This is a genomic window from Chitinophagales bacterium, assembly GCA_041392475.1.
Lineage (GTDB): Bacteria > Bacteroidota > Bacteroidia > Chitinophagales > UBA2359 > JAUHXA01.
This window is the reverse complement of sequence record JAWKLZ010000001.1, coordinates 1,038,088-1,153,430: the sequence shown is the minus strand read 5'-3', so window position 1 is coordinate 1,153,430 and position 115,343 is coordinate 1,038,088. Positions and strand designations below refer to the sequence as shown.

Here is a 115,343-nt window from a genome sequence, read left to right as displayed (position 1 = left end):
TTGCAAATTCAGAGCTAATTCTATCAGAATGTAATTTTATTGTTAAATTTGAAAAACCATTGTTTTGTATCTATGCAAGAAAATCAACAATTCCATGTCAAAAATACCAACCGACCAGAATGGCTGGAAAATTTGGAGCGAGAAAGTTGGCAACCAGAATTGCTCATATCAGGCTTGGCTATTTTTGCAACTATGCAGTTTCCTGCTCTTATAGCAGACTTTCAACATTATGTGGCGTTTAATTTTGACGCAGATATCCTCATGTATGCGGCGATTCTCACTACTTACCTAAGCATTGCTTCTTATGCCATAGCGGTTAATTTTTCTATACATTTTGTCTTACGGGTCTTTTGGATAGGGGTGTTGGGCTTGATATCGGTTTATCCTAAAGGTATTGATTATGACAATTATCCGTATGGGGGTAAAAAATTTGTTGAGAAATTGCGGCAAAAAATCACCAATTTAGAAGACTTTAGCCTGCAAATTGACCGCCTTTGTAGCATCATTTTTTCGCTTTCAGGGTTGATTGTCTTGTCGTTGGTAAGTGTTTGTATTTTGGTAAGCTCTATATTCTTATTGAGTTTGCTGGTCAAATTTTTACTGCCCTCTTACTACGATGGTCGCTATAACCAAATCACCTTCATAATATTGGGAGTTGTTATAAGTTTGTTTGGAGTTCTCATTTCCCTTTTCAACTATACCAAACTCAAACACACTACTTTTGCAGATAAATACCACTTTTTTATTTATTGGACATTTAGTGGATTGGTTTTCAATGTATTGAATCGTCCATTTCATTACCTTTCTATGACTTTTTCTACCAATGCTTCGGTAGGAAAAATGAATGTGTTTATTGGTGTTTACATCTCTTTACTTACCCTTTTCATCTTGCTAAATGCAAAATTGCAGTATGAAGGTATCGAAACCCGACTCTATTATGCTGAAGAAAGCAACGAATTTGCGCTCAATCCGATGTATTACGATAGTTTGCGTCCCAAACACCGTTATGCTACCCAACCTTGTATTCCTTCTGATGTGATGGAGGGAAAATTTGTAAAATTATTTATCCCTTATGTCAAACGTTTGGATGCAAAATTGGAAGAGGTTTGTAAGAATTCTTCATTGAATAAAGAGGAATCAATAAGCAGTTTTCAATACGGTCAACTTCAAAATAAGGCTTACCTGCAATGTTTTGAAACGTTTTACCAAGTGTATTTGAACAACGAAAAATATACAGACATAGAATGGCAGTTTTACCAACATCCCAATAAAGGAGAGCAAGGTATCATTAGTTATATTTTGACAGATTCATTGCAGGTTGGCAAAAATGTTTTTCGGATTGAAGAACGGAAAAGGGAAGGGAAGGAGGAAAAGAAAGTGTTTGAGATACCTTTTTGGCTGGGTCGGTAAAAATAGTAGTAGGTGTGTTATTATCCTTAAGATGAGGTTTTGCCATTATGCTGTCCTTCTAAAAACACCGAAGTCTTTGAAGAAAACCGATGAAATGGCTATATTTGGCTTTTTGGATGTTTACAAATATAGTAAAATGAAAAATATATTTACCCTATTGTTTTTGTTTGTAATAAGCACTCTTTCTGCCCTTCATGCACAAAATTCTATTGCACGTCAATGGAATGAAAAAGTATTGGAAGCTATTCGAGTAGATTTTGCACGCCCCACAGTGCATGCCCGCAATTTGTTTCACACCTCAGCAGCGATGTACGATGCTTGGGCGGTGTATGATAGCATTGCAAATACCTATTTTTTAGGAAAAACAGTGCATGGTTATACCACTCCCTTCAGCAGTGTTCCGCCTCAAGAAGATGTGAAAGCTGCACAAGAAGAAGCTATGAGTTTTGCTGTTTACCGCATCATGCGACATCGTTTTAAGAACTCGCCTGGTGCCGAATTGATATTTACAGATATAGACCTTTTCATGGAGGAAATGGGCTATGATATCACAAATACTATTGAAGATTATGCTTGTGGTGCGGCAGAAATGGGAAATTACATTGCCCGACACATTATTCAATATGGCTTTCAAGACGGCTCGAATGAACAGGGGCAATACGCCAACCTGCATTATGAGCCAGTAAATCCTTCATTATTGTTAGAACTTTCTGGAAACGTCAATATTGAAGATCTAAACCGTTGGCAACCTCTGAGATTTGCCCAGTTCATAGATCAATCGGGAAACCCTCTTGGTGATACTACACCACCATTTTTAAGTCCAGAATGGGGACAAGTGAGTCCTTTTTCACTGCAAACAGAAGAATTAACTGTTTACAATCGAGATGGATTTGATTATTGGGTCTACCATGATCCAGGTACGCCACCCCATTGGACTGCTGATGGAAGTGGTAATTCGAATGAATACAAATGGAGTTTCGCTTTGGTATCTATTTGGTCTTCTCACCTTGACCCAGCAGAAGACGTATTATGGGATATTTCTCCTGCTTCTATCGGCAATATGTCTGTGGAAGATTATCCTACAACGATTGAAGGTCTACAGGATTTTTATGATTTGCTGGAAGGAGGAGATAAAAGTACAGGGTATTCAATGAATCCTAAAACAGGTTTACCTTACACTCCTCAAATAGTCCAACGTGGCGATTATGCAAGGGTGTTGGCTGAGTTTTGGGCAGATGGCCCCAATTCCGAAACGCCACCAGGACACTGGTTTACCATCCTCAACTATGTGAACGACCATCCTGATTTGGTCAAAAAAATGCATGGACAAGGTGAAATATTAGACGATTTGGAGTGGGATGTCAAAGCCTATTTTGCTTTGGGAGGTGCGATGCACGATGTAGCGGTTGCTTCATGGGGTATCAAAGGTTGGTACGATTATATTCGCCCGATTTCAGCTATTCGGGGTATGGCAGAATTGGGGCAAAGTTCTGACCCCAATTTGCCGTCTTATAATGCAGGTGGACTGCCTTTGGTTCCGGGATATATAGAACTCATTGAAGAGGGTGATCCACTTCAAGGGTTTGCAGGTCAATATATTGGGGAGGTGAAACTATATGCTTGGAAAGGCCCCAATTTTATTGACAATCCCAAGACAGATGTTGCAGGAGTGGGGTGGATACGTGCCAAAAACTGGTTTCCCTACCAACGACCAACCTTTGTGACACCTCCTTTTGCAGGATATGTATCGGGACACTCTACTTACAGTCGTGCGGCAGCAGAAGTCTTGACTACCATGACAGGAGACCCCTTTTTTCCGGGTGGAATGGGAGAATTTTCATGCCCTCAAAATGAGTTTTTGGTCTTTGAAGACGGTCCGAGCACGAACCTGACCCTTCAATGGGCAACTTACCGAGATGCTTCTGATCAGTGTAGCCTTTCTCGAATTTGGGGAGGTATTCACCCGCCTGCTGATGATATGCCAGGACGTTTGATAGGCATAAAAATAGGCCAAGAAGCCTTTTCTTTTGCAGAATCCTATTTTACAGGAAAAGAAACCTCTTCTGTTGCTGCTGACTTCCATATTTTCCCAAATCCAACTGCTTGTGCGCTTCAAATCGAGTATGACTTGACGAAGATGAAAACCATAGAAGTGTACCACATTGATGGACGTTTGCTAAAATCTATCGAATTGACTAATTCTGACAATCGGGTTTCTGTGGATTTGGGAGATTTATTGGCTGGTGTCTATGTAGTTGTTGCAAAAGATGCATCAGGAAATAGGTTAATTGAAGAAAAGGTAGTGCGGTTGTAGCGGTTTGGCGCAGGATTCAATTCTAAAATACATGCAACAATATTGAAAGCACAGGCAAGTGCTTAATGATTTGATTGATAAGTCAATTGAAGATGAGTGAGTTATGCCTGTGTTTTTGTGCCACACAAATTTAAATATATTTGCAACCATTCTGGAATTGATTCTCTCCAAATATACCTATCTTAGAGCCAACAAAATGCACAGTCCAACGCTCAGTTGTGATTCTCGACGTTATTCCTTTTATTTTTTCACTAATAACAAACAGTTACACTACGAACAAACTTTACTTCAATGCAAAACAACAACAACAAAACGCTTTTTTGGTCAATCACCGTTGCGCTGGCAGGTTTCCTGTTTGGCTTTGATACGGTTGTTATTTCGGGCGCAAACTTGCCCATCAAAGAACTTTGGCAGACTTCGCCGTGGTTTCACGGAACGTTCATTATGTCCATGGCACTTTGGGGAACAGTGTTAGGGTCATTGTTGGGAGGTATTCCTTGTGACAAATTGGGCAGAAAGAAAACCCTATTTTGGATTGGTGTTTTGTATTTTATATCGGCTGTCGGTTCTGGATTGGCAACCGACCCTTACCTATTTTCTTTCTTTCGATTCATTGGCGGCATAGGTGTTGGTGCCTCCTCTGTTGCAGCCCCTATCTATATTTCCGAAATTTCCTCTGCCGAAAAAAGAGGGCAATTGGTGGCGTTGTATCAATTCAACATCGTTTTTGGGATTTTCATCGCTTTTATCTCCAATGCTGCAATTGCTTACATATCAAATACTTACTTTGTAGATGCTACTGCAATCATTGGAAAGAATGGCTGGCGAATCATGTTGGCAATTGAAGGTTTGCCTGCTTTGATTTATATCTTGATGGTCATGAAAGTACCAAACAGCCCCCGATGGTTGATTTTGCAGAAAAGAGATGATGTTGAAGGTAAATCAGTTTTGACCCAACTTTTTGGTGCAGCCGAAGCAGAGCATTTGTTGGTAGAAATTAAAAAAGATTTGGTGTCTAAAACCGAAACAATTCAGTTTTTCTCCAAAAAATACAGCTTACCCATTACCCTTGCTTTCTTGTTGGCTTTCTTCAATCAGTTGTCGGGAATTAATTTCGTGTTATACTATGCCGCTGAAATTCTTGAAAATGCGGGTTTTGCGTCACAGGATTCGTTGATGAGTTCAATTTCTATTGGAGGGGTTAACCTGATTTTTACGCTTTTAGGGATGTATTTAATTGACCGAGCAGGGCGGAAACAGTTGATGTTGATAGGTTCGATTGGCTATATTGTCAGTTTAGGTATGGTATCGTATGGTTTTTACTCGGCTGCTGCACCGACTTTTACCCTTACCTTTATTTTGATGTTCATAGCCTCTCATGCGATTGGTCAAGGAGCGGTTATTTGGGTGTTTATCTCCGAAATTTTCCCTAACAATGTGCGGGCTTCTGGTCAGTCTTTCGGCACAGGAACACATTGGGTATTTGCAGCTTTGATTACCCTTTTTGGGTCGGTCATCATGAACAGTTTTGAGCCGTGGAAAGTGTATGCCTTTTTTGCAGGATTCATGGTCCTTCAATTGTTGTTCGTCATCTTTATGATGCCTGAAACAAAAGGCGTTTCTTTGGAAGAAATTGAGAAAAAAATGATAAAAGAATAATGGTAAATCCAACAGTAATGTGTTTTGGTGAAGTCCTCTTCGACCTTTTGCCAACAGGGAAGGTCGAGGGTGGCGCACCCATGAATGTAGCAATTCAATTGAACAATTTGGGCGTATCTTCTGGAATGATTAGCCGAGTAGGGCGAGACAGTTTTGGGAGTGAATTATTGTCTTTTTTGCAAGAAAAAGGCTTGCGAACCGATACGATTCAAATAGATACGGTGCATCACACAGGTATCGTGGATGTTGACATGAGTGACCCAACGAATGTGCAATACGACATTGTTAAACCTGTTGCTTATGATTTTATTGAAGTAGAAGCGGGTCTGGTAAACTTGGTTCAGCAAGCGGAAATATTTTTGCATGGCAGTTTGATTGCAAGAAATGAAACTTCAAAAAATACCTTGCTGCAATTGTTGGAGAGGGCAAAGATGGTGGTTTTTGATGTCAACTTGAGAAGACCACACTACTCCAAAGAGATATTGGAAGAGTTGCTACAAGAGGCAGATATGGTGAAGATGAATGAAGAAGAATTAGAGACTGTTGCAGGCTGGTATGGTGCTTACAATGAAGAAAAACAAGCGATGAAGTGGCTGAAACACCAATTTGATTTGGAGGCAATTTGTGTCACCAGAGGTGAAGATGGGGCAGCGTATTTGGACGATACGGGTTTCTATGAACATGCTGGTTTTGAAGTAATAGTAGCCGATACGATTGGCAGCGGTGATGCATTTTTGGCGGGTTTTTTAAGCCAGAAATTGGTGGGTAAATCTCCAGAAGAATGTTTGGAATTTGCTTGTGCTACGGGGGCTTTGGTAGCGACTTTTAGAGGAGGAACGCCCAAGATTGACGAGGAAATGGTGCGGAAGTTTTTGAAGTGAAAAGGATAAGTAACGAATGAAAATGAAAAATAAACTCCAAAATCAATTTTATGAGATTGATTTTTTGAAATAAAGACTTCTGAAATTTTTGTTTTTAAAGATGTTGATAATCAATTAAATCAATCACTTTTAAAGGCTAAATTTCAGAAGTCTATTTTATTTTAGGTATTTTCCTAGTACAGCATACGATAAATAAGTGACAACTTGTTTTTGACACAAAGAGCTGACAGTTAATCGTCTTGAAAACTAATAACTAGTCACTAACTTACCAATCACTGTACTAATATTCCCAAGTTTTAATGTGCTGCCGAATGTCCATCCTTCAACAATTCCGGGAATTTCTGTTTGAAGCGGTTCAATCGAGGAATGGAAACATGTTGGATGTAAGAATGTGTAGGATGCAGTTTTTCATAATTTTGGTGGTAATCCTCTGCTACCCAAAACTTTTCAAAAGGCATCACTTCGGCTGCAATCTCAGCATTCAATTCCTTGGCAAGTGCTGCTTTTTTCTCTTCAATGATTTTCTTTTCCTCCTCATTTTGATAGAAAATAATGGAACGATATTGAGAACCTCTGTCTGGTCCCTGTCCGTTGACCTGTGTAGGATCTTGTGAACCAAAATACACATCTACCAAACTACTGAAACTCACCACAGAAGGATCATAAATAATCTCTACTGCTTCGGCATGACCTGTCTTTCCAGTGTTGCTATCTTCATAAGTAGGATTCTTAGTGTGTCCACCCGAATAGCCAGAAATGGATTCCTCTACACCTTTGACCGACTCATAAACCGCTTCAACACACCAAAAGCAGCCACTTGCAAAATATGCCTTCGCTTTTTCACCCTTTGTAGTCATTGAAGCGGCAGTACCTTTTGGTATAAACTTCAAGGCGGCAGAATTAATACAGTAGCGCAAATTGGTAGGTGCTGGACCATCGTTGAATACATGCCCAAGATGTAATCCAGTTGATTGTTCTACAACTTCATCTCTGGACATGCCCAAACTGTTGTCTTTTATCCACTTCACAGCTCCCTTTTCGATAGGCTTGGAAAAACTTGGCCAGCCTGTACCCGAATCAAATTTATCGGCAGAACTAAACAAGGGTTCACCCGTAGCAGCACTCACATAAATACCTTCTTCGTGGTTGTCAAAAAAGGCATTGTAGAAAGGGGCTTCGGTGCCATTTTCGACCATAATCTTATATGCTTCAGGACTTAATATTTCCTTCCACTCACTATCTGACTTTGCCATGGGGAATGGCGAATCCTGCTGAACTTGCTGGGTTGAATTGGTGCTTTTAGAAGCATTGCAACTGAATCCCAAAAAAGTTATGGAGGCGATAATAAATAATATGTTTACTAAAATACTGCGATTCATGATTGTTAAGTTTAAAAATGTAATTGGGAAAAAATCAGAAATTGATACGGATTTGTGACCGTGTTCTTAAATATTTAAACGATTGTTTTCAATTCCTGTTCGCTAATATATGGGGGAAGATGTAGAAACGAGCCTTTTTTGTAGCCATTTGTCGCCAAACGACAAAGTGTTCGGGTTTTAACCATTTCTCAACATAGTTGATTGAAGATTTTGAAAGCATGAGGCTTTTTAATTTTACTCTTAAAGCAGCTAAGGTATTGGAAGTAAATTTCTTATCAGAAAAAATAAAGTCTTGGTTTCTCCACTAAAAATTTAATTCCTCAAAAATCCCTTTATAAACTCCCTTCAACTCTCCTTCGAGTCCATCAATAAATAAACTCAATTTCACCTTATCCGTAGCCGTAAACGATTGTTTGGTAATCCGTTGCATCACCCCACCTAATCGCAGAATCAAACCTTCATTGTTTTGATAGTCATACAAAAACTCCGAACTGCAAAAACGCTGAAAGAACAACCATAAATTTTCCAAATCACCTTCGACAGCGGGAATATGGTTGAAATAATTCATAAAAATTAACTTGTCAGTAGCGTTTAATTTGTAATAAAAAGTAAACGCAGTATTCAAATCCTCCTTCAATAACAAGCGATCCAGAAGCATCTCTATCAAAACATGTGAAATAAAATGCCTGTATTTAGTGATACCTTCCAATTCTATTTGCTGCAATTGTTTGAATGTCTTTTTATTGTAGGTTCTAAAGAAGTTGGAACTGTGAAACAATTTGTCAATATGGTGGTGTTTGTTCACTCCTTCCTGCAAATTCCTTATAGGTACATCCCAATGTGTTTCAATTATTTGAGGTTGCAGCCTTTCCCGATTGAAAGTACGCACCAAATCAGGGAGAATCAAGCCCAAAATATAGTGTGGACGGTCATCGTCTTTGTCAAAATAGTAATGTGAAAGGTAATTCATATTGCTGTGTTGTTAGATGGTTGAATTGCTGAATGGCTGAATTGCTGAATGGCTGAATTGCTAAATGGTTGAACTGCTGAATGGTTGAATTGCTGAATGGTTGAATTGCTGAATGGTTGAATTGCTGAATGGTTGAATTGCTGAATGGTTGAATGGCTGAATGGTTGAACTGCTGAATGGTTGAATGGCTGAATTGCTGAATGGCTGAGTTGCTAAATGGTTGAACTGCTGAATGGTTGAATTGCTGAATGGTTGAACTGCTGAATGGTTGAATGGTTGAATGGCTGAATTGCTGAATGGCTGAGTTGCTGAATGGCTGAATTGCTAAATGGTTGAACTGCTGAATGGTTGAATTGCTGAATGGTTGAATGGTTGAATGGTTGAATGGCTGAATTGCTGAATTGCTAAATGGTTGAACTGCTGAATGGTTGAATGGTTGAATGGCTGGACTATTGATTGTGTATTTTGTTGTTTAGTAGAGTTATAAAACCATGAAACCATGAAACCATGAAACCATGAACCCATAAAACCATAAAACCATGAAACCATAAAACCATGAAACCATAAAACCATAAAACCATGAAACCATAAAACCATGAAACCATGAAACCATGAAACCATGAACCCATGAACCCATAAAACCATAGAACCATAGAACCATAGAACCATAAAACCATAAAACCATAAAACCATAAAACCATAAAACCATAAACCCATCATTCAAACCGCCCCTTATATTTGTTGTAAATCGAATTCATCAGCAACATCACCACACCCGTTCCCACAAACACCAGCGCACGAGTTAGCCAATTCGTCTGAGCCAAGTCGTAGAAAATCAAGCGCCCCACACACAAAATCACTCCCCCCAAAGCCACATACCGAAAATATTTGTCCCTCAAAACGACGCTCAATACAAACAAGCCCAAACATTCGACCACCCAAAGGAAGGTCAAAATCGCTTTGTCAAACGACCAAAATAAGAAAATTCCCACGCCAATAAACAAGGGATAAACCAACAAAGGTAAAATATGGCGTTTGACCAAATTGGCGAGTGCTTTCATTCCCCCCATCAAAAAAGGCGGAAAATTAAGCGACTGCAATGAGCGATGTGGATAAAAGTACGCCACAAAACCAAACTGCAAACCAATGGCAATCAAACCTCCCCACCATGCTTGATCTTGCCAACGAACCGAAGGGGTGATGTAATTAGCACTCACAAACACCAGATGGAAAATACTGGCATACAAAAACAACAGACCATAAAATTTCAACCTTGCGATATGCTCAAATTTCAAGCCCAAAGCCAAAGCAACAAAAGCCGCAACTGCCCATACAATCGGAAACCATATTGTATTGATTTCTACACTGAAAATGGTCACAACAAACCACAAAATCAACTCTAAAAACAAAGGATGAAAATGTGTCCAAGATTTGTAAAACGGCTCGCCTTCAGGCTTTTTGTAGCTTGCCCAATAACCAAACACCCCAATTGCCAACAATTCAATCAACATCCGAATTTTGATGAAGCCAATGTATTGTTCCACTTGCAAATGCACCACCAAATGCCGAATCAAAAATGCCAAAATAAACGCATATCCAACGTGCAGCAAATAGCGGTCAGTATAACCTACATTCGCCATTTCGCTGCCATGTTTTCGGCGAAAATACATCGCTAACTCCAAAGCTGCAATGGACAAAAACAACCATGCGACCCCTGCAATCAGCAAAGAAGCGGGTTTGGTGAGCCAATAAATCGAAGCTCCCAAATGCGCTGCAAAGAGGTAAATACCAAACCATTGGAAGTGATTTTTTGAAGATTCATCGTAAGACAAAACAGCCGCCGCAAAGGAAGCCAATAGGAGAGGAGCAGCATACCAAATTTGCCCAGACACTGCAAATGCCTCTTTTTCTATGAGCTGAAACCATACTAAGCCATGCAAACCTGCCAAAAGCAAGGCAAGACTGTAAAACAATCCTTCCGACTGAATCCTTTGACGCAGCCACAAATACATCACTGCCAATCCAACAGCTGCATAAACCGCCCAAATCTGATTGAAGTAATGAAAAAACAAAACCAAAATCCAAACGCTGATATATGTGCCTGTGATGAGATTGCCGCCCAAAACAGTGAAAGAAAGACTGTTTTTTTGGCGAATCAATCCAACGTGAAAAACACTGATTGCAGCCAAAGTCACCAAGCCAGTAATGCCAATTTGAAGCTGCGCAAAGGTGTTCACATAGCCTCCATTTTGAAAAGGCAGCGTTATAAAATACAAAAACGCCAATCCTGTTACTGCAAAAAAGCACATCCCAACTGCATACAACCAACGTTCTTTTTCCCAAACCATCAAAGCCGTAAAACCCAAGACTTCAACGAGCATTACCGCACTGACAATAAGCGAATTGACCTCCCAAGCCTCCAATGCAAGAATGGCTAAAAACGCCAAAATTTGCGCTACAATTGTATCGGTGTGGTAGAGCCACGAAATGCCCAAGTGTTTCGCTCGGCGAGCGAGAAAAAAAGCTATGACCGCCGCCAAACTGATGAACACAATACGCCACTGTCCGCCCATAGAATGAACCAACAAACCCATTCCAATAAAAATCCAATTGAGCAGGTGAACACCCAAAGGCAAGGCTTCCATTTTGGGAGTGACATACAGTTCTCGGTAGTGCATCACCGCCACCGAAGCACCTACCAACACAATGCCGATGATACCCCAAAGGTGTTTGGTGGGAGTAAATTGAGCCAAATCTTCAAAGTGAAAATACCATTGAAGGTGAAACAGAAAAAAGGCAATAATCGTCACCAAAATGTGCCAATCCCATTTTTCAGGTTTGTAAGCGAGCAAGATGCTGAACAGCGTTATTCCAATACCAATGCCCCAACCCAAATCGGACGCAGGAGCAAGCCCCAAAGCCAATAAACTCAATACAATGTGTAAGGAACTAAATACCTGTTTTCCGCCTATCCATGCCAAATACAAATTCACCGCAACACCTACCAACAACAGAATCAATGCCCAAAGAGGATGATAAATCCATTGCAGCCCAGGCACTCCGCCCGAACCAAAACAGGCAAACAAAAAAATCGAACCTGCAGCACTTCGCAGCCAAGAAGCCATTTTTTGCCAATTAGGAAGCCGATTGAGATAATAATAACCCCCAAACAATGCCGCCGCTATTGCCGAAATAAGGAAAAACCGAATTATCGGATCCATACGCAAAGCCGCATACGTACCTCCAAAACCCACTCCAATCACCAACAAAATCGCTCCAATCACCCCTGTCCAATTGTCTGCAAACTGTTCTTCAAACTGCGCCCAAAGTTTCTTGATTGCAGAAAAACTTTCTTCTTTTGGAGTGGTCACTTCTGTTTCTTCAAAATGGATAGGTTGTCGCTTCACCATTTCGATGAAAGGCACTTCCAGTTCCAAAACCTGTTCTTCTTTTGCAGTCTTTGTTTCTTCTTCAATAACAGGAGTTTCTGTTGGAGCCAATTCGGGGGTAATGATAAGGAAATCTTGTTTTTCTTCCGTGACAGTTTGCAGAGAAGGAGTCTGTATAATAGACTTATGATGAAGTTCTTGTTCTAATTTTTCTGCAATGAAATCCTCACGTTTGGCAACTTTGCCACTTTCCAAAGACTTCAATCTAAAAGCCATTTCCTCCAAATGTGCTTTTAAGGTGTCAATATATTTCGCCTGTTTTTTAGTGCGTCTAAACAACACAAAAATGAGGATGAATGCAATAATGGAAAAAAAACCTTCCATACCGAGAATTGATTTTAAGTGAAGGAAACAATGTGATTTTTAAATATGTTAATGCCTCATGAATAGTTTAAATCACCAAGTTAATTGTCTATGCAAATATTTTGAAGGGAAATAGAGCTTAGCTTCAATCGGAAATGACTAATTTTACGGCAAACTAATTTGAAGCTCATACTTCCATCCTTTTAAAATTGATAAAAGCATCATACAATTTTTGGGTTCAAAACAAGTTTTTAATTTATAAAAACTATTGGATGAATTAGTTTTATGGTAATAAGTGTAAAATTGTATTTGATTTATCAATAAGAAACTACCCAATATTTTTAACCATATTTTGTAAAGCCAGAAGTCATAGAAATGAATATTACTATCAATATACCCCAATTTTTTAATATAGACGGTAAAAGCGGACGAAATTTTAATTATTTATATCCTCTCAACAATGGAGATACTACCGACAGTCGGTTATTTATTTTGTGCGATGGATCGAGTGGAGGAGTAAAAGGAGATGCATCTTCATTAGTAACAAAAGGATTTTATGAATATTTTACCCAAAAAAGACCCCCAAAAGACAATGCCGTAGGACAGCTCTACATGAATGATGCACTTCGATTTGTGGAGGGGAAATTGCGAGAATACGTCCAATCCAACCCAAAAGAAAGAGGCATGAGAAGTACACTTGCTTTATTGTACTTCAATGAAAATGATACGCTTACCATTGCATGGGTAGGCAATAGCCGCATCTATCATGTGCGAGGCAATCAAATCATCACTAAAACCCAAGACCACACTGTAAATGCCTATAAAAATGGCAAAACAGTCGTTGTTCCAAGAGCTATTTCGGGGATAGAACCAGCTTACCTTAGTCTCTCGATTGTCAAAGACATACTGCCTGGTGATTATTTTTTGATGTGTAGCGAAGGAGTAGTTGAAACGTTGGATGACAGAAATATACGGTATTTACTATCACAAGGAGATGGAAATATCAATAAAAACAAGGCGATTGTTGAAAAAATAAAAGATTTGTGCAGTACCCATTCCTACAAAGGTTGTGGACTGTATTTACTTCAAATAGACAGTACAGCAGAAGGGAGTATAGAAAATATGCCCATTACAACAGTAGCAAATACTGCTAATTCTTCGGATGTGAGCATTGATACGGGGCCGATTCGCAGAAAAAGCAGTGGTTTTAAAACACCTTCGATTTCTAAAGCTTCACGAAATGCCTTTTTACTCTCACTACTCATTTTGACAGTAGTTGCCATTGCTTTTGCCTACAAATTACAACAGTCGAAGCCCGAAGTAGTCTTTGAGCAGCAGATGATACAAGCAGAAGAATTGATAACAAAAGGAGCGTATCAAGATGCCATTGCTCTTTATCAAAGTAGTTTGAACTTGGCTTTGGAAGATACAAGTGTTTTTGCTGGTGTGAGAGCGAAGATTCGACAAGCAGAAGAGCAACAGATGATTGGCATTGCTGACAAACTGTACAAAGATGGAATGTTGCTGAAAGCACGTGACGAATACAAAAACGTGTTGACTTTTCACCCCAACAGCGAATATGCTAGCAAAAAATTGCAGTCCATTGAAGATTATTTACTCAAAGAAAAAAACCGCTTGATAGTTGAAGCTGATTCGCTCATGCAAGTAAATGGTTTTGAACAAGCCAGAAACAGTCTTTTTGAAGCTTTGTATTTGGCACAGCAAGACACCCAACTTTTGTACCGTATCAACAACACTTACAAAGCATTGAAGGAAGATACACTTGACATGGCACTGGCAATAGGAAAGGCTATACAGATTGGTACTGCTCCTCCTGCAACTGCTGAAGAAGAGGAAGATGATTTGTACACGGATGTGGAGGAAGAAACACTTGTGGAGGAATATAAGAATGAACCCAAAATAAGAGAAAGAAGGCCAGTGAAAGTCGAAGTGCTAAAACCTGATACAGATGATTCCATTATCACCCACCAAGAATACAAAAACTTGCTGGAAGAAGGAAAAACGGCTTATGATAAGGGAAATTTGGAACTTGCTGCAACGAAATACAAGGCTGCATTGGAGTACAATAGTACAGAAGGGGTAGTGAATAAACTCAAGGAAATCAATGAAAAATTGAGTAGCAAATCAAAATACAATGACTTGATGCAACAAGCGGATGCGGCTTTTCAGTCCAAAAAATATGAAGAAGCGCAGCGATTGTATCAAGAGGCATTGAAGGTGGAAAAAGACGATGGATATGCGGCCCAGCGTATCGAAATTGCCAAAAATATGATTGAACAATCTCAAGCCAACAATGCATTTCAAAAGTTGATAACAGATGCTGATAAAGCTTTCGATAGCAATAATTTTGCTACTGCAAGGGAATTGTACCAAAGGGCTTTGAGCGATGCTTCTGACCCTGCTGCAATCAATGCGAAAATAGCAAAATGCAACGAAAAAATAATTGAAATGCAAGCAGACATTTCCAAAAAACGCTTGCGGAAAGGTGAAAAATTATGCGAAAGCACGAACTACAATAGCGAATGTTATTACCATCTACGAGACAACAACTTGCTATATAGCGTTAATCCTCAGGTTCTCTACAAATTGGGTCAGCATTTTGAAGGCAAAGACACCAATCGTGCAAAGGAATGTTACAACATTGCAGCAGGGAAAGGTTCGGCTCCCGCAGCGGAGAAGTTGAAGGAGTTGAAGTAAGGAGATTACGTTACCAAACAAGAATATATATTGCTCCCATAAATAGAAGGATGTACTCCAATTTTTTCGATTTTTTTAAAACCCAACTCTAAAAAGAGCTCTCTTAGATGAGGATAATCAATTGGGAAAGGAACCCAAGAGTTAGTGTTTAGTGTATCATATTCTACAATGATGAACCTACCATTTGTATTGAAGTGAGTTTGTAACCTTTCCAATAGACTCTTTTTGTCTTTCACATAATGTAAAGAATTTGCCATAAGGATGCCATTCAATGGAGGTAATACCAATACATCTTTCTCAAAATTAGCTTGTAAAAACTCAATCCTTACGCCTGTTGAATTACTTTCCTGCAATAGTTGATAAGACTTATCCACTGCAATAATGGTACTTTGTTTGGGTAAAAGGTTTGCCAAAGCATAGGTGAAAAGACCACTTCCACAACCTAAATCTGCCCATATATTGGGATGATTTGAGAAGGCGGTATCTCCTATTATCAATTGAATGGCTTCTGAAATATTCATTATAGTTGCTGTTTATTAAAAGACTGCGAGAATTTTGTAAAAATAAAAGGAAACCTTAAAATTTTGTATTTTGCAGTAAAATAACTAAAAATCAACAACAACCATGTCAAAACTACAAAATTATATATTAGGACAATGGGTAGAAGGAAACGGTGAAGGTGAAGCCCTACACCATGCCGTAACAGGAGAAGTAATCACCCATGCCACAACAAAAGGAATTGATTTCAAGGAAGTTTTGGAATATGGACGAAACGTGGGAAACCCCATTCTACGTAAAATGACCTTCCATGAAAGAGGCTTGATGCTCAAACAACTGGCACTGCATCTATACAAAATTAAAGAACAATTTTACCCCATTAGCTACCAAACAGGCGCAACCCGTTCGGACAGTTGGATTGATATTGAAGGAGGAATTGGAAACTTATTTGCCAATGCGAGTTTGCGTAAAAAATTTGGCAGCGAAGCCTATTATGTCGATGGTGAAGCGGTTTCACTTTCCAAAAATGGTAGTTTCATCGGACACCACATCATGGTTCCCAAAGAAGGTGTAGCTATTCATATCAACGCCTTCAACTTTCCTATTTGGGGAATGTTGGAAAAAATAGCTGTGAATCTTTTAGCTGGCGTTCCTGCAATCATCAAACCCGCAACGATTACCTCTTTCCTCACCGAAGCAATGGTCAAAGAAATCATCGCCTCCAATATCTTACCCGAAGGCGCACTGCAATTGATATGTGGCTCGGCAAGAGGCATTTTAGACCACACGATGTCACAAGATGTGGTTACTTTTACGGGTTCTGCAACTACAGGCAGAATGTTGAAATCCACGCCTCGAATTTTGGAGGAAGCTGTTCCCTTCAATATGGAAGCCGATTCGCTCAACTGTGCTGTTTTGGGTGAAGATGCTACACCCGATACCGAAGAATTTCAGTTGTTTATCAAAGAAGTTGCCAAAGAAATGACCGCAAAATGTGGACAGAAATGCACTGCCATTCGTCGGGTAATCGTTCCCGAAAATTTGGTGGAGGATGTGCAGTTAGCTTTGGGGCAGCGATTGGCAAGTACAGTTATTGGCAATCCCGAATGGAAGGAAGTCAGGATGGGAGCATTGGCTGGAAAAGTACAAGTTGAAGAAGTACAAGAACGCATTGCAGAATTGTCTCAAAATGCTGAAATTATTTACGGCAATCCCAATTATGTGGAAGTCGTGGGTGCAGATAGCCAAAAAGGATCTTTTATTTCACCCATTGTTTTGCTTCAAAACCAACCATTTACCCACCGAGAAGCACACAACATTGAAGCCTTTGGACCCGTCAGCACGGTGATGCCCTACAAAAACATGGACGAAGCCATCGAACTCGCCAAAATGGGAAAAGGTTCACTTTGCTGCTCAATTACTACGAATGACAACCAAACTGCCCGAAAATTTGTGGTGGGTGCGGCAAGTCATCACGGACGTATTTTGATCCTCAATCGAGCTTGTGCAAAAGAAAGTACTGGTCATGGTTCACCTCTTCCAATGTTGGTGCATGGCGGCCCTGGACGTGCAGGTGGAGGCGAGGAAATGGGCGGTGAAAGAGGGGTAAAACACTACCTTCAACGCTGTGCCATTCAGGGTTCGCCCACCACGCTTACCGAAGTTACAAACGTCTATCAAGTTGGTGGTGAATACAAACTACCTACCCAACATGTTTTCCAAAAGCACTTTGAAGATTTGCAGATTGGCGAAACGGTCATTACCCACAAACGTACTGTGACAGAAGCGGATATAGTTAATTTCGGCAACATCAGTTGGGACCATTTTTATGCACACACCGATGAAACGGCTTTGGAAGGAACGACTTTTGAAAAACGAGTAGCGCATGGTTATTTTGTCCTATCAGCCGCTGCAGGTTTGTTTGTGCATCCCGCCAAAGGGCCTGTTTTGTTGAACTATGGTTTGGAGGAATGTCGCTTTACCAAGCCTGTGTATGCAGGCATGACGATTGGCGTTCGATTGACGGTCAAAGAAAAATTGGAGCAAGAACCTCGTGATGCGGAAGACATCCCCAAAGGCATTGTCAAATTTTTGGTGGATGTCTATGACGAAACGGGCGAAACGGTGGCAATTGCAACCATTTTGACGATGGTGAAGAAAAAGGCGAAAGTGCAATGATATTGGTATAACCGCTTCAATGGCAAACTCTTCCACCAAATGTACAAGAATAGTTGGGGTTTGTAGTTAATTGAAAACGGTAATTTCTAATATTGAATTTATACCTGAGTTTTTAATTTGCCTTAGTGATTTGAAATAGAAGCTATTTTGATTTGTTGAATAAATTGGCTGCAAGCATCTGTGGGATTGACTTGTTTCATGAATTGCTCACCAATCAAAAAACCTTGAAAGCCCACCTTTTGAAGTTCGAGAACGGTTTGGGGATTTGAGATTCCACTTTCCGAAATTTTGACAAGCTCATTTGGGATGTCATTCACCAAATCTTTTGAAGTTTGTACCGATACTTCAAAAGTTTTGAGGTTGCGGTTGTTTACGCCTACCATATCGAGGTAGGGATTTAGGTGGCTGTCGAGTTCGGCTTTGTTATGGACTTCCATCAGCACTTCTAAGCCGATGGACTGTGCCAATTGTGCCAAAACCATGAGCATATTGGGTTCTAAAGCGGCAGCTATCAATAGAATAGCATCTGCTCCAATGGCTTTTGTTTCAATGACTTGGTATTCGTCAATGATGAATTCTTTGCGTAGAAGAGGTGTTAAGACTTCTTGACGAACGGAGGTCAGGATGGCATTGCTACCTCCAAAAAACTCTGAGTCGGTTAAAACAGAAATAGCGGATGCACCTGCTTTGGTATATCCTTTTGCAACTTCCTCTACTACAACGTTTGCATTGATAATTCCTTTAGAGGGAGAACTGCGTTTGATTTCTGCAATGATACCTGATCCGTTTTGGATGCTGTGTTTCATCGAAATGCTTGACCTATTGAAAAAAGGACTGCTTTGAAGCTCTCGAATACTGCGCTGTTTTTTTGCGTATTGAATTTCTAATTGTTTGTGGTGGAGGATTTTAGTTAGAATATTCATGCTTTTATTGTTTTACTGTATTGTCAAAAAAAAAGGCTCACCGTGCGAACAGCGAGCCTTTCAAGAAAAAAAGATAGACATCAAATTACTTTGTATAATTGTATCATTCTCTACAGGACTGAAAAGGTGTGTTCGCACGATGATTTTTTACCGTACGCCACCAATTTTTTGCAGTATATAGGTTTTGTAAACGCATTTTTGTTTTACTTGAATGATTACTGCAAGTATAAACCATTTTTGGGAAAAGAAAAAAAGTATTTTTGAATCCATTTTGTTGTATTATTTATTTGTTTGAAAGTCAATTTATTGGAGTATTTTCTTTATTGAATTCGTCCTCTGAATTTCTTGAAGTATTCTTCCATAAACGTCAAGTCCTGCTCAGAATGGTCGGTAGGGTAGAACGGTTCTCGAAAAACAACGGTTTTGGAAGGGTAATCAAAAGAAACCAATACAATGGGAACACTTGCGTTTTTTGCGATGTGGTAAAATCCTGTTTTGAGGTGAGAAACTTTTTTGCGGGTTCCTTCTGGAGCAATGACTACTATAAAATGCTCATTTTGATTGAAGTAATTGACCACTTGCTGTACTTGATTGACCGATTGAGAACGTATGAGTGGATAGCCGCCCATCCACCGAAACCACCATCCAATGGGGGGACGAAAGAGTTGTTCTTTCCCCAAAAAACGCATCCATTCTAAGGACATCATTTTTCGGAGAGTAATGCCGATGAGGAAATCCCAATTGCTGGTATGTGGCGCAACTGCAATCACATATTTGTTGAGTTGGGGAAGAGTTCCTTTGACACGCCATCCTAAAACTTTGAAGAAAACAAAACGGCAAAAAGTTTTTAACATGATGTTCGTATGTGTTTGAATGATATACGAAAAATTGTAGGTTAATTTACGACAAAAAATGTGAAAAAATGCCAACACACAACCACAATTACTATATTTGTGTTGTAAGTTATGTTGTCTTTTACTTCAATTATGAGGCTGATGAATACTGCGGAAACCATTCTTACTTATCGTCCTTTTTTAATCTCGATTGCCTACAAAATGCTGGGGAGTTTGGAGGACGCACAAGATATTGTTCAAGATACGTTCTTAAAATGGTTGGGTTTAGACCACTCCAAAATTGAAAATACAAAATCTTATCTTGCCAAATCTACCGTAAATCGCTGTATCAATCACCTCAATAATGCCAAAAAATTACCTATTACTTACATTGATAATTGGCTCCAAGATTCTTTTATTAGCAAATTTAATTTTGAACTTGATTTAAGTGAAAAATTGGATTTCGACTACAATCTGGAAGCAGCTATTTCACAATTACTGCAAAAGTTGAATCCATCCGAACGAATTGTATATGTGTTGAAGGAAGTATTGAACTTCGATTATACAGAGATAGAAATAATTGTAGAAAAGAAGAAAGAAAATTGCCGTCAATTGTTGAGTCGGGCGAAAAAACGAATGGAAGATGAAAAGTTTCGTTTTCACTTAGATACCATCAAATTAAGCCATTTTTACAACAAATGCGTGGATGCTTACAGGTATGGAAAAATGAATGGTTTGATTGAAGTTTTGAAGGGAGATTTGAAGGATGAAAAATATTGATGCGTTTATGGACAGCATTATTGGAACTAATACCCGCATATTGTAGTTACTTTGTGGATGCTAAGGATTGCCAACAAAATAAATACCGCATTTGAGGTGGAGACCTTCGAAGTTTACTATTTGAAGAATATTGGTTTTCATTGCAATAGAGAATCTATGAAGCAAAATTTCAAAGGTCTGAATCAAGAAATTATTTTATTGACGTTCCTAAAACAAAAAATTAACACAAAAAAGAGAAAATATTGAGTGAGACAACCATAACAATTGAAGGCGTTAGTTTGGTAGAATTTTATGGCTCCAACAATGCCAAATTTGATGTATTGAAGAACTCTTTTCCGAAATTGAAACTGATTCCAAGAGGTAGTAAGATTAAGGTCATTGGAAGTAAAGAAGACATCGGTGTTTTTGAAAGTAAAGTAGATAGTATTGTAGATTTCCTACAAAAATATGGTGCTATAAAGGTGAGTCATATTGAGGAATTGTTGGGAGGTTTCGAGCCTACTAATATTCCACAGCGTAAGGACAACGTTATTTTGTTTGGCCCGAATGGTAATGTTATCAAAGCCAAAACGCCGAACCAAATGCGGATGATCAGTGAGTCAGACAAAAATGATATTGTTTTTGCAATCGGACCTGCGGGAACGGGTAAGACATACACAGCAGTGGCTTTGGCGGTGAAAGCCTTGAAAAATAGGGTGGTGAAGAAAATTGTTTTGACCCGTCCCGCCGTTGAAGCAGGCGAAAGTTTGGGTTTCTTGCCTGGTGATCTCAAGGATAAAATTGACCCTTATTTGCGTCCACTATACGATGCTTTGGATGATATGATTCCTGTCGAAAAACTGAATTACATGATGGCGAACCGCATTATTGAAATCGCACCTCTGGCATACATGCGTGGGCGAACGATTGACAATGCGTTCATTATTTTGGATGAAGCTCAAAATGCTACTCGCTCTCAACTGAAAATGTTCTTGACCCGTATTGGGCCGAATGCTAAGTGTATTATTACAGGCGATTTGACTCAAATTGACCTTCCTCGAAATGTGAAATCAGGTTTGAAACAAAGTATTCATATTTTGGAGCATATCAAAGGGATTTCACACGTTTATTTGAGTACTGAGGATGTGATTCGACACAAATTGGTCAAGCAAATTATCAAGGCTTACCAAGATGCTGAAGATGCTGAGGAAACTGAATACTTGAATAAGAATGAAAATAAAGGCAAGCCAAAAGAGGTAGTTAAACCAAAAGAAGACAAACCCCAAAAAGTTTAAGAGAAGGAGTAAGTCAAACTCCAAATCAAACAGCAATCGGCTGAACTTTCTCTTCCAATAAACTTGAAACAGGAAAGTTCAGCCGATTTTTTTTATACAAAGCTCAAAAAATAATTTTACTTTACTTTGAGTATTATCTGTTTGTATGTAGATGCGCCTAAGTCAAGACTTCTTTGTGAAGGAACAGAGCCCCCAACAGATATTTTAAAGTCTCCTGTCTCAAGTTTTCGCACTCCATCATTGTCAATAAGTTCAAGGTCTTTTGGCATTATTTCAAAACGTATGGTTTTGGATTCTCCAGGTTTGAGGCTAACTCTTTGGAAACTTTTGAGAGCATATTGGGGTACTTCTACAGAGGCAGCTAAGTCTGATATGTAGAGTTGAACAACTTCATCGGCAGTATAACTACCCGTATTTTTGATGGTAGTTGAAACACTGGTATTTTCTAATTTTTTGATGTTTGATTTAGTAAGAGAAAGGTCGCTATAAGAAAAGGTTGAATAACTCAATCCAAAACCAAACGGAAATAACGGTTCTTTTTTCATGTATTTGTAGGTGCGATTTGCCATGTTGTAATCTTCATAAGGAGGTAAATCATCAACTGACATCGGGAAAGTGACAGGTAGTTTTCCTGAAGGAATTGCCTTTCCGAAAACTACATTGGCAACTGCCAACCCACCTTGCTCACCAGGATACCAAGCATAGATCAGTGCATCTGCCATTTCATATACTTCAGGGCAGGCTATGGCACTTCCTCCAGTCAGTACGACCACCAATTTTTTGGCTTTGGCTCTTATATTTTTGAGAAAATCAATTTGACTTTGAGGTAAACCAATGTCTTCTCTATCTCCAAAATAATTGGACATAATGGACTCACCTTCTTCACCTTCTATCAACTGTGATAAACCCAAACAAGCAATCGTTACGTCTGACATTCCTGCAACACCTGAAAACCAATCCTGTGGGTTGTTGTTGGCTTTGTCCAATAGTGCACCTTGTCGGTATTTGACCGAAGTGTGAGGGGCAGTAACTGCTACTACACCTTCCAAGATGGTTTTTAAGTCTTCACTTACACCGTAATAATTGGCGAGTAGTGCCTGAACATGGGCAGCAGTAGGTCCTGTCACAAAAACACTGTTTACATTTGGATCAACAGGAAGAGTATTGTTGGCGTTTTTTAACAAGACCAGTGATTTTTCGGCGGCTTCAAGGCTAAGGTCAATATGTTCTTTTTTTCTAATCCAAGATGTCCCAATCGTATCGAAGGGAACGGTATTGGGAGGGTCAAACAATCCTAATTTGAAGCGAGTAGGCAATAACTCTCGTAAGTTTTCATCTACAACCGCTTCAGTTGTCAGTCCTTGTTCTATGGATTCCAATAAGGCAGGGTAATACGTACTTCCACAGTTCAAATTAGTGCCAGCATTGATTGCCATTGCGGCCGCTTCAGTAGGTGTTTCTACCACTTTGTGACCTTCATAAAAATCCTTCAATGCCCAACAATCCGATACAAAATAACCCTTGAAGCCCCATTTTTCACGCAAGACTTCATCCATCAAATAAGGATTGGCACAGCAGGGAATATCATTGGTACGATTGTAAGCTCCCATTACTCCTTCCACTTTTGCTTCCACGACCAAGGCTTCAAAAGCTGGTAGGTAGGTTTCCCACATATCTTTCATACTAGCTACAGCATTGAATTCGTGGCGTAGTTTTTCGGGGCCATTATGAACTGCATAGTGTTTTGCCATGCCCGCTGCTTGCATATACTTAGGGTGATTGCCTTGCAGCCCTTTCACAAAAGATACACCTATTCGAGAAGTAAGGTATGGGTCTTCTCCGTAGGTTTCCTGCCCTCTTCCCCATCTTGGGTCACGAAAAATATTGATATTGGGAGTCCAAAAGGTCAGACCTTGGTAACGTTCTCTTTGGTTGTGGGCGACCGAAACATTGTATTTTGCACGGGCCTCCATCGAAATAGCCCGTCCTACTCGATACATCAAAGAGGTGTCGAATGTTGCCGCCATTCCAATTGCCTGAGGAAAAACGGTTGCTCGTCCATTTCGAGCAATTCCGTGCAAACACTCATTCCACCAGCCATATTCAGGTATATCCAATCTTTCAACGGCCGCTGCACCGTGCATCAACTGTTTTACCTTTTCTTCCAAGGTTAATTTTGAAATAAGGTCTTCAGTTCTCTCCTCAATACTTAAATTGGGATTTTGGAATTTGTGTTCGTATTCTTGTGCAAAAATACTAATGCTACACAGCAATAGTACAAGTAGGAGATTGTGTTTGTTGATTCTTTTCATTTCTTGGATGTTGAAAGGCTGATAGAATTATTTGATAGTATTGAAGTGATTTTAATGGTTTTCAACTATTTGTGATAGCATTTTTTGGATTCCATACTCCAATCCTCGAAGCTCTGCCAAGCCCTTCAAGCGACCAATTGCAGAGTAGCCAGGATAGGTTTTTTTGTTCAAATCATCAAGCATTTTGTGTCCGTGGTCGGGACGCATCGGGATATTTCTTTGCTCTTTGTACATCAATTTAACCGTTTCAGTTAGAATGTCATACATGTCTGCATCTCCTTCAAGGTGGTTGGCTTCCATAAAGTTGCCATTTTCATCTCTCTTCGTATTGCGGAAGTGTAGAAAATAGATTCTTGAACCCCACTTTTTGACCATTTCCACTAAGTTGTTGTCTGCTCTTGCGCCGAAAGAACCTGTACAAAAACACAATCCATTGGCAGGACTCGGAACGGCGGTCATGATGTCTGCTACATCTTGGTCGGTACTCATAATCCGTGGTAAACCCAAAACACTATAGGGCGGATCATCGGGGTGAATCGCCAATTTGATGCCCACTTCTTCGGCAGTTGGAGTGACTTCTTCTAAAAAAGCTACTAAGTTTTTCTTCAATTGTACTCGGTTAATGTCGGCATATTTTTGCAGCAATTCCAATACTTGAGGAATGGTGAAAGGTATATCGCTGCCTGGTAATCCCAATAAGACATTGTGGTAAATGCGTTTTTTTTGTTTCTTTTTCAAGGAATTGAAGTGAGCAGTATAACGTTTGAGTTCTTCCGATGTATAGTCGTTTTCTGCGCGTGGTCTTTTCAATAAAAACAAATCAAAAATGGCGTAATCTGCTTTATTGAAGTAAAGAGCTTCTGATTTGTTGGGGAGTTGGAAGGCAATATTTGTTCTTACCCAATCCAAAACGGGCATAAAATTGTAGGTGACGACTTCAATACCACATTTGGCAAGATTTTTTAGGCTTTGGCGGTAATTTTCTAAATAAGTTTCATAATTGCCACTTTGGATTTTGATGCCTTCATGCACTGGCAGACTTTCTACAACTGTCCACGAAAGGTTCGCTTTTTTGATGTTATTTTTGTATGCTTTTATGTCCTTAACTGTCCATATTTCACCGACAGGAACATGGTGTAACGCTGAAACAACTCCACTACAACCTGCTTGCGCAATGTGTTTCAATTGGACTGGGTCACTAGGGCCGTACCATCTCATCATTTGTTGAAGAGCAAATGTTTGGTTCATTTTGAGGATGATTTTTGTTTAAAATCCAATGGAGTTTCCGCCATCTACCTTGAGGGTAGTGCCTGTGATAAAAGCTGCTTGGTCTGAAGCTAAAAAATAAACAGCATTTGCTACATCTTCAATGCTACCAAGTTTGCCCATTGGCGTGCGGGATATGACTTTGTTCTTTCGTTCGGGGTCATCGTCTAAGGCTTTTGAAGACATGGGGGTTTTGATGAAGCCTGGGGCAACGCTGTTGATTCTGATACCCATTGGCGACAATTCTACTGCCATTGCACGGGTCATTCCCTCCAAAGCAGATTTTGAAGCAGTATAGGAAATCACTTTTGGAATGCCGTAGTGGGCAGCCATTGAAGTGATGTTGACAATTGCTCCTTTAGATTCTTGTTTGAGCATGACTTTCACCGTTTCTCTTGAAAGTACAAACAAAGCTGTTTGATTGATGTTCACAATGTTTTCAAAGTCTTCATTGGTTGTTTCGGTAAAATCTTTTTTTTGATTGATACCTGCATTGTTAACCAACACATCAATTCGACCATAAGTATTTTTGATTTCCTCAACGAATAAAGATGTTTTGTCTATCCAAGCCATATCGAACTGAATCCCAACGGAAGTTCCTCCTAAATTTTCAAGTGCTTTGTCGAGTTTTTCCATGTTCCTCCCTGTGATGATGGTCAAGTATCCCTCTTGGAGGAATCGCTGGGCTATGGCATAACCTATTCCCGACGATCCGCCAGTTATGATTGCTACTTTTTGTTGAGACATGTATTGTTTTTTTTGGATAAATAAAAAATGCTATTACCACTTTGGGCGAATACCCGGTGCATAAGGGAACGTCAATGACTGGTAATAATTGGTGTCATGTTCGGGCTGTTCCAAATCAGCAGGAATAGCCATTTTAGAGAATGTTTGAAAATAGGTCAAACAAGCATCTCTCCACCATTTTGATTCTTTTTCTTGTATATCGAGGTGCATTTTTACCTGTTGAAAACGTTCTGGGTCAATGTGATTTTCAATACTCAACCAATTTTGTTTGAGTTGAGTGACTTCGGATGCTCCTTGATGGTATTCCCTACAAAGTTGTTCCCAAAGTGTATTGCCTGTTGGCATTGTATGGTTCCAGGGTACATGGTGAAACCACAATAAAAATTCAGATGGGCATTTGTCCATGTCGACATATTGGCTGCTAAAATCTTTGTGGTACTGAGATAAGGCATCGCTACCACTTGCAGTTCGGTCAAAGCCAATGCCTTTTTCATCGGCTTTGTGGTAATACACTGATGTCCAATCTGCTCTTGACATATTACTTACCCATGGGCCTGGTCCATAATGGTGTCCTGCGGCCATAATGTGGTGAAGTCCCAAAGGAGTCCTGTTGCGTACACAGGTTTCATGTGAACTGTTCAGCATTTTCTTGATGACCTTCAATGGTTCATCCGTTTGGGTAAAAGTCATTTTTATCCATTCGTCAAAGATGGTTTCGGAACTTAACTGTGGATTCCAGGCGAATCTTCCAAAAGCGTACCAATCCGCTTGTCCAAATAAATTTCCCGTCCAATTGCGGTCAGTGCCTATATTGGCAACCCCTGCCATACCTGTCAATTTGTGTTCATCTAGCGAACCATCAATAATTTTAGCCACAGTTGAGCCTTTACCTTTGGCGTATGTATCAGTTTGTAGAACCTCTTCGTACATTTTTGCCAAGCCAACCAAGTGTGTTCCTTGGCCCAAGTATTCTTTTGTGACTTGAAATTCCATCATCAAAGGAGTTTTAGGCATTGCTCCAAATAATGGGTGAACGGGCTCACGAGGTTGAAAGTCAATCGGGCCATTTTTGACCTGTATCAATACATTCTCTCTGAATTGTCCGTCCAAAGGCACAAATTCATTGTAGGCTTGTTTGAATCTATCTTCGGGTTCTTCCTCGCTATATACAAATGCCCGCCACATAACTATACCTTTGTGGGGTGCAAGTGCATCCGCCAGCATATTTGCTCCATCTGCGTGATTGCGTTTGTATTGTTGAGGGCCTGGCTGACCTTCGGAGTTGGCTTTTACCAAAAAACCGCCAAAATCTGGTATGAGTTTGTAAATCTCATCTACTTTGTCTTTCCACCATTTTTGAACACTTGAATCTAATGGATCGGCAGTTTCTAACCCCCCCAATTCTATCGGTGAACTGAATCGAGCAGTGAGGTAAATTTGGATTCCATATGGTCGAAAAACGTCTGCCAAGGCTGCCGCTTTTTGAAGGTAGTCTTTTCTGAATATGAGCGAATTGGCGTTTACATTGGTGACAACCGTACCATTAATACCAATAGAAGCATTTGCTCTTGCATAGTCGGTGTATCTCACATCTATGTATTCGGGAAGTTGGTGCCAATTCCATATCGAAAAACCTGCATATCCTCTTTCTACTGTTCTATCCAAATTGTCCCAATGATTCAACAATCTGATTTTAATTTGAGGGTTTTCGATTACTGCAATAGAAGTAAGCGGTTGTTGCATTTGCATCATTTTCAGTAAGTAAAAAACACCATATAAAATGCCTTTGTCGTCTTTTGCAGCGATGATAACTGGGGCATCTGATTTTTCTTTTTTGTAAATATAAAATCCTTCTGATTGGAGTTTTTGTGCCTCTTTTTGGGGAATCAAATCGTCAATTGATTTCGATTGACCTATTACTCCTGCAAGAATTCCTTGCTTTTTGTCCCATTTTTTATCTACTTCAATATCTTTTCCGAGCAATTCAGACAAACCATTGGCGAGTTCTTTTGCAGCTGTATTCAAAATAGGACTTTCTCCTTCTATGCATGCTTGATTGATTTGATGGAGATAAGCTGCTCGGACTTCTTCATTTTTAATTGTATTGTATTGCAGCCAAAGGTGATAGCCATCTTTGGCAAAAATATTGTTTTGAAGAAAAGTAAGTATTAAAAGAAGATTTACAACGATTCTAATCATTTTTTATTCGGTTTAGGTTTTCGTTTAGCAGAAGCATTTGGGGTCAAGAAATGGATGTTTGCCAAGATTGCTAAAATGAACATTAAATTTGAAATTAGTTATTTGCATTGTTGTACCAAATATTTTGTGTCACTTTCCCAATTATTTCAAAATCATACAGGAGTAACCCACTTTTCCTTTTTTCTGCTAAAATGTTGAATACCGTAAGCCTGAAATATACACATTGGAAAAATGATAAAAAACGGTTGGAGTTTGTTTATGATATCCACAAAACTCCGACATTTGAAAGAGCTTGGATGATTGATCTAAAACCTATTGTTGGTCTTAGATTCATCAAGCTGCTCTATATTGAATTTTGATGCAGATGCAACGATTTTGGTATTTACTGAAATACAGTACTATGCAATAAACAAACTTTTTTAATAAATTTATTTTTTGCATAATCGTATGTTAATGTTTTTTTAATGAAATATTTTTTTCTAATATTTTATATTTTCATAAAGTCAAATTTTATTGAATCAAAGTCAATATTATTAGTAATAAAAGGGTAAAGTAATTTATTCAATGCGAATATAAAATAAAATTACTGCTTTACGCAATCGATTGCAATAATATTTTTTGGGAATTTGCGCTCTATTCACTACTTTTATTACCTTATATTGTACCTTTGTTTGGAAAATGCAGATTATCAATTATTTAAGAAATATTTATGCCCAAAAAGAATAAACGTGTTACCATACACGATCTTGCTCAAGAATTGAACGTTTCTCCTTCAACTGTTTCAAGAGCCTTGAATGATCATGATAGCATAGGAAAGGAGACCAAATTATCCATTAAAAAACTTGCAAAAGAGAGACAATACAGACCAAATACACTTGCTTCGTCTCTTAGAACTAGTCGCTCAAATACCATAGGCGTAATGGTATCTTGGATCAATAGGCCTTTCATTTCTTCATTGATTTCGGGTATTGAAAAAGCGGCGAGAGATGCAGGGTATCATGTTATTATTTCACAATCTTATGACAGTGTAGAACTTGAAGAGGAGAATCTTTTGGCACTTTACGACAGTAGAATTTCTGCGCTCATTATTTCCCTAGCGATGGGAACGAAAGAATACAGCCATTTTGATTTGTTTACCCAAAATGGTATTCCAATCGTATTTGTAGATAGAATTCCCTACGCAAAGGAACTCAATAAAGTCTATATCAACAACTTCAATGCTGCTTTTGAAGCTACTGAACATTTGATTGAACAGGGGTGTAAGCGCATTGCCCATTTTGGAGGAGAAAGCAAACAACGTATTTATGAGGATCGAAAGGCGGGATACATTGCAGCTTTGATGAAGAACAATTTTGAAGTCGATAATTCCATTATTTTACAAGCAAATTATTTACATGCTGAGGAAGGTACAAGAATGACCGAACAAATTCTCAATATGGATAATCCACCCGATGGATTGTTTTGTGCCAATGATACTTCGGCGGTAAGTGCGATTCAATGTGCCAAGAGAATGGGTGTAAAAATCCCCAAAGAATTGGCAGTTATTGGCTTCAACAACGATCCTATTTGCGAAATTATTGATCCTGCTTTGTCTTCTATCTACCACCCCGCCGAAGAAATGGGACAGGCTGCAATTACCCAAGTGATAAAGATGCTGGAGGGGAAAATTGATACAGAATCTCCGAGTAGAATCATACTCAATACTCATGTCATCGTCAGGACTTCCTCTAATAGAAAAGGAGTAGATCTTGAGTAATTATTTCGTAATCAATATTTTATGAACATTCGTCAATCTATCAGGAAAGGTCAAGATACAAAAATATATACCTGTACTCAAAGCAGGTAAATCCAATTTCCAAGTATTTTGCTCCAAACTTGACTTACTCAATTCATATCCATAGATTTTACTACCGTAGGTATTGAATATTTCTATGTTTAATGATTCAATTGATACCAACTCGTTGTTAAGTCTGCAATACAACACATCATTCGTAGGAATGGGCCAAAATACGATGTCTTTTGAAGAAGGGTCTGGAAGGGGAGAGGTATTTCCTTTTTTTTCATACGAAATAACAAAACTCTTATCACTCCAATCATACACGGCCAATGTACTTTGCTCTACAATTTTGATTCTAAAAGCGTTTCCCTCCATATTCGTTAGTATTTCCCACTCATATTGCCCATCGTTTGGTGTATTTTCTGCAATGGTGTATTCCAAATTATTGCCATTATACAGGTAAATAGCTACTGCGTCATTTACTGAATTGTTCAATACATTCCAAGTAATTGATACAATCGGCTCATTGACTAACAACTCGCCTCCGTTTGGAGAAAGTACTTGAACGTAGCTTTTTGAAGGAGGTAAAATACTGAAATAGCCATTGGTTACACCTTCAAAACTTGCTTTGTGAATTCCCTCAATTTTAACAGAATAAGTTTGCCCTGCTTCCAAATCATTGGGTATTTCCCATTCAAACACTCCATCGTTTAATGTTTGATTCACAATGATTCTATCTTCTATTCCTTCTGACAGCAGTATAATTTTTACTTCCTCATTTTCTTCAAAAACTGACTTCCATTGTATAATCTGTGTTTCCTCTTGCTGCAAAAATGCTCCTTCTTTTGGAGAAAAAACATAACATGTAGGTTCGTATAATTTGAGTCTTTGATTGGCTTCAAAACTTCCATAGTATTTTACAATTCCAGATGGCCATTTGATAGAAACTTGAAATGTTGTATGTTCCTTTAAACCAAAATAAGCGGCCATATCATCCCCTCCACCTAAACTTGAGCCACTGTAAATTTCATCGTATTGTTGGAGTTGATCTGGAGTGGTCAGTGTGATCTTTGCGCCAATGCCGTCCTTGTTAGAAAGGGGAGGGCCTGCACCAACTACATCAATGATTGCCCAATTGTAGCCCGTCGCATTGTTATTTTGAAGTAAAGAGGAATTGGTATCAAAATTTACTAGATAGACATCAGGATCGCCATCCATATCATAGTCTGCTTTCACAATCGTTCTAGTTTGTCGGGCATCAGCCGTACCCGAGATTTCGTCTGCGACCTGTGTGAAAACGGGCGTACCTGCAATGGAAGAACCACCGCTGTGGTACAAAAAATTAGGTTGATATACCAATCTAAGTGAACCAGAAGCCAAGTAAATATCCTGCCAAGTGTCCAAATCGTAGTCCATCATAATCGTTCCCCAAGTAAATAACAAACCCGATTCTGGTTCGAAGATATCCTTGTCCAAGCCTGCTTCTTCACTGACATTCAGCAGATTTTTGCCCGTGTTTTGAAGCAACACACTGTTGATGCCATGGTAGTGAATATTGGAAAAGTGGTAGTCCAAATATCCATCATGGTTCATGTCTCCTCTTGATAGCCCCATGGCAGAATGACAATCGTATTGTCCAGATACTTTTCCTCTTTTGAAAGGACCGATTTCTGTGCTAACTTCACTGAAGGTCATGTTGCCGTTGTTTTTAAACAACTTGTTGTCTTCTGGTCCCAATGGGCAATCGTTTGCCAAATAAATATCCATTGTGCCGTTGTTATCGAAATCCGTAAAAATGCCAATAAAACCGAAGCCCATCAAATCATCCGTTCCATCTGCGTCTGTATCACCCGCCAACAAATCACTTCTATCCGTAAAAGTAACAGGATTTCCGCCGTTGTTGATATACAAAAAATCTTTGGGTGTAATAGGAGATTCAAAACTGATGATGTGATTGGAAACATACAAATCCAACCATCCGTCGTTGTTCACATCTCCCCACGAAGCAGATGATCCAAAACCAAGTTGAAAATCCTCATCTGCGCCAAAGGCTTCAAAAGTTGCATTTGTAAAATGTTCATTCCCATCATTTCGCAAGAGTATATCTTGATTCAAATTTGCTAAATAAAGATCTTTATCTCCATCGTTGTCATAGTCTGCTGCCGAAACACCAGAGCCTTTGCATTGCAAACATAAAGCGTCTCCGGTAGTAACATCTGTGAAATCGGCAGTACCCAATCCTATTCGATTGTTCCGAAACAAGTGGTTTCTATCATCGTTGTTGGTCACATACAAATCTATGTCACCATCATTGTCGTAGTCGAACCAAACGGCACCAGTTCCAAAATTTGCTTCTCCAGCAGGAACATTGTGTAGAATCAACACCCCTTGTTCTTCAGCAACATTGTTGAAGAGTGTTTGCCCAAAAATAGAATGAATCGCTAAACTACAAATTAAGAATAAAAGTATCTTTTTCATATCTATACTTTTAAAATAAACTAAAAACACCAGTAGCGTAATAGCATACTGGTGTTCAAATAAACATTAATGATGGTCTGCAGTTAATTATTTCAGTTTTGTTATTCTCAAATCATCAATCCAAAAAGTCATGTCCACATTTTGTGCTAAATAATACTAAAATTTAACGCATATAAAATAAATCAACAGTAGTGATATTTTCTATTGTTTTAATGTTTCAAGACTTTTCGCTTATATCTAAAACTTCTACTTCCAATGAACTATTACCACTGAGAACGATATCATCCACCATTCGTCATCAGGGTCAATTGGTAGCCACAATTCGCAAGTCGTCTAGATAGAAAGTACCACCAATATTAACATCTCTTGAAAAGTGAATAGGTGTTCTAATCATATTATCTTCAGCACCCGTAGTAAATTCAAACGAAATTTCCTCCCAATCACCAGACAAAGTTGCTTCTGATCTATTGAGCTCTGAGAAATCAGGTAAACCCAATGTAAAATCAACTCGTGAACCAGCTGGCCCTTTTACTTGAATGGAGTAAAGGTAAGTCGTAGCGGGAGCTACTTCAAATGATTCTTCTCTGATTTCAATGTTCCAAGGATTTGCACCTACATCCAACACTTCAATCTTCAATGCCTGTCTTCCACCTCTTGTTGAGCCATTTCTGAAAGAAACGACCTCTACATTTGCCAAAGAACCTGCTCCAGAAAATCCCCAACCAGGAACAGCAACAGTCGTTGCATCTCCCAAATCTCCCTCCTCAAAACTACCATTGATATTCAATGCAGGCAGACAAAGAATCTCTTCAGGTGAATCATCACAAAGGAATAATACTTCGCTCGAACTGACTACTCCAGCAGGTGAAGACAAGGTAAACACACTGCCTGAAACCGCACCATTAGGTACTGTAAATGCAATAATGTCTTTTTCAGAACTATTAATGCTTGCAGGAACATCCCCAATTAACACACTTTCAACAATGGAGAGGTTGTCACCAATGATTATGATTTCATCTCCAACATAAGAAGCCAAAGGCCCTACATAAGAGATAACTGGTAAGGCAACTACTTCAATGCTTGCAGTAGCTCTTTCGTTGCCTTCAAAAATAAAAGTCACCTCTTGAACACCCAACACCACTCCAATAGGTACTGTAAAGGTGACAGAAGACTCAGATGCTACAACCGAAGGGCTGCTATTGCTGCCCATAAATACTCTTTTCACACCAGAAAGACCGCTACCCAAAGCAGAAAGGGTAGCTCCTGCCCCTGTAACAGATGAATCAAAACCTGTGATTCGGCTGCTCACATCCACCGCATTTGCAGCACCAATTTCGCCTGTCAACTTGTCGGTATCGTCTTTTTCACAACTAGAAAAAGGCAATACCAAAAACAAAGAAAGCAATAGCCACAAAGAAGGCTGAATGATATTTTTTATTTTGGAAGAATTGTATTTTATCAAATCCATGATTTGTTATTTTTAATATTTAAGATTAACAATGATGAAAAAATAACTTTACATTTTTTACTGAATCTATTTCGACTCCTTCAAAAAGCAGAATTAGGGTTGTAAAGTTATTTTTTCTTTGTTCCATAGGATTAGTAGCCCGGATTTTGAGGATACTTACTATCAGCCGTAGTAGGGTCAATTGCAAGGTCAATATACCCCTGTGGAATAGGCCGTAATACATGGTGAGGTTGAATATTCGGTCCTCCGTCGGGATTGTATAACTGGACTCTTTCTAACAGCTTACCTGTTCTCACCAAATCAAACCACCTCATATACTCTCCAGCCAATTCTCTGGTTCGTTCTGCCAGAATGAAATCAATATCTACGTTTCCGGCAGTAATTTCCATTAGAGCAGGATTCGCATTATTCCAAGCGGCTCTTCGTCGAATCACATTGATATAATCAGCTGCCAATTGGGTATTGCCTAATTGAAGAGCTGCTTCTGCGGCAACCAAGTAGGTTTCTGCAAATCGGTAAACAGGATAGGGGCGATATGAAGATACATTCGCATCGTCTTCCGTTCCTGGCTGTGGTCTTTCTATTGCATTGAATTTGCTTAAACTTGGATATTGTTCTTTCTGCGAACTGATAAATGCAGGGGTGAAAACAATAAAACCTCTTCTGCCTATGTCCTCTGCTGTCAAGTTAATGTGGTCTTGTGGCATCCATACACAAGTATCACCAAGAGAAAATTTGGGTTGTCCTTCCATATCTGGACTCACATAACCTGCAGCTACATCCCCTGCTGTCCAAAGAGGGTAAGTTGAAGCATCTGTATTGTTGGCATACCATACTGTTTGAAAAGATTTATCAAATCTTGAATCTATGGTTTTGTTATTGAAGGCTTCGTTTAACAACCAATCAGTCGGTTTGAATCGAATCCAAGGTCTTCCATTTTGTACATCTCTAACAAGTGCATCAGATGCTCTTTCATAAAAACATCTGAAGTAATAATTCGCTCTATTCATTTGAAGTGCAACCTCATTCGGAGCACCATTTGCAGTAATGTCTGTGAAATTGGGATCTCCATTTCGTTGAACAGAGAATAAAATCTCAGCATTGTCGTCATTTCCTTCTCTATGTACATCTGCAAAGTCTGAGAGTAAGGCGACTCCATAGCTTCCCGCATTGTTGATTAGATGTTGAGCTGCATCCAGAGCATTTTGGTAATCACTTGACTGTGCTGCTTCCGAATATGCTCTTGCTAAATATACTTTGGCAAGTGTGTGATAAGCGGTGGCTTTCCATGCCCTGCCTGGTTCGCTTGGTGTATCAGACAGATCGATTATTGCATCTTCTAAATCGTTGATAATAACATTGTAAACTTCTGAAACAGATGCTCTTGAAAAATTATTTACTGGAGATCTATTGAAGGCAAGCGGCCCTGAACCTAAATCAAGAGAAACCCCGCCAAAAGTTCTCACTAATATGAAATACCAGTGCGCTCTTAGGTATTTCGCTTCTGCAATAAGTGTTCTCCTTTCGGGAGTCATATTGTCGGTAGTTCCCAACTCTATAACCCCATTGCAGGTGTTGATGGCGGGGTATGCTCTATTCCATGGAGTTAAAATGTCACCATTGTTGGCATCTAAGTTTTGATAATTGTTCAATGGTGGGTTAGATACTTGATTTCCATTTGTAAATTCGTCGGTTCCATAGACGGTCATGTTGTGCGTTCCTTCTGGGCCATAGTAGAATCGAAGATAGGCATACGCTGCTACTATTCCTCCTTCAAGTCCTTGGTCGGTCTCAAAAAGGTTTGGAGTTAATAATGACCGTGGTTCCTCCTCCAAGATATTAGAACAAGCTGAAAAAATCATGAGGGAAAAACAAAGTAAAACGATGTGTAAAACTTTTATTTTTTTATATATAATGTTCATAATGATTTATTTTACAAGGTTACATTTAATCCCAAAATCAAAGATCGGGTAGGTGGAGTGTCTGCACTGACGGTCAATCTACGTCCAAAGCCAGCTGCACCAATAACATCTCCGCCTCCATTAGCTCTACCATTTGGCTCTGGGTCAATACCGCCCTGATCTACATAGTCAGAGAAAAATGCTTTGAATGGATTGTTTACAGTAAAATACAATCTGGTGGCTTGTAATCCAATACCAGACAATACGCTTTGAGGAATGGTATAACCAAAGTTGATGCTTCGGATTTTCATGTAGGAAGCATCAAAGTATCCAACTGTAGATCCATAAGGAGTTATTTGTCTTCCTGTGCGAGGAAAATCGTTCGTCGCATTGTTGGGAGTCCAATAATCTACATCTGGACCATTTCTTCTACCTTCCAAACTATTAAAAGGATTTCCTTGATTCATTTGATATAAATTGGAGACAAGTGTTCCTCCGACTTTTGCAAAAGCAACCACAGAAAGATCAAAGCCTTTGAAGTTGAATCTGGAAGAAATACCAGCAGACCATTTTGGATCTAACTGTCCAATAATGGTTCGGTCTTCAGCATCGATAGTACCATTGTTGTTCAAATCGGCAATTTTGATATCACCTGGTGCAAAGTCACCAAAACTTGAAGCCAATTCTTCTTCGCCCAACTGCCAAATACCAATTTTTTGGTAATCATAAATTACATTTACAGGTTGTCCAACAAACCATCCATTTCCTTCATCTTGAGTGACTCCTTCAGAAAGTTCAATGATTTCTTCTTTGTGGGCAGTAAAGTTTATGTCTAGTCCCCATTTGAAGCCATCACCTGTATTTCGTACAATGTCAGTAGATAACATTACTTCTATTCCTTTACCTTCTACTTTACCGATATTTTCTTGGAAACTACCCGGTACACCAGAAGTAATCGGCACTGCTCTTGACTGCAATACATCCTCGGTCGTGTTTTTGTAAACATCTATGGAACCGCTAATTCTATTGTTGAACAAACCGAAATCAATGCCCACATTTCTAGATGTAGTAAACTCCCAAGAAAGTTCAGCATTGGGAAGTGTACTTACCAAAAATCCGTAAGTACCGCCATCAGGGCCAAAATTATAAGGTATTCTTGAAAGGCTACCCAAAGAGGAGTAAGGGGAAATAGATTGGTTGGAAGTACGACCTACTCCCAATCTCAATTTAAGAAGGTCAATGGTTTCGCTACTTTCTAAAAATGGTTCATTGTGTATATTCCAAGCTAAAGCGGCGGCTGGGTAAGAAAACCATTTATTTCCTTCTGCCAATCTAGAAGACCCGTCTCGTCTGATAGTGAATGTAGCGAGGTATTTGCTTTTGTAGCCATATTCAATTCTTGCCATGAATGAGAGCAATCCCCATCGTGAATATTGGAAGGCTGGATCGTTAGGATTGTTTGGAATGGTAGTAGATTCTGCAAGTGCAAAGTTGTAATATTGAAGAAAATCTGCAAAAATAGCACTTGCATTTACACCGCTTCTATTGGACTCTTCTTCTTGTGCACTGTATAAACCAGTGAAAGAAAGATTGTGGTCTCCAAACGATTTTTCATAGAGTAATAAGTTTTCAATGGTATAAGACCATGAATCTCTATTCCGAATGGCCGCAGTGCTACCACTACCATTTTGGAATGGTGTATTGGAAGAATAGAATTGACCATATTCATCTTGCCAGTAGTCCAAACCAGCATTCAATCGGTACTTCAATCCTTCAATGATTTCAACTTCTCCATACACATTATTAAAAGTTCTTAATCTTCTTCTTTCTTGACTCCAAGAGTCTTTTTGGTATAAGGTCAAAGGTGAACGAGTATTGGCATCTACGGATCCAATTGCAGGAAGTTCATTTATTGTGCCATCTTCATTGTAGGCATTGTAAAGAGGGCTTAATGTAAGTATTTGAAACATTGGGCTAGCATTTTCACCATCTCTATTGGATACAGAGTTAATCATGGTAGCACCAATTTTGATGCGCTCACCAATTTTTTGGTCAATTGCCGCACGCAATGAAAATCGCTCAAATTCTTGACCTGGTAATACTGTGGTTTCGTCAAAATACCCAGCAGAAATAGAATACTGTGTTTTATCTGTTCCGCCAGTTACGCTCAATTCATGGTTGGTGATATATCCATCTCTATACATCACATCTTGCCAGTCGGTTGATCGACCTGAAACCATATTTTCAATTTCAGTGGGAGTAAAAGAACCGCCTGGTGCGCCAAAATTGGATACTTGTTTAGCATCTGCATATTCTTCGGCATCCCAAAGGTCATATTTGTCCAAAGCCGAAGCTATACCCACATATCCATTATAAGTCAGCCTTGGTTTTCCTACACTTCCTCTTCGAGTGGTTACTAATATCACCCCATTCGCACCTCTTGATCCGTAAATAGCTGTGGCAGAGGCATCTTTTAGAATGTTCATGTTCACAATGTCGCTTGGATTGATGTCATTTATATTGCCGCTAAATGGAATACCATCCAGTACAACCAAAGGGTCGTTTACACCAGATTCGTCCGTACCAAGTGATCTGTTTCCTCTGATACGAATCTGAGAACCTGCACCTGGTCTTGACGAGGTTCTTTCAATTTCTACTCCTGCTACTCGGCCTTGTAGTGCCATTACAGGATTGGATACGGGTATTTCCCGTAGTTCTACTTCTTCCAAAGCTACAACGGAACCTGTAACGTCACTGCGTTTTCTTGTACCATAGCCTACTACGACAATTTCATCAAATAGGTCAGCAAAAATTGCCATTGAAACATCGAGTTGAGATCTACCACTGATTGGGATTTCTTGTGCAGTATAACCTACAAAACTGTAAACAAGAGTGGCATCGGATGGGGCCGAAATGGAATAAGAGCCATCTACATCAGAAACGGTTCCTTCTGTAGTGCCTTTTATGACAATGTTAACACCAACCAAAGGCTCGCTATTCTCTTCTGAAGTTATAACTCCTCGCACAGTCGTATTTTGTGCTAGTCCAAGGCTCGATATCCCAAATAAGAAGAATAACACAAATATGGGTTTGTGCATTCTTTTTAGGCATCGTTTGATTTGTAGTTTTTTGATCATCGTTTTTAATGATTTTTTGGTTATTATCAGAGTATTCCAAAAATTACAGGAACAGAATGTGTTTGTCAGAAACAAAAATAGAATTATTTTCTAAATTTATGCAATCGATTGTGTATTTTTTTAAAAAGTCAAGATTTTTCAATGAGAAATTGAAGGAGATTATCTTGTTTTAAAAATTAGAAAGCAAATAAAATGATTTGATTATTATTGTATTAAGTGAAAATATAGACAATGTTAATTTTGCTGGTAATTGATAGAATTATTTTCAAAATCAGTAGTATTATTGATGTTCTATCGATATTAATTGGCTAATTCAAAAGACTGAATAGGGAGAATACATAGGATAAGTATATTTTTTGAATTTAGGTCTTAGTAGAAAGCGTTGCCAAATTTTTGTAAAACATGTAGGAGCAGAATGGTTGTTAAGGTTGCTGATTTCTATTAAATTAGATGATACGACAGTCGTTTTTGGTATGCGAAATTTTTTAAAATACTTATTATAAGTATGTTATGAATTATTTTATTTTTATTTAAAAATGTTTATTGAATTACAAAGACTGCGGTGGAAAGAAATATTTATTACTTTTGTTTCATTATCCGAAACCTAACTTACGACAGCAATGACAAATTTTCATTTGAATTTTATGCGAGGATTATTATTGATACTATCTATTTATGCTATCGGTTGCATAAGTAGAGAAGATCAGCCTTTACAAGAAGAAGATTTAGTAGGTGAGGTATATTTTGAACTAAAACCAAGTGAGGAAACGGGAGTTAATTTCAGCAACAATATCAATGAAAAGTATGAAAACTTTTTTGAGTTTTTTGCTTACATATATAATGGTGGTGGTGTAGCAATTGGAGATGTGAATAATGATGGTTTACAGGATATTTACTTTACAGGCAATGAAGTAGCAGATAGATTGTATGTCAATCAAAGCAAATTTACGTTTAAAGACATTACACCTACAGCTATTAAGCAGGGACAATCTGGATGGCACAATGGGGTTTCTATGGTTGATATAAATGCGGATGGATGGTTGGACATTTATGTTTGTAGAGGAGGATGGCAAGATCAAGATAAGGATAGAACCAATTTGTTGTATATCAATCAAAAAGATGAAACTTTTGTTGAAAGTGCTTCTGAATATGGACTGGATGATGTGGGGTATTCGATGCAAGCTGCTTTCTTTGATATGGACAACGACAATGATCTTGATATGTACCTCATCAGCAGACCCGATTCCTTTTACCTCCCGTTAACACAGATGATTGCGGCAAAGGCTATTTCACCAGATAAAAATAGAGACAAACTGTATCGTAATGATAACGGAAAGTTTGTGGAAATTGGCAGGGAGGCAGGCATTGTGAATTATGCCTATTCTTTGGGTGTTTCTACTGCTGATGTGAATAATGATGGTTATATGGATATTTTTGTCGCAAATGATTACTCTACACCAGATTATTTGTACATCAATCAAGGGAATGGAACTTTTAGGGATGCAACCCAAGAAGCTATGAACCATCTTTCTTTGTTTTCGATGGGAACGGACATAAGCGATGTCAACAATGACGGTATGGAGGACATCCTTGTGATGGAAATGCGACCTGTGGATTATGTGCGTTCGAAGGTTTCGATGCCCTCAATGGATGTGCAAGGCTTCAATGCTGTGGTAGATGCAGGAATGCACAAACAATACATGCACAATATGTTGCACCTCAATCAGGGAAATGGACATTTTAGTGAAGTTTCCCAATTGGCTGGTATTTCGAAGACCGATTGGAGTTGGTCGTGTCTTTCAGCAGATTTTGACGCAGATGGGAATAGAGATTTGTTTGTCACCAATGGAATGCGTAGAGATTTGTTTGATGGAGATGTGCAGATTCGTTTGTCACAATACATACAAGAAAATAGGGCTAAATTCAAAACGCCTCAAGATTTGTTCGGACCTGGCTTCAAAGGGATTGTGGATTCTTACAAACCTATAAAAATTAACAATTTTATCTTTCAAAATGAAGGGAATCTACATTATAAAGATAAAAGTGAGGCTTGGGGAATAAATCAATCAAGTTTTTCTAATGGCGCAGCAATTGCAGATTTGGACAATGACGGGGACTTGGATATTGTAGTGAACAATATTGACGATCCAGCATTTATTTTTGAAAACAAAACGAAAAACAACAACTCATGGCTTAAAATCGACCTAAAGGGGCCTAAAGGAAATAAAAATGGAATTGGGGCGAAAGTATGGGTTTATGCTCCTCAAAAGATGCTGTATCAACAACAAAAGTTGGTAAGAGGTTATTTATCTTCTCAAGACCCTCATGTGTTTTTTGGGCTTGGAAATACACAACAAGTAGATAGTGTGGTAGTAGTTTGGTCGGATTTAAAGTCCAATGTTATAACCAATCCTCTTATTAACCAAACCATTGAAATCCTTTATAGCGATGCAGTTAATAAAGATACTCCAAAATATTTGGATGCTTCAATGTTTAAAGAACTTACCGCTTCTTTGCTTGACAAACCGTATATACACCGTGAAAATTTATTTGATGAATACAAAGATCAGGTATTGTTGCCTCATAGATTTTCTACCGCAGGCCCCAAACTTTCTTTTGCAGACATCAACGGAGATACAGTGGAAGATTTTTATGTTGGAGGTAGTAAGGGAATGGCAGGAGTTTTGTATTTGTCTGGGGGCAAAGGTTGGACTGCAAGCAAACAGCCTGTATTTGAGACGGATGCAATGTATGAGGATATGCAATCTGTTTTTTTGGATTATGATAAGGATGGCGACCAAGACATTTTTGTGGTAAGTGGTGGCAGTGAATACGCTGATGGCAATGAAAACTATCAAGATAGATTGTACCGCAATGACAACAATATTTTTGTTAAAGTAGAGCTACCCAAAGTTTTCTACAACGGGTCTGCTGCCATTGCAGAAGATTTTGACGGTGATGGTGACTTGGATATTTTTGTAGGTGGATTTGTAAAACCCAATCAATATCCTTTGTCTTCAAAGTGTTACTTATTGAAGAATGAAAATGGAAAATTTACCGATGTAGGGTCAAATTGGTTGGGCGTAGAAGGGCAAGATTTGGGTATCGTTTACGATGCCATTTCAATAAATATTGACGGTGATCCTCTTAACGAACTGGTTGTTGCAGGAGAATGGACACCTATCATAGTGTTGGATTGGGATGGTTCTAAATTTCAGAACAAAACGCAAGAATATGGTTTGGAAAAAACGAGAGGGTGGTGGGCATCCTTGCAGTTTGCAGATATGGATGGAGATGGAGACCAAGACATTATTGCAGGAAACTTGGGCGAAAACTACAAATTTAAAGTAGGGAAAGGCAGTGAATTCAAAGTCTTTGCTAATGATTTTGACGGCAATGGTACCAACGATATTTTTCTCGCCAAGGGTAGTCACAACAAACTATTGCCGATTCGAGGGAAAGAATGTTCATCACAGCAAATGCCCGATATTTCGGTACGGTTTCCCACTTTTCAGTCCTTTGCCCAAGCAGACATTGACCAAATCATTGGCACAATGATAAAAAGTTCGATAAACAAGGAAGTAGATATTTTTTCGAGTGTCATTCTCTACAATGAAGGTTCGAATTTTACCTTGGAAAATTTGCCCACTGCAGCACAATTTTCCATCATCAATGGTATTGTTGCTTCGGACTTCAACAAAGACGGAAAGACTGACTTGTTTGTGGGAGGGAATAGGTTTGATAGTGAAGTAGAAACTACTCCCGCCGATGCTTCAATGGGCTGCTTGTTGCTCAACGATGGAGAGAGAAAATTTCGTTCCATTGCACCCAAAGAAAGTGGTTTGTATATGGGGGGTGATGTAAAAGATATTTACCTGACTACTTATAGAGATAAACATGTTTTCTTTGTGTCTGAAAACAAAGGACCTTTGACTATATGGATGGAGGAGAATCAGCAAATTGATGTCCAATAAGTTGTTATTATGAAATTTATTTAAGTATCTGATAGTCAATTTTTATGAAAAGAAAATTTCAAAAATAGCAGTTTTTCTCCACTAAAAACCTACATGAAATCAATTGTAGATAATCACAATAAATTGACGATAGGAGACATTGTTTTGGATTTAATTGTAAAATCTTACTTATAACTATAAATTTACGCAATCGATTGTTTTTTGTCGATTAATTTACACACTAAATATTCTAAAATGAAAAAGATATTTTTACCAAGTTTGATATTCCTAATTTGTAATTTGTTCACGAGTTTGTTTGTACAAGCCCAGAACTCACCAATTGTTTTGGAAGTAGAGGACGCTACTGTTGGCAGTGACTTCAATGTGGATCAAGTAGGGGATGTGCGTTATGTCACTATTGGTACTAATGGAACAGCGAATAATCCACAAAGTGCCAGTCGTGTATTGAGTTTTGAAGTGACTTTTTCCAAAGCCCAAAATTATGAGTTGTATGTCAGATGTAGAGTTGGGGCAGGAGCTGCAGACGATGATAGCTTTTTTTATGGCAATGGTTTTGGAGCAAAATCACCTTCTACTGATGCAGATTGGATAAGAGTAAACAATATTTATTCAGTGGGTTATGTAGGTGGTGATCAGGTTGTAGATGGACAAGGTATTGCGGGTACAAATGTATGGAAATGGATTAATTTGTCGGAATTTACAGGAGATGCTACTCCTCGAATATTTGAAGTAACGGAAGGAGCTTTGACCCAAACATTTCAAATTGGCGCACGAGAAAACGGGTTGGATTTTGACAAGATTGCTTTTGCTCGAGCAGACTATTTCTTCACTGTCTCCAATCTCGACAATATAGAAGAAGGTACGGACAATATTGGAGGTGGTGAAAAAACTCTCCCAATTGCAGAAGGAAAACCCAAATTTTTAGGCAATGTTTACAGTGGTTCACAAGTACCTGCGTTTACGAATTATTGGAATCAGGTGACTCCCGAAAATGCTGGAAAATGGGGCAGTGTGGAAGGGACACGAGACAATATGAATTGGGGAGAATTGGATGCGGCTTATGCTTTGGCAAAAGAAAATGGACTTCTGTTCAAATTTCATGTCTTGATTTGGGGCAATCAGCAACCTTCTTGGATTGAAAATCTCCCTGCAAATGAACAATTGGAGGAAATCGTGGAGTGGTTTCAAGCGGTTGCAGCACGTTATCCTGATATAGATTTTATTGAAGTGGTGAACGAACCTATTAATGACCCTCCAAATTCTGCAGGTAGTGGAGGAGGAAACTATATCAATGCTTTGGGAGGAACTGGTGAGACGGGTTGGGATTGGATATTGGAAGCTTTCAGAATGGCGCGGCAGTATTTTCCAAATGCACAATTGATGATTAATGAATACAACATAGTGAACAATCCTAATAACATCAATACTTATACAGCTATTCTCGGTTTAAAATAATTTTAATATGACAATATACAAAAAAAAGCTTTTATTTGTGCTAAAAAGTTGAATGATAGATAATTTAATCGAAACAGTACGTAGTAATTTTGAGGAAATAAAAGACCATAGAGCATCTAATTCGACCTATACTTTGGTAAATTTACTAATGACAGGTTTTGCAATGTTTTCTCTCAAAGACCCTTCCTTATCGCACTTTCGAGGGCTATACCCTATTCGTTCAGCCAACCTTGAAAGAGTGTATGGTATAGATTCATTACCTCAGACATAGCTCTTCGAGAAGGCTTAGATGGTGTAAGTCCATCCGATTTGCAATCGAAATTCAAAGCTCCAATTGATTTATTATCAAAAAAAGGAGTGTTTAAAAGCCGTTATGTTTTAGATGGTTATGTAGCAATTCCTTTCGATGCGACGGGTCATTATTGCTCAAATAAAAAAGGTTGTCCTCAGTGTTTGGTAAAAAATCATAAGAATGGGAAACAAACATTTTATCATCAATTATTGGGAATCGCAGCGGTACATCCTAAGCAATCTACTGTTTTTCCAATTGCTTGTGAAGCAATCGTTCAGCAAGATGGAAATCAGAAAAATGATTGTGAGTTGAATGCTTGTAAACGCTTGATTCCTAAGGTGCGTAAAATGTTACCCAACGAGAAAATCATTGCTATATTTGATGCCTTATACCCCAATGGTTTTCATATCAAGGAGTTAGAAAAAGAAGATATGCGATATGTGATTGGCATTAAAGGTCAAAGTTATGTCAATATTCAGGTTCAAAGACTTCGGGAAGCAGGCAAGTTACAAAGCCGTACTTGGCAAAAAGACAATAAAACCTGTACTGCCTACTTTACAAATGGTCTTATTTTGAATGGAACTCACTTAGATGTTAAAACCAACTACTTTGAATATAAAGAAGTAGATAATCAAACAGGAAAGCAAGTTTTCTATAGCACTTGGATAACAGATATACCTATTAATGAGCAGAATATAGAGGAATTAGTTGCAGTAGCCAGAGCCAGATGGAAAATCGAAAATGAAACTTTCAATACCTTGAAAAATCAAGGCTATCATTTAGAGCATAATTATGGGCATGGAAAAAAGCATTTAACGACCAATTTTGCCTTGCTGACATTCTTAGCATTTTTAGTCGACCAAATAGCTCAACATATGGATACTTATTTTCAAAAAGCAAAGGCTACTTGTGGAACTTTCAAAGCTTTTTGGGAGAGAATTAGGGGGATTTTCTATCTAATTCCAGTGAAATCAATGAGGGCAATTTATAAATTTATTTGCCTTAATAAGCAGTTAAATATAGTTCCTTTAGAGTAAAATATATTGACCTTTTTATAAACCGAGAATAGCTGATACTTATAAACAAATCATCACTTTGTTGCAAGCCGAAAACCTCATTGACCAAGTCGGAGTACAAGCACATGCTTTTTCGACTAGAGGAAGTGCAACGGCCATAGAAGCCAATTTGAATAACTTGGCTACTACTGGTTTGCCGATTTATGTCACAGAGTTGGATATTGATGGACTTCAAGATGCTGTTCAACTTGATGATTACCAAAGATTGTTTCCTGTTTTTTGGGAACATCCTGCTGTTCAAGGAATTACTTTGTGGGGTTATCGTCCTGGAATGTGGCGTACTGATCAAGGCGCATTCCTCATTGAAGAAGATGGTGTAACAGAACGACCAGCACTCGAATGGTTGCGGTCTTATGTAGAAAGCACTTTTTTAGGTACTTATGAGTTGAGTGCCTCAGATCATATCACCGTTTTTCCCAATCCGATTACATCAAGGGAGGTAACTATTGAAGGTTTGACAAATATTGAGCGATTAGAATTATTTGATATAAGTGGTAGAAAAATTTGGGAATCAAGCCCTTCAAGCAATCTTATTTCAATAGACACAAAAATACAATCAGGTATGTATTTTATGTTTTTTTACAGCGAAAATAATGTGTATGCGAAAAAAATAGTAATACAATAGAGTAGGATTTTATTCAAGAATAACCATTGATTTTCCAAGCAGCTGTTACTTATTTCATATTGTCCTTCCCCGTATTTAAGTTTGGGTTTTTCCCAATAAAATATGGGGATTTATATTTTACATCAATAACCGAAAATAATATCAAGTGAATTCAAGACTTTTTACCAAATAACTTCCTAACTCCGCCAATAGGAACTAACTGCCAAGCACGTTCATGTAAATAGTAGATAAAAAGTTTACCAAAAAACTCAATAAAACCAATCTTAAGTGCATCCCCAACTTGACCTGTAATGATATAAGCAATTGTAATAGTTGTGCTTGTAGCAATTATTCGCCATGTAAAACCTTTGAGAATACTTCGCAAGTGCGATTCTTTTTGCGTGTTCATCGAACAAAAATAAATTTTAATTTCAAAATATTGTGTTTCAATGCCCCAAAGATAGGGCAAGTTGTCTCCTTCACCCATATCTGTACTTTAACTTTCCAATATATTTTTGCAAATTTGTGCATCCTACTTCAAAAAAACAAACAATAACTTTCATAAAAAAAGATAAACACTTATGGCAAACAATATGCAAAATACCAACTTCAATTTGGCAAGTTGTCTCGAATTTGCGGGAAAATATCACGGAAGGCAAAAGGTAGTCACCAGATTGGTTGAAAACGATGAAATTCACGAAACAACATATAGCGAAATATTGCTTCGCAGCCGAAAGTTTGCCAATGCACTCAAAGGCTTGGGTGTAGAATTTGGTGATAGAATAGGAACAATTGCACTCAATACTTACCGACATTTAGAGGCGTGGTATGCCATTTCAGGACAAGGACTTGTTTGCCACACCATCAATCCTCGATTATCACCTACTCAGTTGATTTACATCATCAACCATGCAGAAGATCAATATATACTGATAGACCCCATATTTTGGCCCATCGTTGAAAACATGCACCAACATTTTCCAAAAGTGAAGGGTTACATTGTTTTGACCGAAGAAGCCTATATGCCAAAGACTGATGTGGCGAATGTATATTGCTACGAAACGCTTTTGGAAGGGCAGTCCGACCAATTTGAATGGCCTGAATTTGACGAAAACAGTGGCTCTTCTTTGTGTTATACATCAGGAACGACAGGTAATCCCAAAGGAGTCATGTACACCCACAAATCCAACTTGTTGCACTCTTATGCTGGTGGACTGTCCGATGCCATCGGAATGACTGCAAGAGATACCGTTTTGGTGGTCGTACCTTTGTTCCATGCCAATTCATGGGGAATTGCCTATTTGGGCCCCATGACAGGTGCAACACTTCTGTTTCCTGGCAAAGCGATGGATGGTGCAAGCACTTTTGAATTGATAGACAAATACGAGGTTACATTGGCGGCAGGTGTTCCGACAGTTTGGACAAATTTGTTGGATTATGCCGATAATGTAGGTAAAAAAATGGAGTCTGTCAAAGAAGTGATTGTAGGCGGTTCTGCTGCTCCAATGTCTATGTTGAAGGCGTTTAGGGACAAGCACGATATTGATTTACTCCACGCTTGGGGCATGACCGAAATGAGCCCTTTGGGTACACTCAACCGTCCAACTCCGCCAATTTCGGCAATGCCGAAAGACCAACAATTGCAGTACCGAATCAAACAAGGTCGTCCTGTTTTTGGGGTAGATATGAAAGTGGTGGACGAAAATGGCGTTGAACTGCCGAGAGATGGCAAATCAGTTGGACACTTGTTGGTGAAAGGGAATTGGGTAGTTGATACCTACTACTTAGCCGAAGAAACTGCTTTGGACGAAAAGGGCTGGTTCGATACAGGTGACATGGCGAATATTGACGAATATGGTTATATGGAATTGGTAGACCGCTCCAAAGATTTGATCAAATCTGGGGGTGAGTGGATTAGTTCGGTGGATATGGAAAATACTGCAATGGGGCATCCCGAGGTGTTGATGGCAGCGGCTATTGCTATTCCTGACGAAAAATGGAGTGAAAGACCTTTGTTGATAGTAGTCGCAAAAGAGGGTAAAAATCCTTCAAAGGAAAGTATTTTGGAAGTTTTGGCAACGGAATTTGCTAAGTGGCAATTGCCTGATGATGTGGTCTTTGTAAATGAAATTCCATTGACCGCCACTGGTAAGTTTAGTAAACTGACCTTGCGAAAGCAGTTTGCAGATTATAAAGGATAAAGAAGTGTTGAGGTGTTGAGGTGTTGAGGTTTTTGGGTGTTGAGGTTTTGAAGTGTTTTGGACGAAAGAAGCGAGATCTAAAAAATTGATAATCACAATCTTAATCGATTAACGTAATTAAGTGCAAATATTTAATTATCAATAAATTAAATCCCTACCTCCTTTGTCCAAAGTCTAAAAGTGTTAAAGGTAAAAAAATGACAAAAGGTAAGATAAAACAACAAAAAATAGCAAGTTCAAGTGCTTGGCTGCAACAAAACAAATGGTGGCTAGTGTTGGGCATTGTTGCCTTTACCTCACTCGTTTTTTTACCTTCCCTTCAAAATGACTTTGTGAACTGGGACGACCCGGATTATGTTCTTAAAAACGACTTCATACAAGAAGCCTCCAAAGAAAACATCCTACACATTGCGACCAAACCGATAGCCTACAATTACCATCCGCTCACGATGTATTCCTTGATGTTGGACTACCAAATTTGGGACAAAAACGCCTTTGGCTACCATCTGGTGAATTTAATTATTCACTTACTCAACACCTTATTGATTTTTTATTTCGCTTACCTGTTGAGCCGTGGAAGGGTTGAAATAGCTTTGATTACTGCCTTGTTGTTTGGCATACATCCGATGCACGTAGAATCGGTGGCGTGGATTTCGGAGCGAAAAGATGTGTTGTATGTATTCTTTATGACTGCCAGTTTCATTGCTTACCTTCAATATCTACGAAAAAAAGATTGGGTGTATTATGGTTTAGCGGTTTTATGGGCAGCCTTGTCTATGTTCAGCAAACCTGCGGCAGTGGTCATTCCTTTGTTGTTGATTTGCATAGACTTCTACCTCAAACGCAAAGTTCGTCCAAAATCCATTGCAGATAAAATTCCCTTCTTTGTTTTGGCACTCATTTTCGGGATATTGACCATTGAAGCACAGACCTCGGGAGTAGCATTAGTAGGCAAAAATTTCACCATTTTGCAGCGAACGAGTTTTGTGGCTTATGGTTTTGTCATGTATTTGGTCAAACTCATTGCTCCTTTCAAATTGGCCTCGTTTTATCCCTATCCCATCAGTAGCGCAAAGGAAAGCCTCCCTCTTGTTTTCAAAATAATGCCTTTAATAGCAATGATTATTTTGGTAATAGTTGCGTGGACTTGGCGATTTACTCGGTTGATTATCTTTGCGTTTGCATTTTATTTCTTCAATGTTGTTTTGGTACTTCAATTTGTATCAGTAGGGAAAGCCATCGTTGCAGACCGATATACGTACATGGCTTACACAGGTTTATTTTTCGCCATTGGATACGGTTTTCACAAGTTGTACCACAGTCAACGAGCCTATCAAAAGCCTTTGCAAGCCATCTTATTATTGAGTGTGTTGATTTTGGGCTTGTTGAGTTTTCAGCAAACGAAGGTTTGGAAAAATGGTGAAACGATGTGGGGAAATGTGATTGAAAAATATCCGAACAGTATGGTTTATACGACTCGTGGGGATTTTTATATGAATGCCCAAGAATACGATAAGGCATTTGCCGATTTTAGTAAAGCCATTGCGCTCAATCCCAACGAATACGATGCCTACAATTTGAGGGGAAACATTCACCGCCGTGAAAAAAGATACGATGAAGCCATTGCAGACTACCAAAAAGCATTGACGATTCAGCCTCGAACACCAAAACCGATGCTCAATCTCGGTAATACTTATTTTGAACTGGGGAAAAATGATAAAGCATTGGAGCTTTACAACCAAATTATTGCAGGTGAACCCAACAATGCCAATGCTTTGTGCAATCGTGGGGCGATTTATTTTAGGCAGAAAGAATACGATAAAGCTTTGGCTGATTTGACGAAAGCCATTGCTATTGATGAAGATTATTTTGATGCCTACATGAATCGTGGAGTTGTGTATAGTGTCACGAACCGTTTTGATGAATCGCTACAAGATTATGGAAAATGCTTATCTTTGCAGCCCAATAATGCCAATATTTTGCGGTTTAGAGCCATTGCGCATCAACAACTTCAAAACCATACGGCTGCAATCAAAGACTTCAATCAATTGTTGCAGCTTCGACCAAATAGTGCGTCATTTTATTTGGAGCGTTCCAAATCTCATTTTGCAATGGGAAACAAGGCATTGGCATTGAAGGATGCAGCAAAGGCAAAAGAGTTGGGGGCAGTAATTGAGGAGGCTTATTGGCGGTCATTGCAGTGAGAAAAGTAATTGATTTTTTATTTTGATAATTTTATAATGATTTGCTTATCAGCACTATTTGTGAAATCTTTAAAATCTGAGATTAAAAATTATGGCAAAATTAAAATCAGAAGGTAAATGTTTATACTGTGATAAAGTGGCAAGTAAAGCGGGCATTAGCAAACACTTGGAAACACATTTGAAGAAAATGGAAGTGACTCCAAAAGAAGGAAGGCAATATTTTCATATTCGAGTGGAAGCAGATTTGATGTTTCTGCAATTGTTGATTTCGGGCGATGCAACTTTCAAGAAATTAGACAGCTATTTGCGTAAAATATGGTTGGAATGTTGTGGACACATGAGTCAATTTGGTGGTTGGGGCAATAAGATTGGAATGAGCAAAAAGGTGAAAGACTACTTTTACCAAGGCTTCAAAACCGACTATCAATATGATTTTGGGTCTACAACTGGACTCACCATCAAAGTCATTGAAGAACATTATCTTTCAGAAAAACAGGATATTGTATTGATTTCTCGCAATGAACCTTTGGAAATATACTGTCACACTTGCGGAAAAAAACCTGCAACCCAAATTTGTACAGTACATTTGGGCGAAGGAGAAAGTTTTTTTTGTGAAGATTGTGTAAAAAAGCACGAAAAAGAATGTGAGGATGCAGAATACGCCTTGATGCCTGTGGTCAATTCTCCGAGAATGGGGGTTTGTGGATATATGGGTGGTTCAATAGATGAAAAACGAGATGGCGTTTTTGAAGTTTCCAAATAATTGGAACTAAATTCATTTCTCTCATTTTTGAACGAAATTAGTGCATAAGGTGTATATAAGAGATAAAAACAACGCAAAACTGACGTATTTTTCATCAAAAAAGATTAACTTAGTCAATTGCTGCAAAAACAACAGCGAATTAAATAACAAGCTAAAAACTAACAAACATGGTTCCTGAATCAATAACTGCTGTGGCTAACCCCTCAAAGTCACGCACTTCAAAGTTGGACATAGACATCATCAGAGCAAAAAAGTCTAGGATTTCGGAAGTCGACTTTCACAATATCCCTTTTGGACGTATCTTCTCCGACCATATTTTTGTAGTAGATTACAAAGATGGTCAGTGGCAAAAGCCGCAAATCAGACCTTTCGACAATATGAGCATTTCTCCTGCTTGCTCCGCCTTACATTATGGGCAATCTATATTTGAAGGAATGAAAGCCAACTTGGATGAAAGCACAGGTGAAGTTTTGTTGTTTCGTCCTGAGAAGAACGCTGAACGCTTGAACAATTCTGCGATTCGTATGGGAATGCCAACTTTACCCGTAGAAACCTACGTTGAAGGCTTAAAAGCATTGATTGACATAGACCGTCAATGGGTGCCAGATGTAGAAGATACGGCATTGTATATCAGACCTTTCATGTTTGCGAATGATCATTTTATTGGCGTAAAAAAAGCTGCAAATTACCGTTTCATTATTTTTACTTGTCCAGTAGGAGCATATTATGACAAACCTGTAAGTGTGTGGATTGAAAAAGATTTCAAACGTGCTTTCCCCGGTGGAACAGGGGCTGCAAAGGCTGCTGGCAACTATGCTGCAACGTTGTATCCTGCAAGTTTGGTGAACGAAAAAGGCTATGACCAAATTTTGTGGACAGATGGTTTGGAATCGAAGTATGTAGAAGAAATTGGCACAATGAATGTATTCTTTGTAATTGATGGTAAAGCAATTACACCTGAATTAGACGGTACGATTTTGGAAGGAATTACCCGTGAAAGTATTGTACAATTGATGAAAGACCGAGGCATTGAAGTAGAAGAAAGAAAATTAAGTGTCGAAGAGATTTTGGCAGCACACAAAAATCATACACTACAAGAAGTATCTGGTGTGGGAACGGCTGCAACGATTACCCACATTTCGGGCTTGGGTTACGAAGATGTGCATTATGAATTGCCGCCCGTGGCAGATAGAAAAATATCTAACAGCATTAGAGAAGAATTGGTGAATATCAAGTTGGGTATCGCAGAGGACAAGCATAACTGGATTGTGCGGGTTTAGATTACAGACTCTTTTGATGGAATATACAGCATAGAAAAGCAAACAGTATACATTGACGTATTTTGTTTGCTTTTTTTTGTGTGGCCAAAATAGAATAACTCTCCAATTTCATTTGAGCTTCAAATACAAAGCCCCGTTTACAATTTTGATGGTAAACGGGGCTTTGTGCTTTTACTATTTATTCGATGAATGACAAAAGGTTACTTCCCTTTTTCGAGCCAAATACCCACAAAGAAAGAACCGATAATCAAAAAAGCGATGGTTGAAAATGCCCAGACCATAGTGTTGTTATTTTAAGTGATGAAATTGTTTTCTTCTTATTAAGTTCTGCAAATTTAACCAATTGTCAGTAGTAAGAACAAAATTTTCAAAAAATAGTCGTGCCTCACCTTCAAAAGTTCTAATTTGAGCCACGTTTTATTATTTCATTTCTAAAAATTCGTTGAATAACATGGAAGAAAAATTACCGATTATCGCTCAAAAATCTCCCTTCAAGATTGATATTGAGGCTGATAAGAACTATGCGTGGTGTACTTGTGGCAAAAGCGACAAACAGCCGTTTTGTGATGGTTCGCACAAAACCACTGAGATGCGCCCTAAAGTGGTCAAATTTGAAGAAGCCAAAACAGTGTTTTGGTGTGGTTGTAAGCATACAACCAATGAATTTGGATTGTGTGATGGCACGCACAAAAGTCTATAAAAATGGACAGCTGCTTTCAAAAATGATACACTGTGTATAGAACCGATGACAAAGTATATCACTGCAAAGATTAATAGGTCATAGTAATATCATAAAAAATCTAAAACTGATCCTATCTAGTCAAAATAGTCATTTTCTCTAAAGTTGGCACATGATTTGAAATAGATGAAATGGTTTTAGATTTTTATGGTTAAGTAAATTAGTGGTTAATTTTAGGGGTAGCTGGTAACTACCCCTTTTTTTATTTCAAAAAAAACTCAAGGACAAATAGAATAATTGAGTTTAAGATTTAGTTCTTCAATAACCTACTTGCTGTACTTCTACTTTGTTGAACCACCATCTTCCGCCATTGTCTTCATTTTGTATATCCAAATTGATATAACCACTTCCTTCTGCTAATAGAATCACCTGAAATTCATACGGTTCAGCATTGCTACTTTTTGCCGTTTTGGACAAACTAATGGCTGTATTTTCTCCTCCAATTGCATAATTCAAATTCAAAGAGACATCTCTACTTCTTTTGTCAGGCACCATTCGGGTAATAACTGTTACTATATAACTTTTCCCTTTTTGTGCTGCAAAAGAAGCAATTGCACTACTTCGGTACATCATCGCTTCGTTTGCCAAAAAAATCACCTCATAAGGAGACTTCAACAACAAGCTTGCTTGTCCTTGGACAATTGGCTGAAGAACAGTTAATTCAATCGTTTTGCTCAAAGGTTTTAGTTGAGTTGCTTCAACTCTTCTGAAAAGCATGGGGGATTCTTTTTTCAACGCCATTGCAGTAGTTGTTCTGTTGGAGGCATCTCCTTGATTCAATTGTCGGGTTTGCATTTGGGCTGGATTGAAGTCAGGTATTGTAGCAATGGGTTGCGTACTGATTAGGTTGCTCGCTACTTTTAGCACCATTAAATCTTTGTCGTGTCCGCTTGAAGGTACGGTATTGCGGCTTGCCAAAATTTTTGGGTCGGGATCTACTTTTGAAGTGCTACTCTGTTCAGAAGTTCTCTGTGCTTGTAGATTGTGGGAAAAAAATAATCCTAAAAGTATAATCCAGCAAAAAGATAAAGATACATTGAAGGAAAGTTTCATGGTTTAAATGGTTTGTTGATGATGAAATAAAAAATAGAATTCTATCGAAGTTAACGATTTTATCCAACTAAACATTGTTTTTCCCTCCTTAATGAATCAATAGTTGAGGATGTTACCGCTTTTTGTAACTTTGTTTTGATTGAGTTGATTGTGAATTGGTTTGTAACAAAAAAAGGATTTTTATCCAATGCAACTTTTCATTTTAGATAAGTCATTAGGTCAAAGAAAACCTTTCTGTAAACAAAATATAGTCTCTACAATAATGAAAAACCTTCAGCCAAAGTACCATCATTTTTGGATAGCATATTTTTTGTCATTATTCTTATATTCTTGCAATACAAATAGATCAGGTTCTATTGCTCCAAAAGTTGACCAAAAAGAACCCAAAGATTTCTCCAAACAATTAGACTCTTTAGATAGAGATTTAGCTTCTATCCAAACAGAAAACAAATTGCCAGGATTTGCAGTCGCTATTTTCGACAAAGACAAAATATTCTACCAAAAAGGGTTTGGTTATGCAGACCTTGCTGCCCAAAAACCCTACACTCCCGAAAGTGTTCAAATCATTGCTTCTGTCACCAAAACCCTGATAGGGGTTTCGCTGATGAAAGCCGTTGAAGCAGGGTTACTGTCTTTAGATGATGAAATCAACGACTACCTTCCCTTCAAAGTAATCAATCCCCAATTTCCTGACGACCCTATCACCATCAGACACTTAGCTAGCCATACTTCCTCGATTGCAGACACCAAAAAATCCGACAAAGGCTACCGATTTGAAAGCCCATTGAAGAAGGAGGATTTTGCAGAAGCCTATCACCCCATTTTAGCTTTATACAATAAAACCGAGAAGATTTCGATGGCAGATTTTCTGCAATACAAGTTGGGTGACACTGGAAAATGGTATGAAAAAGAAGTGTTTACTGCAAATAGGCCTGGCACTACTTACAAATACAGCAATCTTGGAGCGACTTTGTTGGCATATATTGTGGAATTAGTAACAAAAGTACCTTTTTATGAATATACAACACAGTATATTTTTAAGCCTTTGAATATGAGTGCTTCTACATGGAATTTGAAGAAAGTCAATCCCCAAAAACACGTTACCTACTACAACGAGCTTTTGAATGAAGTGCCTAAATACCACATCATTACCTATCCCGATGGGGGCTTGTATAGCTCTGTTGCCGATTTGACCAAATACTTGCAAGAAATGATAAAAGGCTATAATGGGGAAAGTGAATTGCTGACCAAAGATTCTTTCAGAGAAATGATGAGTAAACAATCAAAAGTGGTGGATTTGCCCGATGGCATCTGTTGGGATTTGTCTTTTTCTTGCTGCATTGGTCACGCAGGCAATGATTTTGGGACGAATACGCTGATGTATTTTGAACCAGAAAGTGGAATTGGTAGAATTCTTTTCACCAACATTTCACTTGAAAAGGAGGAATTGGAGGAAGCTTTTTTTGAGATATTCAATACCCTGTTTAAGTATCAGTTCAAGTAGCTGCAAATAGACCTACTCAAAAAGCACCACCTTCTCCCATTGCGGCAACAAATTGACCTTCAATCCATTTCGTTTTGCAACCTCTCGCTCCACCGCTTCAAAACTTTTCATTGTTTTGCCCGCAACCCAATCCGCCAACAACATTGGCCCTCGAATCGGTTGGCGAATCGAACTTACAAAAGCATCCCAATGCACCAAATACACCTGTTGGGCATCCAACTCATCCACGATTTCTTTGAAGTAAGTAGCATGATATTCTGGCGTTTGTGCGCCCAAACCACCAATTCCTATCAACACAATATCCGTTTGAATCCCCTCCAAACTGCCTTCCAACCATCCTGCACTGCTCTGCAAGACAAAGCTACCTTTGGGATGTTCGAACAACAAAGTGTAAGCCCCGCCCATTTTGTAGTCCAAAGCTGGAACAGGAGGCACAAGCGGCTCGGTAATTTCTTGTTTTCCACCCAAAGTACGCTCTCTTAGTTCAGGGTTGGCAAACTCAAAATGTCGGGATAGAATCGGTGTGATGGTGAATTGACCAATTTTGATGGGCTGTTTGTTCTCAAACAATTGCATCTGATTTTCGGGCAAATTCCAACCCCGTCCGATGTTGAGCGTAGATTCAGAGCCATACATTGTGGCTCCTGTCAATCGGGCAACTTCGGGGGCATCTATGGCGTGGTCAAAATGGGAATGTGTCACAAAAACAGCGTCTAATTCATTCAATCCTAAACGCTGCAAACTCCATCGAATGTCTGTCGTATCAGGTTGGACTACTCCAAAAACCATATCTATCGCAGTAGGACGAGTAAAAAATCCATCGGTCATCAAAGTAGTCGAATCGTCCGAAATCACCACCGTACTCACTCCCACAAACTGAACCGTTACCGCACCCATTGAAGGATTGGGAGTTGGTGCAACTTCCCATTCTTTGTATTTCCCGATGTCGACAAAGGTGTGGATGGAATAGAAAAAAATGGTGGATGCGATTGCAGCCAAAACAAGGAGAAATAGGATGATTTTTTTTAGGATGTTCATGTTGTGATAGTGATTGGTAAATGGTGACAAGTAATTTGGTAAAGAAATGATATTTTTTCACCATTGCCAAATCATTTTCAATTCTTGAAAGCACAAATTGCAGGCACTCGTTCCTCCCATTTTACCACTTTCTCCATCTGATACGCCAACTGAAATAAAGTCGTTTCGTCCCCAAACTTCGACACTATTTGAACACCAATCGGCAAATTGTCGCCATTCCAAAACGTAGGAACAGAAGCGGCAGGTTGTCCAGTGATGTTGAAGATAGCGGTCATGGGTGAAAATTCCGAAGCTTTTTTCATCGCCGCCAATGGGTTATCAGCATTTTGTTGGATAAAACCAATCGGCACAGGCGGCAATGCCAAAGCAGGACTCAACCACACATCTATTTCCACAAATTGCGTCATTATGCTGCGAGCAAGTTTGTGCATTCCCAATCTCGCCAACTCATAATCCGCCGCATTGACCTGCTGCGAAAGTTGGTACAAGCCCCAAGTCAAAGGCTCGACCATCGTTTTGGGCGGTTCTTTGCCTGTCATTTTTTTCATCATCGCCAAAGCCGAAGTTGCACCAGCCGCCCAGAGTGTGGTAAAAATTTCTCCAATTTGCCGACCATTGAAGGGCATCTTCAATGGCATTTCAAAAACCTCATGCCCCAAAGACTGACACAATTCCACCGCTTCAACGGTTGCTTTTCTGCAATCGTCATGCACGTTTCCGCCCATTGGTGTATCCAAACAATAGCCGATTTTGAGTTTGCGGACAGGCTCACTAAGTGCCTCCAAATAGCTCTCCGATTTGGGAGGAGGGTAATAAATGCTGTCGATTTCGTTGCCTTCGGTGAGGTCGAGAATTGCAGCAGAATCCCGCACACTTCGGGTCAAAACGTGTTCTGCCACCAAACCACTTATGAGTTCACTAAAATTGGGACCCAAGGGATTGCGCCCCCTTGTCGGCTTCAATCCAAACAGTCCACAGCAAGAAGCGGGAATCCGAATCGAACCACCTCCATCGTTGCCATGTGCCACTGAAACTATCCTTGCCGCAACCGCTGCCGCAGAACCTCCACTCGAACCGCCTGGGGTCAAATCGGTATTCCACGGATTGCGGGTTGCACCAAAAGTATGGGGTTCGGTGACAGGCATCAAGCCAAATTCGGGCATGTTCGTTTTGCCAATCACAATAAAACCTGCATTTTTGAAGCGAACCACCAATTCGCTATCGTATTGTGCCACAAAGTTTTGAAACAATCCCGAACCACTTGTCATTCTCACCCCTTTGTAGGCTGCAATGCCATCTTTCAAGAGCATCGGCACACCTGCAAAAGGTGCGTTTTTGTCCACATTTTCGGCTGCTGTCCTCGCTTCATCATACATTGGAGTAATCACTGCATTGAGTTGAGGGTTCAATTCTTCAATGGCATCAATGGATAAATTGACCAATTCTAATGCCGAAATTTCGCCTTTGCGAATCAAAGCTGCTTGTGCAGTTGCGTCTAATCTGAGAATCGTATTCATGTGTTTACGTTGATAGTTGTGTTTGGGTGTTTGGGAATATGAGTAAAATCATCAATCAAACATACACCCGTTTTGAGCATCCAAATAGGCATACACACTATATTTTTAGACTTTGGACGAAAGAAGTAGGAAGTAAGATGCAAGATATAAAAAGTTGATAATCAAAATTTTAACTCATTGACGTGATTGGGTGCAAATAATTGGTTATTAATCAATTAAGCTCTTACTTCTTGCATCTTTGCTCCTTCGTCCAAAGTCCAATATATTTGGATTTACGATGAAGGATTACATGATTTTTGATTTGTAAAATACAATCTCTTACCGATTCCTCCCATATTGCTCATGACTCGAAACCCATTCATCTGCTGCAACGGCTGCGCCTAAAGACAATTCGCCACACAAGACAACAGCGGCAATAATTTCCGCCAATTTATTGACCTTGCCAGACCCGTAGCAATCCATTATTTCCAAACACTCTCGTTGAGTCGGCAAACCCACGCCACCACCATAAGTTGCCACAATCAAAGCGGGAATGGTAATCGAATAATAATAGTCACCATTCTCCAAAATTTCACCATAGTAAAAACCTGCCGAAGACTCTGCCACATTCGCAACATCCTGACCCGTAGCAATAAATAGTGCTGTAATACCATTGGCGAAGTGTGCGCCATTGCTGACCGAGCCAGACATGAATGCGCCTGTGCTGGACAATTGACGGAGGGCAAACAGTTTTTGAGGCGAAATATGAAGGACTTCCTCCATCAGTTGTTTGGACAAAGTGATTTCTGCAATGACCCTTTTTCCACGCGTTTGCATGGCGTTGAGCATCGAGTGTTTTTTGTCGGTATCGAAGTTTGCAGCCAAAGAGAAGTTTTCGATGCCTTCAGGGTTTTGGTCCAGAATCCAATTGCAGGCATGTCGAGTCGCTTTTGTGACCATGTTTTGACCAGCAGCGTCGCCCGTTGAGTAATTGAAGCGAAGCCAACGCATTTTGCCGAGGGCATATTGACCAATATCCAAGAGTTTTCCGAAGCTTGTCGTTCCTTCCGCTTTTACCTTGATTTCATTGAAGTTAGCCGTTACCCATTTTCCAAATTCTCGGGCATATTGGGCATTTTTGAAGATGAAAACGGGCGCACGATTCATGCGGTCGTCCACTACACAGGTCGTAATTCCACCTGCCAAGCGAGCGATTTTCATCCCACGATTGTAGCTTGCCACCAAAGTCCCCTCGGTGGTCGCCATTGGCACATAAAATTCACCTTTTGCAGCTTCGCCATTCACCAATAATGGGCCTGCAAAGCCCAATGGTACTTGCACAACACCCGAAAAATTCTCAATGTTTCCCGATACTTTTTCAGGATGGAAGGAGTATTTTTGGATATGCTGAAAAGAGGTGTTTGTTTCGGCTTCAACGGTTTTGCGGCGAAATTCAGCTTGTTCGTCGGTGTAGTCGTTGGTTTTGGAGTAAGGGAGTTTGGGGAGCATTTTTTTGTAATTGTGAAATGGTTGAATGGCTGAATGGCTTAATGGTTTTATGGTTTTGTGGTTTTGTGGTTGAATGGTTGAATGGCTTAATGGTTTTATGGCTTAATGGTTTTATGGTTTTGTGGTTTTGTGGTTTTGTGGTTGAATGGTTTTGTGGTTGAATGGTTTTGTGGTTGAATGGTTGAATGGTTTTGTGGTTGAATGGTTGAATGGTTTTGTGGTTGAATGGTTGAATGGTTTTGTGGTTGAATGGTTTTGTGGTTGAATGGTTGAATGGCTTAATGGTTGAATGGTTGAATGGCTTAATGGTTTTATGGCTTAATGGTTTTATGGTTTTGTAGTTTTGTGGTTTTGTGGTTGAATGGTTTTGTGGTTGAATGGTTTTGTGGTTGAATGGTTGAATGGTTTTGTGGTGAAATACAATTATACAATTTTGCAATTTCACCATTAGGTAATCACTCATTTAGACCTCCGCAGCACCATAATTTTCAATCAAACCAAACTGCCATGCGTGGTAGCGAAGGTGTTGGTAATGAAACAACTCCAGCTCTTCAAAACTCAACTCACCAAAGAAAGGATTGTAGGAAAGTGTATCAGGATGTGCTTCAAAATGTGTGTAAAATCGCTCTACTGCAATTGGTACTTGCTCCAAAGCTTTTTCCAGTGAACTGTACTTCAATTCGGGTAAATCCGCTTTGGATTTATCACTTGGACGGTGCTGCAAAATCGCTCCGTTTGCAATGAATTTTTTGAAGCCCAATTGACCTTTAGTAGGCGGATTTTCGGGTTCACCTGTTCGTTTGATGCTCATTTTTACCACATAAGCAATGTGTTCAATCATGTGTTGAGGAGTCATCAAACCAAAATTGGCTTCAGTATCTATTTGCAGTCCCTTCAATAATTCGGGGAGTTCTTGGGTCAAAAACTCTTTTTTAGTTGTTGCGGTCATTTGTAGAATTAATTTATTGTTTGAAGTGGCTAAATTAGGGATATTTTAACAACAATTCTTATCCACATAAGCAAAATCCTTTGATTTCAAAAAAATGCTCACCTCCCAACTGCTACTTTCAAACTTTCTCGAAGATTCAAATATATCGATTAAAGCTGTAAAAAGTACACTCCAGTTTTAAGCACACAAGCTGCAAAATGATTTTACAACCCCTCAAATCAAGCTATACGAAACAAACAACTTTCTCTTTACCACTTCAATTGCTTAGATTATCTTTGACCTTTAATATGTTTTATGAGCTAACTTTAGCAATACCGAATGGAAAACAAACAAACTGACATCGTTCACCCAATAAGTGAACAGCAACTGACATTGAAGCAATTGCAGGAAATAAATCAAAACGACTGCAAATTGCAATTATCCTCCAGAGCTATCCAAAAGATTACGCATTGCAGGAATTATTTAGACCAAAAACTGACCTATTCTGAACAGTCTTTTTATGGAATCAACACAGGCTTTGGACACCTCTACAATGTATCCATTTCTAAATCCCAACTAACTGAACTTCAAAGAAATTTATTGCTTTCTCATACTTGTGGAATGGGCGAAGAAGTGCCGTTGGAATTAGTGAAATGGATGTTGTTTTTGAAAATTCAATCCTTATCCTATGGACATTCGGGAGTTCAACTGCAAACAGTGCAGCGGCTCATAGACATGTACAATTACAATATTTTACCTGTTGTCTATCAGCAAGGTTCATTGGGCGCATCAGGAGACTTAGCTCCTTTGGCGCATTTGGCGATTCCGTTATTAGGAGAGGGAGAAGTTTGGTATCAAGGTGAAAAACGACAAAGCAAGGAAGTATGGCAATCATTGAATTGGAAAACCATTGATTTACAAGCCAAAGAAGGTTTAGCACTCATCAATGGTACACAGTTTATGGGAGCTTATGGCGTATGGCTTTTGCTAAAAAGTGAATACCTTTCCAAAGTTGCCGATTTTTTGGCGGCGGTTTCATTGGAGGCTTTTGACGGGCGAATAGAACCTTTCTTGGCATTGAGTCACCAGATTCGCCCCCACAAAGGTCAGCTTGAAACAGCTCAACAAATTCTTGATTTCTTGGGGAATAGCCAAATCATTGCACATCCCAAAGCGCATGTACAAGACCCATATTCTTTTCGTTGTGTGCCACAAGTGCATGGAGCGAGTAAGGACGCAATAGGGTATGCACGAGCTGTTTTTGAAGTAGAGATAAACTCCGTTACTGACAATCCCAATATTTTTCCAGAGGAAGACCACATTTTGTCGGCAGGTAATTTTCATGGTCAGCCATTGGCATTGTCTTTGGATTTCTTGGCAATTGCTTTGGCAGAGTTGGGAAGTATTTCGGAGCGAAGGACTTACAAGCTTTTGAATGGTGAAAGAGGTTTACCTTCCGCTCTAAGTCCTATTGCAGGTTTACATTCGGGTTTGATGATTCCACAATACACCGCCGCTTCCATTGTCAGCCAAAACAAACAACTGTGTACACCTGCTTCAATAGACTCGATTACATCCTCCAAAGGTCAAGAGGATCATGTAAGTATGGGTGCAAATGCAGCAACAAAATGTTATCAAGTCCTCAACAATTTGGAGCGAATCCTTGCCATCGAAATGCTGACCGCCTTTCAAGCCTTGAATTTCCGCAAACAACAGACAATGCTTTGCAGTTCGGATTTGATTGAAGCAGTATTTGCGGCTTTTCGCCAAAAGGTAACCTTCAATGATGGTGATAGATTGTTACAAACCGATTTGAGGGAAAGCCTTCAATTTATTCAAGAAGAACTTAGAAATTATTTGTTATTTTAGCGGTTGAAGCAATTTTTTGGAATGGCGAAAAAATAACTTTACATTGTTTTAAAGTTATTTTTTCCTTGTCTCTTACTTGAAAAAATGGATATATGTCCGAAGATTCCGAAAACAAAATCATCATCGCCATAGATGGACACGCCTCTTGTGGGAAGAGTACGCTTGCAAGAGGTTTGGCAAGAGAATTGAACTATTTATACATCACTTCTGGTGCAATGTATCGAGCTGTCACGCTTTATTTACTTGAAAATGGTATAGATTACAAAGATAAAAAGACTGTTAAAAAGAGTCTATCCGACATTCATATTTTCTTCAAATACAATCCAACTACCTACAATGCAGATACTTATTTGAATGGCAAAAATGTGGAAGCTCAGATTCGAGACAAAGAAGTGTCAGATCATGTAAGTCCCGTCAGCACTATCAAATCGGTACGTACTTTTTTGGTAAAACAGCAACATGCGCTTGGCAATAGCAAAGGAATCATCATGGACGGTAGAGATATTGGCACTGTTGTCTTCCCGAATGCCGAACTCAAGATTTTTTTGACCGCAAGCCTCGAAGTGAGGGCAGAAAGACGTTATAAAGAATTGAAGGAGACAGGTATGGAAAGACCCTTTGAAGAAGTCCTTCAAAACGTAACCGATAGGGATAGAATTGATTCGACACGTGCGATTAGTCCTCTCAAAAAAGCAAAAGATGCTGTTGTGGTGGACAATTCTAATATTAGCCAAAGCGAACAACTATCAATGGTGCTGGCTCTTGCGAGAAAAAGAATTAAAAAAGTAAATAATCCATAAGAAAATATCATGAAACAATTGATTACCATATTCCTGGCAGTTTTTTTCTGCTGCAATTTGTATGCACAAGAAACCGTCAATTTAGACGAACTTTTTGCAGATAGGGTAGAGGTCTATTTTGAATTTGAAGTAGCCGAAAAAGCAGATTTGGCAGCCGTTTCCAAATTGGTGAGCATAGATCATGGTGAATGGGGAAAAATGGCGAAAGCTTATGCCAATGAGCGAGAATTTAAGGCATTTTTGGCCACTGGTTTGCCCTTCAAAATTTTGCCCCCGCCCAGCACACTGCACAAGCCTAAGATGATGAATGTCAATGAATGGAAAACAAAAGGTGGTGTAGCCTGTCTCGAAACTTGGGATTTTTACCCCACATACTCTGCATACGAAACTATCATGGCAGATTTTGCAGCCGCTTATCCCGATTTGTGCCGCATTGTGGAGTTTGGACAATTGCCGAGTGGACGAAAACTGTTGGCAGCCGTCATTTCTGATAATGTAGCAGAACGTGAAGTCGAACCCCGTTTTTTATACACTTCCTCCATTCACGGTGACGAAACCACAGGTTTCCCGTTGATGCTGCAATTGATAGACTATTTGCTTTGTGAATACGGCAGCAACGATATGATTACCAACATCGTAGATGGTATGGAAATTTGGATCAATCCGCTTGCCAATCCAGATGGAACTTATACAGACAACAACGAAACAGTTTTTGGTGCAACTCGCTACAACAGCGAAGGGCACGACCTCAACCGCAACTATCCCGACCCGATTATCGGAAATGTGCCAGTGAATCAACGCCCTATGCAGTTGGAAACTTCTCTTTTTATGGCATTGGCGGAGGAGAATCATTTTGTGATGTCGGCAAATTTTCATGGCGGAACAGAAGTGGTGAATTATCCGTGGGATACAAGACCAGAACTACACGCCGATGATGATTGGTGGTTTTGTGTGTCTTCAGAATATGCAGAAAGTGTTCATACCAATGGACCGAGCAACTATTTTGACGGTTTTGGGGATGGTGTCACCAATGGTTATGAGTGGTATGAAGTAGATGGTGGTCGTCAAGATTACATGACCTATTATCAGCATGGGAGAGAAGTGACTATCGAACTATCTGACCAAAAACTACTGAGTGCCAACAAAATTGCAGCACATTGGGACTATAATCGGGACGCACTGCTCAACTATATGGAACACGCTATGCATGGTTTTCAGGGAGTGGTAACGGATGCTTTGACGGGTGAACCCATTGAAGCAAGGTTATTTGTACGCAACCACGATTTTTTCAATTCCGATGTTTATTCCAACGAGTTGGGTTGTTATGCCCGACCCATTATTGAAGGAACTTATACGCTTCTTTTTTCTGCCGATGGATATTTGGATGCAGAGTACAAAGATTTGAAAATAACCAAAAAACGCCAAGGTTTTCGATTGGATGTAAGCCTTATGCCCGAAATCACGAGCATTGAAGACCGACTGAAAACGGATGATTTTGTACTGTATCCCAATCCTGCAAAAAACACGCTTTTCTTGAAGTTTGAAAAGACAGCCATTCAACTACAATTGTTTGACATGACTGGAAGAATAATTTACAAAACAAACCTTTCAAAAAAAGAAACGACTTTGGATATCAGTGATTTGGAAGCAGGTATTTACTGGGTGAAAGCTATTGGAGTGGATTGGAGTGGAAGTCAGAAGATGGTGGTAGGAAAGTAGTTTGCGAGTAAAATGTTCATGTGCTTAAATGCCTTGAGGATAATCATGGCTCAAAATTGAAACATGCAAATGGTCATCCGTTCCTACATGTCTCAAAGTATTGAAACCCATCGCAGAAAAATACGTCTTCAGAAGAAAATTGCGGACTGCAAAGTGTCCTTTTGTGCGAATATCCACTGCATGAACATAACCATCTTTTTGTGGATAATGCAGGGAACGTTTTTTGGAAGGCAAACCCATTTTTCGGTAATCTTCGGGTTGTCGTTGGGCATCGGTAAGCATTACATCTTTGTCCAAAAACAAAACCGTGCTGATACCCAAACGCAAAATCGGATGCAGCTGCGTAAATTGTTGTTGAATAACAGGCGTTTTTGCATTGTGTTTCGCCAAAAAAAGCAGTGCATGAAGCGCATAAGCACCCACCAAAAATAGCGCAATCCAAGCAATTTTTTTCAAAGTTTGCAGACTCGTCCAATATCCTGTGGCGTATCCATATACAAACACCAAATAGATAATGACCAGCAAAGTAGCCAAAATCATTCCGCCAACAATGGACATGGAAGTATAGGTTTGGTGGTGAATATGGAGGTAAATAGCTCCTCGTATCAGCAAAATGAAGGGAAGGGTGAGAATCAGCAAAAATTTGGCAATTGACCAAATTATATATTTGATGGACATATACTGTATAATTATTTGTTTAAGTTCCTTCTTCTGAGATTTCTATTCATTCATCCAAAGTCTAAACAACTTGCCCCAACGAAAAATAGTTCCCGAGTACTATCGCCTTTCGTATTGAAGTTTATTCCCTTTTTCTGTATTCAACAGCACTAATGAATTAGTGTTCAAATCCGCAATTTCATAACAAATTGTATCAAGAGCTGTTCTCAGCCAAATAAAATGGCCATTTTCGTCCACTATTCCTTTTGCAGAAGGGCAGGCATTGTAGATGTCGAATTTCATTTTAGAAACCTGACGACCCTCATACAGTTCGTAGTATTCATTTCCTGATATGACAAACATTTTTTTTGCATTATTGGAATCTTGCCAAGTCCCATCTATTTGCATCTTCATTTTGTTCATAGAAGAGGATGCTCCGATGTAAGCAGGAGATTGATCTATCACCGTTTTAGAAATGGCTTCACGTTTTGCAGCTTGTGTAGATGCCTCATTTTGGGAGGAATAATTGGTACAGGCATTCAACAAAAATATGCAGAGAAAGGCGGAGGTAAATTTGATTATATAATTCATGGTATATAAGTATTTATGGTATTTTCGCAACATTGAAGTATTCATGAAGCCATAAAAATACACAATTTTAAGACAAACAAAACGATGAAAAAACGAATAACCCTCACTTCAATTATACTTTGTGCTGTTTTTGGTCTTATCTACACAGGCGTAGAATATTTCTATTTTCCGAACAATTATGCAATTGGCGAAGCTATAGACAGTTTGAATGGTGTGAAAGTGTATTTCAATGGCAAAGTCGGAAATGTGCATGGAAGAAATGTGAAGGAGGGTTACAATGTCGGTTTGAAGTACCAGTGTGTGGAATTTGTGAAGCGTTATTACTACGAATATTTGCAGCACAAAATGCCAGATAGTTATGGTCATGCCGTGAGTTTTTTTGACCCCGACATTGTAGATGGTGAACACAATGCTAAACGGAATTTGACTCAATTCACCCACCCAAGTACTTCAAAACCAATGGTCAATGATTTAATAGTGATGGATGGTACTCGCTTCAATCAATACGGTCATGTGGTCATTGTGTCAAAGGTGATGGATGAATACATTGAAATCATTCAGCAGAATCCTGGTGCTGCTGCTCCTTCAAGACAAATCTACAGATTGAGTCAAAATGCGGAGGGCAAGTGGGAGATTCGTCATAAGCGGATATTGGGTTGGTTGAGAAAGCTTTGAAATTCAAATGCAAAAATCAGCTTCCAATTCAAAGGGATTTTGTAAATTCATCGTCTGTTATTTCTTGAATTTGAGCTTTTCACCATCATCAAACATCTTATGAAACTCTGCATACTTCACGACCTTCAAGACGATTTTTATCTCCAGCAACTCCTGAAACACCTGCATCCTCTTCAACAACTTGACTTGATTGAAGTTTGGCATACGCAACAGATTTTGGCGGGGCGAAAAATGGAGGAGGTATTGCTGCAAGAATTGAAGGCTGCAGATGTGGTGATGCCCTTGTTGAGTGCGGATTTTTTGGCGGGAGAAACATACCTCAAAATGACCCAAACTCTTTCGACCAAACATTCCCAAAAAAAAGAATTGTCGATTTTACCTGTTTTGCTAAGGCATTGTCAGTGGGATATGACCTTTCTAAAAACCATCAAAATACTTCCCAGCGCAAAGTATCCTCTCAACGATGATTTTTGGAAAAGCAGTGACCATGCTTTTGATGTGATTGTAGAAGAACTGAAACGCCTCTTGCAATCCGAAGAGCCAATGGGAGAGGAGCAGGCTGCAAAAGAAGGTATGGCATCTCCCAAACGAAAAATGGCTTGGGTCATCAAAAACCTGCAAGTACGCTCCGAACCGAATGAGCGGGGGCAATTCGTGCCAATTGTGGTGTCCAAAAAAGTGGAGGAAAAATTAGCGGAATATGTGGAAGCCACTGAAAAAATGGAGGTGCTGGAAGTCGAAGGCATCCGTTTTACCCGAGCCGAATTACTCACCAAAAAAGCCGTTCTTGATTTCACCGAAGCCTATGTCAAAGGCTGGAAAAAATACATCGAACTGCAAAATCGCTCCTTCTTTTCGCTTACCAAAGGCCTCGAAAACCTCGGTAACACGGGCTTGATGCTCTACAAACGCCGCCAAACCAATATGATGCTCAAAGAGGCAAGACGCTTAGAACCTCAAAATGTGGAAGTGCTGTTGGCTTCTATGCGCTTTCTGATGCTGACCCAAACCAAAGATGTCAAAGGCAAATCCGCCTATCTTTCCCAAATCGAACAGATTTTGACTCCACCCCAAAGCGATACCCAACGCTTTCAATTGGCAATCGCTCGTATGTACCAAGCCCTTGAACCCACTGGGCTCAATCGTTCTTTACTGCAAAAGGTGCGTGCAGACTTTGAAGCGATAGGGAAGTTGAATTATGTGGCGTATTGTGATGGTTTGTTGATAGGTGGAGAGTATGTTGGGGGGTGAATTGAACGTGCAAAATTTTACTACATAACCTAAAAAACAAAAGCCGATCCTTACAGAATCGGCTTTACTAAATTAAAAATACATGAACTATGCTTATAAATTAATTTGGTTCTGTGACAATTTTTGTAGAAGCAATAAAGACTTCGGAAGTTTCATTTTATAAGAGGTTAATTTTTAGCGAAATAGTTTTTTGATTTTGTAAGCGGCAAACTTCCGAAGTCTCAAATCACAGATTTTGTCAAAGAACCATTAATTTTAAGGCTCTAAGTTCTCCAATTTCTTCATCAACTCTTGTGTTTCTTTCGCTTCAATGCCATCCTTTGCAGCCAATTCCAAAGCCAATTTTGCAGTTGTCAAAGCCTCTTGATTGTTGCCCAACTTGTGAAGCAATGCTGCTTTAGTGTCGGTATTGTAGTAATTCTGCTCCAGCTCAATAGAACGATTTGCCCACGTCAAAGCTTTGGCTAAATGTGCTTTATCTTCAATGTTTTCGAAAAAACCCCAAGCGATTGTATTCAACAAATTCCAATCGTCCATGCCTCCTTCTTTTTCAACATAGGCCATTGCAGTGCTAACATATTGGTCCCAATCATCTGTATTCTCATAGTAGGTTAGAGACAAAGAAGCGTTCATAGATTCCGCTTTTTTGGGATAATATTGATTCACCAAAGCCATTGTTGATTGCAGTCCATCCATATCTTTGTCTTGCCCTGCACGGTAGGCCGCATTGTGTAGCAATTTTTTAATGGTTTTAGCAGCTTCTTTATCACCCAGACTTTGAGCAAATGCTTCTTTGTTTCCCAAAATGTAGTCCAAACCCAAACCACTGTCATAGGTGATTTTGGTAACTAAATTTCTTGTTTCTTTGGGTTCCATTTCTTCCTCAATAGCAGCTGTGATGGCTACTTTTGCAGCTTCAAGAGCTTCTTCATATTGCCCAAGTTTGAAGTGCAAAGCTGCTTTAGTGTCTGTATTGTAGTAGTTTTTCTCCAATTCAATCGAACGGTCTGCCCATTCCACTGCTTTTTGAAGATGAGCATTGTCATCAACGTTTTCATAGAAAACCCATGCAATGCTGTTGAGGGTTTCGGCATTGTCCATCGCATGATTTTCCACATATTTTGAAGCAACATTTGCGTATTCCTTCCAATTGTCCGTTTGTTCATAAAAACTCATGCTCAATTTGGCATTCCACTCATCTGCTTTTGCAGGAATGTTTTCACTGATGAATGTAGTTGATTCCCTCAATGCCTTGGCATCATCATTTTTTGCAGCCATCGCCACTTTACTTTTCATCATGCCCAAAAACTTGTTGTCAACTTTCTCAGAAGTGTAGGCCTTTACATATTTTTTGCGGTTGTTGAGCAACAATTGAGCCGCAGTACCATCGTAGTTGATTGGAATGGTCATCACCATATCCATTGTTTTCTGACTTTTCAACTCTTTTTTATCGAGTTGTTGGAGATACTCGTCAGCTACTGAACCTGATTGATAGTATGCGTCCGAACCATACATGGCCATTGCATAGTTGTATAAAACCGAAGGAGTCTTGTCCCCTGCCTCATATTTGGCTTCCAAGGCATAGTATTGTTTGTTTTCATCTATCCCGTCTTTGCCCACTTGCACAAATTCATTTGCAGGTCGGTAGCCAGCTGATTTGTGTAGTGCTTCACCTTCGGGGTTGATAAACAAGAAAGTAGGATAAACACGTACACCGTATTTTTTGGCGAGTTCGATGCCTTCACCCTTTTCCATATCTATTTTTACGCTCACATATTTATCATTGAAGTAAGCACCCACATTTGCTTGGGGGAATACATCTTTAGACATCATTTTACAAGGTTTGCACCACGATGCATACGCATCCATAAAAATGGGTTTGTTGGTTTTTTGTGCTTCTGCCAGCACTTCTTCCCAGCTTCCTTCAAAGAAGTTAATCCCCTCAGATTGTTGGGCATAGCTAACCGTACATATAAAAAGCAGCAGTACGGTAAATAGTTTTGTCAATTGGTTCATAAGCATTTATTTGATTGATTTATAAAGTAAAAATTAGAAATCGAATATACTTGTTGTGTTGTAATTCTTTAACTGCATAATGGGGTAGTAAGTTATGGCAATGACGAAAAATAACTTTTTAGTCAAAAAATCTTATAATTTACATTAAAATGACAACCTAAGTAGTCAAGAAGAAGTAAAAAGGATTGATAAGCGCAACATAAAAATAAATGGAAATAAAATGCATATTAATTACCACACATTTCATATCATCCAATACTACCACAACACCTACCAGTAAATTTACTAAAACCCGCCATTGTAGTAGGCATGCCTACTGATAATTGATAACCTCAGAAATTTACTAATAACTTCAATAGGTTTATTTAGCTATACAGAAATTACAATAGAACCAGTGAGGCCTTGGCATTGCTGGTTTTTTTTGTTTACAACAAATGAATGCCATCTGCTTCAATGCGAATCTTGCGCTCACGGTACAAAGCCCCAATGGCTTTTTTGAAAGTTTTTTTACTCATTTTCATTCGTTTGTAAATCTCATCTGGGCTACTTTTATCATTGAGTGGCAGAAAACCCTCACTCTTTTGAAGTGCATCTATGATAGGATCAATATTGGAAATCACATTGCCGTAACCCTGTTTTTGAAGGCTGAGGTCAATTTTATTGTCTTCCCGAATTTCTTTGATATAAGCTCTCAGTTTGTCGCCAGGATGTATTTTTTGGAAAATTTCGTTTTTGTAAATCAATCCCTTGTGCAGGTCGTTGATAATGGCATTGTAGCCTATATCCGTTTGTTCCCAAATCACCACATCGACTTCCTCGCCTTGTGTCACAGTCAGATTTTCTTGGTCTAAGAAATGATGCAATTTGCAAGAACCGACCAAACGTTCTGTCTGATCGTCAATGTACAAGTAAACAAGATAGGAGGCATTTGGACGCATTTTTTTGTTTTGTTGCGAATAGGGAACCATCAAGTCCTTCTCTAATCCCCAATCCAAAAATGCCCCAAACCTATTCACATCTTTCACCTTCAGATACGCAAACTGATGCAGTAAAATCTTTGGGGTCAAAGTAGTTGCTGTGATTCGGTCTTCCGAATCTTTGTAAATGAATACTTCTATTGTATCGTTTTGACCCAGATTATCAGGCACATATTTGTTGGGAAGCAGTACCTCATTGAGTTCTTCTTCGTCACACAAATAACAACCGTTGTCAGTCTGTCGGTAAGCTTTTAGGGTATTGAATTCTCCGAGTTTTATCATGTATAAAAAATTTTAATTTACTGCAAAAGGGTATATACTTCAAAAGTGTGCGTCTATACAATTTCAGCCACCACAAAAATACTTCCGCCAATATAAATCAAATCTTTGGCATCCGCCGCCAATTTTGCCGCCTTCAATGCTTCACCAACCGAAACATAAGCCTCACCTTGCAGCCCAAACTCTGCCGCCTTTTGCTGCAATTTTTGAGCATCTAAGCCACGAGGAACATCCGCTTTGCAGAAATAATAAGTAGCATCTGTTGGAAGTTGTTGCAGCACTTGATCAGGTTTTTTATCGTTTACCGTTCCGAAAACAAAATGTAGGTGCTGGTAATCAACCGCTTCAATTTGCTGTATGGCATATTGAATACCTGCAATGTTGTGTGCGCTGTCAGCTATGATAATAGGATTTTTTTCGGATAAAATATGCCAACGCCCCAATAAATTGCTGATTTTTTTGACCTCCTTCAATCCACTATATACATTTTCTTCCGAAACTTCAAAACCCAATTGTGGCAAGAAATCAACACATTGAAGTATGGTCACCATATTTTTGAGCTGATAGTTGGTCTGCAAATCCGATTGAAGATTGGGGTACTGAAGGGCACCATTTTTATATACATCAAATTGCTGATAGGTCAAAAATTTTTCAACATTATTCAACAAATAAGTTTGTTCTGCAAAATGAATAGGAGCATTCATTTCCTTTGCTTTGGCTTCAAAAACGGGACGTGTTTCGGGGTGAATTTCCCCAATGACGACAGGTGTATTCGATTTGATAATCCCCGCTTTTTCGGCTGCAATGAGTGGCAAAGTGTCACCAAGCATATCGGTATGATCGAAACTAATGTTGGTGATGACGGATAGAATGGGAGAGAGGATATTGGTGGAATCCAAGCGTCCACCCAAACCTACTTCAACAATAGCGATATCAATGGATTGCTCGGCAAAATAATCAAATGCCAAGGCGACGGTCATTTCAAAAAAAGAGGGCTTCAAATCTTCAAAATAAGCCCGATGCACTGCCACAAAATCTACAACGGCTTGTTCGGTGATGTATTCACCGTTGATTTTGATGCGCTCCCGAAAATCTCGGTAATGTGGCGAGGTATATAAACCCACTTTGTATCCCGCTTGTTGTAATATAGCAGACAAGGCATGAGCAGTTGAGCCTTTGCCGTTGGTGCCTGCAATGTGGATGCTTTTGAAGGATTCTTGGGGTTGCCCCAAATGTTGGCAAAGAGCAAGAATATTGTCCAAGTCTTTTTTGAAGGCTTGTGGCCCAATGCGTTGAAACATGGGCAGTTGATGGTATAGGTATTGAAGGGTTTGTTGGTAGTTCACGTTTTTGGTAGTCAAAATGAGGGTTATAATTAAGAATCATAGCCGTCAAGTTTAGTAATTAATATAAGCATTAAGCCTTGAACAAGAACAAATAATGTAAAGGAAGCTTTCTTATAGTTTCTCTGTATAGTGTGCTTCTTTTTTATTAAAACTTCTTGTTCAATGCTGTATGAGAAACGAGCAAACCTTAGTTTGATGGCTATGAATTAAGAATCAAAGTTAGCAAAAAAGATACGAGAAATTATTTCACGAAAGTCAATAAAAATGTGATTCAAGCGGTAACATTTTTTCTGACGAATCATTAAGTGGTGTTCTGGCAAAAGAAGCAACTTTGGATAGAAGGATGCTTTAGCATATTTGCTGAACATCCTAAATAAAATTGCAGTCTAACATCTTATTTTTTAAACCATTTAATACCTATTTATTATGAGATATTTCACTTTGCTTTTGTGTACGTTGTTTTTTTGCTTTGCTACCAACTCTGCCGATGCTCAAACAAGAGGACGGCAGCCTTCGATTCAGAAAAAAACGTATGAAACAGTTCCAAAAACAAGCACAACAAACCGAACCTACCAACCCATTAGCCCTTTAACAATCCAACAAGAAGACTCTGATAATCCTTCCGAAATTTTGTTTAGAAGTTTACAAACACCTGTTAAAGCCTTAGAAGATTTGCCTTCAATGGAAGGAGCTAAGACAGGTAGAACCATACAATTCTCTAAACAAACTTCTACTATCAGCAAAACGATTTCTGCAAACGCAATACCTCAAATTGCAGCAGATTTGCCTCTTGCTCGAACCATGAGTGGGAGTTTTGACAGTGCTTGCACCGAACCCGATATTGTGATTCCCGAAAGTGATTGTTGTAGTTATACCATTCAAGACCAAAAAAACAGTAAAAACGTAGCCTACCGACAGCCAAAGCACGTTTTTGGAGATGAAGCAAGCGCACGCAATTTTGCAGCTTCTGTAAAGGCAAGTTTGCCTATTTATTTGCCCTACAAAGAAAGCAGCGTGTATGCTGGGCAAGGCTGGCATTATGATTCAGGAAGTTTTCATGGAGCAGTGGATTACAGTAAAACAGCCAATTCGTATGGTTCGGGAATTGACCCTACCTTTATGGTCTATTCTGTGGCAGATGGTGTGGTTGTTACTGTCACATGGCTGGATTTGATGGGAAATGTGGTGGTAGTCGAACATACTGCTCCAAATGGTGATAAATACCGCAGTGCTTACATTCATGTTCGGAATGGATTTGACCATGACTTGCAGAAGGCAAAAAATATTGCAATCAGTGACCCCAACGATGCAAATGCTCGTGATGTGAAGTACAAGAAATTTGCCAATTTGAGCAATCCAAGTACCCTGCTTTGGGGTACGAATAGCCAAACGATTAAGGTGAAAGTGGGCGATAAAGTTTCGGCAGGTCAGTTGATTGGGTATAGCGGTAATACTGGCTATGGCGGAGCAGGTTGGGGTTTGAATACCAACGGTACGCCTACCAATGCGAATACAGCCAACAATCATTTGCACTTTATGATGTGTGTGCCTGATCCTCGCCCAAGCAATCCGAGTGATTGGGTGCAAGTTGATCCTTACGGTGTGTATGAAACCGTGGGTGAGCACAAAGAATGTTACGATTTGTTGTCAGATACGCCTTACAATAGGTTGTTTGCGCCTTTTTATCCTTCTTTCCACAATGTGCCTGCGGAGTATGTGAGCCACTATTGGGCTTATTACACAGGCATGGGAATGGCATTGCAGACTTTGAGTATTCACCGAAAAGGCAATCAATTGCTGGCATCTGGTTCGTTTCAATGGGGTTTGTCGAATCAATGGTATGCAAGATTTTTTATGACAGGAGCAGATTTTCAAAAATACTTCAATGAGTACCACAACAAAGGTTTTCGACCAAGACAAATTGATGTGACCAACGACAACAGCGGCAATGCACGCTATACGGTTATCTGGCAAAAGAGAGGAAATGAAGTGTATTATACTTATTTTGGTTTGACAGACAACGGATTTAGTGAAAAATGGGATGATTTGGTCAAAAATAAAAAATACCGTGTTGAAGAACATGTTATTTATACCGACAATGGACAAACCCGACATGCTGCCATTTTTGTGAATACCAATTCAGGTGGTTTTTATGCCTACCACAATATGACTGCCAATAGCTTCAATGACAAATTTGACGAATTGCACAAAAAAGGTTTTATGCTACACAGTATGCACGCTGCTTCAATTGGAGGACAAACTAAGTACGATGGAGTTTGGCTTCCTCGAAATCAATCTTACTATGCGTATTATGGCTTAACGCCGAGTGCTTACCAACAAAAATTTACGCAACTGACGCAGCAAGGTTACCACTTACACAAAATACAAGGATATGAAAATTCTGGAAAGTTTGCGGCTATTTGGGTGAAATAGAGGTTGGATTGAAGGAATTGTAAAATGCCGTGATTGAGAGACTTGTACTCTTAATCACGGCATTTTTTTTTGAATTTGCAACAAGGTTTGCATTTGAGTTTTCAATTTGAATTTGCCTTAGACAAAAGAAGTAAATGTTTACTTAATTTATTTGCTGTCAATGATTTAAAACTCTTTGTCTTATGTCTTTAATCTTTCGTCCAAATTCTAAATTTAATAGGAACTTCCCTAAAATAAAGAAGCGCAGGAATTTATTTAAAAATAGTCCTACGCTCTTTAAACCACGAAATTACCACCTAAAAACCTAAAGGTAGCATACTATACACCAGTATCTTTAAGTCAAAATATATAAATATTCTTAATGCACACTGATATTAACGCAATCAGCATTTTATTAAGATAGACTATTCAATGTGAATTGTTTATAAGCAACCTTTCGTATTGCTTACAATCTATTAATACGGCAATATTGAAGCTTGGTTACATCTCACATGATTTTTTTGTGACAAAACGTAAAAAAAAATAAAAATGACTACTTTTGAAGCTCTTTTAATGGGCAAATATCAATACTTAATTTAGTGGTAATTATTTAATTTTCAGTTGTTTAGTGGTTTTTGAAAACAAAATTAGGGGCTGTTAAATGTTTAGATAAAAAATCGAAAACATTTGAAGTCAAGAATATATTTTTTGTCCTTTCTTGGAACAAGTGTAGTTTTTTGAAGTATTAATTCGATATAAAATAGTTGTTCAAGCCCGATATATTTTTTCTATATTTGGCATTTTGTAGCAAAATGAGTGGATATTCTATGCGATTTATGTATAAGTACTTGCAGGTGATGGCGATTTTATGGATTGGATTTGCGTGTGCATCTCAAAATCAACAAGAACAAGCGGCTACACCTCAGGCTGAGGTGGCGGAAGATGGACTGGAGTATATTACCTTAGCATCAGGAAAAAAAATTCCGAAAGCAGAAAATGGGATTACAGTAGTAAATCAGACGGGATGGACAAACGATCAGATGGTGTTTCAGCAGGATTATTGTGAACAGAGTGTGGCGAGTGTAGCGGAGGTGATTCACCCTGCCAAGTTTTGTAGTTGTTTTTTGAGTAAAGTGCAGTATTATTATGACCCTATTTTTTTGAAGGAGGCGTATGCGGATCAAAAAATGTGGAATCAGGCATGTTATGATGAGGCTTTTGTAGAATAATCAATGGTGATAATATTAAATAAAAATATAAACAATCAAACAAATACAATATGAGCAACTTACTTTTGGAAGTCAAAAATTTGAAGACCTATTTTCATGTAGAAGCTGGTACGGTGAAGGCAGTGGATGATGTGAGTTTTAATTTGCATCGAGGTGAAACACTTGGGATTGTAGGGGAGTCGGGTTCTGGAAAATCGGTAAGTTGCTTGTCAATTATGCGTTTGATTCCTTGCCCTCCAGGTAAGTTTGACGGAGGAGAAATCATTTACCACGATAAGGAAAAGGGCCCTGTTGACTTGTTGAAGTTGCCGATTGAAGAAATGCGAAAATATCGTGGAAATGATATTTCAATGATATTTCAAGAACCGATGACCTCTTTGAATCCTGTTTTTACCTGTGGTTTTCAGGTGATTGAAGCAATTCAACTGCACCAACACAAATCGGAAGCAGAGGCGAAGCAGATTACCTTAGACCTCTTTGAGCAAGTGCGCTTGCCGAATCCTGAACGCATTTATGATGCCTATCCGCATCAACTTTCGGGTGGTCAGAAACAAAGGGTGATGATTGCAATGGCATTGTCTTGTGAACCGAGTATTTTGGTGGCGGATGAACCAACAACGGCTTTGGACGTGACGGTGCAAAAGCGGATTCTAAAACTAATGTCTGAATTGCAGGAGCGCAAAGGTGCTGCAACGGTTTTTATTACACACGATTTGGGTGTGATTGCAGAGATTGCAGATAGGGTAGTGGTCATGTACAAAGGTAAAATTGTGGAGCAAGGGCCTGTTTTGGATATTTTCACGAATCCACAACATCCTTACACCAAAGGTTTGTTGGCTTGTCGTCCACCTTTGAATCGCCGATTGCGTCATTTACCCGTTATCAGCGACTTTATGGGATTTGATAAGGAGGGTAAAATGATCGAAAAAGTGGCTTCGGTAGAGGAGGCTTTGCGGAGTGTGGAGGTGAAACCTGAGGAAACGAAACAACGGTTTTTGGAGCTTCAACAAAACAAGCCTATTTTGGAGGTAGAAAATCTAAGAACTTGGTTTCCTGCAAAAAAGAGCTTTTTCGGCAAAGTGTTGTCTTGGGTGAAAGCGGTGGATGATGTGAGTTTTGACATTTACCCTGGCGAAACTTTGGGCTTGGTGGGCGAATCTGGCTGTGGTAAAACGACGCTTGGACGGACGATTTTGCGCCTCGTAGAAGCAAGAGAGGGAAAGGTAATCTATGATGGAAAGTCTATTTTGGAATTGGACAAAAAAGACATGAAGGATATGCGTCGGCACATGCAGATTATTTTTCAAGACCCTTACTCCTCTTTGAATCCGAGAATGACGATTGGAGAGGCCATCATCGAGCCTATGACGATTCACAATATCATGGATAGCAAAAAGCAACGGATGGACAAAGCGGCTGAACTGCTCGAAATTGTGAGTATGCAGCCTGATCACCTCAACCGTTACCCACATGAATTTTCGGGTGGTCAACGTCAGCGTATTTGTATCGCTCGTGCATTGGCCCTTGAGCCTAAGTTTATTGTGTGTGATGAATCGGTTTCGGCTTTGGATGTATCCGTTCAGGCACAAGTGCTGAATCTATTGATTGAACTGCGTGAAAAATTCAAGTTTACTTACATCTTTATTTCGCATGACCTCTCGGTGGTCAAGTTTATGAGTGACCGAATGGTGGTGATGAATGGCGGTAAGATTGAAGAAATGGGCATTGCAGATGAGATTTACCACAACCCGCAACAAGAATATACCAAAAAATTGATTGAAGCCATTCCTCAGGGTCGAGTCGAGGATATTATCGCAAGGGTAGGGAATAGGGTTTGAGCCTATGAAAAGGAATTTGCTACTCCAACGGTTTCGACTTCTTTGGCATCCAAGATTGACAAAGTTTTCGTTCGTTTGGGTGAGTGAAACACTTTTATCGCTGACAATCATTGCATTAGGTGTTTCGCCCCATATAGGAGTCCTACCTGTTCCAAATACCCTGAAACACTTTTATTGCTGACAATCAAAGCGTTAGGTGTTTCACTCCACAAGTGAAACTTTGTAAGCGGTTGGAAACTCTGACAACAGTTGAACGATTCTCCTGAAATAGATGAAAAAGTATCGCATCACTCCCCAATCAATAAATACCCCGCCCAATGTATCGGTGCTTTTCCCTGCAAAATCAACTGTCGTTTGGCTTCCTTCAAGGAAAAAGCGTAGGGTTTTTCCTCCAATATGTGCTGAAACAAATGCTTGGTCAATTGACAAGAAGCTTGGTCATAGACTTTGAAGAGGGTGTAAATCACGTTTTTCGCACCTGCATAGAAAAAGCCACGATTCAATGCCATCACTCCTTCGCCTTTAGCAAGTTTGCCGACTCCTGTTTCGCAGCAACTGAGGACGACCAAATCAGCATTGAGTTGGAGATTGTAGGCATCGGAGAGATAGAAGATGTTTCCTCCTTTATCACTCCAAACATCGCCGTGTTTTTCAAACGACGGCGAGTTTTCTGCTCTTATTGGCGAAGACTTGGCGACATCCGAAGGATTCGCAAACGTCTGATTATCATCAGGCGACAAAATAATCCCTGTCAAATCGGGTTGTTTTTCATTGTAGAATCCATGTGCTGAGATGAGGATGTACTTGTGTTTGCCGATGTTTTGGAGGAAATTGTAGATGTTGGCTGCTTGGTGTAGATAAGTTTCGGCAGGAATATTTTTGGCATTGAAGTAGGATTGTATTGAAGTAACTTCTTCTTCGGAATAAATCAACTCACTGAATGTTTCTTCTCCAATTCGAATAGAGCGAGTGGTTTCTTCGTTGTAAATGCCTCTTTTTATGATTTTCTCCAATGGTTGATTTTGCTCTCTTTTGTAAACGGGGGCGAAGCCTATGAAACTGGATTCGGTTTGCTCGTTTTTTCCTGAATGGGTTGAAAATCGTTCTATATTTTGGCTCCAAAGTGTTGCGGAATAGTGGTAGCTGATATTGTATTGAAGTAATAAATACGGCAAGTCTGCATATTTTGCATTGGTTGTTACTTCTTCTGTCAACAAAGCTTCAAAAGGAATTGTACTGAGAATTCCAGAAGGAATGATTTTGAAATTCGTTATTGGTGCTTGGTTACTGGTTATTAGTTGATTTGTTGATGTGAGTGGTTTTATTAACAGTTGATAGAGTTCAAAAGCTAATTCGCAATATTCACTTTTGTCAATTTCGTCAATTGAAGCTTTGTAGGCTTCGACTAAATCTTCAAAGTCCGTAGGTTTTTCTAATTGAATGAATTGGGTATCATTGGAGGTAATAGCAAAGAGATAGAGGTGTTTATCTCCAATGAAGTATTCAACTAGGGCAGTTCTGGAGAGAAGTTTTTGTTGGAGAGTTTTGATAGTCACGGTTTCTGCTTGGTGCTTGAGTTGGTAGTATTGGGGGTAGTTGGTTTCGAGTTGTTGCACCAATTGGTCATATTGCAGTTTGTGGTTAGCGTATTCTTGTTGAAGTTCAATCAACTCTTCTGATTCTACTTTCGCTTCTTGTGCTTGTAAACGACTGATTTTTTGACTCAATGCAGTCATTTGTCGGTTCGTTTGTTGTTCTTGTTTCAATAAATCATCTGGGATATTGGCGGTGATTTTGGCAGCTTGGTTTTTGAGGTTAGAGAGTAGTAAAACGGATTTATCTTGCTCAAAGGTTGTAAAAGCATTTTCCATAATGTCAATTTTAGCCAATTCTTCCAACGAATTTTTATCGGACTTGGCAAATGTTTTGTCTTGAAGCAGTAGCCGTATTTGCGTCAAGATTTGCAGTAAAAGTGCGTGGACATTTCTTGCTTCACTCGCCAAGTGAAACTTACTTTCGTCAGCTTTGTAGGTCTTTCTTATTTCTTGAATCAATCGGGTAGCCAATTCAATAGTCTCAAAGGCAAAAAACAAATCTATTTCCTTTCGATTTCGGTAGAATTGCACCAATAAATTTTTTGATTTTTTGACCAAAAATAGGGTGACTCGTGGTGGAAGATACTCTACAAAAAGTTCCATTTTTTGATACGGGTCTATCCAGTTCTTCTTGCCGATGAGGTAGGCTATTGCCTTTTGATGATATGGAAGAGCCTCTTCCCACCTGTCCATATCTTCTAAGCAAGCGGCTATAAATTGGAGGGAAATAGCAGTATTATAGACATCATAGTTTTGGATTTTTTTATAGACCGAGAATGATTTTTTATAATATGCTAATGCCTTTTTGGGGTGTCCATTTCCTTTGAAAAAATTGCCCATCGCAAAGGCAGTTCTACCCGTAGAAAAATGTGATTCACCGAAAATTGCGTGTGAATTTTGATAGGCTTTTTGATAAGCTTTAAGGGCTTTTGTCTGATTGCCGATGTTGGCATAACAGTCTCCAAGATTGGCATTAATGACAATCGAAACGCTCGCTTTGTCGAATGTTTTTGGGTCGTGTAGTTCAATCGCTTTTAGGTAGTATTCAATCGCCTTCTCGCTATTTTTGAGCATTTTGTGATTGAAGGCAAGATTGTTGTAAGTTCCCACCAATTGGATTTTGTCCTCTGATTTGAGGTAATAGGGTAGATTCTTTTGAAAGTAGAATATGGCTTGTCCATAATCTTGTTTTATGGAGTAGAGCCACCCAATTGTATTGTAGGCAGTGTGCAAGAAATATTTTGGAATAGCATCGTGTTTTTGACAGAGAGACAGCACCTTATTGATGAATCCAAAGGCTTTATCTACTTCCCCTTTATGGGCATAGCTCGTACTTAACCCTTTGTAGGTGTAGGCAAGGTTATCATATCCAACTTCTTGGTCTGTTACTTCTATTTGTAGGTTATTTTGCAGCAATTCAATTGCCGCTTCAAATTGTCCCAAGTGAATCAAACAGTCGGCTACTTTGTTTTGGCAAAGTGCGTATTCATACCATTGATTATGTGTGCGATACAGCTCAGATGCATCTTCCAAAATGGGGAGTGCTACTCGGAAGTCAAACTTGTCAATAAGTTCGAGACCCTTTTGTTGGAGGATATTGGCTTTGTGGAGTTTAAAGTTAGAGTGTTTCACTTTCTTTTTTTTTGTAAAAGTAAAGTATTTGGCTTCAATCTCCATGAATAACAAAAAGGACTTTTAGTCGAAACCAAAAGCCCTTGAACATATTGCTTTATTGATTTTTTTTTACCTTCTTTGCCAGACGGTATTATCCGTAGCTATCATGCTTGGTTGTCCATTGACACGTATTTCTATGGCTTTACCCGAATAACGATTATGAGGTTGAAATGTCAAACCCGACCTAGTATTTGTTCCTTCCATTGCAGTGCCATCCATTCCAATAATCCAAGGAAGTCCAGAGCCATCTACGGCAAGGTCTTTTGCCTGTGTTTCGGCGACAGCTACCCAACTACTGCCCGTTCCTTTCCAAACTCTGTTATCCATACCGATTACCCAGGGTGTATTATCTGGACCAACGGCAATAGCCAAGCCTTTTCCACCACCTGCATACTGCTGCCAACTGGTGCCGTTGTGGAAAAAAATATCATTGTTCAAATCAATAATCCAAGGATTTCCATTGGAACCTACAGCGATATCTATTCCCTTTTTATCTAAAAGTAATACCCATGAGTCACTCCTACCATTGTTCCTAACTGTCCAAATACTGTTATCCATACCAATTACCCACGGAGTATTATTAGAATCGACTGCAATAGCCAAGGCTTTTACACTCCCTATATACTGCTGCCAACTGGTGCCATTGTGACGAAAAATATCATTGGTTGAGTTAATTATCCAAGGATTGTTACTGGCATCTAAAGCTATGTCTATACCAGTGGTATTTCCCATAGTACTCCATGCTAGTGTTGAAGTGCGTGAATCTCCTCCAGATGGTAATTGCAGAGCACGATTTGATGGTTGTGCTTGGGTATGTTCTGTATCTAAGAGCAAAGCAATTGACAACAAGCTAAAAATACATACAAAAATTCGATTCATGATTTTAATTTTTTTGAGTTTAATAACTAAATAATGTTTACAATTGAGTATCTGATTTTAGAGTAAGTGCGTTACAAATACATCTAAAAAACTTTCAAAAAAAAACAAATCATTCTCCAATCAACAAATACCCCGCCCAATGTATCGGTGCTTTTCCCTGCAATATCATCTGCCGTTTGGCTTCCTTCAATGCTGACACATAAGGCTTTGACTCCAATATATGCTGAAACAAATGTTTTGTCAATTGGCAAGAAGCTTCATCGTAAACTTTGAAGAGGGTGTAAATCACGTTTTTCGCACCTGCATAGAAAAAGCCACGATTCAATGCCATTACTCCTTCGCCTTTAGCGAGTTTGCCGACTCCTGTTTCGCAGCAACTGAGGACGACCAAGTCGGCATTGAGTTGGAGATTGTAGGCATCGGAGAGGTAGAAGACGTTTCCTCCTTTATCACTCCAAACATCGCCGTGTTTTTCAAACGACGGCGAGTTTTCTGCTCTTATTGGCGAAGACTTGGCGACATCCGAAGGATTCGCAAACGTCTGATTATCATCAGGCGAAAAAATAATCCCCGTCAAATCGGGTTGTTTTTCGTTGTAGAATCCGTGGGCAGAAATCAACACATATTTGTGCTTGCCAATGTTTTGGAGAAAATTATCGGTAGTAGCGTGGGCGTGTAGATACGTTTCAGAGGGAATAGTTTTCGCTTTGAAGTAGGATTCTATTGTCTTTACTTCCTCTTCCGAATAGACCAATTCACTGTACGTTTCTTCTCCGATGCGGACAGAACGGGTATTTTCTTTGTTGTAGAGCGGATCAAATCCTTTTGTTATACATCCTTCAAATGTCTGTTTATTTTTATAAACAGGTGCAAAACCTATAAAGCTTTCATCTACTTCAATACCCTGTTTGGGTTCAGATTGCAGACTTTGACTCCAAAGGGTTGCACAATAGTGGTAACTGATGTCATATTGAAGCAGTAGGTAAGGTAAGTCGGCATATTTTACATTTCCTTCGACTTCTTTGGTCAATAAAGCCTCGAAAGGAATGGTATTTAAAATACCTGTTGGAATGATTTTGATATGGTTTATTGGATGTCCTTGAAGTATTGCTTCAGTTGGAGCAATGAGAATTTCGTAGAGTTCAAAAGCCGATTCACAATAGTCCGCCTTGTCCTTTTCTTCAATAGACAGTTTGAAGGTTTCTATGAGTTCTTCAAAATCAGTTGGTTTATCTGTTTGAAGGAGGTGGGCATCCTTGGAGGTAATCACAAAGGTGTAGATTTCTTTGCTGCCGATAAAGTATTCTATGAGGGCGGTATTGAAGGACAATTTTTGTTGTAGGATTTCAATCGTGACCGTTTCTACTTGATGTTTGAGTTGGTAATAGTCGGGATAATCGGTTTCAAATTGTTCGATGAGTTGGTCATATTCCAACGTATAATCAAAATATTTGCTCTGTAGTTTCTTTATGTTTTTTTCTTTTTCTACTTTTTCGCTTTCTGTCACAGCAGGTTTTGCTTTTAACTGACTGATTTTTTTGTTCCAAAAAGCCAATTCTATCCGCAAATCGTATTCTTTTTGTAAAAGTATTTTGGGAATGTTGGAAGTCGTTTTGGAAATCTTGTCTTGTAAAGTGCCGAGCAGCAACATGCTGCGATTTTTTTCGGCGAACGTAAAGGCAGTTTGTAAACAATCGGCTTCGTTTTGGACTGATTTTGTGTCTTTGGTCAACAATAGCTCCCCTTGGTGCAAGTCAGTAATCTCTTGATTGGCAGCTTGAAGTGCCTTTGTCTGCTTTTGGGCTGCAATAAAGGCAGCATAGGCAACTGTTATAGCTGCTTGGTAAATTTCAGTAGATGCTTGGGCTAAATCTAATTTGCTGTCTGTTGCCTTATAGCTATTTCTCAAAAGGTCTATCTGTTGACTGCACAATTGATAGTTTTTAAGGGCTATGAGCAGTGCTTTTAAGTTGCCATTTTTGAGGTATTTTTTTTCAAAAAAATGGGCTTTGGCTTTTAACACCGATAAAAGTTCGGGGGAGGACTGATAAGGTGGTTTTAAGACAGGGCTGTGATAGCCATTTTCCAATTTGACATTTTCAAAAAAATAAGCAAGTGCTTGTTGATAAGTCTTCAAAGCAAGTGCATCTGATTGTTGTTCAGCATAAGCATTTCCTAATGCTACTCTACTTGGGATAAGACTAATGTGCTGACTCCCATAATAAGCCTCGTTTGCAGCAATGGATTGATGGTAGTATTGAACTGCTTTTTCATGCTGCCCTTGCTTCTGTTCACATTCTCCAAGTAACAAATAAATAGCTCCTAAATTGCTTTCATTGCTGCTTTTGAGACAAGTCTGTAATGCCCTTTGTGTGTAAAAAAGAGCCTGTTCAAAATCTTCTATTTCTCGATAACACTTACCCATTTGGGTAAAAATATTGGTCATCCTTAAATGGTTCCTCGCCTCATTATTGGTCGCAAACCCAAAAGCTTCTTCATAGTAATGAAGTGCTTTGGTATATTTTTTTTTGGCTTTCCAACAATTCCCTATGTGAAATAAGGAGGTCAATAGGGCAATATCTTTAACACTATCGCCAAAAGATTCGTTGGAAGCACTATCCAATGATTTAAAAATATACACTCCCTTCTCAAAATAAGACAAAGCCATATCTATGTCTCCTTTGTAGAAAAAACAAATGCCCATTTGAGAAAATATACCAGCTTCATTCAAGGGAGAAAAATTGGGATCTTTATGGTTTTTTAGTACCTCCTGTGCCAAAACAATATGGGTCATGGCTCTATCAAAATCCATTTTTTCAATATAGAGATCAGAAATTTTGATGTAGCTCATAAATGCTACATTGGGGTCATTTTGTATCCCTCCCTGTTGTAGAATATTTAGTCCTTCTTGAAAAAAAAAAAGTGATTTATCAAATTCCCCTATATGCTTGTATATATCTCCCAAATGATTGTACACACCGACCATCTTACCTATTCCCTCCCTATCACAAATCTCAATGGCATGGTATAGCTGTGTCAAAGCCTGTTCGTATTGGCCTAATTGTCTGTGGCAATAGGCTATTTGTTGCAAGTAGGCTATATAAGCTCTGTCTTTTTGATATGTGCGATCACAATAGTCTTTTGCTTGTTGCAGTAATTCCAGCGCAGCTCCAAATTTTCCTTGATATAATTTTTCTAATCCTTGTCTGCCCAGTAGTTCGGCTTCTTGTTCCATCATAGGTTGAAGGTATTATTGGGGTTACTTCTGTAAAAATAAGAGATTTTTTCTAAAAAAAATGCTCTTCAAGACACAAATGAGCGTCAAAAATATACCTCAAAACTGTACAACAAAAAAGGTCTTTTAAGCAAAAAAACACTTTTTTACCTAAAAGACCTAAATCATCCAATCGTTTCAACAAGGATTAAACAGGCTTTATTGTGCGCTTTCTATAAGCCACGCTGCACCCATGCTATCTAATAATACAGTATCGTCCGTACTACTGACTGCGATAAAGCTACCCGTTCCACCGCGACCAGTCAATCTGGTTTGTATTCGATAAGAACTACCATCGGTTTCTATTTTCCACATGGTTTCCAATGCTGTGATGTCTGATACAGGTCCACATACCACTTGACCATTTACTGTATGTAAATATTGGTCGGGTTTCCATCGATTCCGTATGTGTACAAATTCAGTTGTACCTGCTACTGGCAATATCTCCCACATAGCACTTAGCCAAGCTGGGTTAGCATTTGAAGTAGCCTGTAGTGAACCATATTCAATGTGAAGGGATTTGGTAGCCCTCGCAGCGGTTCTGAAGCGCATATAACCATTGAAATTTGTCACAGCATTATAAGTAGTAGTAGTTCTACCAGACCCAGTGGGAAGTGCAAGGGCACGGTTTGAGGGTTGTGCTTGAATTTCTACTGTATCAAAGAACAGAGCAATGGACAATAAGCTTAGAAAAATTACAAAAATTCGTTTCATGATATGATTTTTTTTTAAGATGAAAGATTCAATATAGATTTCACTTGAGTATCTGGTTATGGAGTGGATGCGTTACCGTTTTTTTAAAAAAAATAAAAAACTTTTTCGCTTTTCTCCAATCAACAAATAACCAGCCCAATGACTTGGTGCTTTTTCCTCCAATATCAAAGCCGTTTGGCTTCCTTCAAAGAAAAAGCATAGGATTTTTCCTACTCTAAGATTGAGGGCTTTCGTTAAAACAATCTAGCGCGCTTGCCAGATAGCATTGTCTGTACCAATGACACTAGGATTCCCTTGTGGATTGACGCTAATGGCATTGCCTGCACCGCCAATCGAATAGTTTTGGAAACCTGATGCGGAGCCTTGCATGACATTATTATTCATATCAACTATCCAAGGTATTCCGTTTTTGTCCACTGCAAGGTCTTTGGCTTGACCACCTATCTTTACCCATCCAGAACCTGTACCTTTATAAACAGCATTGTCTGTACCAATCACTAAGGGCGTACCATTTGCTTCTACGGTAATTGCCTTACCCAAACCACCACCAGGATATTCCAACCATTTTGCTCCATTATAGCTATAAATCTTATTGTCTGTACCAATGACCCAGGGTGTTCCATTTCCATCCACCGCAAGGTCTATGGCTTGCCCACCTATACTCGTCCATCCAGAGCCTGTACCTTTATAAATAGCATTGTCTGTACCAATGACCCAGGGGGTAGCATTGTCTTGTACTGCAATTGCCTTACCTGCTCCACCACCTGTATATAGCTGCCATTTGGTTCCGTCATGGTGATAAATTCCATTGTCTGAAGCAATTATCCAAGGATGTCCATTTCCGTCCACCGCAATGTCTTTACCTTGTTGGCCCAAAGATGTCCATTTAGTAGCAGCTCCATCCGACTTAAAAGTAGCACAGGGGATTTCAGAGGGGTTGCAACTTGTTCGTTTGCTGATAGCTGCAACAGTACTAGGGTCGTTGGTAGGACAATTTGCACCTATAAATACATACCAGATATCTCCGTCACCTCCAAGGGAAAATTTCCCATTTTGGCTGGTCCAACAATCGCAATCACCAAACGTTTTGTCTGTTTTCACATAGACTCCATCATAATCTGGAAAACTTACTGATGGGCATTTCGTTAATTCGATTGTTGGAGGAGCAGCGGGTGTAGGTGTCGGCTTAGGCTGTGGTTCAGGTGTTGGTGTTGGTTTAGGTGTTGGTTCAGGTGTTGGTTCAGGTGTTGGTGTGGGCGTTGGTGTTGGTGTGGCAATAGGGGGAGTTACTGCTTCTTTATTGCCACAGGCTACAAATTTAAACATCTGTGCTGCTTGGTCGCTTTTGGGCGAAATCACTAATTGATTACTGGCAGATACACCGACTACGTCTCCTGGGGTTTTTCTAATTTCTAAATAATAGTAGCCATCATCTGCATCTACAAATTTGAATTGCTGGTGCAATCCACCATTTTTGTCCCATTGTAGCATTTCGCCTGCCCAATCTGCTACTTTGCTGCTGCCTACGTTTTTGAAATAATGGTAGTTATTGTCGCTGGCAATGATTTCAAATTGTTGATTGGTTCCCTTGTTTTTTGTCCACATGACTATTTTGCCGCCATTGTCTCTGGAATGCCCCGACACATCCCACACGCTTCCTCTATTTGCTTTGCTTTCGATGTAGTAACAGCCATTTAGGTCTGGAATAGTGGTCGCTACGGGAAGCATGAGCGTTGGAGTAGTTGGTTCAGTCGGAGTTGGAGCAGTCGTAGTCGTGGTAACAGGGGGGATAGGAGTCGTTGGCTTTTCAAACACTCGAATAAAGGTGGCTAATTTTTCTTTATATACCTTATCTGATAGGGTTTTGCAATCATCGGGATGAATGGGGAGTTCTTCATAGACAATAGAAGCGTTGTTATAATAGACCTGTGTGCTGACGACTTCGCCCTCTATGGCTTTGCCATTTTTGTCGGCTCGCCGGAGGGTGATTCTTGTTGCCAAACCATAGACTCGACCTTTAGAACAAGGAGTAACATTGAATGACTTGGCTTTTTCTACGGTTCGAGTGTTTTCAGAAAACCAACTTTTGCTAAAACCCATAGAAGTCGTAATTTCGATAGTGGTGGTAGATTTGGCAAAAATAGCTCCTGCGGTTAATTCATTACCAACCATGATTTCTAAACCCATTTCTGTGGTACTGCTACTGCCTGAAGTAGTGGAGTTGGAGATGCTCTCTGAAAAAGAGATATTGCTTGCCCCTTTGTTAAAGGTCCATCCGTCTTCTTCGCCTCTGCGAAATACAAATTCTTCTCGATCAAGAACATAGATAGGATAAGTTTTCATGCGTTCGTTGAAGGGATATAAGGGGTCATTGACGACATAAAAAGGCACTTTCATGGACATTTTTTTGTGGGCCACTGTTTCATTCTCTACAAAGTCTAACACACTATATTGCTCCTTGGAGGGGGTAGGGTCGTCCTTAATTTTTTCAGCAATAGTTTTCTCTAAGGCTGCGGGCAATTCTTGTACCAATTCGGGTCGCCATTGTTGGAAACAGCTTTTGCCTCCTTGCTCAAATATTGGTGATTCTGTACTCTGTAGGTGGTTTCTGTGGTCAACGGTCACAAAAAGGTAGTTGTTTCCCGAAGTTTGCATATTGAATAAATTGTTGCCTACTGGATTAAATCTAAATCGACTCCATTTATCGTCTTGAAAGTTTTCGCTACCCAATCTGTGTCCTTTTTCCAATTCATAACCACCGCTAGCCGATTGTTGTGGGCGGAGGTTTTTGCCTGTTGCAGTAGAAATAATGGTGTAACTTTTGGTGTCTTGGTTATAAATCATCAAAAACTTGTAGTAATCTGAGTTGGGTTTGCTATTGTATTGGTCGTTTCGGACGCTGACGTAACTGCCACCACTATTGTATAGATATTGGTCACGGTAGGGGTTGTGAAAAGTATAAATGCCAGTTTTAAATATTTTTGGTTGGTTCCAATTGTATGGCAATTTGACTACTTCAAAACTTGAGTTTTCATCCTCCCAGCTTTCACCGTCTGTTTTTCGACACATAAACAGGTTGTCACATTCGCCGACAAACTCCATAGAGTAACCGCGTTGGTTGGGGTGTTCCCAGAGGGTCAGTTTGTAGCCCTCAGACACTTTTAAGGAGCTAAAAGTATCGTCGCCCCATTCATTGGTAGCGGGTCCTTTTGCCCAAGAGGGGTCAAGTTTCCACTGGTCACCGCCATAATTTCTGTGTGGATAGGCATATATTTCTTGTGCAGATAGAGGGGTAAAATAGCCTAATAAAAGAAAGCAAAGCAATAACTTAATCGCTTGTAATTGGAAGTTTTTAGAAGTGATTTTTTTTGAGTAAAGCATAAGTTTTTGATATTTAATATTAAAGAAATAGGGATTCAAAAGAAAAAATTAGGTCCAAAATTTACTCTGTACACTTAGGAATCTGAAATCAGAATAGGAGCGTTACAATTTTTTTTAAAAAAAAAATCACTTCCCAACATTCGACAAAGCAAAAAACTGCGCCCGCACATCGGCTATGTTCACCGCATCGGTCAATGCCATTTCTACGCTTTCCAATTGACTGCGAAGTGCTTCAATTTTTTTATCGATTTTTTCGGCATCGCCCAGCGTTTTAGCTTTCGTCAAAACGTCTTCGATATTGGTTTGATATTCCTGCAAAGCCAGTACATATTCTTGGCTCAAAGCATCAATTTCATCAAAAATAAATCGGGTTTGGTTCAGTGCATAAGCAGGATAAAAAAGGCGTTGGTCTGCCAAGATTTTCTCATACTGCAATTCACCATTTTCGGTGTAAGCCACCTTCAATTTTTCAACGTGCTGCTGAATGTCTCGCACATCAAATTCTTTTTGAATCAGCTGCGTCAAAGTCAAATCACTTTCTGCAAAACCTTGGTCATAGAGTGTGCTGACCCGCTCTCCTACAAAGTTTGCCATCAACTGCTGCAAGGCTTCAATTCGGGTTTTGATGCCCGTCAATTTGTGTTCGAACTGCGTATTGGAGTGGCTCAAGGCTTGATAATGCACCACATACTGCCTCAACTTCAATCGAAACGCCTCCAAATCTTCCACACTTACATCGTCCTCCTCCAAAGCAGCATTGGTCACCATTTGATCTACACCAGTCAAGGCAGTCACTACGCCACTCATTCCGAGCGTAAAAGTTTGGGTGATGGGATTGTTGATAAGGCTACTTACCACACCCAAAAATTTGCCTTTCTTTTTGTCGCCCACTTTCTTTTCATTTTTGAATATGTCCTGTTCCACCATCTGTATGACCTTTTCAGTGATGGAAAAACCCAAATCTTCATTGGTAGGATTGTTGAGGTCGCTGACCTTGTTGAGGTAGTCGGTCAGCGCATTGGACAAGACCAAAGTATTGAGGCTCACATTGGCGGTTTTGATAAAAGCAGCCGTTTCGACAACCTGATGGCAACGTTCTTCCAACTCTCCTTTCATTTTCGCAGTTTGTGCATCCAAAATTTCCTGCTGTTGTGCTGTCAAAGTTTGTAGTTGGGCTTTGCTCGTTTCGACTACACTACCAAAGTCACTTTGTTGGTTCTGAAGGTTTTCAAGTGTGCCTGAGATTTCTTCAAAGTTGCTTTTCAAGCCTGTCACCGTTGAAGTGATTTCGGTGGTTAGTAAGGAACTTTTGTTTTCCAACTCAAAAAACTTGTCGTAGAGTTGGGTAATTTTAACCACTGTTTTACTGCTGTCTGCCACTACTATTGTGTCGGACTTGTAGCTTTCTTGTGCGTATGAAATGGTGAAAGGGAGTAGGATGGATATCAGAAACAAAAAACAAGTTGTGATTTTCATGAGATACTATAATTTTAGGTTGTTCAATTACCTTAGTATCTGTTTTTGTTTGTGGGGCGTTACCGTTTTTTTTGATTTTTTTTGTATAAAAAAGAAATCACTCTCCAATCAGTACGACCAATGACCAATGTATCGGCGAATTTCACCACTCCAACAAAAAAAAAGCACCCTATCAAACGATAGGATGCCTTAACCTTACCAATAGGTACATGCCAAACAAAACACTCCTTGTACTAAACAGTCAACAAGTCAAGCACTTCCTGATACTCAGGTACCAAGTCATTGAGTTTGTCAATCTCTCGATTCAACTCCTCCACTTGACCAATCATATAGTCATTGGTGCCATAGTCTGCCTCGTTTTGAAGTGCGGCAATCACCGACTGTTTACCAGATACATGCGTAGGAACTTCCGCAATTTTGCTCTGATAACGAGCAACCAGTTTTTCCTTTTCAGTAGCCATAGTACGAAAAAATTTAAAGGGTTAAAAAATGAAACATCGTTTTGTTTTATGCCACTCGGCTATAATCAAAGCGATTTCTGATAAAATCATTGAAGTAAGTACCCACCGATTCCGCCACCAACAATTGCGTCCAAATAGTAGTGGGAACAGCTCGATAGGAATAAGTCCTTCCATTGTGAAAAGTAAGGGACAAAACAGCCAATTCCGCATCATAAGACATGGCAGAAATAGCCGTAGAATCTACCTCCAATCTTTGTGTTGTCATGAGACTGCAATTTACGAATTATACAGGAATACTACAAATAAATTCTATAAATATTAACACTTTATCTACTTTTTTTGTTCCCTGCGAAACCAAAAAAGTCCGCCAACAAGTAGCACCGAAAAACCCACCACCACAAAGCCATGCCAAAGCGTCAAACCCTGCCGATCCTTCGACCTATCCGTATATCGAACCTCCACCGAATCAATGCACTCCAAATCGTCAAACACCACACTATTCACATTCCTATTGCGGTCTTTGCGCTTCTCCACCTTTTTTACCTTAGTGTTATCAGCAGCAGGAATTACCTCCTTACCCAAAGCGCAAGCATTCAGCAGCAGCACCCAAACCAACAAGCAGATGCACCTACTCATGACTTTTGTTTGTATTCACCCATCCACAAAATGTGTTGCGCCTTAGCAGGGTCGGCACACAGATGAATGTGTTGAGAATACACTCCTATACGGGGAATACCGACATAGATCGCCGCCTCAACGATTTTGTAGCGTTCAGAAGCGTTGCTCACCCGAATATCCGCACAGTAGCCATACAAATGACAGCTATTCGTCACGCCCCCCACAGCCGCATTGTGCGCCTTCGTGCGAAAACCACCCGACACCACAAACGGAATTTGCGCCCTCTCACGAGCCTGCTCCAATAAATACAAAAATTCCCAGTCCATGCGCTCACAACCCCGCCCCACATCAGGACTATTGAATTCTTCACATCGAAAATACTTCAAACTTCGGAACACCTCCTTTGAGTAGTCCCAATCGGGTATTTGCTTTGTCTGTAAGGACTTTACGCCCTTGGCAGCTACCTCCACGGATACAGCAGCAGATGGTGGAGGACACAAGCATAGCCCTACTGCCATCCACACGAAAAACATCAGTTTCATGGTAAAAATATTTAATGAGTAATGAATAAATAAAGATGAAAGGTTTTGGGAGTATTGTGTTGGCTTGGTTTGGAAGTTTTACCCAGGTAGGTTTGAATACACAATATACGAGTTTATCTGTTGATAATCAAACAATTATCATTAAAAATAGGTATTCCGCTCGATAAGTGAAACTTTGTAAGCGGTTGGAAACCCTAACAACAGTTGAACGGATGCCACTTCAACTGTTGTCAAAGTCTGCGACTGTTGACAAAGTTTTCGTTCGTTTGAGTGAAACACCTTAATTGTTGGAAATCAAAATATTAGGTGTTTCACCCCAAATAAGAGTCCTATCTGTTTCTAATAGGTTGAAACATCTTTGTTGTTGATAGTCATGGGGTTAGGTGTTTCAGGTTTTTGGTCCACTTCAAGGTCGTTCAAACGTCGACAAGTTTTACAAACGTTGTTGAGTTTTTCACTCACTGTTTTCTTAGAATACCGCTTGTCATTGGTATTGTTTGTTGAAGCTTTTGTAAATGATTAAAAAAATCAATCTCCTATAGGCAATCACCACATTCAGGAATATTGATTCTGCTGTTTATTTTTCTTACCCCTTTACAGTAATGGACAAGTGGCTTGTGGTCTTTAGAAACCACTTTCAACATGTTGATTGTATATGAATGACTCTCTTGCCTTTTTTCTTCAAATTCTGCAATATGGCTACAGTTCGATTTATGAATCATGTATTTCCTAGGGGTTTTAGCTCTATCTATGTTTAGAACGTATCCATCGGGGTTGTCGTCCATCCATTTTAGGTAAGATTCATCGTCGTTGTCGAAGATAATATAATCGTGTTTATTGTTTAATTCGCTCATTTTGTTTGTTTACAGGTTTTTTGATTGTTAGTTAAATCCAATATACAACTGATTTGCGAAAATATGGACGGATTCGGGTGGATTTTGTCGGATATTGCGGTATTTTTATATCGCTTGGTCTGGGTCTGGTTATTCTTTATACATTAATTGAAGTCACTACCACTCCAACTGTTGTCAAAGTCTTCGACTGTTGACAAAGTTTTTGATAAGTGAAACATTGTCAGTATTTAACAACCATAGTAATCAAAGATTTAACCTCGACCATTGATAATGGTTTTAGCCGAAGTAATTTACAACGAATGAGGCAGTTTTATTTGTAATATCCATAATGTGCGGAGCTTCCGCACAAATTGTCTTGGATACATTTCGTAGAACTCTTAAAAATCTACTTCTAATACCTGACCTTTTTCTTTTAGCCATTTTTTCGCTTTTTCATAATTCGTTATTTGAATGGATAGAATATTCCAGAATTTAGGTGTTTGGTTGCTTTCCATTAGATAAACCAATTCGTATGAGATCAAATATTCCAATACATACATTGGTGATTTGGTTTGAACCTAAATTGCCCCTGTATTTAATTGTCGTTGCTAAGTATCATAATTACTTTCTATAATTTTCTTAATTGAATATCTATTGCACTTGGATTTGCTTTAATAAAATACTTCTTTTCTAACTGCCCAAAAACATTCACCGTGTCATGTCCAGTAATGTAGCTGTTATCATAAATAAATGAATCGTTATTGAATAGAATTCTTTCAAGTTCTGATGCTTTTTTTATAAATGGATTTCCAAAGTTTGAAGAATAAGAGTTCTTTATTTTATTAATAAAAGGGTTGTCAGAAATTTCAGAAAATGGATGCAATATTATCAGATAATCTTTGGCACGACTAATTGCTACATTATAGATATACTCTTTAGAAAGCAAACATTTAGGATGACCTGTGTATCTATAACTATTTGGGTTTGAAATAAAAAACACAATATCACATTCATCACCTTGAAAACCATGAACAGTGTCTGCATAAATTTTTATTTTATCAGAAATACCAAAAGACGCAATTAGTTTGTTCATCATAACAGCTTGGGCTTTATAAGGTGCAATTAATCCTATTGACCAACTTTCTCTTTCATTAAGAGTAGTATCAAAATATTTAATTATCTCACTTAAGAGGATTGCACTGTAAATATGATATGAGCTATAAAATAATTGTCTGATTTTGTAAATAGAATCTTCATTATTAAGTGGAATATCAATAAACATTACATTGTTGCTTACTAATTTCTGAAAATCGTCAGGTAATTGTTTGGGAGTGTTATTCGTTGTTTCTCTATGATGCTTCAATAGCTTTCCATAAGAAAGTTCGCTAAATAGCTGTCCTATATTTTTAACACTTCGATATTGTACTTTTAAATTTTCGATTGAATCATTTTTCCTAAGTACTTTCTCTGTTTCATTAAAACTCTTAATATTCATCATTGAATAAATATTCTCGTCTTTAATGTCTAACTCCTCTAATTCTTTATCATTTACATCTACTACAGGTGGGATTTGCTTTGGGTCACCTGCAATAATAAATTTAGCATTAGGACTAAATTTAGAAATCGAAAGAATCGCAAATACGATATAGGGAAGATTAATCATTGAGGCTTCATCAAATACTATATAGTCCCAATGATTTTCAAGTTTAAAAAGTTTGATTTCACTATCATCATTTGAATCAAATACTTTAGTGTATGGCAGCCTATGTATAGTCATCGCAAGGACATTAGCGCTATTAATTAAGCTATCTTGAACCGAATCTTGATAAATGTCCAATTCTAAGGATTCAATTTCTGGGTCAGTTGGCTTGCCAATTCTGTAAACTGCCAAGTAATTATCATCTTGTTTTAGTGCTTCGATTTTAGAAGCTATAATATCCTCTTTAGAATTGGACGGTTTTAATAACTTCTTACACAAAACATCTGCTGCTTTATTCGTTGGAGTTAAGAATAGATACTTCGCATTAGGATTTTGTTTTACTTCGTCTAAGATTTTACTACATAAAGTAGTTGTTTTGCCAGTGCCTGGAGGACCATAAATAAAATGAAGATTTGGTAAAATGGAATTTATATCGTCCCAAATATCAATATTGTTTCTATTTGCCAACGCATTTTTAAGTTCTTTCAATAAATCTATCTGTGGTATAAAAGTGATTTCAAGTTGAAAGATTGCATCGAAATTTTCAGATATTTCCTTACTAATGCCATTGGGACAAAATATCAATAAATCTTGCCCTTGTTTTTGAGCACCTTCAACATCTAAAACAAATGGCTTCCTGTTTTTCAATAAACCAGATAACCGAAAATCACTAACATCTTCAATAGAATCACTGATGTATGAACTCGCACCACAAAGCAAAAAATACTTGTTTGAAAGTAAGTTATTTACCACTTGCCTTTTAATGCTATGAAAACGAATTGTTTTTTGCTTATTGTTATCTGATGTATTATTTGCGAAGGTTAGAAGATATTCTAAATAAGAAATAAACCAAGTATAAGAGTACTTTGCATTTTCTTTAATAGTACTTATTAATACTTGACGTTCTTGCTTGAGGTTTTCTTTATTCAATGCTTCTTGAAGTACTTGAAGACTTTCATCACTTACAGTATCTTTATTTGCCGAATTTAAAGTATTATAAAAACTTGCCAGCATTGAATCCCTTTTGGAAATTAAATCACTTAATAAAGGTTCAAGTGGATTAGAATCCCTTAATAAATTCGATTTAAGCCCATCTAAATGAATATGCTTAGAATAATTAACAATTGTAATACCTTCAGAATTTACCGATTTACAATAACAACCATCTACTATTGTTCCAATGTTTTGTTTTCCATTTTTATTGTTAACATAAATATTGAATTTTATTTCATCTTCTTTTATCAGAATTACATTGTTTTGTTTACTCCAATTATGATAAAACGGTTCATCGTGCAATTCAGAATTTAACGATGTTTTAAACTCTTTTTCAAAAATAAGTTCAGCAATATTAGCTTTAATTTTTTCATTCCGCAGCAACGAATCTTTTACAACGTAATAATCCAAGTAAACTAAATTTAGATTGTTGGTTTTATTCTCTTTTAGTTTAGCATGAATGGTTTCATCTATACGATTCAATGAAATGTCCTCTTGTTTTACTAATTTATAAGAGTCTACATCGTAATATACAAGCAATGGACACTCGATACTATCCTCAATTAAGTGAATAATGATTTTTTCAATTTCTTGAAGTTGGGCTAAATGCTTAATCCCAGAATAAATAAATGGAGATTTATTTAAAGTTGCAAAATCACCTGCCAAACCATTTAATGTATTAAAGAGAAGTGTGGCATTGAATTTTAGAACATCTATTTTGCTTGGATTACTATTTTTTTCTTTTAGAAGGAATAACCTAATTGATTCTATATAACTTTCATCTACATTTACCCCTAAAGCCTTTAAGAACTCTTGTTTCGCTTCATCTTTTTGACACCAATTTATAAATTTATCAGGCAGTACTTCATTTTCTGTATGTATTCCATTTAAGACGAATTGAGAAGGAATTAGTCTTAAAAAAATCGCCCATTCTGCATTTCTTTTGTATTCTCTTATGTTGCGTGGAAGGTTTTCCCATCCATTATACAAGTAATCTAATTTTTCAGTCAGCTCACCGTCTCCAGACAATAATTTGGGATTCATCCCTTTTACAAATAAAAATTTAGGAGCAATAACATCATCTTCATTTTCACCAAAATTGAAGGCTTCTAAATCAGATAGATGAAGTAAGTCTTGGAGATTAATATATTTTTCATTGATTAAATAAGCGAGATTTATATTTTTTAAGTTTTGGTTAGTATAAATAATTAATGATCCTTTGAAACTACGCCATTTGTTGTCTTGTGAGAGTAATTTAAAGTCTCCAATTTTATTTTTGTCAAACTTGTCTGAAAGACAAACAAAAATTAATTGGTGACTATTTTCTATTTAATTGTTTGTCAAACACTTAATGAACTTATTTTTCAATTCATCAGAAATGCCAACTTTTGAAATTTTAAATAATTTATCCGCATTTGTAGGATTTATGAGAATTCTAATTAAAGCTGCATCGTGAAAACCTTGTATTAGTTTAATCGTATCAGCATTCTCTAAGTTTAGTATTTGCGATTGTGAAAGATATATTGTACTATCACCTCTTTTTACCTCAACAGTATCTTGAGCACTATCAATATTTCCAATAATTATTTCAACATCATTTTCATAAATTAACAGTTTATCCTGAATGCTTGATAGTTCTTCGGAAGTTAAATTATCAATGACGACATCATTTAATAATTTTAGGTAAAGTTCATTTTGTCGTACTTCAACCCAAGTGGTATCTAACTTTAGATAAGTTAATTTGTTTAATAAAGCTTTCTTATCATCGTACCTTTCATTTAAAACAATTTCAATTAAATCTAATTCCTGCTCAATAGATTCTTTACCAAATAATTCAATTAAATGAACAACCAATGCAGAATCAGTTAATTGGATTTTTCCATTTTCAATGTTTATTCCTTCTGGAATTAATACGAACTGATTGGGGTGGTGCTTAGAAATATAACTTACAATACTGGTCTTAGAAGTGCTAAATTGTTTTAAGCCTGATGTACTATCAATTAGATATTGATTGTCTTTAAAAATAATACTATTCTTTTCAAAAAAATCTACGTCACAATATGATGAAAAAAGCATTAGATCATTTATTTCATCAATTGATACCTCTTTATTTGGAATAGTATAATTAATATTGGTCCTCGAAGAATATGACAACGGTACTTCATCCAAGTGGCTTATTAAATATTTATCAGGAATATGAAGCCCATAAAACCTAAAACTAATTGCTTGTACCTTTGTAAAAACTTCGTCTGACAATGAGCACAATGCTTTATTGAAAAAAATATTTTCTGATTTTTGTACTACTGTTTCATAAATTATTAAACCTTGATTGAATAATAAATTTTGCTGTTTTTCTGTCCAACTGCTATCTTCATATAAGGCAGTTATTTCGGAAACAACCTCTTTTACCTTGCTGCTATTTCTCGAAATGTACTCCAATATATCAAACCAAAAGAGGTGAACAATATTTTGATAAATCTCTTTATTGTTGTCTAATAAAAACGTTTTTAGTTGATCGTCAAACTCTATGGTTGATATGCTGAAAGTATCTAAATAACTATTGGGGTGATTGACTAATAAAGATTTGAATGCTACAGGCTTCCCTATATTGTTATTGAATAGTTTTAGTTCTTTAATTCTCTCTGTTACATTATCAGAATTTAATGTTCTAAAAGCATCAAAAAGTTTAAGCTTTTCAGATTTAGAAAGTTTAGCCAAATTTTCATCTTTTGCTGTATTACTGAACAATTGTGTAAGCTCCGTATATCCTTTATGTTTTGAGGCCTGCAATAAATAAGTTCTAAAAATATCAACGAATTTATACTCATTTAAATCAATTGTAGTCGTTATTAAGCCTGCTTTGATTAAAATGTCTTTTACCTCACCAAGCGTATTGTGTAGTAAGAAGTACCCATCCTTTTCTTTCTCTAAAAATTCAGACAATGAAAGCAAATCACCATTTGAAAATCTAAAGAGTTTTAATTTTAGGAGTTGAGGTTTTATAGCATCTATTAATGCTTTATCTCCTTTAAAATGAGACAATTCATTTAAGACTATTTTTATTTTATCATCATCTTCATTTAGCCAAGTATTTATATGCGTGTCAACGCCTTTATTTTTAAGCAGGTCAAAAATATTATAGTCTTTTATTCCAAGTTTTTCGATACTTTTTGTAATAATGGCTTCATCTTCAACATTCCAATAAAACCAATTCACATGGGCTAATCCCCAAGTACTGGTATCAATTCCGATATTGGTTTTTTTAATAAAAATCTTGCTGCTGTCTGCTACAATTGTGTAGCCTTCTTTTGCTAATAAATTCCGAACAGGTATAAATTTCTTTAATCGTTCGTTTATAGGATTGATGTAAGGTGTTTCTATCCAAAGTCTATCTTGATTGGTGCTCTCACCAGATGTTAAAAGTGCTGCATAAAAATGAAGAAATAGAGATTTGTCGGATTGTATTTCAGAACCAGAAAGTTCGGTAAGCTTAGCCTCAATTTTAGATACAATTACCTTTAATAGTCGTTCGTTTATACCGTCTTCCTTAGTGTTGCCTTTATGCAAAAATGTTCTTGAACTACCTTTGTAAAAAGCATTGGAATGAAGTATGTAATTGAAGTTGTGTACTTCTTCTGATAATGGGAAATACAAGTATAAGTTTGGTGCTCCTTTAAAAAACTCACCTATTTCGTTATGTTTTCTAAAACCAAAGAGGGCTTCAATATTCGCTTCATCTGCTAATCTTCTCTCTTGTTCAGGGCTTAAATCTTCAAAACGATTTACTCCAAAACGAACATGAGCATAGGTATCTTTATCATTTTCTTTATCAATACTTAACTTGATGTATTCTAAATCAGGATAGGTTATTGGCTCATCATCATTCAGTTGGACTGTTTGTAATAACTTTGTATCCTTTTCATCATCAGGAGCAGTTTCTTTCAGTATGGCTATGGCAAATTTTACCCCTTCTCTGAGGTTTTCTTCTGTCAGTTCTTCTTCTTTTCCTGAACCCAATTTAATAAAGAATAAAGCACCTTCCTTATAGGTTTCTTTATTCAGTATTTTTTGATTTTTCTTTACCCATCGGGAAAGAACTTCATATTCTGCTTGACCAAATGGATTGGTAGTTGCTTGTACTCCGTTTGCCATTTTGGGCAATTCAGTAACGGTATTATTTTGGGGTAAACAAGGGAAACAAGTAATTAAAATTTTGAATAGCCAAGGGTTATCATCCTGCACCTCATAATTGCCATTATCTTTTAGAACCCATTGCAATTCTTCTGGCACAATACTTTCTGCGTCTGCTAATTGTTCTATTTCATAGTTTTTCCAGCTAAACAAGATAGGCCCAGAGTTTTCATTAATTAGCTCTTGTAAACCATTATCCTTTCCAACTAAACGATGTGCTAATTTAAAACCAATTCCAAATTTACCTATGGTTTGACTATTATTTGTTTTGGTTGAAGAACCCACATTGAGAATAGAACGAATACTATCCAAATTGAACATGTCACCATTATTGGCTACTAATAAATAATGGTTACCGTCCATTTCATCTTTACCCCAAACCATTGAGTAATGGGTACTACCTGCATCTACTGCGTTTTGCAAAAACTCATATACCGCCTGGCCATCTTTCGCCATATCTAAAAAACTTTGCAAAAAATTTTCAATACCAGCTTCTGCTTTTCCGTATCCTTCTTTATCTCCGTGATAAATCTCGAACCAACCGAATTTTTTCTTTCTAGTTTCTTTCTCTACTAAGAAATTACCAATAAAGTTTTCATCCCGAGTAGGCAGATCACGAATTGCATCTTTATAAAAACTGCGATATTCTTTGATATTCTTAATTTTCATTTAAGATGTTATCTTTTAAAATTTGTGTTAATTATTTCATCTATTTCCTTCATGGAAATCCCCCCTCTTACACTTCCATCCTCCATTACAAATGGTTTATCCTCCGTAACTATTAATGTACCATTTCCCCCCCCCTTCTTCTATAATCTCATTCTCTTTATACCACTGATACTTCTCTTCCCATCGTTTTTTATATTAGACTTGTTCGGCTCGATAATCAGTGAATAATAAATTATTGAAAATATTTAATGATTTATTATTTTATGCTTAAAACACTCATAAACAAATGTTTTGAAAAAGAGTCCTATATTTTGATTATAACAAATGTTTTTCAAGAGGAAAATAATTGCACACAACAAATCACTTTTCACATAACTCTATCATAATCAAATCCGTACAAGTCTATTCATCATTAAACAGCATTCCACAATGCTCCCAAAAAAACACCTCACCCGACTCTTCATTTTCTATAGTAAAGTCTGGAAGTTTTTCCACATCTTTGATAATCAGTTTTTTCTCATACAATGGTTCAACACCCTTATCAAGCAGTCTTTGATAGATGAGTAGTTCACTTTTGGAGCGTAGCATTTTACCATCACTAGCCTGATGGATTAGATTTTTTTCAAGATAATTGCCTTCTACTTCAACCAACTCAGGTTTTGAAAATAAATTGGTTATTCTTCTCAGCGTATCTGATTTTAAAGGGGAAGCCAATCCTTTAATATCAAATACATTACCTTGAAACAATAAAATCACTTTGTATTTTTGTCTTGTAAGTGAAGTGTATAACATTTCTCTGGACAACAAAAAGCAAGGATTCGGAACTATCAAAAATACTTTACCAAATTCACTACCCTGTGCCTTATGTACTGTTAACGCATATGCTAATTCAATCAGTGAATTTGTTTCTTCTTTAAAATCCTTTGATTTAAAGGTATATCTGAATCCTTTTTGAGATGTAAATTCTATCTCAACAAATTTTGGCGGCCCTTTATACTTAGCGTTATTTTTTTTAAATTGACCAGTAACTATTCCAATTTCTCCGTTCGCTAAATATTCTAAAGAGTCTTTTTTAGGGTAAACATCAGACCGTTTATGATTACCTAAATTTATAACTTTATCCCCGTATACTATTTGCTCAAGACCAACAGGTTTCGGAAGTTTCTTTTCTGTGTATTCAATTAACTTACCCTCTTTATTTGTAAAACTTTTCTTTATCCCTTTTATGGAATATTCAATTTTGTCCTTTCGAAAGTGTTGATGAATCTTACGATTTATGGCCCTTACACCAAATGGTTTTTCTCTAATCGGAGAAAGTACTTGCCAATCTTCAATACTATTAACTGAAGGTTTAATACCAAAGTAATTAGCGTCATTAGTGTTGTTAAAATATCGACCATCTGCAGAACCCAAAGACTGATTAAATGCCTGAACATCTTGGATAGATTTCATTCCTAATTCCTCTACCAATACGGTTTCAAAAATTTTATCAAAATCAGACTCGTTTTCCCAATGCTCTACTCGTAAATATTTAGAATTAGGCTTGGTTATGATTTGATTGATGATACTATCTGCACCTGGTTCTAATGCTTCGCCACTAAACCATTCTGCTAGTTGTAAATCCTCTCTGTTAGCTCCGCCTTGTCGTCTTTTGATGGTAAGTTCTGAATACCCTTTTCCATAACGGGGGAAGGTAGTTTCTATCCCTTCGGGTTTTAAATACTGAATAATATCTACAAATGGTCTTCCTGCACCTATTGGCGGCAGTTGCCTGTGGTCACCTACTAGAATAAATCGTTTCACTCCTTTTAAACAATCCAAAATCGTTGCTAACATCTCTTCGGTGAGCATAGATGCTTCATCCAAAATCACGGTTTCATATTGTCCTTCACAAAAACGGTCTGAAAATACATATTGCTGAATTTCTCCGTTGTAGCGACCATAACCTGAAAGAAATTGGGCTAAGGTTTTGGAAGTTACTTGTAAGTTCTTTGCGACTTCTTCCATCCGAACCCGTGCTTTGCCCGTTGGTGCTAATAGTAATACACCGTTGCTTTCAACTTCTTGTTGACTTGCCAAAATAGTTAATAAGGTAGTTTTACCAGTGCCAGCTGGACCAATTAAAACAGAAAATCTGCTTTCGGCAATTTCTTTAAGGGCAGTTGCCTTTTCTTGGCGAGCTTTTATTTCATCATCATCAGGTACGCCAACAGTAAATTCTCTTAAGGCTTCGTCCAATAAATCAGCCCAATTGGCGGTTAGTGGAAGTCTTTTCCCATTTACTCTATCCTTTATTTTTTGAGATATAATGTCTTTTGCCTTTGACAAACGAACCAATTGATAGGCTCGTTCTTCATTCTTCATTTCTTCTAACTGGATTGCCCCGTTAAAAACTTCTTCAGCTAATTCATAATAGTCGCTATTAATAGCACAAACTGGGATAATAGACAATTCTCTTATTTGTTTGATAATTTCTTTGCGAGGCAATAAAGTATGCCCTTGTAAAGCTGCCCATTCTAGTTGCTGAATAGTGAGTGCCCTTATACGATTACTATCAAATGGGTCAGATAAAACAAGTTGATTAGGAAATAAATTGTTTGAGGCATTTTTAAGAAATAGCCCTAAGTCTATGGTATTTAATGCTATGGGAGAAATGGTAAAGCGCAAGTCTTCATAGATGAGGTAGGGGTTGTCAAGATATTCCCTATCCTTTCGAAGGATATTCAATTTCTCTCTTTCTTCTGCTACAAAGAGCCATTTTGCTTGATCAATACTCAGGTCAAATCTACTGAGCAAATGCAGAAACTTGATTCGAGTAGGGATAGCTTTTGTTTTTAATATCCGATATAGTTTTTTAGAATTAAAAGGAATTAATTCTACTACAGCATCAGATAATATGCCTTTGGGATTGTCCAATGCTTTTTCAAACAGATGCCACGGGTTTTCTGTATCGTCTTTGAGCTTGTTGATAATTTCAGCTGCGACAAAATGCCCTTTTTCTATGCCAAAAGCACAAAGAGCTGCACCTATACCAGGGTAAGCTCCCCTTAGCTTTTCTAAGGCGGCAATTTCCCGATGTATCCATTGAATGTATTGCTGATGATGGCTACCAATATTCAGGGCTTCTGCTTTTTCTAAGGACTTCAAGCAATCCAACAAAACACGAATAGCACCATCATTGCTAACATGCTCAGCAGCATAAGAAAATTCAAAACGTTTATCGTTGGGAACAATGACGGCGAGTTCGGCTATATCAAAATCAGGTGTTTCTTTTTGGTATTCAAGTGCTTCGTGATAAGGCAGTAGAAAGCCATTATTGCCACCTTGACGAATGGAGTGTAAAATCATGTGCTCCCAATAAGCTGCCCCAAAACGCCTATTGCTACCCTTATATGGTTCAGATTCGATAACCTTTTCTACCCTCCCTACGCCTACCAATACTCTACCTGATGACTCTACAAAAGGTACTTGTTTGGCATAAAAAAATACCAAGGATGTATCTTCTTTGAGGTGTTCAAAAAAACAATTGAGTAATGCTTTTTGATTACTTATTTCCTGTATCCAGCCAGTGTTACCAGCACTCCTTCTATTGTTTCCCTTTTCCCAATCTAATTGTGGCTCTCTAATTTCGTCATAGTCTAAGTCGTAGGCAGTAGATTTATCTCTTGCATTTTCTTTTCGCATCCAAAAATAAGGAACGGCAGCTGCCGAATAAGCGGGCAAGCGTACTCGTGTAGGTTGAAGATGACCATGTGTACTGGGAGAATTTAATATATATGGGTGCTTAAGTGTTATGTAAATAGGAAAGGAAGCCATAAAAGTTCCACTTTCTTTTATATTAGACTTTGGACGGAAATTGTTTGAAAAAAAATAGGCAAAACTATTGCTATAGTATATTATGTGAAAAACATAGCTATTACAAAAGAGTTTTGCCATGATATTTTAAATTCAGACATAAAGCACGCCAAGGCTTTAGTGAATGTACTTATGGCATTGGGCAGTGAAGTAAATGCCCCTAATCCCACATCCCTAAGTTTGAGTCCATTTTTTCAATATCATTACTCGATACTTGGAAAAGTAATGAAAGATTTTGGCGAAGAACTTAACGGTGCAGACAAGTTAGCGTTAAAATCAGATTTGCGGCAATTATTTTTCAAAAAAATGCCCTATCAATCGGAGTACAAACTCTCTACTGATTTTACAACAATACGCAAACCCGAATCACGGACATTGGCAGAACGAGGATTTGTCAATATCCCAAATGTACGCATTTATGGTAATAAACCTATAGACATTGGATATTATATTTCATGTCTTAATCTACATCTTTATGATGAAAAACATCCTGCTGCTTGGAGCGTTCCTTTGGATAATCTACGAGTAGATTTACAATCCGATAAAATAAGTGTTGTCGTTCAGCAACTGTGTAATGTCTTAGAAGATGAGAATCTACCTTTTGCCGAAAGTACAAAAGTTACGAACACTTCTGATTCGAGTTATACGGTTCCAGAATTTATTAGTCCATTGATTGAGAAGTTCGATAATCTGCTTTTAATCAGTAGAGTGCGCTATGGAATGAAAGTGTATAAACCTTACTGTGGTGAACAAAAAAAGGGCGGACGCAAGAAAACTTATGAAGATGAGCCTTATTATTTACAAACCGAGCGTGTGCGTAAGTTTAAGCATCGCAAAACCAAGCAATATTTTAGTAAAGCCCAACGCCCCATTTTTGATTTAGCTACTGATGATGAAGTAGAATATGAAACCACTTTAGCAAAAGGACGCAAAATCCTCGTTCAAATTTATCGTTGGAATGATGTGCTTTTGCGTGGTAAAAATAGCTATAAAATGGAGGATAAGCCATTTGATTTGGCGTGTATTCGATTCATAGACAAAGAAACGGGAGCTTGTTTATTCAAGCGAGATATGTTTGTGGGTGTATGGGGCAAAAATCGCAGAACGCACACCACACTCGAAATTCAAACGGACTACAAACATCGCTATGATATTGAGGTTCATAATCGTTTCAGTAAACAGCAATTCTTAGCCGACAAATACCAAACATCTAATGTAGAGGCTTTGGATGCTTGGTTATGGACAGTACAGCTGACTTATTGGCTTTTGTACTTTGCATCCACAGAAACCGAAGTTTGTGTCAATCCATGGGAAGAATATCTGCCTGAAGTAAAAAGAGCTCAACAGAACAAACAGAGAAAGTCAGTTGCAATGACCCGAAAAGGAGCAAAAAGACTTTTTTCTACTTTTGATATTCGACCCTTCAAACCTCAAGAGTCTAAAAATGGAAAGGGGCGTAAGAAAGGAACCGTCTTAAAGCAGAAACCGAAGCAGAAACCAAAGAAAAAACTCAAAAATGAACAAAATTACAAGCAAAATATTGAACAAATCAAGTGATAATATAAGAAAATATTATTATGTTTTTAGCTCAACCGAAGGTTGAATGGGATTCTTTTGTCCAAAGTCTAATTTTATACAAGTAGGATACTGTTGTTCAGTTACGTCATCGTCTCTCAGTGACTTTCCTGCCAATTGCTGTTCCAATTCATCATTGCGATTGAGAGCGCAATTTTTTAATATTAAGCAAGCTCCATTGGCTTTTGGATTGGTACAGATAGTACCATCCCAAGCATGGTCATGCCACGGCACTCTTATCGATAAATGTTTCAGGGAGTAGCGAGGGTTGTACTTCATAATACAGCTGTTTCTTTAATGAGGTGGTTTACTCTTACTTTACCGCTTTCGTCCGCAATTTTAAGTAGAATTTTAATACTTGAGTTGCCTTTTATTTCAACAATTGTCTTGATTGATAATTGTAAGTGGCTGCAATATATAACGAATTGGGAATAATTTTAACAGATTTAGGATATTTTATTCAGATTTGTAGCATTTTATGGAACGTATTAGAGTGGCAGCTTTTTTAAATCGCTGCGCTCGGCTTTTTTGGCAGTAAAAAAGAAAAGGCTTAGAGTTGGGTGTAGCTTACTTGGACGGTGGATTTTCGGTCGGTTTCGGAGAGGTAGCAAGTCCAATCTCGATCGGAAAAGATGAAAACGATTTGGGAGGTTTGGTTTCGGTTGGTGAGTGAAGAGTTCGCTCAACATCCGAAGGATTTGGCGACACTCGGAACGGAAAGGTCGCTCAACAGTTGAAGTGGAGTCGTTCAAACGCCGCCAAGTTTTTCAAATATTTGCGAGTTTTCACTTGGTGAGTAAAGAGTTCGCTCAACATCCGAAGGATTTGGCGACACTCGGAACGGAAAGGTCGCTCAACAGTTGAAGTGGAGTCGTTCCAACGTCGCCAAGTTTTCCAAACATTTGCGAGTTTTCTCTTAGGTAGTGCAGAGTTCGCTCAACACCCGAAGGGTTTGGCGACACTCGGAGCGGAGCATCAAAAACAACAACTGAAACTTTTGTATCTTCCCATCTGTTTTGCTTCAAAAGAATTGAATTAGATGAAAAAACTACCTTTAGCAGAATCGGCTTTCACAAGAATAATAGAAGAAGGGTATGTCTATGTAGATAAAACCAAAGAAATATATGAGTTAATAAATTACAGTCGCTATATTTTTTTATCTCGCCCCCGTAGATTTGGTAAATCTCTATTAATCAGCACCTTGGAAGCTATGTTTCAAGGCAAAAAAGAGCTGTTCAAAGGTTTGTGGATAGAGGATAAGATAGAATGGAAAGAATATCCTGTGATTCGGATTGATTTTGGACGCATTACGTACAATGATTTTGAATCCTTCGAGAACCAAATGGCTAAATTGATGAATAAATATGCTCGTCAGCATAAGGTTAAACTCTATTCCCAAAATTATGCTGCTATGATGAATGATTTGATATTGGAGATTTATGAAAAAACGGGCAAAGAGGTAGTGGTATTGATAGATGAATACGATGCCCCAATTGCTCGCAATATTACGAACATGAAGGCGGCAGAAGATTTCCAAAACTCCTTGCGTGATTTTTACAGTATTCTCAAAGCCTCCAATAATGAACTCAAGTTTGTATTCTTTACAGGCATCTCCAAATTCGCCAAGATGTCCATCTTTTCGGTCGTCAATTTGATGAAAGATGTGAGCTTAAAGCCTCAGTTTGTCAATATTCTGGGTTTTACTATGGAAGAGTTGAAGCAATATTTTGGAGATTATATCCGTCAGTTTGCTGCAAAGGAACAAACCACAGAAACAGAACTCTTAGAGGAGATAACTACTTGGTATGATGGCTATTCTTGGGATGGCAAAAGCAGACTCTTCAATCCCTACTCGATTGTAAATGTCTTTCAAGACCAAAAATTCAACAACTATTGGTTTGAAACAGGAACACCTGCCATTCTAATAAAACTGATAAAAGAGAAATACGCCATTGAAAGAGAGACTGTACCGACAATGGAAGAGTTCGAGAATATAGAAACAGCTATGTTGGATAGTAGCTATGATTTGACAACACGAATTCCACTTGAAAAACTGCTATATGAAACGGGTTATTTGACCATTACAAATATTTTTGAAACAGAAATCGGTGACTTGTACACCCTCAATTATCCCAATTCGGAAGTCAGACAGTCCTTCAATGCATTTATATTGGAAGTGTTTTCCAATCAGAATGTTGCGAATATTAATTATAACGCCATCAAATTGAGAACGGCACTGCAAAATCAAGACAAAGATGGATTCTTAAAAATTCTGCGCTCTCTTTTCAGCGCATTGCCCTATCAACATCGCAAGCAAGCCAGTGAAGCCTACTATCACGGTTTGTTTTATTTGGTTTTATCTCTATTGGGTATTCGCTCTCATTTGGAAGGCTCTACGGATAAGGGGCGCATAGACTGTACCTTGGAGATGGACGAGATGGTTTACATCATCGAGTTTAAGTATGGTGAAAAGGGAACGATGGCGTATCTTTTGAAGCAAGCCATGACCCAAATCAGCAGTCATAAATACTTTGAGCCTTTTGAGGGAATGGACAAGGAGGTTTGGTTGTTTGCAGTTGGTTTTTTAGTCAAAAAAGACTCCAAATTGGGTAAACCTGTTCTGAATATTGATGGGGAATTGAAACAGCATAGGTAGTAATTGTTCAAATGTCGCCAGTCGTTCAAACGTCGACAAAGCCGTTGGGTGTTGTCAACGTTTTCACTTGGTAAGTGAAGAGTTCGCTCAACATCCGAAGGATTTGGCGACACTCGGAACGGAAAGGTCGCTCAACAGTTGAAGTGGAGTCGTTCCAACGTCGCCAAGTTTTCCAAACGTTTGCGAGTTTTCACTTGGTGAGTAAAGAGTTCGCTCAACATCCGAATTCCCCCTTTGAAGGGGGTGAGGGGGATGTCATTGGCGACACTTGGAACGACAACCTTCCGAAACATCCTTGAAACACCTAACATAATGACAATCAATCAATAAAGTGTTTCACTCCTTAAAAAACAAAAGAACCCCCTACCTCCTTCAATATTGGTGAAACACCTAAAGGAATGACTATCAATAAGTAAAGTGTTTCGCTTCCACTATTAAGTAAACCCCACTCCAACGGTTGCCAAACTTTTCGTTTGATATTTCCCCTTCAACTACTTATCTTTATTTTCATCGCACGCCCAGTAACGCTACTCCCTCAATTCAAAACCTAAAAGACAAAAATCCATGCAAAAAAAACTATTGACAATCATTCTGCTTCCGTTTGTGCTACTTCATACCCTTTCTGCACAAAATTCCGATAGAGACTTCTTAGAAGTGTACAATCGCATCAGTTCCCACAAAGTGTTCAATCTGGATACATCAGATGCCGACAAGTACCAAAAAGACTCCTTAGAAATAATGGAAATGCAGCAATTATTGGATTACTTCAATGAGTATTGGGGTGAAGAACACGAACTAAATGGAAAAGCGGGTTTTTCATTCAGTGGAAACGAAAACGACATTAGGAATCTATTCAGAATTGGTGTACATGCAAGTTTAGAAAAAGGAGCTTATCCTCATGAAGTAGAGTTTTCATTGAACTTGCAGACGACGATACAAAATGGAGTATTTCAAGAAAATATTTCTGATATCGATATGTCCTTTGATTTTCATCCATTCGTTCCCGACTCTGAGGCTACAAATGATGGTTTGTGGCTGGAAAATTATGTGTTTGTAAAGAGGTTTAGCAACAACTTTCTTGGAATTGAACAGAGATACGAAACGGGAGCTGGTTTCATATTGAATTTTTTCTCAAAAAATAGGATGACCACACAAGGGAAAAGCAATTTGAAGAGCTTGGAGAACATTCCCAAATATGAGTCTTATGGTACGGATTTAAAAAGGTGTTTAAAAGAATGTTATCTGAAAAAGAGTATACTAAACATTACGGAACCCGAACTAAATACCATCGTCGATACCCGTGAGAAATATGTTAGGTCAAACTATAAAAAGTACAGTAAGTTGAGACTGGGGCTTTTGATAGGCATCTATTATGAATTGGAAGATGCGATGGCAACAAATAATTTGAACTTCAATGGAATGGACACGCTTATAAGCCAAGATTTTACTGCAACAAATAAGCTCAGATGGGAGTTGCGACCCACTTTTGCATGGCAACCAAAAGACAAATACAAGTTGAAAATTTATCCTTATTTTAAAATGCCTTTGGGGAAAGGATTCAGCACTGTCAGTCAAGGAGATTTGGAAGATAGAAGGTACGATTTATTTGTAGATTTGGTATCCAGCTTTTCCATTCAAATAGAAAAGAATTTCTCCATTGTGATACATTATAGGGTGCTGTACGACCATGCTCCCAAAAGGGCATATCTCCAACAAGAGGACGGAACCTATTCATTGCTTGTAGGACAACAAAGAAACGACAATTATGGCATGTCGTTTAGATTTGGATTTTGACCAAAAAATGGCTACATTGTAAGTGTCAAAAAATTAAATAGAGAATATATTTGAAACCTTTAAAGACTAAAAAAAAATGCCCAAATCTTTTACCATTTTATTCAACTGTTTAAGACACTTTGTCCCCGTTTTCCTACTTGTATTTTCACTCTCTTCTTTAGCTCAGACTCAGATTGTTCCTGATGCAGGTACAACAACAACTATCTATCCATCAACTGGCGACAGCGTTCACGATGCCTCTGATGGAATGAATGGAGGGCCTGGAGGTGACTGTAGTTCGACTATTGAAGGGCCTTTGGGGAATTACCCAAATTGTGGCTGCATCACTGTCACCACCTATTGTGCTCCTCCTGGGCAGCAAATTTCAATCAACTTTACTGAATTTAGAGTTTTTGGTAATTTTGATTGGTTGGCCATTTTTGATGGGGCTGCACCAGTTACTGCTAGTAATTCAAGTGGAAGTTCAACCAACCCCACATCAACAGACCCTGAACTTTATAACTCGAGTGTTGAGGGTGAGGAGCTATCGTTAATGGTAGGGAGCACAGGCACTCTATTCACCTCTACAAATGGATGTCTTACCCTTGCTTCAAGGTTTAGTACTGTAGTGAATACTTGTGGCTGGTCAGCAGATGTGCAGCTTACAGATTCAACCCCTCCTGTCCCCACCCTTTCCGAATGGGGCTTGCTTATTTTGGCTTTGTTGCTGATGACAGTAGGTACATTGGTCTTGGTACAACCGAAAAAGAATCTCAATATTTGATTCAAGCTTTTGAAGTACAGTCGTTCAAAAAAAAAATAAAAAAAATTGCAGAAACTTTACCCAGTTTGAAAAATAATGTAGTATATTTGGCGCAATACTAAAATAATTAGTTTTTTACTAAAAACCAAGGTCATTCTTTTGTAAAATTATTTTAAACACTATCCCCCAAATGAAACCACGACAAGAAAACTGTGAGGACTGCCAGGAAGTCTATCTTCCCGACAAGTCCAATCCGACCTACTTCAATGGCGTAGAAGTGTGTCCGCACTGTCTGAGCAAACGACAAGAAGCGCAGGTTTGTGAAATCGAACAGCAGGCAGCCGAACATTCATTGCAGGTCTGCATAGATGCCAACCTGATAGAAAGAGCAGTAGAACTCGGTCATTTGTTGGAGGTAGCAGACATCGTGCGTTTTGTGGCAGATTGTCAGCGACTGTACGCCACCAAAGTGCTGCTCACCAATACGGAAACGACTCATGCCCCTATTTTTCACCGCATAGCCCACAACTTTTGTCTAAAGGTCGAACAGCTTAGGGTGTATGAAGCACTTTGGAATACCCGCCGACGATACATTTTGTCCTATGCCAACAGCCGACACTATATGGCGGCAGACCTATCCGAATTGATACCGCTGCTGATGGCACATCTCTATGCCGTATCATTGGAGCGACAATCACCCGTTCGATTGCGGGACTTTGTGAGTTATCTATCGGACAGTCACCGCCTCCTCTACGAAAAAGTAGGTGCTACTCACACGCCCACCTCCACGAATGAACGCAGTCAATTGCAGCAGATTGCAGATTTGTTTGGCGCAGTGGTGCAGTTTTGCAGGTGGAAGCGAATAGATGTTGCACAATTCATAACCAACCCCTAAATCAATTAATATATGTTGCCGCTATATTACGAATATTCCTTTCAGTTTCTGCAAGTAGCCAACAGAGACCTGTATTTTCATACACGCACGCAGGAACTCCCTCAAAGAGACAAAGTAGGCGTATTGGTCACTGTATGCTCCTACGACCGCAATGGACAACCGATTATTTTGCAGCTAAAAATAGGCGAATATCCCAATGGGGAAGACAAGAACAAAGACAGAGAGCGGTTGATGCATTTGGCTACTGAAACCCAAAATGCCTTCAAAAAATTTTGTGACGACCGCTACATCCTTTTTCACAGCGATAAAAGTCCTGTACCTATTGAAGTTTATTTTATTCGGGCTTCCATCGAAGAACATACAGGCTATCGGTACAAGAATTTTATCCATCCTACTGACCCTTTAGCCCTCTGCAATAGCTGCCTAAAAGCCTATGCCCATGTAGAACTACCCAATGAAAACGACAAGGGTACTGACGATGATTTGCCTTTTTGATGAGAGATGTAAGATGCAGGATGTAAGATGCAGGATGTAAGATGCAGGATGTAAGATGCAGGATGTAAGATGCAGGATGTAAGATGTAGGAAGCGAGATAATACATATTGGTTCTTTGACAATTTTTGTGGGAGCATTAAAGACTTCGGAATTTTTATTTCATAAGAGATTCATTTTTAGCGAAATAGGTTGCTGGTTTTTTAAGCGGCAAACTTCCGAAGTCTCAAATCACAGATTTTGTCAAAGAACCTACATATTCTTATACATGAACACCCAAATACAATGAAACGAAAGTTACGTTACTTTCAAAAGGGCGTAGTCCAGGCACTATTTGTAGAAAATGCTTTAAGAAATGAATCAGAGAAGCGTAGCTTCGGCACGAATTAGCGACTGATTGACTGCGTGCGGTGTCGACGCTACTAGGCCCCTTGAAGAAAATATATTTAGCCTTATTGTTACATGTAGATATACAGCGATGCTGCTCAAATGCAAAGCAATTTCCGTTACACAGTACCAAAAACAATTATCAACCCAAACACCCAATAGAACACATGCTAACAGCCAATGACATTGCGGAATTTATAGACCATGCGTCGGTCATTCTCCAACAAGAATACGACAAAGGAAATGAAAATGCTATCCAATTGGATGAGCTTATTGGGGACTTAGTTGACAAAATAGGTGTACCCGATGATACGGAAGTGGACGTGGCTTTGCTTCCCTTCAATGTTTTATTGGATGTCTGTAACAATTTACTTTATGAAGACAGAGCCATATTGGAGAAGATGGAATTTACACTCCAAAAACTCAAACGTGAGGGAAAAGACACCAATAACTACCGCCAAAAAATAGCCCAACACCAACAACGATTGACGGCTTATGGAGAACTACTTCAGCGTCTCCAAAATCTCACTGTCCGAGCAGCCCTTCAAGCCAGTGAAGCGAGTGAGCGAGAAGCACGTATCCGAAACAAGCATCCCCGTTCGTGGGGTTTTCACCTGAGAATAGAACTGCACAATGAACAACCCAAGGTGCGCTATTGGATATTGTGAGGATGGAGTAATCGAAGGTTTCATTTCAAATGTGAAACTTGTTCTTTGAGCCTTAATAGAAAACCAACTATTGATTCAAAGAACCCAATAAGTTCACCACTATTTTGAATAGAAAAACGGATTGTAATTGCGGATTAAATTTTATTCTCAAAACACAATTATCAACCCAAACACATTAAACACACAAAAACATGAGCTTACTCAAAAAAAGACAAGAGCTACCTTCCATAGAAAAAAAACCACCTCCTATTTCCGCACCCGAACCGCCAGGCAATGCGTAAAAGATGGACAGGGCCTATTGATGCGTCAAATGATGGGCAATTTGTGGATGGAAGGCGAATTGGTGATTTTCTTTAGTTCGCCAGGAATGGGCAAGACCGTCTTAGCCGTACAGACAGCCGATGCTATTTCGAAAGGTCTCTCGGTAGATTTGTCCTTTCTACCCAACGAATGTGAACCCAAGCGGGTACTGCTCTTTGACTTTGAACTCAACGATATAGAGTTTTCCAAACGTTATTCCACAGGAGAAAGTGCCTACCACTTCAGCGAAAACTTCATGCGAACGGACATCAACCCCCAGTTTAGAGCCAAGCATTTCGGCAAGCGTGGTTCGGTCGTCGTGATGGAAGCCATCAAAAAAGAGGTAGAACG

The 115,343-nt window shown here is 38.7% G+C and carries 78 protein-coding genes (1 of these 78 running past the window's edge); 37 read left to right on the top strand and 41 right to left on the bottom strand.

Going from position 1 to position 115,343, the window contains the following annotated elements:
* The first annotated feature begins 72 nt into the window (after window positions 1–72).
* The 4 genes from R3E32_04225 (at window position 73) to R3E32_04210 (ending at window position 6,264) form a co-directional block, all read left to right on the top strand.
* Window positions 73–1,410 carry a hypothetical protein gene (locus R3E32_04225; protein MEZ4883925.1) on the top strand — a complete coding sequence of 446 codons (1,338 nt, stop codon included), beginning with the start codon at window positions 73–75 and terminating at the stop codon, window positions 1,408–1,410.
* 136 nt (window positions 1,411–1,546) lie between these two features.
* Window positions 1,547–3,724, top strand: coding sequence for a T9SS type A sorting domain-containing protein (locus R3E32_04220; protein ID MEZ4883924.1), 2,178 nt, complete (start codon window positions 1,547–1,549; stop codon window positions 3,722–3,724).
* A gap of 291 nt (window positions 3,725–4,015) precedes the next feature.
* A complete protein-coding gene (locus tag R3E32_04215; GenBank protein MEZ4883923.1) occupies window positions 4,016–5,383 on the top strand; it encodes a sugar porter family MFS transporter in 1,368 nt (455 codons plus the stop codon).
* Window positions 5,383–6,264, top strand: a complete 882-nt coding sequence (locus R3E32_04210; protein MEZ4883922.1) for a carbohydrate kinase — start codon at window positions 5,383–5,385, stop codon at window positions 6,262–6,264. The genes R3E32_04215 and R3E32_04210 overlap by 1 nt, the downstream gene beginning before the upstream one ends.
* Window positions 6,265–6,560: 296 nt before the next feature.
* Here R3E32_04210 and R3E32_04205 read toward each other — a convergent pair whose 3' ends face one another.
* From R3E32_04205 to R3E32_04195, 3 genes are all read right to left on the bottom strand, one after another.
* Window positions 6,561–7,643 (bottom strand): bifunctional methionine sulfoxide reductase B/A protein, encoded by a 1,083-nt coding sequence (locus R3E32_04205; GenBank protein ID MEZ4883921.1) that lies wholly within the window; start codon window positions 7,641–7,643, stop codon window positions 6,561–6,563.
* Between the two features lie 304 nt (window positions 7,644–7,947).
* Window positions 7,948–8,613: a hypothetical protein gene (locus R3E32_04200; protein ID MEZ4883920.1), complete on the bottom strand. Its 666-nt coding sequence runs from the start codon at window positions 8,611–8,613 to the stop codon at window positions 7,948–7,950.
* A 716-nt stretch (window positions 8,614–9,329) separates the two neighbouring features.
* Window positions 9,330–12,386, bottom strand: a complete 3,057-nt coding sequence (locus R3E32_04195; protein ID MEZ4883919.1) for a hypothetical protein — start codon at window positions 12,384–12,386, stop codon at window positions 9,330–9,332.
* A gap of 354 nt (window positions 12,387–12,740) precedes the next feature.
* Here R3E32_04195 and R3E32_04190 point away from each other — a divergent pair, with 354 nt between their 5' ends.
* Entirely contained in the window at window positions 12,741–15,083 is a 2,343-nt protein-coding gene (locus R3E32_04190; protein ID MEZ4883918.1) for a tetratricopeptide repeat protein, read from the top strand.
* 5 nt (window positions 15,084–15,088) lie between these two features.
* Here the strand turns inward: R3E32_04190 and R3E32_04185 are convergent, their stop codons facing one another.
* Window positions 15,089–15,604, bottom strand: coding sequence for a class I SAM-dependent methyltransferase (locus R3E32_04185; protein ID MEZ4883917.1), 516 nt, complete (start codon window positions 15,602–15,604; stop codon window positions 15,089–15,091).
* 103 nt (window positions 15,605–15,707) lie between these two features.
* Here R3E32_04185 and paaZ point away from each other — a divergent pair, with 103 nt between their 5' ends.
* Window positions 15,708–17,759 carry a phenylacetic acid degradation bifunctional protein PaaZ gene (paaZ, locus tag R3E32_04180; GenBank protein ID MEZ4883916.1) on the top strand — a complete coding sequence of 684 codons (2,052 nt, stop codon included), beginning with the start codon at window positions 15,708–15,710 and terminating at the stop codon, window positions 17,757–17,759.
* A 122-nt stretch (window positions 17,760–17,881) separates the two neighbouring features.
* Here the strand turns inward: paaZ and trpC are convergent, their stop codons facing one another.
* Together trpC and R3E32_04170 are read right to left on the bottom strand one after the other, a co-directional pair.
* Entirely contained in the window at window positions 17,882–18,682 is an 801-nt protein-coding gene (trpC, locus tag R3E32_04175) for an indole-3-glycerol phosphate synthase TrpC (GenBank protein ID MEZ4883915.1), read from the bottom strand.
* 320 nt (window positions 18,683–19,002) lie between these two features.
* The gene (locus R3E32_04170) at window positions 19,003–19,536 is read right to left on the bottom strand and encodes a 1-acyl-sn-glycerol-3-phosphate acyltransferase (protein MEZ4883914.1); all 534 of its coding nucleotides are present in this window, start codon (window positions 19,534–19,536) and stop codon (window positions 19,003–19,005) included.
* Window positions 19,537–19,677: 141 nt separating this feature from the next.
* On the opposite strand from R3E32_04170, the gene R3E32_04165 reads away from it, so the two are divergent.
* Entirely contained in the window at window positions 19,678–20,295 is a 618-nt protein-coding gene (locus tag R3E32_04165) for a sigma-70 family RNA polymerase sigma factor (GenBank protein ID MEZ4883913.1), read from the top strand.
* A 242-nt stretch (window positions 20,296–20,537) separates the two neighbouring features.
* The gene (locus R3E32_04160; GenBank protein ID MEZ4883912.1) at window positions 20,538–21,569 is read left to right on the top strand and encodes a PhoH family protein; all 1,032 of its coding nucleotides are present in this window, start codon (window positions 20,538–20,540) and stop codon (window positions 21,567–21,569) included.
* Between the two features lie 116 nt (window positions 21,570–21,685).
* Here the strand turns inward: R3E32_04160 and R3E32_04155 are convergent, their stop codons facing one another.
* The 4 genes from R3E32_04155 to R3E32_04140 are packed head-to-tail and all read right to left on the bottom strand — an operon-like array spanning window position 21,686 to window position 28,093.
* Window positions 21,686–23,881: a glycoside hydrolase family 3 N-terminal domain-containing protein gene (locus R3E32_04155; GenBank protein MEZ4883911.1), complete on the bottom strand. Its 2,196-nt coding sequence runs from the start codon at window positions 23,879–23,881 to the stop codon at window positions 21,686–21,688.
* Window positions 23,882–23,932: 51 nt separating this feature from the next.
* Window positions 23,933–25,129, bottom strand: a complete 1,197-nt coding sequence (gene uxuA, locus R3E32_04150; protein MEZ4883910.1) for a mannonate dehydratase — start codon at window positions 25,127–25,129, stop codon at window positions 23,933–23,935.
* An 18-nt stretch (window positions 25,130–25,147) separates the two neighbouring features.
* Window positions 25,148–25,894, bottom strand: a complete 747-nt coding sequence (locus R3E32_04145; GenBank protein MEZ4883909.1) for an SDR family oxidoreductase — start codon at window positions 25,892–25,894, stop codon at window positions 25,148–25,150.
* A 33-nt stretch (window positions 25,895–25,927) separates the two neighbouring features.
* Window positions 25,928–28,093 (bottom strand): alpha-glucuronidase family glycosyl hydrolase, encoded by a 2,166-nt coding sequence (locus R3E32_04140; GenBank protein MEZ4883908.1) that lies wholly within the window; start codon window positions 28,091–28,093, stop codon window positions 25,928–25,930.
* Between the two features lie 709 nt (window positions 28,094–28,802).
* On the opposite strand from R3E32_04140, the gene R3E32_04135 reads away from it, so the two are divergent.
* On the top strand, window positions 28,803–29,849 hold the full coding sequence (locus R3E32_04135; protein MEZ4883907.1) for a LacI family DNA-binding transcriptional regulator: 1,047 nt from the start codon (window positions 28,803–28,805) through the stop codon (window positions 29,847–29,849).
* On the opposite strand, the gene R3E32_04130 is transcribed toward R3E32_04135, so the two are convergent.
* The 4 genes from R3E32_04130 to R3E32_04115 all read right to left on the bottom strand — a co-directional run bounded on the left by R3E32_04130 (window position 29,850) and on the right by R3E32_04115 (window position 38,743).
* A complete protein-coding gene (locus tag R3E32_04130) occupies window positions 29,850–32,348 on the bottom strand; it encodes an FG-GAP-like repeat-containing protein (GenBank protein MEZ4883906.1) in 2,499 nt (832 codons plus the stop codon).
* A 304-nt stretch (window positions 32,349–32,652) separates the two neighbouring features.
* A complete protein-coding gene (locus R3E32_04125; GenBank protein ID MEZ4883905.1) occupies window positions 32,653–33,816 on the bottom strand; it encodes a carbohydrate binding domain-containing protein in 1,164 nt (387 codons plus the stop codon).
* Window positions 33,817–33,947: 131 nt separating this feature from the next.
* Window positions 33,948–35,738 carry a RagB/SusD family nutrient uptake outer membrane protein gene (locus R3E32_04120; protein ID MEZ4883904.1) on the bottom strand — a complete coding sequence of 597 codons (1,791 nt, stop codon included), beginning with the start codon at window positions 35,736–35,738 and terminating at the stop codon, window positions 33,948–33,950.
* An 11-nt stretch (window positions 35,739–35,749) separates the two neighbouring features.
* Window positions 35,750–38,743, bottom strand: coding sequence for a TonB-dependent receptor (locus R3E32_04115; GenBank protein ID MEZ4883903.1), 2,994 nt, complete (start codon window positions 38,741–38,743; stop codon window positions 35,750–35,752).
* Between the two features lie 755 nt (window positions 38,744–39,498).
* Here R3E32_04115 and R3E32_04110 point away from each other — a divergent pair.
* From R3E32_04110 to R3E32_04090, 5 genes are all read left to right on the top strand, one after another.
* Window positions 39,499–42,828 carry a VCBS repeat-containing protein gene (locus R3E32_04110; protein MEZ4883902.1) on the top strand — a complete coding sequence of 1,110 codons (3,330 nt, stop codon included), beginning with the start codon at window positions 39,499–39,501 and terminating at the stop codon, window positions 42,826–42,828.
* A gap of 234 nt (window positions 42,829–43,062) precedes the next feature.
* Window positions 43,063–44,283, top strand: a complete 1,221-nt coding sequence (locus R3E32_04105; protein ID MEZ4883901.1) for an endo-1,4-beta-xylanase — start codon at window positions 43,063–43,065, stop codon at window positions 44,281–44,283.
* A gap of 52 nt (window positions 44,284–44,335) precedes the next feature.
* Window positions 44,336–44,554, top strand: coding sequence for a hypothetical protein (locus R3E32_04100; GenBank protein ID MEZ4883900.1), 219 nt, complete (start codon window positions 44,336–44,338; stop codon window positions 44,552–44,554).
* Window positions 44,555–44,592: 38 nt separating this feature from the next.
* Window positions 44,593–45,612 carry a transposase gene (locus R3E32_04095; GenBank protein MEZ4883899.1) on the top strand — a complete coding sequence of 340 codons (1,020 nt, stop codon included), beginning with the start codon at window positions 44,593–44,595 and terminating at the stop codon, window positions 45,610–45,612.
* A gap of 28 nt (window positions 45,613–45,640) precedes the next feature.
* Window positions 45,641–46,276 (top strand): endo-1,4-beta-xylanase, encoded by a 636-nt coding sequence (locus tag R3E32_04090; GenBank protein ID MEZ4883898.1) that lies wholly within the window; start codon window positions 45,641–45,643, stop codon window positions 46,274–46,276.
* 151 nt (window positions 46,277–46,427) lie between these two features.
* On the opposite strand, the gene R3E32_04085 is transcribed toward R3E32_04090, so the two are convergent.
* Window positions 46,428–46,664: a DUF2061 domain-containing protein gene (locus R3E32_04085; GenBank protein MEZ4883897.1), complete on the bottom strand. Its 237-nt coding sequence runs from the start codon at window positions 46,662–46,664 to the stop codon at window positions 46,428–46,430.
* Window positions 46,665–46,836: 172 nt separating this feature from the next.
* Between R3E32_04085 and R3E32_04080 the strand changes: the two genes are divergently transcribed.
* From R3E32_04080 to R3E32_04060, 5 genes are all read left to right on the top strand, one after another.
* Window positions 46,837–48,456 (top strand): long-chain fatty acid--CoA ligase, encoded by a 1,620-nt coding sequence (locus R3E32_04080; GenBank protein MEZ4883896.1) that lies wholly within the window; start codon window positions 46,837–46,839, stop codon window positions 48,454–48,456.
* Between the two features lie 197 nt (window positions 48,457–48,653).
* Window positions 48,654–50,660 carry a tetratricopeptide repeat protein gene (locus tag R3E32_04075; GenBank protein MEZ4883895.1) on the top strand — a complete coding sequence of 669 codons (2,007 nt, stop codon included), beginning with the start codon at window positions 48,654–48,656 and terminating at the stop codon, window positions 50,658–50,660.
* Window positions 50,661–50,751: 91 nt separating this feature from the next.
* Window positions 50,752–51,423: a hypothetical protein gene (locus R3E32_04070; GenBank protein MEZ4883894.1), complete on the top strand. Its 672-nt coding sequence runs from the start codon at window positions 50,752–50,754 to the stop codon at window positions 51,421–51,423.
* A 167-nt stretch (window positions 51,424–51,590) separates the two neighbouring features.
* Window positions 51,591–52,703, top strand: coding sequence for a branched-chain amino acid aminotransferase (locus R3E32_04065; protein MEZ4883893.1), 1,113 nt, complete (start codon window positions 51,591–51,593; stop codon window positions 52,701–52,703).
* A gap of 451 nt (window positions 52,704–53,154) precedes the next feature.
* Window positions 53,155–53,403 (top strand): CDGSH iron-sulfur domain-containing protein, encoded by a 249-nt coding sequence (locus R3E32_04060; protein ID MEZ4883892.1) that lies wholly within the window; start codon window positions 53,155–53,157, stop codon window positions 53,401–53,403.
* A gap of 297 nt (window positions 53,404–53,700) precedes the next feature.
* Here the strand turns inward: R3E32_04060 and R3E32_04055 are convergent, their stop codons facing one another.
* The gene (locus R3E32_04055) at window positions 53,701–54,495 is read right to left on the bottom strand and encodes a hypothetical protein (GenBank protein ID MEZ4883891.1); all 795 of its coding nucleotides are present in this window, start codon (window positions 54,493–54,495) and stop codon (window positions 53,701–53,703) included.
* 262 nt (window positions 54,496–54,757) lie between these two features.
* Here R3E32_04055 and R3E32_04050 point away from each other — a divergent pair, with 262 nt between their 5' ends.
* Entirely contained in the window at window positions 54,758–55,999 is a 1,242-nt protein-coding gene (locus R3E32_04050) for a serine hydrolase domain-containing protein (protein ID MEZ4883890.1), read from the top strand.
* 12 nt (window positions 56,000–56,011) lie between these two features.
* On the opposite strand, the gene R3E32_04045 is transcribed toward R3E32_04050, so the two are convergent.
* The 4 genes from R3E32_04045 to R3E32_04030 all read right to left on the bottom strand — a co-directional run bounded on the left by R3E32_04045 (window position 56,012) and on the right by R3E32_04030 (window position 60,991).
* Window positions 56,012–57,037: an MBL fold metallo-hydrolase gene (locus tag R3E32_04045; GenBank protein MEZ4883889.1), complete on the bottom strand. Its 1,026-nt coding sequence runs from the start codon at window positions 57,035–57,037 to the stop codon at window positions 56,012–56,014.
* Between the two features lie 77 nt (window positions 57,038–57,114).
* Window positions 57,115–58,554: an amidase gene (locus tag R3E32_04040; protein ID MEZ4883888.1), complete on the bottom strand. Its 1,440-nt coding sequence runs from the start codon at window positions 58,552–58,554 to the stop codon at window positions 57,115–57,117.
* 318 nt (window positions 58,555–58,872) lie between these two features.
* A complete protein-coding gene (locus R3E32_04035) occupies window positions 58,873–60,042 on the bottom strand; it encodes a hydroxymethylglutaryl-CoA reductase (protein MEZ4883887.1) in 1,170 nt (389 codons plus the stop codon).
* 463 nt (window positions 60,043–60,505) lie between these two features.
* Window positions 60,506–60,991 carry a DUF1569 domain-containing protein gene (locus R3E32_04030; GenBank protein MEZ4883886.1) on the bottom strand — a complete coding sequence of 162 codons (486 nt, stop codon included), beginning with the start codon at window positions 60,989–60,991 and terminating at the stop codon, window positions 60,506–60,508.
* Between the two features lie 318 nt (window positions 60,992–61,309).
* Here R3E32_04030 and hutH point away from each other — a divergent pair, with 318 nt between their 5' ends.
* The 3 genes from hutH to R3E32_04015 all read left to right on the top strand — a co-directional run bounded on the left by hutH (window position 61,310) and on the right by R3E32_04015 (window position 65,358).
* Window positions 61,310–62,839 carry a histidine ammonia-lyase gene (gene hutH / locus R3E32_04025; GenBank protein ID MEZ4883885.1) on the top strand — a complete coding sequence of 510 codons (1,530 nt, stop codon included), beginning with the start codon at window positions 61,310–61,312 and terminating at the stop codon, window positions 62,837–62,839.
* Between the two features lie 92 nt (window positions 62,840–62,931).
* Complete coding sequence (gene cmk, locus R3E32_04020) at window positions 62,932–63,639, top strand: (d)CMP kinase (GenBank protein MEZ4883884.1); 708 nt, start codon at window positions 62,932–62,934, stop codon at window positions 63,637–63,639.
* Between the two features lie 9 nt (window positions 63,640–63,648).
* Window positions 63,649–65,358, top strand: a complete 1,710-nt coding sequence (locus R3E32_04015; protein MEZ4883883.1) for a M14 family zinc carboxypeptidase — start codon at window positions 63,649–63,651, stop codon at window positions 65,356–65,358.
* Between the two features lie 24 nt (window positions 65,359–65,382).
* Here the strand turns inward: R3E32_04015 and R3E32_04010 are convergent, their stop codons facing one another.
* Window positions 65,383–66,036, bottom strand: a complete 654-nt coding sequence (locus tag R3E32_04010; protein MEZ4883882.1) for a hypothetical protein — start codon at window positions 66,034–66,036, stop codon at window positions 65,383–65,385.
* Between the two features lie 99 nt (window positions 66,037–66,135).
* The gene (locus R3E32_04005) at window positions 66,136–66,606 is read right to left on the bottom strand and encodes a hypothetical protein (GenBank protein MEZ4883881.1); all 471 of its coding nucleotides are present in this window, start codon (window positions 66,604–66,606) and stop codon (window positions 66,136–66,138) included.
* Window positions 66,607–66,690: 84 nt separating this feature from the next.
* On the opposite strand from R3E32_04005, the gene R3E32_04000 reads away from it, so the two are divergent.
* Together R3E32_04000 and R3E32_03995 are read left to right on the top strand one after the other, a co-directional pair.
* The gene (locus R3E32_04000; protein ID MEZ4883880.1) at window positions 66,691–67,281 is read left to right on the top strand and encodes a CHAP domain-containing protein; all 591 of its coding nucleotides are present in this window, start codon (window positions 66,691–66,693) and stop codon (window positions 67,279–67,281) included.
* A 99-nt stretch (window positions 67,282–67,380) separates the two neighbouring features.
* Entirely contained in the window at window positions 67,381–68,532 is a 1,152-nt protein-coding gene (locus R3E32_03995) for a hypothetical protein (GenBank protein MEZ4883879.1), read from the top strand.
* Between the two features lie 255 nt (window positions 68,533–68,787).
* Here R3E32_03995 and R3E32_03990 read toward each other — a convergent pair whose 3' ends face one another.
* From R3E32_03990 to R3E32_03980, 3 genes are all read right to left on the bottom strand, one after another.
* Window positions 68,788–70,548: a thioredoxin family protein gene (locus R3E32_03990; GenBank protein MEZ4883878.1), complete on the bottom strand. Its 1,761-nt coding sequence runs from the start codon at window positions 70,546–70,548 to the stop codon at window positions 68,788–68,790.
* Window positions 70,549–70,973: 425 nt separating this feature from the next.
* Window positions 70,974–71,807 carry a S1-like domain-containing RNA-binding protein gene (locus R3E32_03985; GenBank protein ID MEZ4883877.1) on the bottom strand — a complete coding sequence of 278 codons (834 nt, stop codon included), beginning with the start codon at window positions 71,805–71,807 and terminating at the stop codon, window positions 70,974–70,976.
* A gap of 53 nt (window positions 71,808–71,860) precedes the next feature.
* Window positions 71,861–73,150, bottom strand: coding sequence for a folylpolyglutamate synthase/dihydrofolate synthase family protein (locus R3E32_03980; protein ID MEZ4883876.1), 1,290 nt, complete (start codon window positions 73,148–73,150; stop codon window positions 71,861–71,863).
* Window positions 73,151–73,576: 426 nt separating this feature from the next.
* Here R3E32_03980 and R3E32_03975 point away from each other — a divergent pair, with 426 nt between their 5' ends.
* From R3E32_03975 to R3E32_03965, 3 genes are all read left to right on the top strand, one after another.
* On the top strand, window positions 73,577–75,583 hold the full coding sequence (locus R3E32_03975) for a hypothetical protein (GenBank protein ID MEZ4883875.1): 2,007 nt from the start codon (window positions 73,577–73,579) through the stop codon (window positions 75,581–75,583).
* Between the two features lie 806 nt (window positions 75,584–76,389).
* Entirely contained in the window at window positions 76,390–76,791 is a 402-nt protein-coding gene (locus tag R3E32_03970) for a hypothetical protein (GenBank protein MEZ4883874.1), read from the top strand.
* 50 nt (window positions 76,792–76,841) lie between these two features.
* Window positions 76,842–78,629: an ABC transporter ATP-binding protein gene (locus R3E32_03965; GenBank protein ID MEZ4883873.1), complete on the top strand. Its 1,788-nt coding sequence runs from the start codon at window positions 76,842–76,844 to the stop codon at window positions 78,627–78,629.
* 287 nt (window positions 78,630–78,916) lie between these two features.
* Here the strand turns inward: R3E32_03965 and R3E32_03960 are convergent, their stop codons facing one another.
* The 14 genes from R3E32_03960 to R3E32_03895 form a co-directional block, all read right to left on the bottom strand.
* Window positions 78,917–81,856 (bottom strand): CHAT domain-containing tetratricopeptide repeat protein, encoded by a 2,940-nt coding sequence (locus R3E32_03960; protein MEZ4883872.1) that lies wholly within the window; start codon window positions 81,854–81,856, stop codon window positions 78,917–78,919.
* 111 nt (window positions 81,857–81,967) lie between these two features.
* Window positions 81,968–82,777 carry a hypothetical protein gene (locus tag R3E32_03955; GenBank protein ID MEZ4883871.1) on the bottom strand — a complete coding sequence of 270 codons (810 nt, stop codon included), beginning with the start codon at window positions 82,775–82,777 and terminating at the stop codon, window positions 81,968–81,970.
* A gap of 109 nt (window positions 82,778–82,886) precedes the next feature.
* Window positions 82,887–86,015 carry a CHAT domain-containing protein gene (locus R3E32_03950; GenBank protein ID MEZ4883870.1) on the bottom strand — a complete coding sequence of 1,043 codons (3,129 nt, stop codon included), beginning with the start codon at window positions 86,013–86,015 and terminating at the stop codon, window positions 82,887–82,889.
* A 195-nt stretch (window positions 86,016–86,210) separates the two neighbouring features.
* Window positions 86,211–86,765 carry a hypothetical protein gene (locus R3E32_03945; protein ID MEZ4883869.1) on the bottom strand — a complete coding sequence of 185 codons (555 nt, stop codon included), beginning with the start codon at window positions 86,763–86,765 and terminating at the stop codon, window positions 86,211–86,213.
* 243 nt (window positions 86,766–87,008) lie between these two features.
* Complete coding sequence (locus R3E32_03940; GenBank protein ID MEZ4883868.1) at window positions 87,009–90,146, bottom strand: RICIN domain-containing protein; 3,138 nt, start codon at window positions 90,144–90,146, stop codon at window positions 87,009–87,011.
* 126 nt (window positions 90,147–90,272) lie between these two features.
* The gene (locus R3E32_03935) at window positions 90,273–91,622 is read right to left on the bottom strand and encodes a hypothetical protein (GenBank protein MEZ4883867.1); all 1,350 of its coding nucleotides are present in this window, start codon (window positions 91,620–91,622) and stop codon (window positions 90,273–90,275) included.
* Between the two features lie 233 nt (window positions 91,623–91,855).
* Window positions 91,856–92,083 (bottom strand): hypothetical protein, encoded by a 228-nt coding sequence (locus tag R3E32_03930; GenBank protein ID MEZ4883866.1) that lies wholly within the window; start codon window positions 92,081–92,083, stop codon window positions 91,856–91,858.
* Window positions 92,084–92,129: 46 nt separating this feature from the next.
* Window positions 92,130–92,348: a KTSC domain-containing protein gene (locus R3E32_03925; GenBank protein MEZ4883865.1), complete on the bottom strand. Its 219-nt coding sequence runs from the start codon at window positions 92,346–92,348 to the stop codon at window positions 92,130–92,132.
* Between the two features lie 65 nt (window positions 92,349–92,413).
* Complete coding sequence (locus R3E32_03920) at window positions 92,414–92,719, bottom strand: hypothetical protein (GenBank protein ID MEZ4883864.1); 306 nt, start codon at window positions 92,717–92,719, stop codon at window positions 92,414–92,416.
* On the bottom strand, window positions 92,716–93,243 hold the full coding sequence (locus tag R3E32_03915; protein MEZ4883863.1) for a D-Ala-D-Ala carboxypeptidase family metallohydrolase: 528 nt from the start codon (window positions 93,241–93,243) through the stop codon (window positions 92,716–92,718). Before R3E32_03915 ends, R3E32_03920 begins: the two co-directional genes overlap by 4 nt.
* Before the next feature lie 536 nt (window positions 93,244–93,779).
* Window positions 93,780–94,097, bottom strand: a complete 318-nt coding sequence (locus R3E32_03910) for a hypothetical protein (GenBank protein MEZ4883862.1) — start codon at window positions 94,095–94,097, stop codon at window positions 93,780–93,782.
* A gap of 607 nt (window positions 94,098–94,704) precedes the next feature.
* A complete protein-coding gene (locus tag R3E32_03905) occupies window positions 94,705–97,812 on the bottom strand; it encodes an AAA domain-containing protein (protein MEZ4883861.1) in 3,108 nt (1,035 codons plus the stop codon).
* Window positions 97,813–98,097: 285 nt separating this feature from the next.
* A complete protein-coding gene (locus R3E32_03900; protein ID MEZ4883860.1) occupies window positions 98,098–101,628 on the bottom strand; it encodes an ATP-binding protein in 3,531 nt (1,176 codons plus the stop codon).
* Between the two features lie 402 nt (window positions 101,629–102,030).
* Window positions 102,031–105,564: an ATP-dependent RecD-like DNA helicase gene (locus R3E32_03895; protein MEZ4883859.1), complete on the bottom strand. Its 3,534-nt coding sequence runs from the start codon at window positions 105,562–105,564 to the stop codon at window positions 102,031–102,033.
* A gap of 39 nt (window positions 105,565–105,603) precedes the next feature.
* On the opposite strand from R3E32_03895, the gene R3E32_03890 reads away from it, so the two are divergent.
* Entirely contained in the window at window positions 105,604–107,040 is a 1,437-nt protein-coding gene (locus tag R3E32_03890) for a hypothetical protein (protein ID MEZ4883858.1), read from the top strand.
* A gap of 18 nt (window positions 107,041–107,058) precedes the next feature.
* Here the strand turns inward: R3E32_03890 and R3E32_03885 are convergent, their stop codons facing one another.
* Together R3E32_03885 and R3E32_03880 are read right to left on the bottom strand one after the other, a co-directional pair.
* Window positions 107,059–107,337, bottom strand: coding sequence for a hypothetical protein (locus R3E32_03885; protein MEZ4883857.1), 279 nt, complete (start codon window positions 107,335–107,337; stop codon window positions 107,059–107,061).
* 530 nt (window positions 107,338–107,867) lie between these two features.
* Window positions 107,868–108,083, bottom strand: a complete 216-nt coding sequence (locus R3E32_03880; protein MEZ4883856.1) for a hypothetical protein — start codon at window positions 108,081–108,083, stop codon at window positions 107,868–107,870.
* Window positions 108,084–108,097: 14 nt separating this feature from the next.
* On the opposite strand from R3E32_03880, the gene R3E32_03875 reads away from it, so the two are divergent.
* From R3E32_03875 to R3E32_03840, 8 genes are all read left to right on the top strand, one after another.
* A complete protein-coding gene (locus tag R3E32_03875; GenBank protein ID MEZ4883855.1) occupies window positions 108,098–109,714 on the top strand; it encodes an AAA family ATPase in 1,617 nt (538 codons plus the stop codon).
* A gap of 74 nt (window positions 109,715–109,788) precedes the next feature.
* Window positions 109,789–110,013, top strand: coding sequence for a hypothetical protein (locus R3E32_03870; GenBank protein ID MEZ4883854.1), 225 nt, complete (start codon window positions 109,789–109,791; stop codon window positions 110,011–110,013).
* A 265-nt stretch (window positions 110,014–110,278) separates the two neighbouring features.
* Window positions 110,279–111,508: a hypothetical protein gene (locus R3E32_03865; protein MEZ4883853.1), complete on the top strand. Its 1,230-nt coding sequence runs from the start codon at window positions 110,279–110,281 to the stop codon at window positions 111,506–111,508.
* A 76-nt stretch (window positions 111,509–111,584) separates the two neighbouring features.
* On the top strand, window positions 111,585–112,271 hold the full coding sequence (locus R3E32_03860; protein MEZ4883852.1) for an IPTL-CTERM sorting domain-containing protein: 687 nt from the start codon (window positions 111,585–111,587) through the stop codon (window positions 112,269–112,271).
* A 169-nt stretch (window positions 112,272–112,440) separates the two neighbouring features.
* Window positions 112,441–113,145, top strand: a complete 705-nt coding sequence (locus tag R3E32_03855) for a hypothetical protein (protein MEZ4883851.1) — start codon at window positions 112,441–112,443, stop codon at window positions 113,143–113,145.
* A 12-nt stretch (window positions 113,146–113,157) separates the two neighbouring features.
* The gene (locus tag R3E32_03850) at window positions 113,158–113,640 is read left to right on the top strand and encodes a hypothetical protein (protein ID MEZ4883850.1); all 483 of its coding nucleotides are present in this window, start codon (window positions 113,158–113,160) and stop codon (window positions 113,638–113,640) included.
* Window positions 113,641–114,191: 551 nt separating this feature from the next.
* Window positions 114,192–114,692, top strand: a complete 501-nt coding sequence (locus tag R3E32_03845) for a hypothetical protein (protein ID MEZ4883849.1) — start codon at window positions 114,192–114,194, stop codon at window positions 114,690–114,692.
* Window positions 114,693–114,993: 301 nt separating this feature from the next.
* Window positions 114,994–115,343 carry the 5' portion of an AAA family ATPase gene (locus R3E32_03840; GenBank protein ID MEZ4883848.1) on the top strand. It continues 304 nt past the right edge of the window, so 350 of the gene's 654 nt are visible here — the first part of the coding sequence; it begins with the start codon at window positions 114,994–114,996; the stop codon falls past the right edge of the window.

What these genes read in the sequence shown, in the direction of transcription:
- R3E32_04225 (MEZ4883925.1), top strand. Translation starts at nt 73, where the DNA reads ATGCAAGAAAATCAACAATTCCATGTCAAAAATACCAACCGACCAGAA.
- R3E32_04220 (MEZ4883924.1), top strand. Translation starts at nt 1,547, where the DNA reads ATGAAAAATATATTTACCCTATTGTTTTTGTTTGTAATAAGCACTCTT.
- R3E32_04215 (MEZ4883923.1), top strand. Translation starts at nt 4,016, where the DNA reads ATGCAAAACAACAACAACAAAACGCTTTTTTGGTCAATCACCGTTGCG.
- R3E32_04210 (MEZ4883922.1), top strand. Translation starts at nt 5,383, where the DNA reads ATGGTAAATCCAACAGTAATGTGTTTTGGTGAAGTCCTCTTCGACCTT.
- R3E32_04205 (MEZ4883921.1), bottom strand. Translation starts at nt 7,643, where the DNA reads ATGAATCGCAGTATTTTAGTAAACATATTATTTATTATCGCCTCCATA.
- R3E32_04200 (MEZ4883920.1), bottom strand. Translation starts at nt 8,613, where the DNA reads ATGAATTACCTTTCACATTACTATTTTGACAAAGACGATGACCGTCCA.
- R3E32_04195 (MEZ4883919.1), bottom strand. Translation starts at nt 12,386, where the DNA reads ATGGAAGGTTTTTTTTCCATTATTGCATTCATCCTCATTTTTGTGTTG.
- R3E32_04190 (MEZ4883918.1), top strand. Translation starts at nt 12,741, where the DNA reads ATGAATATTACTATCAATATACCCCAATTTTTTAATATAGACGGTAAA.
- R3E32_04185 (MEZ4883917.1), bottom strand. Translation starts at nt 15,604, where the DNA reads ATGAATATTTCAGAAGCCATTCAATTGATAATAGGAGATACCGCCTTC.
- paaZ (MEZ4883916.1), top strand. Translation starts at nt 15,708, where the DNA reads ATGTCAAAACTACAAAATTATATATTAGGACAATGGGTAGAAGGAAAC.
- trpC (MEZ4883915.1), bottom strand. Translation starts at nt 18,682, where the DNA reads ATGAATATTCTAACTAAAATCCTCCACCACAAACAATTAGAAATTCAA.
- R3E32_04170 (MEZ4883914.1), bottom strand. Translation starts at nt 19,536, where the DNA reads ATGTTAAAAACTTTTTGCCGTTTTGTTTTCTTCAAAGTTTTAGGATGG.
- R3E32_04165 (MEZ4883913.1), top strand. Translation starts at nt 19,678, where the DNA reads ATGAATACTGCGGAAACCATTCTTACTTATCGTCCTTTTTTAATCTCG.
- R3E32_04155 (MEZ4883911.1), bottom strand. Translation starts at nt 23,881, where the DNA reads ATGAAAAGAATCAACAAACACAATCTCCTACTTGTACTATTGCTGTGT.
- uxuA (MEZ4883910.1), bottom strand. Translation starts at nt 25,129, where the DNA reads ATGAACCAAACATTTGCTCTTCAACAAATGATGAGATGGTACGGCCCT.
- R3E32_04145 (MEZ4883909.1), bottom strand. Translation starts at nt 25,894, where the DNA reads ATGTCTCAACAAAAAGTAGCAATCATAACTGGCGGATCGTCGGGAATA.
- R3E32_04140 (MEZ4883908.1), bottom strand. Translation starts at nt 28,093, where the DNA reads ATGATTAGAATCGTTGTAAATCTTCTTTTAATACTTACTTTTCTTCAA.
- R3E32_04135 (MEZ4883907.1), top strand. Translation starts at nt 28,803, where the DNA reads ATGCCCAAAAAGAATAAACGTGTTACCATACACGATCTTGCTCAAGAA.
- R3E32_04130 (MEZ4883906.1), bottom strand. Translation starts at nt 32,348, where the DNA reads ATGAAAAAGATACTTTTATTCTTAATTTGTAGTTTAGCGATTCATTCT.
- R3E32_04125 (MEZ4883905.1), bottom strand. Translation starts at nt 33,816, where the DNA reads ATGGATTTGATAAAATACAATTCTTCCAAAATAAAAAATATCATTCAG.
- R3E32_04120 (MEZ4883904.1), bottom strand. Translation starts at nt 35,738, where the DNA reads ATGAACATTATATATAAAAAAATAAAAGTTTTACACATCGTTTTACTT.
- R3E32_04110 (MEZ4883902.1), top strand. Translation starts at nt 39,499, where the DNA reads ATGCGAGGATTATTATTGATACTATCTATTTATGCTATCGGTTGCATA.
- R3E32_04105 (MEZ4883901.1), top strand. Translation starts at nt 43,063, where the DNA reads ATGAAAAAGATATTTTTACCAAGTTTGATATTCCTAATTTGTAATTTG.
- R3E32_04100 (MEZ4883900.1), top strand. Translation starts at nt 44,336, where the DNA reads ATGATAGATAATTTAATCGAAACAGTACGTAGTAATTTTGAGGAAATA.
- R3E32_04085 (MEZ4883897.1), bottom strand. Translation starts at nt 46,664, where the DNA reads ATGAACACGCAAAAAGAATCGCACTTGCGAAGTATTCTCAAAGGTTTT.
- R3E32_04080 (MEZ4883896.1), top strand. Translation starts at nt 46,837, where the DNA reads ATGGCAAACAATATGCAAAATACCAACTTCAATTTGGCAAGTTGTCTC.
- R3E32_04075 (MEZ4883895.1), top strand. Translation starts at nt 48,654, where the DNA reads ATGACAAAAGGTAAGATAAAACAACAAAAAATAGCAAGTTCAAGTGCT.
- R3E32_04070 (MEZ4883894.1), top strand. Translation starts at nt 50,752, where the DNA reads ATGGCAAAATTAAAATCAGAAGGTAAATGTTTATACTGTGATAAAGTG.
- R3E32_04065 (MEZ4883893.1), top strand. Translation starts at nt 51,591, where the DNA reads ATGGTTCCTGAATCAATAACTGCTGTGGCTAACCCCTCAAAGTCACGC.
- R3E32_04060 (MEZ4883892.1), top strand. Translation starts at nt 53,155, where the DNA reads ATGGAAGAAAAATTACCGATTATCGCTCAAAAATCTCCCTTCAAGATT.
- R3E32_04055 (MEZ4883891.1), bottom strand. Translation starts at nt 54,495, where the DNA reads ATGAAACTTTCCTTCAATGTATCTTTATCTTTTTGCTGGATTATACTT.
- R3E32_04050 (MEZ4883890.1), top strand. Translation starts at nt 54,758, where the DNA reads ATGAAAAACCTTCAGCCAAAGTACCATCATTTTTGGATAGCATATTTT.
- R3E32_04045 (MEZ4883889.1), bottom strand. Translation starts at nt 57,037, where the DNA reads ATGAACATCCTAAAAAAAATCATCCTATTTCTCCTTGTTTTGGCTGCA.
- R3E32_04040 (MEZ4883888.1), bottom strand. Translation starts at nt 58,554, where the DNA reads ATGAATACGATTCTCAGATTAGACGCAACTGCACAAGCAGCTTTGATT.
- R3E32_04035 (MEZ4883887.1), bottom strand. Translation starts at nt 60,042, where the DNA reads ATGCTCCCCAAACTCCCTTACTCCAAAACCAACGACTACACCGACGAA.
- R3E32_04030 (MEZ4883886.1), bottom strand. Translation starts at nt 60,991, where the DNA reads ATGACCGCAACAACTAAAAAAGAGTTTTTGACCCAAGAACTCCCCGAA.
- hutH (MEZ4883885.1), top strand. Translation starts at nt 61,310, where the DNA reads ATGGAAAACAAACAAACTGACATCGTTCACCCAATAAGTGAACAGCAA.
- cmk (MEZ4883884.1), top strand. Translation starts at nt 62,932, where the DNA reads ATGTCCGAAGATTCCGAAAACAAAATCATCATCGCCATAGATGGACAC.
- R3E32_04015 (MEZ4883883.1), top strand. Translation starts at nt 63,649, where the DNA reads ATGAAACAATTGATTACCATATTCCTGGCAGTTTTTTTCTGCTGCAAT.
- R3E32_04010 (MEZ4883882.1), bottom strand. Translation starts at nt 66,036, where the DNA reads ATGTCCATCAAATATATAATTTGGTCAATTGCCAAATTTTTGCTGATT.
- R3E32_04005 (MEZ4883881.1), bottom strand. Translation starts at nt 66,606, where the DNA reads ATGAATTATATAATCAAATTTACCTCCGCCTTTCTCTGCATATTTTTG.
- R3E32_04000 (MEZ4883880.1), top strand. Translation starts at nt 66,691, where the DNA reads ATGAAAAAACGAATAACCCTCACTTCAATTATACTTTGTGCTGTTTTT.
- R3E32_03995 (MEZ4883879.1), top strand. Translation starts at nt 67,381, where the DNA reads ATGAAACTCTGCATACTTCACGACCTTCAAGACGATTTTTATCTCCAG.
- R3E32_03990 (MEZ4883878.1), bottom strand. Translation starts at nt 70,548, where the DNA reads ATGAACCAATTGACAAAACTATTTACCGTACTGCTGCTTTTTATATGT.
- R3E32_03985 (MEZ4883877.1), bottom strand. Translation starts at nt 71,807, where the DNA reads ATGATAAAACTCGGAGAATTCAATACCCTAAAAGCTTACCGACAGACT.
- R3E32_03975 (MEZ4883875.1), top strand. Translation starts at nt 73,577, where the DNA reads ATGAGATATTTCACTTTGCTTTTGTGTACGTTGTTTTTTTGCTTTGCT.
- R3E32_03970 (MEZ4883874.1), top strand. Translation starts at nt 76,390, where the DNA reads ATGCGATTTATGTATAAGTACTTGCAGGTGATGGCGATTTTATGGATT.
- R3E32_03965 (MEZ4883873.1), top strand. Translation starts at nt 76,842, where the DNA reads ATGAGCAACTTACTTTTGGAAGTCAAAAATTTGAAGACCTATTTTCAT.
- R3E32_03955 (MEZ4883871.1), bottom strand. Translation starts at nt 82,777, where the DNA reads ATGAATCGAATTTTTGTATGTATTTTTAGCTTGTTGTCAATTGCTTTG.
- R3E32_03950 (MEZ4883870.1), bottom strand. Translation starts at nt 86,015, where the DNA reads ATGATGGAACAAGAAGCCGAACTACTGGGCAGACAAGGATTAGAAAAA.
- R3E32_03945 (MEZ4883869.1), bottom strand. Translation starts at nt 86,765, where the DNA reads ATGAAACGAATTTTTGTAATTTTTCTAAGCTTATTGTCCATTGCTCTG.
- R3E32_03940 (MEZ4883868.1), bottom strand. Translation starts at nt 90,146, where the DNA reads ATGCTTTACTCAAAAAAAATCACTTCTAAAAACTTCCAATTACAAGCG.
- R3E32_03935 (MEZ4883867.1), bottom strand. Translation starts at nt 91,622, where the DNA reads ATGAAAATCACAACTTGTTTTTTGTTTCTGATATCCATCCTACTCCCT.
- R3E32_03930 (MEZ4883866.1), bottom strand. Translation starts at nt 92,083, where the DNA reads ATGGCTACTGAAAAGGAAAAACTGGTTGCTCGTTATCAGAGCAAAATT.
- R3E32_03925 (MEZ4883865.1), bottom strand. Translation starts at nt 92,348, where the DNA reads ATGACAACACAAAGATTGGAGGTAGATTCTACGGCTATTTCTGCCATG.
- R3E32_03920 (MEZ4883864.1), bottom strand. Translation starts at nt 92,719, where the DNA reads ATGAGTAGGTGCATCTGCTTGTTGGTTTGGGTGCTGCTGCTGAATGCT.
- R3E32_03915 (MEZ4883863.1), bottom strand. Translation starts at nt 93,243, where the DNA reads ATGAAACTGATGTTTTTCGTGTGGATGGCAGTAGGGCTATGCTTGTGT.
- R3E32_03910 (MEZ4883862.1), bottom strand. Translation starts at nt 94,097, where the DNA reads ATGAGCGAATTAAACAATAAACACGATTATATTATCTTCGACAACGAC.
- R3E32_03905 (MEZ4883861.1), bottom strand. Translation starts at nt 97,812, where the DNA reads ATGAATCCCAAATTATTGTCTGGAGACGGTGAGCTGACTGAAAAATTA.
- R3E32_03900 (MEZ4883860.1), bottom strand. Translation starts at nt 101,628, where the DNA reads ATGAAAATTAAGAATATCAAAGAATATCGCAGTTTTTATAAAGATGCA.
- R3E32_03895 (MEZ4883859.1), bottom strand. Translation starts at nt 105,564, where the DNA reads ATGGCAAAACTCTTTTGTAATAGCTATGTTTTTCACATAATATACTAT.
- R3E32_03885 (MEZ4883857.1), bottom strand. Translation starts at nt 107,337, where the DNA reads ATGAAGTACAACCCTCGCTACTCCCTGAAACATTTATCGATAAGAGTG.
- R3E32_03875 (MEZ4883855.1), top strand. Translation starts at nt 108,098, where the DNA reads ATGAAAAAACTACCTTTAGCAGAATCGGCTTTCACAAGAATAATAGAA.
- R3E32_03865 (MEZ4883853.1), top strand. Translation starts at nt 110,279, where the DNA reads ATGCAAAAAAAACTATTGACAATCATTCTGCTTCCGTTTGTGCTACTT.
- R3E32_03860 (MEZ4883852.1), top strand. Translation starts at nt 111,585, where the DNA reads ATGCCCAAATCTTTTACCATTTTATTCAACTGTTTAAGACACTTTGTC.
- R3E32_03855 (MEZ4883851.1), top strand. Translation starts at nt 112,441, where the DNA reads ATGAAACCACGACAAGAAAACTGTGAGGACTGCCAGGAAGTCTATCTT.
- R3E32_03850 (MEZ4883850.1), top strand. Translation starts at nt 113,158, where the DNA reads ATGTTGCCGCTATATTACGAATATTCCTTTCAGTTTCTGCAAGTAGCC.
- R3E32_03845 (MEZ4883849.1), top strand. Translation starts at nt 114,192, where the DNA reads ATGCTAACAGCCAATGACATTGCGGAATTTATAGACCATGCGTCGGTC.